The following is a 114,338-nucleotide window of genomic DNA, read 5'->3' on the forward strand; positions in this document are numbered from 1 at the left end:
TCGCTACCCCTCTTTTGGAAGGGCGCCCGCTTCGCCTTTTCAGTGTCCCCGTAGAAGCGAGCAACTCGCCCCGTCCGGTGAACAGCCCTCTACGGGGGGTCTTCCGAACCGTCAACGGCTTTTTGCAATTTTGTTTCGAGAAAGTTGCAGATCGGCGGAAATCCTTGGGTTTACACCCCCTCAATCCATGGGGTTACAAGGTGGCCTGATGGAAACCCCTGCCGAATCAGCCCGCGCCGCCGCCGAACCGCTCGGAAAGCAGGTGCGGCGCGCCGTCATCTGGCGGTCGGGGAGCCAGATCGTCGGGCAGATCGTGTCGTGGGCATCGACCTTTCTGGTCATCCGACTGCTGACGCCGGGCGACTATGGCATGGTCGCGATGACGGGCGTCGTGCTGTTGCTGCTCAACATGCTGAACGGCCATGGCCTGGCCAATGCGCTGATCCAGCATGGCGAGGTGTCCGTCCGCGAACAGCGGCAGGTCTTTGGTATGCTGCTCGTCCTCAACGTCATGTTGGGGGGCTTGCAGTTCGCGCTCGCGCCACTGGCCGCCGCCTATTATCGCGAACCGTTCGTCGCCGACCTGTTGCGGGTACAGGCGTTGCTGTACCTCACCACGCCGTTCAGTTCCTTTGCCTATGCACTGTTGGCGCGTCGGATGGATTTCCATCGGCAGGCGCAGGTCAACCTGCTGTCGTCACTGGCCGGCGCACTGGCGGCGATCGGCGGGGCCTATGCGGGTCTCGACGTCTGGACGCTGGTGCTGGCGCCCGCGACGACGTTCGTCACGCGCGCGGTCGGGCTGATGATCGCGGCACGGGCGTGGATGTGGCCGAGCTTCGACTTTCGCGGTGCCGGACATCTTGCCCGCTATGGCGGGATCGTCGCGGGGGCGAGCCTGCTGAACTTTGCGCAAAGCCAGGCCGACATCCTCGTCGCCGGGCGGTTCTTCGATGCGCATGCGGTCGGCATCTACACCACCGCGCTGTTCCTGACGCAGATCTTCACCAACAAGGTCGTGCCGCCGATCAACGAGGTCGCCTTTTCGGCCTATGCCCGGATGCGCGACGATCCGGCGGCCATCGCCCAGGGGTTCGTGCGGTCGGTACGGGTGCTGATGCTGATCGCGGTGCCGTTCTTCATCGGCCTGGCGGTAACGGCGCAGCCGGCGGTGGCCATCGCCCTCGGGCCGAAATGGTCGGATGCCGCGCCCCTGGTCGCGCTGCTCGGTCTCGCTATGCCGTTCATGACCTTGCAGGCGCTCTTTCCCCCCGCCGTCGACGCGCTGGGCAAGCCCGGCACCACGGCAGGCACGACCGCAATCGGCGCGATCATCCTGCCGATCGCCTTCCTGATCGGCGCGCGGTTCGGGATCGAGGGCGTGGCGGGTGCGTGGATCGTCGCGCATCCGCTGTTGCTGGCGATCGTCGCGGCACGGGCGTTGCCGGTGATCGGACTGTCGGCGGGCAGCTTCGCGCGCGCCGTCGCGCCGGCGTTCGGGGCGGGCGCGGCGATGGCGGCGGCGGTCACGCTCGCCGCCCATGCCGCAGGGCCGCTGTCGCCGGTGCCGATGCTGGCGCTGTCGGTCGCGGTCGGCGGCGCGGTCTATGCCGGTAGCCTGTGGATCTTCGCCCGCAGCACCGTCCTCGACGCCTGGGCGATGCTGCGGCGCGCCTAGATCGCCTTCCGATCAGATCGGAAGGCGATCTAACCCAGCCGGTCGATCGCCGTGCGGGTCGCCGCCAGATAGGCATCGCCGTGGAAGCGATAGGTACCGATGAAGTGGACGAACGCCGGGTCGGTCGCAAAGCGTGCCCGGCCGAACAGTGCCGCATTCCAGAAGTTCAGATAGCGATCATAGGGCAGCAGCAGCGGGTCGTGGCCGTTGGCGACCACGAAGTTCGACGTCACCTGCTCGCTGCCCCAGCGCGACCAGCTTTCGCGACCGATCGCGTCGTCCATCGCCAGCGACAGCGCTTCGGCCAGCGCCCGCCCATGGCCCCCCGGCGCGAAACCGGCAAAGCCCGCACAGCCCCGGACATAGCGCAGCGATTCATATCCCGACAGCGCGACCGATCCGATCGCCGCCTCCGCCGCGTCCTGCACATGCAGCCCGGCCCCGCGCGGATCGACCCCGGCCGCATCGCGGGCAAGGTCAGCTACGGCACGGAGTTCGGCGCTTGCCTCCCCGCGCAGCGTGAAATCGCGTCCGGCATCGATCGCCTCACGGACCTCCGCCACATCGCCCAGCGTCACCGTGTCCGAGTCGGCCTGGATCACATAGGAATCGGCGCGCAGGTCGAGAATGGTCAGCAACCGCTCCCACGTCCCCCCGCGCGGGCATGGCCCGGTATCGACATCGTCGATCAGGATGATGCGCGGGTCGTTCAGGTGATGCGCCAGCACCGCCTTGTCGCCGGCGGTCAATGTCCCGTCGTCGAGGATCACCGCCCGCCCCCGGCCCAACTGGTGCCGCAGCGACTTCACCGTGACCAGATAGGGCAGCAACACCGCCGACCCGATCATCGAGAACAGGATGACGCCGTCGTCGCTGCGCGGGATCGGCGGGGTCTGCAGCACCCGCCGCGCCAGCCGGCGGTGCAGCCGTTGCTTGACGTGCCAGTTGAGATGCTCGGCGAGCGAGGGAGAAGCCATGATGCCGCTGTACTGCCGTCGCCTTAATTACCGGTCAACGCGGGGCCAGTCTGAAAACTCGCCGGAGGGCGAGCTTTGAGGCGGCACCGGCCCGCTCCCCCGCCCGGCCACCCATCGAAGATACCGTGTGGGTGGCCGGGCGGGGGAGCGGGCCGGTGCCGCAAACGTGCTTCGGCACGTTTACAACAGATTCTCACGCCTGCTGGATATAGGTCCGCATCGCGTTCGCCTCCGCCTCGATCCCGTCGATGCGGTGCTTGACCAGATCGCCGATCGACACGAACCCGACCAGCGCCTCGCCCTCGACGACCGGCAGGTGGCGGATGCGCCGCTGCGTCATCAGCGACAGCGCGCCCAGGATCGACGCGCCGGGCGGCACCGTGACCACCGGGCTGCTCATCCGTTCGCCGACCGCCATGTCCAGCACCGCCGCACCGACCTCGACCAGCGCGTGCACCACGTCGCGTTCCGAAAAGATGCCGGCGACCTTGCCCTCCACCAGCACCGGCACCGCGCCGATGCGGTGCCGCGTCAGCAGCGCCACCACCTCGCGCACCGGCATGTCGGCGCCCACCGACACCACATCGCGTCCGCCCGAAATCGCTGCGATCGTCATCGCTCTCTCCTTGTGCTCCGGCGCAGCGGTTCCCTCCCGCATCGCGTCCATGGCCTTGAGAATCTCACGCTTCGGGCGCATTGAAAAGCCATGGCGAACGATCTGGACGACCCCGACTATGCCGCGTTCGCCTGGGCGCGCTTTCGCTGGCTGCTCAAGATCATGGCCGGCGTATCGGTCGCGGCCGCGCTGGTGGCGCTCGGCGGCATCTGGTGGTGGATCGGGTCGATGAACTGGATCATCGCCGCTGCCACGCTGGGCGGGGTCGGCGGATCGGTGATGCTGGGCGGCGCATTGATGGCGCTGGTGTTTCTCAGCAACGGATCGGGCCATGACGCCGCGGTCGATGCGTTCAATGCCGATCGCGATCCGGGGCGCGATCCGCGAGGGTAGGTGGCGCTGGTCGGAAACCTCGGTCCGGCCCAGCACGACTACCCACCCCTCCGTCACCCCGGGCTTGACCCGGGGTCCCGCTTCTTCTGCGGTCGGTACAAAGCGGGACCCCGGATCAAGTCCGGGGTGACGATCAAGGAAGGCGTCCGCAAACCGCCAAAACGCAAAACCCGCCGGGCGCCCTGTCGGCCCCCGGCGGGTTTTGACGAACGAACCGGCCCCAGTACGGGCCGGACGCGCTTACTTGATCTTCGCTTCCTTGAACTCGACATGCTTGCGCACGACCGGGTCATACTTACGGAAGGTCAGCTTCTCGGTCTGGTTGCGCGGGTTCTTCTTGGTGACATAGAAGAAGCCGGTATCGGCCGAGCTGACGAGCTTGATCTTGACGGTGGTCGGCTTTGCCATGACCCAAAATTCCCTTGGGCATGACGCCCGCAAATGACAATGGAAAGCGACCCGCCACGACGCGGGCTGCTGCAAGTTGGGGGCGCATGGGGCAATACGGTGCATGAGTCAAGGCCGGACGCCTTCACCGGAACGTAACCTCTGGGGTGCAGGTTACGATTCAAATGGTTGGAGAGGCGGCGATGCGGATCGAGTCGGTGCATATCGATGCGGAGCGGGCGATGACGTTGGGCGGCCATGCCCATCCGTTCGCCGAGATCGAGGCGATTCGCGCCATCGCCACTGCCGAATCCAGCCTGCCCGCGCTGTCGGTCCTGGCGCTGGTCGATGCTGCCATCGCACGCGGCGAACGTGCCTCGCTCGGCGAATGGACCGCGCTCGCCCGCGATGCGGTACGCTGCGGGCGCAGCGACGTCGCGACCGCGCAGGCCTATGCCGCCGCCTGTTCGGTACGTCTCGCCGGCTGATCCTGCGAACGGATGGACCCGCTCGTTCCCGCGCTGGTCGCGGTCCTGCTGGCGGGGGTCGGCGATCGCCCGGCGTTGCTGACCGCGATCCTTGCCGATCGGCACGGATCGGCGGCCACGATCGGCGGCGTGGTCGCGCAGGCGATCGGGTTCGCGCTCGCCGCCGTGGCCGGGACGCTGGTCGCCCCGCACCTCTCGCCCAATGCGCGCGGCCTGTTGCTCGCCCTCGCGCTGTTGTCGGCCGGCGGGTCGGCGCTGTTCGCCGCGCGGATCAAGGACCGGCTCGACCATTGGCGGCTGCCCGGCTGGCTGACCGGCTTTCTCGGCCTCGGCATCCTCGCGCTGGGGGATCGCGGACAGTTCCTCGTCTTCGCACTGGTTGCGCGCACGCCCGATCCGGTGGCGGGCACCATCGGCGCGACGCTGGCAGCAATCGCCCTGTCCGCCGCCGCCGCGACGCTGGGCGAACGTGGCTGGCAGGCGCTGCCGTTTCGCGTGGTCCGGCCGGTGACGGCGGGACTGTTGCTGCTGAGCGGCGCCATCATTGGTCTGGGCGCATTGCGCCTGCTTTGATCCAGCGAATCGATCGTTCCGACCGGAATTTTCGCTTGGGGAAAACGGGAAAGATTCGGCACCGCGATCGTTGCTGAACCGAATCATATCCTGCCGGAGAAACCCTCGTGACCAACCCTGCGCTCGACACGCCGACCGACCTGCCCAACAATAAGGTCGCGAGCGTCGCCGACGGCCTGAACGCTGCCCTCGCCGACTGCTTCACTTTGTATCTGAAGACCAAGAACTTCCACTGGCACGTCTCCGGCCCGCATTTCCGCGACTATCACCTGATGCTCGACGATCAGGCCGCGCAGATCCTGGCGGTCACCGACGTGATCGCCGAACGCGTGCGCAAGACCGGCAACACCTCGTTGCGCTCGATCGGCGACATCGCGCGGCGCACTGCGATCAAGGACAATGACAAGGAGTTCGTGAAGCCCGACGACATGCTCGCCGAGCTGCGCGACGACAATCTGAAGCTGGTCGAGCGGCTGCGCGAAGCCCGCGAAGCCGCCGAGGCAGCCGGCGACACCGCGACCAGCAGCCTCGCCGACGACTGGATCGATCAGGCCGAGGAACGCGCCTGGTTCCTGTTCGAAACCGCGCGCAAGGGCTGATTCCCTGCCGCCGACCTACGAAAAGCCCGCCGGTGCCTTATCGCACCGGCGGGCTTTTCGCTGCGAGGGCGACGAATCCGGAACCGCGACCGCCCCCGCGCGCTCCTGTACGGACGGGGCAATCCTGCCCATACGAACGGGAACAACGACATGTTGAAATGGGCCGTGATGTTTCTCGTGCTGGGTCTGGTGCTCGGCGCATTGGGCTTTGGCGGTATCGGCGGCGCGTTCGTCGGCATCGCGAAAATCCTGTTCTTCGTCGCCATCGCGATCTTCGCGGTGCTGCTGGTGCTGGGACTGCTCGCCGGGCGTGGCGTGAAGCGCGCCATCGACTAGGCTCGCCAGCGATGCGCGCCTTTGCCGATCTGCTCGATCGCCTGATCTATACCCGGTCGCGCAATGCCAAGCTGGCGCTGATCGGCACCTATCTGCGCGACACGCCCGATCCCGATCGCGGCTGGGCGATCGCCGCGCTGACCGGCGATCTCGACCTGCCGGCGGTCAAGTCCGCCGCGATCCGCGCGCTCATCACCGAACGGACCGATCCGGTGCTATTCGCGATGAGCCGCGATTTCGTCGGCGATACGGCGGAAACCGTCGCCTTGCTGTGGCCCGAACCGCCGCCCGGTACGGTGACCGACGCCGATCCGCTGACCCTCGATACGGTGGTGACGCGCTTGGGCCACCTGTCGCGTTCCGATGCGCCGCGTGCGCTGGCCGATATGCTCGACCGTCTCGAATCGGACGAACGCTTCGCCCTGCTCAAGCTCGCGACCGGCGGCCTGCGCGTCGGCGTCTCCGCGCGCCTCGCCAAGACCGCGCTGGCACAGGCGTTCGGCCTCGACGTCGATGCGGTGGAGGAGGTGTGGCACGGCCTCGCCCCGCCCTATGCCGAGCTGTTCGACTGGGCGGAGGGGCGCGCCGAACAGCCGCACGCCGCCGACCTGCCGGTGTTCCGCCCGTTCATGCTGGCCCACCCCCTCGACGACGGCATCGTCGACCTTGCCGACTATGCCGCCGAATGGAAATGGGACGGCATCCGGGTCCAGCTGGTCCATGTCGGCGGCGAAACCCGGCTGTACAGCCGCGCGGGCGACGACATTACCGCCGCCTTTCCCGAAGTCGCCGCCGCCTTCCGCACGCCCGGCGTGCTCGACGGCGAATTACTGGTCCGCGGGGTTGGCCAGGGCGATGCGCTCCATGCCGACGATACCGGCGCGGCCAGCTTCAACGCGCTGCAACAGCGGCTGGGGCGGAAGATCGTGTCGAAGGCGATGCTGGCCGACTTTCCCGCCTTCGTCCGCCTCTACGACATCCTGTTCGACGGCAACGAAGACCTGCGCGAGCGCCCGTGGCACGAACGCCGCACCCGGTTGGAAGCGTTCGTGCCCACACTGGACCCGACGACCTTCGACCTGTCCCGCCTGATCGACGCCGCCGATTTTGCCGAGCTGGCCGACATCCGCAGCCGCGCGCGCGATTCGGCAATCGAGGGGGTCATGCTCAAACGCCGCGACTCTCCCTATGTCGCCGGGCGGCGGGTAGGGCTGTGGTATAAATGGAAACGCGATCCGCTCGTCGCCGATTGCGTGATGATGTACGCCCAGCGCGGCAGCGGCAAACGATCGTCCTTCTATTCCGACTACACCTTTGGCTGCTGGACCGCCGACCCGGCCGAGGGCGGCGAGTTGCTGCCGGTCGGCAAGGCTTATTCCGGCTTCACCGATGCCGAGCTGAAGGACCTCGACCGCTTCGTCCGCCAGCATACAACCAACCGCTTCGGCCCGGTACGTGAGGTCGAAAAGACACTGGTGTTCGAAGTCGCGTTCGATTCGATCCATGCGTCGAAACGCCACAAATCAGGCGTCGCCATGCGCTTCCCCCGCATCAGCCGCATCCGCACCGACAAGCCGGCGACGGAAGCGGACCAGATCGCCACGCTGCTGAAGCTGGTGAGCTGAGCTGAGCCGACCCGCCCACCCAAACGAACCGTACCCCCGCGCAGGCGGGGGTCCAGAGCCAAGCAAAACCGTCGACCGTTCGCACCCTGAATCCCCGCCTGCGCGGGGATACGCTTAGTTCTGCGGCACCGGCTCCAACGCGATCTCGAACAGCGTCGGCCACCATTTGCCGGTAACGAACAACCGCTTGCCCGCCGCATCCCACGCAATGCCGTTCAGCACCGCCTCCGGATCGAGCGGCCCCAGTTCGGCGCGCAAGGGGGCCAGGTCGACCAGCGCATCGACCTCCCCGGTCGCCGGGTCGATCCGCACGATATAATCGCGGTGCCAGATATTGCCCCACAGCTTGCCGTCGATCATCTCCAGCTCGTTGAGGTTATGCACCGGCCGGCCATTGGCGGTGATCGTCACCCGCCGCGTTTCCTTGAACGTCTTCGGATCCATGAAGCGCAGCGTCGGCGTCCCGTCCGACAGGATCAGCGAACGGCCGTCGCTCGCCAGCCCCCAGCCCTCGCCCGGATAGCGCGCGCGACCGACCGCCTTCAGCGTCTTCATATCCCAGCGATGCGCGATCCCATCCTGCCACGTGATGCTGACCATCTGCTTGCCATCGACCGCCAGCCCCTCGCCGAACTGCAATCCCGGCAGTTTCGTGCGCGCCAGCACCTTGCCATCGCTCAGCCGGACCCGGCGCACGTCGGAAACGCCCGGCTGGCCGGTGCTCTCGAACAGGCTGCCGTCCTGCCACACCAGCCCCTGGGTGAAGGCGGTGCGGTCATGCGGGTATCGCGCGACGATCCGCGCGCCGATCGCCTCGACCGGGACCGGTACGTGCGCGGCGGGCGGCGCGCCGGTCTGGGCGACGGCGGCGGTGGTGGCGAGCGCGAGGCTCCACGGCAGTGTCCAGCGGATCATGCGCATCTTCTTCCTCGCCCCATGCTTGCCGCCGGCTGAACCGCTCAGAACGGCACCGCCGGCCCGGCCGGTACGATACCGGTCGGATTGATGTCCTTGTGGCTGCGATAATAGTGCGCCTTGATCTGGTCGAGATCGATCGTGTCCGCAACGCCCGGCAGTGCCGCGATCCGTTCGGTCAGCGCGCGCAGCCGGGGGTAATCGACTAGCCGGCGGATATTGCACTTGAAATGCCCGTGATAGACCGGATCGAACCGCACCAGCGTCGTGAACAGGCGAATATCCGCCTCGGTCAGCCGGTCGCCGACCAGCCAGTCGCCGGTCAGCCGATCCTCCAGCCAGTCGAGCGAGTCGAACAACGCCGCCACCGCCTTGTCATACGCCGCCTGGGTCGTCGCGAAACCGGCGCGGTACACGCCGTTGTTGACGGTTTCATAGACCCGCGCGTTCACCGCATCGATGTCGTCGCGCAACGCGGCCGGGTAGAAATCGCCCGGCGTCGCGCCCAAATCGTCGAACGCGGTGTTGAGCATCCGCAGGATCTCCGACGATTCGTTGTTCACGATCCGCCGCTCCTGTTTGTCCCACAGCACCGGCACGGTGACCTTCCCCGTCATCCCCGGCTGGGCCATGCTATAGAGCTGATGCAGGTGATCGACGCCGTTCACCGGATCACCCGTCCCACCGAACGCGTCAGCGAAACTCCACCCCTGCACGCCCATGATCGGCCCGACGACCGTCACCGGCAGCATCGCCTCCAGTCCTTTCAGCGCGCGGACCACCAACGTGCGATGCGCCCACGGACAGGCAAGGCTGACATAGAGATGATAGCGATCCGCCGCCGCCGGAACGCCCGCCTGCCCATCCGGGCCGGGTGCGCCGTCGCGCGTCAGCCAGTCGCGAAACCCGCTTTCGGCCCGCTGGAAATTACCCGACGCGTCGGTCGGCGCGACCGGCGTATCATTGGTCCACATCCCGTCCTGCAGCATTCCCATCAGCGATTCCTTTTCAGTCGTCGCCGGTGAACGCGCTTATGCCGTGTCGGGGTTCCCGCCACCCTGCCGCGCCGCGCTTTCGCGCTTGAGCGGCCGCGCGACCGGGCAGACTTCCTGCACGAACCCGTTCAGCGTGTTGGTCAGATTGTCGGGCACCAGCCGGTAATAGACGAACTGCCCGCGCTTCTCGCTGCTGACCAGCCCGGCCGATTCGAGGATCGAGAGATGCTGCGAAATCGACGGCTTCGACATCGCGAACCGCGCCGCGATCTCCCCCGCGCTCAGTTCCGCATGGGCCAGATAGGCCAGGATCTTGCGCCGGGGCACCGACGCCAATGCTTCGAACACGCGCTGCATGGGACCACAGATAGGCGCACGCGGCCCGCTTGACAAATATGCTTCGTTATTTAGGTTATTTCCTAATTACCGAAGGGAGTCCGGCATGAACGATCGTTCGACGTTGCGGATGAAGGCGACCGACACCAGTTGCGCGGTTCAGGGGCGGGTCCGCTGGGCGCCGGGGCGATCGCTGTGGATCGGCGGCATGACGCTGGCCGCGCTCGCCGTCGCGCCCTTCCACGTCACGATCGGCAGCGTGCTGCTGTTCCTCGTCACCAGCGGCATCACGCTGTGCGCGGGTCATTCGGTCGGGCTGCACCGGTTGCTGATCCATCGCAGCTTCGTGGCGCCGCGCTGGCTCGAACGGCTGCTCGTCTATCTCGGCACGCTGGTCGGCATGGCCGGGCCGCTCGGCATGGTCCGGCTCCACGACATGCGCGACTGGGCACAGCGCCAGAGCGCCTGCCACCCGCTCCACGCCCATCGCGCACCGCCCTGGCGCGATGCGTGGTGGCAGATGCACTGCCGGCTCGACCTCGACCATCCGCCGCGCTTCGTGCCCGAACCGTATCTGCGCGACGACCGGTTCCTGCGCTGGCTGGAGGCGAGCTGGATGGCGCAGCAACTGCCCTGGGCGCTGCTGTTCTGGTCGATCGGCGGGTTGCCGTGGCTGGTCTGGGGCGTGCCCGTCCGGGTGGCGGTCGGCGTCATCGGCCACTGGCTGGTCGGCCACATCACCCATCGCACCGGACCCGCCGGCTGGGTCATCGACGGTGCCGCCGTACAAGGCCACGACCTGCCCGCTGCCGCGCTCCTCACCTTTGGCGAGGCATGGCACGGCAACCATCACGCCTTCCCCGAATCGGCGCGGCTGGGGATTCTGCCGGGACAGCATGATCCGGGCTGGTGGCTGCTGCTGGCGCTCCGACGGATCGGCTGGGTCAGCGCGCTGAACGAACCGGCGCATCTGCCGCCGAGGGCCGGGTTGCGGCGGGTGGGGGTGGGCGCGGTAGCCCAGGAGCGGATGGCATGAGCGAAACGCCGCCGCCTTCGGGATGCCTGCGCCTGGGGGCGTTGGTCGTTGCCACAGTGACAGGCGTAGTGGTCGTCGTCAGCCTGTGGGGTCTGCGTAGTGCTTTGATCGATGGCCCGGTCCAGCTTGTCCCTCTTTGGCTGTCGCTCCAGCAGTCGTTGTTCGTGATCGTGGTCGGAACATGTATCGCAATGCCGTTCTGCCTGCTGATCGGCCTGCCACTGTGGCATTTCGCCATCGTGTCGGGGCAGCAGCAACGCCGCGACGCGCTGCGCTTCGGGCTGATGACGGGTGCGCTGATCGGCGCGGTGATGGCCGTCATTGGCGACCCGTGGGTCAGCACCCCTGAGGAAGCATTCGACTTTCTTGGCTATTGCCTCGCCGGACTGTGCGCGGGATCGATCGCACACCGCGCTGCCTATCCGCCATGACTAGGCCGGCTCGGTACCGATGGCCTCAACCCGCCTCAGAAATCAAGTTTCCGGCGAACGTCGGGGTTAACTGTCCGCACACAAAAAGCGGTATGCTAGAGCCGATCGACATTCATCCATTTATCGTCACCCCGGACTTGTTCCGGGGTCCACGTTGTGGCGATCGGTGCGGCCAACGCTTCTCAAGACAGTGCGAGCCGCGAAGTGGACCCCGGAACACGTCACAGATGTGAATGTCGATCAATCCTAGGATCGATCGCCATTCAGCGCCGCCGACGAACGTTCGTCATTCCCGCGAAGGCGGGAATCCATAGCCGCTACCGATTCGATTCTGCCGGTGAGGTTGGCGCATATGGACTCCCGCCTGCGCGGAAGTGGCGACATGAGGCCAAGAGGGCGACCCAGTCCAACGACTGAATGTCGACCGGTACCGGGGCGACGCCGGCCGGCCGCTTCACCCCTCCCCGATCAACCGCAGCAGCGAGCAATCGGGATCGAGCAACGCCCCGATCCGCAACCCGTTCTGCGGGACCGGCGGCTGCAAACGCGGAAAGCCTTCGGCCTTCTCCGGCACACCTGCCGCCCGCGCCACCGCATAAAACGCATCGACATCGTTCAGCCGCAGGCAGCTGCCATAGCCGCTGGTCGTCGGGTCGAAGTCCGGCCAGGCGAAGAATTCGAGCTGCAGGTCACCGCGCGTCAGGATCATCCACCCCGCATCGCGCCAGCCCTCGACGAAGCCGAGCCTGGCATAAAAGGCGGACGTCACCGTGAAATCGCGCGACGGCAGGTTCGGCGTGGCCCGGTCCATATCATTCTCCCCAAACGAAAAGAGGCCGGCTATCCCATCGGACAGCCGGCCTCCAATTCATCGCCGAAGCGAGAACCTCACAGCTTGTTGAGGTTCACCGCTGCGTGCTTGCCGCGACGATCGACTTCCAGCTCGAATTCGAGCCGGTCGCCTTCGTTGAGCGTCGGCAGACCTGCGCGCTCGACGGCCGAGATGTGGACGAACGCGTCCGGCTGGCCATCGTCGCGCTGGATGAAGCCGAAGCCCTTCATCGCGTTGAAGAACTTCACGACGCCGCTCGCGCGTTCGCCGGTCAGCTGCCGCTGCGGGCCGCCACCGAAGCCGCCGCCTGCACCGGCACCGCCACGCGGACCGGCATCACGCGGTTCGCGCGGAGCGCCACCGCCGGTGACTTCCATCGGCTCGCCGTCGATCTTCAGGTCGGTCGCCGAAATGCGGCCGCCGCGATCGACAAGGGTGAAGCCCATCGGCTGCCCTTCGGCAAGCGCGCTCAGACCGGCCTGTTCGACGGCCGAGATGTGCACGAACACGTCTTCGCCGCCATCATCACGGACCACGAAACCGAAGCCCTTCTGCGCGTTGAAGAACTTGACCACGCCGGTCGCCTCGCCGACGACCTGCGGGGGCATCCCGCGGCCACCGCCGCCGCCGCCGCCACCGAAGCCGCCACGATCGCCGCCGCCGAAGCCGCCGCCACCGCCGCCACGGAAACCACCGCCGCCGCCGAAGCCGCCACCGCCGCCACGATCACCGTAGCTGCTGCCACCGCCGCCGAAGCCGCCGCCGCCAAATCCGCCGCCGCCGAAGCCGCCACGGTCGCCGCCGAAGCCGCCGCCGCCGCCGAAGCTGCTGCCACCACCTTCGTCACCAAAACCGTCGCGCTTGTCCCTGCCGCGCCCACCGCGCTCGCCGCGCCGTCCTCGATCGAAACTCATTGCCCTGTTCGTCTTCCCGGTTCGCCCAACTTCATCGTAAACCCAAGCGTCGAGCGAAAAACGCAGGTGTCCGGGCACCGCCAAACCGGGTGCCACTTCCCTGCCATAGCCTAAAACACCGCAGGCCCAAACCAATTTCGCCGCAACAATGCTTCCCGTCGTCCCGAACCTTGTACAATTGTGGCGAAAGCGGCACAGATTCGCCCCATGGATACCATTTTCGCACTGCTGGCCGACCCCGCCGCCTGGGCCGCCTTTCTCACGCTGGTCGTGCTCGAAGTCGTTCTCGGTATCGACAACCTCATCTTCATCTCGATTCTCTCGAACAAGCTGCCCGCGCATCAACAGCAACTGGCACGGCGAATCGGGATCGGCCTGGCGCTGGTCATGCGATTGCTGCTGCTGTCGATGATCGCGTTCATCGTTTCGCTGACCAACCCGGTGTTCGACCTGGGAATACAGGGATCGCCCGACGGCTATGGCCGTCCGACCTTCGAAACCGCCTTTTCGTGGCGCGACCTGATCCTGATCGCCGGCGGACTGTTCCTGGTGTGGAAGGCGACGAAGGAAATCCATCACACGATGGATGAAGAGGCGACCGACGATACGCCCGACAAGAAGGGCGGCGTCGCGCTGAGCTTCGGATCGGCCATCGCGCAGATCGTCGCGCTCGACATGGTGTTTTCGATCGATTCGATCCTGACGGCAGTCGGCATGACCGACGAGGTGCCGATCATGATGGCCGCCGTCATCGTGACGGTCGGCATCATGCTGGTCGCCGCCGATCCGCTGGCGCGCTTCATCAACGCCAATCCGACCGTGGTCATGCTGGCGCTCGGATTCCTGTTGATGATCGGTGCGGTGCTGATCGCCGACGGGTTCGGCGTGCATGTGCCCAAGGGCTATATCTACGCTGCCATGGCCTTTTCCGCCGGCGTGGAGACGCTCAACATCGCCTCGCGCCGGTCGAGGACGAAGAAACGCCTCGCTCGCGAAGCCATTGAGCGCGAGGCTTAAAGTGAGGCGGTACCGGCCCGCTCCCCCACCCGGCCACCCAATCAGGATACGCTGTGGATGGCCGGGTGGGGGAGCGGGCCGGTACCGCAAAATGCGCCTCGGCGCATTTTCAAACGCCGCTCCAACCGCTAGGCGCAATCCATGACCGTTTATTTCCACGAAGAAGACCTGCCCGCCGACGTCTTCGCAGCCGGCGCCGACATCGCCGTCGATACCGAGACGATGGGCCTCATCACCCCGCGCGACCGGCTGTGCGTCGTCCAGTTGTCGGACGGGGGCGAGGACCAGCATCTGGTGCGCTTCAACCCCGGCAGCGACTATGCCGCGCCGAACCTGAAGGCGGTGCTGGCCGACCCGACGCGGGTGAAGCTGTATCATTTCGGCCGGTTCGACCTGGCGGCGATCGAATATTATCTGGGCGTCGTCGCCGCCCCCGTCTTCTGCACCAAGATCGCCTCGCGGCTGGTGCGCACCTATACCGACCGCCACGGACTGAAGGAGCTGGTCCGCGAACTGCTGGGGCAGGACATCTCCAAGCAGCAGCAGTCGTCCGACTGGGGCGGCCCGGTCCTGTCGGACGCGCAGCGCGACTATGCCGCCTCCGACGTCCGCTTCCTCCACGCCCTGCGCGCGGAACTGGCGAAGCGGCTCGATCGCGAAGGGCGGACCGATCTGGCGCAGGCCTGTTTCGACTTCCTGCCGCACCGCGCGCGGCTGGACATCGCCGGCTGGCCGGAAACCGATATCTTCGCGCACATGTAAGGGACGGTCATGTCGGACATCGCCCGCCAGGAACGAACGCGTCGGCAGCGCCGCGCTGCGCCTGGCAGTGGGCATGACCGGCTGATCGCGCTGCTGATGGTCGCGCTCCCGATCGCCATCGGTGTGCTGGCGGCGTTTCTGGTGATGGCGCCGCTGTTCATGCGCGGCGATACCAGCTTCGTCCTCGACAAGAACAAGGTCGATGTCGCGCAGGAGCGGATGCGCCTGCGCGCCGCCGAATATCGCGGACAGGATGCCAAGGGCCAACCCTTCGTCATCGACGCCGGCTCGGCGGTGCAGAAAAGCTCGGCCGAACCGGTGGTGCAGTTGCAGGAACTGGCCGCCGGCATCCGCCTGCCCGACGGCCCCGCCCGCCTCACGGCACCGCGCGGGCGCTACGACATGCGCTCCGAACAGGTCGACGTGCTGGGCCCGATCCAGTTCCGCGCGGCCAATGGCTATGCGCTCGACACGACCAACGCGACCGTCGACCTGAAGACCCGCCGCCTGCACAGCGGCAGCGCGGTCACCGGCACCACGTCGATGGGCAATTTCAGCGGCGACCGGCTCGACGCCGATCTCGAAGCGCGCACCGTGCGGCTGACCGGCAATGCGCGCTTGCGCATCGACCCCGCACGCACGAAATAGTCGCCCATGATTCGTTCCGCGCTCCCCGGCCTTGCCGCCACCTTCGCCCTCCTCGCGATCGCGGGGTCGGCCCCGGCGCAGACGCGGCACGATTCGAACGCACCGATCGACGTGTCGGCCAATGCGATCGAATTGCAGGACAAGCAGCAGCGCGCGGTCTTCACCGGCGGCGCGGTCTTCCGCCAGTCGACCATGACCCTGACCGCCGACCGCGTGGTCATCGCCTATAGCGGGCAGATCACCGACGGCGCGCCACAGGCGACGCGGATCGACGCCACCGGCAATGTCGTGCTGACCCGCCCGGACCAGACCGCGAAGTCGCGCTTCGCCGTCTACGACATCAATCGCCGGGTCGTGACGATGATCGGCGGCGTACGGCTGACGCAGGGGGCCAACACGCTGAACGGCGGGCGGCTGTCGATCGACCTCGACACCGGTCGCGCGACGATCGACGGATCGGGCGTCGGTGCGGTGAGCACCCCGGGCAGCGGCGTGCAGCAGAGCGGCGGACGCGTGACCGGCCGCTTCTCGGTGCCTAAGCGGAACTGACGCGGCGAAAAGCGACTTGCGCACTCTCCGTTCGTCCTGAGTAGCCATTGAGCTTGTCGAAAGGGCGTATCGAAGGACGGCTGGCCAAGTGCTTCGATACGGGTCTTCGACTTAGCTCAGCCCCTACTCAGCACGAACGGTTTTGATTGGGCAACTTTCACCGGATTCCCCACCCGAACCACCGATCGACCCTTCCCTTTTCCGACCATCCCATGCAATAATCCTGCCAAAGTCGCGGCGATAACGTCGCGGTAACCATCGCCCAAGCGATCAGGACGTTGCCGATGCCCGACACCACCCTGTTGACCCCTGCCAGCGAAGCACGCCCCTTCGCCGAGATTCCGTCGGATCGCGGGCTGTCGGTCGTGTCGATCGCCAAATCCTATGACAAGCGGGTGGTGCTGTCCGACGTGTCGATGTCAGTCGGGCGCGGCGAGGTCGTCGGCCTGCTCGGCCCCAATGGCGCGGGCAAGACGACCAGCTTCTATTCCGCCATGGGCCTCGTAAAGCCCGACGCCGGCCGCATCCTGCTGGACGGCGAGGATATCACCGCGCTGCCGATGTATCGCCGCGCGATCCTGGGGCTCGGCTATCTGCCGCAGGAAACGTCGATCTTTCGCGGGCTGTCGGTCGAAAAGAACATCCTTGCCGTTCTCGAACTGGCCGAACCGGACAAGACGGCGCGCGCCGCGCGGCTCGAACAGCTCCTCGACGAATTCGGCCTCACCCGTCTGCGCACCGCGTCGGCCATGGCGCTGTCGGGCGGTGAGCGGCGCCGCGCCGAAATCGCCCGCGCGCTGGCTGCCAATCCGACGATCATCCTGCTCGACGAACCGTTCGCCGGGATCGATCCGATCTCGATCGCCGACATTCGCGATCTGGTGATCCAGCTCAAGTCGCGCGGCATCGGCGTGCTCATCACCGACCATAATGTCCGTGAGACGCTGGAAATCGTCGACCGCGCCTACATCATCTATGACGGGCGCGTGCTGTTCGCCGGATCGCCCGCCGAACTGGTCGCCGACGCCAATGTCCGCCGCCTGTATCTCGGCGAAGGGTTCGAGCTCTAACCGCCCATGAGCCTCGCCCCTCGCCTCGACCTGCGCCAGTCGCAATCGCTGGTGATGACGCCGCAGTTGCAGCAGGCGATCCGCCTGCTCGCGCTGTCGAACCTCGAGATCGAGGGGTTTATCGCCGAAGAGGTCGAGAAGAATCCGCTGCTCGATTCGGGCAGCGGCGGCGGCGATGACGATGGTTCCGCGTTCGAAGCGCCTGAAGCGCCCGCATCGTCCGACCCCGCCGGATCGGACGAACTGCTCGGGATCGGTGCGGCGAGCGGCGAATCGCTCGACATCGATCTGGGCGACACCTTCCACCATGACAGCGCCTCGGACGGGGTCGGCTCGCTCGACGGCGGCCTCGGCCTGTCGGCGACCGGCAGTGGCGGGTTCGAGGATGCGCCCGACCTCGACGCCTTTGCCAGCGACGACATCTCGCTCATCGACCATCTGCTGCAACAGGCCGGGACCGCCGTCGCCGGGGCCGACCTGTTCATCGCCAGCGCGATCATCGATCAGATCGACGAATGCGGCTATCTGTCGGCCTCGCTGCTCGACATCGCCCACCGCCTCGGCGTACCGCTGGTGCGGGTCGAAGGCGTGCTGGGCATCGTCCAGACCTTCGATCCCAGCGGCGTCGGCGCGCGCAGCCTTGCCGAATGCCTGACGATCCAGGCGAAGGAGGTCGACCGCTACGACCCCTGCATGGCGCGACTGATCGACAATCTCGATCTCGTCGCGCGCGGCGCGCTGCCGCAACTGCGCCGCATCTGCGAGGTCGATGACGAAGACCTCGCCGACATGATCCGCGAACTGCGCTGCTATGATCCCAAGCCCGGCTGCCGCTTCGGCGGGGAACGCACGCAGTCGGTCGTCCCCGACCTGTTCGTCGCGCCGCGCAAGGACGGCTGGGCGGTCGAGATCAACGGTGCGACCCTGCCGCGCGTGCTGGTCAATCGCGGCTATTTCGCCGAACTCAGCGCCAATGGCGACAAATCGTCGAAGGCATGGCTGTCCGACTGTCTCGCCAGCGCCAACTGGCTGGTGAAGGCGCTCGACCAGCGGCAGCGCACCATCCTGAAGGTCGCGACCGAGATCGTGAAGCAGCAGGAGGCGTTCTTCCGCCACGGTGTCGCCCATCTCCGCCCGCTGACGCTGGCCAAGGTGGCGGAGGTGATCGAGATGCACGAATCGACCGTCAGCCGGGTGACCTCGAACAAGTACCTCGCCTGCCCGCGCGGGCTGTTCGAGCTGAAATATTTCTTCACCTCGGCGATCCAGTCGGCCGATGGCGGCGAAGCGGTGTCGGCCCTCGCCGTCAAGGACGCGATCCGCACCCTGATCGCGAACGAAGACCCCAAGAAGATCCTGTCCGACGACACGCTGGTCGAACTGTTGAACGCCAAGGGCTTCGACATCGCCCGGCGGACGGTCGCCAAATATCGCGAGGCGATCGGGCTGGGGTCGTCGGTACAACGGCGCCGGCAAAAGGCGCTGGGCAGGTAGGGCTTTCCTACAGGGGACAGCCCTGCCATCGTCGGCGGCGCTCTTTCCAACGTACATCCGCCACTCCGCCCAACGGGCAAGTGCACACGGCGCGCGAAATGCGCACGAGTGTGAACTTTGTGAACTTTGGCAGCGGACGCCGCTGCGATCGGCCCGATTCCGATGCGATTCCGGCAGGTTCGCTCCGGAACGGAATCGACCGCCCGCCGCCGTGCCCCGCAACCGACTATGGCCCTGCCGGGGCGTATCTCCCGCGTTCGCATCGATCGGGGGAAAGATCATGATTCGTCTGTTATTGCCGGCGGCGCTCGCCGGCCTGTCGCCGGCCGCCCACGCGCAGGCCACGGCACCCAGCGCGGAAGCCGTCAGCGCCGCGAAGGAAGGCGTCGTCACGACCACGACCGACGCCAATGGCGCGAAGGTCAAAACCAAGCCCTATGCGCCCGCCGCGCTGCCCGACAATGAAACCGGCCGCCAGAAGTTCGGCGGCATCGATTTCGGCATCGGCGTCGCCTTCACCTATGACCTCGGCAACAACGAACGGATCAAGGAAGCGACGATCGTCGACAATATCGTCCGTGTCACCCGTACCGAAAATGTCCGTGCACGACTGATTCTCGAATCGCATTATTTCTTCACGCCGCCGTCCGCCGCGCTTGGCAATTACAGCGGTGCGTTCTGCGACGAGATGAAGGACTATCCCGACCAGAAGGAGGATTGCGACAATCGGCGGAAGAGTTTCGGGATCGGCCCATTCATGGCGATCCAGCCGGGCACCGACAACATCATCGATGCGATCGGTGCCGGGGTCATGATCGGTCTGCGTCGCCGCCAGGAGAACTCGGCCAGCTTCAACATCGGCATCGGCATCCTCTACGACGTCAACACGCAGATTCTGGGTGACGGCTTCGTGGAAAATCAGGCCCCGCCCGGCAAGGAAACCGAAGTCCGCTTCCGTCGCGGGTCGCAAAGCGGCCTGCTCATCATGACGTCCTATTCGTTTTAGGACCTGACCGTTCGGTTCGAGCAGCTTCGAGCCTGTTGAGAAGCGTCCGTCGAGAACCCGTGCCCTGAGCGAAACCCTGACAGGTCACCCCGGCGGAACCCCGTTCTCGATACGCGCTCTCGACAAGCTCGATCGCTACTCGAACCAAACGGTAAGGGGCAAAAGCGGCGTCAGACGTCCAGCTTCTCATAATCCGCCGGCGGTGGCACGCCTTCCATCCGCTCGGCCAGCAGCGGGCGGAAGCTCGGGCGGCTCTTCATGCCGACATACCAGCGCTTCGCCAAATCGTGCGTCTTGAAGTCGATCCCGCCCAGATAGTCGGCGATCGAAATCTGTGCAGCGGCCGCGAGATCGGCGAGGCTCATCGTCGCGCCGCCGATCCACTGCCGATGGTCGAGCAGATAGTCGATATAATCGAGATGCTCGACCGCCGCCTTCATCGCCTCGCGCAGCACCCGCGTATCGGGCGTCTGGCGGTGGACGATGCGCTTCTCCATCCGCTCCATCAGCAACGGACCGGTGATCTCGCGATAGAATTGCGTGTCGAACCACGTCACCAGCCGTCGCTGTTCGGCGCGGTCGGCGGCGCTGCCGTTCAGCATGGCGGGCTTGTCGCCCGTCTCCTCGATATATTCGCAGATCGCCATCGAATCGATCAGCCGGATGCCGGCCGCGTCGTCGATCATCACCGGGGTCTGCCCGGCGGGGTTGATGTGCAGGAACTCGTCGCGCCGCGCCCAGGGCGATTCGCGCACCGGCTGATACCCGATGCTCTTTTCCGCCAGCAACAGGCGGACTTTACGCGAAAAAGGACATAGCGGGAATTGCAGGAGCTGCCACATGGTCCCGTGTTAGGCGGCGCGGTTGCGCGGCGGAAGGGGATTCGTGTGGGGTTGCTCGCAAGCCTGTTGTGGTTGGTCGCGGCGATCGTCCTGGCCGACCGGTCGCAGCGGCCCTTCGTACAGGCGGCGGCGGTCGTCGCGGCGGGCATCGCGGGCACGACGCTGCCCGATCTCGACCTGCTGCTGCCGATCGGGCACCGCAGCGCGCTCACCCATTCGCTGCTGCCGCTGGCGCTGGCGTGCTTCGCCCGGCATTGGCGACCGGTCATGGCCGGGCTGGCGATCGGGATTGGCCTGCACCTCGCCGCCGACAGCTTTCCCAACGCGATGCGCGGCTATGCGACCGTCAAGCTGCCCGGCATCGGGTCGCTCGGCACCACCGGTTCCTATGTCTGGCTCGGGATGCAGGCGCTCGCGGCGACGCTTGCCGGATCGGTGCTGCTGGCAGCGGCGCTGCCGGTGCGCGCCGCGCTGCTGGCGGCGGCGGCACTGGTGCTGGTCGGCATCGCCTATCTGTTTGCCACCGATGGCGGCTGGCCGGCGCTTGCCGTCTATGCGGCGTTCGGCTGGCTGGCGATCCGGCGCGGGGCGGGACGCGCATCCGGCTAACCGGCTGGCAAGGTTTTTTCACTATGCCAGTCGCTATGGAAGCGACATTTTCGATCGTCAATGATGCGCCACGCGGGTTGATGCGGATCACCATGGCTGGCTTTTTCGCCGAGGCCGACATCGCCCGGTTCGTGGCCGCCCGCGACCGCGAACTTGCCGCGCTGGGCACGCGCGCGAACGAGCATCTGACGCTGGTCGACATTCGTGCGATGGACATCCAGGCGGCGCAAAGCGTGGCGGCGTTTCAGCAATTGCTCGCCGATCCGCGCACCGCTTCGCGCCGGATCGCCTTCTTGGTCGGACGCTCGCTGGCGGCGATGCAGATCCGACGCGCCGCGCAGGGTCGCGACACCCGCTATTTCGCGGAACTCGACGAAGCCGAAGACTGGCTGCTCGCAACCCATCCCACGGAGCGGACGGCGTACCGGGCCGGCTGACCGACCCGGTACGATCGATCAGGCGGCGATCTCCGCCTTGGGCGCCGCCACCGCTTCGTCGCTCAACGGATGCGACAGGCGGGTCAGCATTTCCTTCGGCACCACCTGCCAGAAATGGTGCTTCGCCCGGTCCCAATCCTCGAGGATCGCGCCCGACCAGCGGCTGTCGGTCATCGCGTGATGTTCGGCGACCAGCCCCTTCAGCACCGATTCCCAGTGCGCCGACCCCAGCCGGTGCAGCGTGATGTTCTCCGGATTATGGTTGCGTTCGAAGCTGGCGTCCTGGTCGTAGATGAACGCCATGCCGCCGGTCATGCCCGCGCCGAAGTTGGTCCCGGTCCGACCCAGCACCACCGCGACGCCGCCGGTCATATATTCACAGCCATTGGCGCCGCAGCCCTCGACCACCACGGTCGCGCCCGAATTGCGCACCGCGAAGCGCTCGCCCGCCTGGCCCGCCGCGAACAGCTTGCCCGACGTCGCACCGTACAACACGGTGTTGCCGACGATGGTGTTCTCGTGGCTCTTGAGCGGGGACGACACCATTGGGCGGACGGTGATGATCCCGCCCGACAGCCCCTTGCCGACATAGTCGTTGGCGTCGCCGAACACCTCCAGCTTGATCCCCTTGCACAGGAAGGCGCCGAGGCTCTGCCCCGCCGACCCGCGCAGGCGGACGGTGACATGGCCATCGGCCAGCTTCGACATGCCGAATTTGCGCGTGATCTCGCTCGACAGGCGGGTGCCGACCGCGCGGTGGGTGTTGCGCACCGAATAGGTCAGCTGCATCTTCTCGCCGCGCGAGAAGACCGCCGCCGCATCCCGGATCATCTGCGCGTCGAGGCTGTCGGGCACTTCGTTGCGGAAGGTCGACAGGCTGAAGCGCCGCTCGCTCTCGTCCGCATCGACCTTTGCCAGGATCGGGTTGAGGTCGAGATCGTCGAGATGCTCGGCCCCGCGACTGACCTGGCGCAGGAACTCGGTCCGCCCGACCACCTCGTCCAGCGACCGCACGCCGAGGCGCGACAGGATCTCGCGCACTTCCTCGGCGATGAAGGTCATCAGGTTGATGACCTTTTCCGGCGTGCCGGTGAACTTGGCGCGCAGGCGTTCGTCCTGCACGCACACGCCGACCGGACAGGTGTTGCTATGGCACTGGCGTACCATGATGCAGCCCATCGCCACCAGCGACAGCGTGCCGATCCCGAACTCCTCCGCGCCCAGGATCGCGGCGGCAACGATGTCGCGCCCGGTCTTCAGGCCGCCATCGGTGCGCAGCACCACGCGACCGCGCAGGCCGTTGAGCGTCAGCGTCTGGTTGACCTCCGACAGCCCCATTTCCCACGGCGTGCCGGCGTACTTGATCGACGTCTGGGGCGAAGCGCCCGTCCCGCCGACATGGCCCGACACGAGGATGACGTCGGCATGGGCCTTCGCCACGCCCGCCGCGACCGTACCGATGCCCGCCGACGACACCAGCTTCACGCACACCCGCGCCTTCGGGTTGATCTGCTTCAGGTCGTAGATGAGCTGCGCCAGATCCTCGATCGAATAGATGTCGTGGTGCGGCGGCGGGCTGATGAGCGTCACCCCCGGCGTCGCATGGCGCAGCTTGGCGATGAACTCGGTCACCTTGAAGCCAGGCAGCTGCCCGCCCTCGCCGGGCTTCGCACCTTGTGCGACCTTGATCTCGATCTCGTCGCAGGCGTTGAGATATTCGGCGGTGACGCCGAACCTTCCGCTCGCCACCTGCTTGATGACCGAATTGCCGTTGTCGCCATTCTCGTACGGCTGATAGCGGATGCTGTCCTCGCCGCCCTCGCCCGACACTGCCTTTGCCCCGATGCGGTTCATCGCGATCGCCAGCGTCTCATGCGCTTCGGGCGACAGCGCGCCCAGCGACATGCCCGGCGTCACGAACCGCTTGCGGATTTCGGTGATCGCCTCGACCTGATCGATCGCAACCCCCTGTTCGGGGAAGTTGAACTCCAGCACGTCGCGCAGATAGACCGGCGGCAGGTCGCGGACCCCGCGCGAGAACTGCATGTAGGTCGAATAGCTGTCGGTCGCGACCGCCGTCTGGAGCAGGTGCATCAACTGCGCCGAATAGGCATGGGCCTCGCCCCCGCCGCGCTGGCGATAGAAGCCGCCGATCGGCAGGTTCACGACCGCGCTGTCGAACGCCGCATCGTGGCGCTGCGTCGCGTTGACGTGGAGCGAGTGATAGCCCTCGCCCGAAATCTTCGCCGGCATCCCGGGGAAGAAGTCGTTGACCAGCGCCCGCGACAGGCCGACCGCTTCGAAGTTGTAGCCGCCGCGATAGCTGGAGATCACCGCGATCCCCATCTTCGACAGGATTTTCAGCAGCCCCTCGTCGATCGCGGTGCGATGGCGCTTCAGCGCCTCGTCCATGCCGATCTGGCCGAACAGCCCGCGCGCATGGCGGTCGGCAATGGCGGCTTCGGCCAGATAGGCGTTCACCGTGGTCGCGCCGACGCCGATCAGCACCGCATAATAATGGGTGTCGAGGCATTCCGACGACCGCACGTTGATCGACGCGTATGACCGCAGCCCCTTGCGGACCAGATGGGTGTGGACGGCGGCCGCCGCCAGCACGCCCGCGATCGGCACCTTGGTCGCGCCCAGATGCTCGTCGGTCAGGAACAGCTCGCTGCGCCCCTCGCGCACCGCCTGTTCGGCCTGCGCGCGAACGCGGGCGATGGCGGTGCGCAGCGCCTCCGGCCCTTCACCCGCCGGGAAGGTGCAGTCGATCTCCGCCGCCTGGCCCCCAAAATGCGCCTTCAACCGCAGCCAGTCGGTGTTGGTCAGCACCGGGCTGTTCAGCACCAGCACCGCGCTCGCGCGGTCGGCGGTGTCGAGGATGTTCGCCAGATTGCCGAACCGCGTCTTGAGCGACATGACATAGCGTTCGCGAAGCGGGTCGATCGGCGGGTTGGTGACCTGCGAGAAATTCTGGCGGAAGAAATGGCTGATGAGGCGCGGCTTGTCGGAGATGACCGCCAGCGGCGTATCGTCGCCCATCGACCCGATGGCTTCCTTGGCGCCTTCGACCATCGGCGACAGGATCAGTTCCATGTCCTCCAGCGTCTGCCCGGCGCACACCTGCCGCCGCGCCAGTTCGGCGCGGTCGTAGCGCAGCGGCGCTTCGCCCGGGTGCGGCAGGTCGTCGATGGTCAGGAACTTGGCGGTCATGGCGGCATAGTCCGCCTCGGCAGCGATCTTGTCCTTGATCGCGCGGTCCTTGTAGAGCTTGCCCTCGCCCAGATCGACGGCGAGCATCTCGCCCGGCCCCAGCCGGCCCTTCTCCACCACCGTCGCCTCGGCCACCGGGACCATGCCCGCTTCCGACCCGACGATCAGCAGCCCATCGCCGGTCAGCGTGTAGCGCAAGGGGCGCAGCGCGTTGCGGTCCAGCCCGGCGACCGCCCAGCGGCCATCGGTCATGGCGAGCGCGGCGGGACCGTCCCACGGCTCCATGACGCTGGCGAGGTAATCATACATTGCGGTATGCGCCGGCGGCATGTCGGGCGCGCCCTGCCACGCCTCGGGCACCAGCATCAGCTTGGCGGTCGGCGCGTCGCGGCCCGAACGGCAGATCGTCTCGAACACCGCATCCAGCGCCGCCGTGTCCGACGCGCCGGCCGGGATTACCGGCTTGATGTCTTCCGAGCGTTCGCCGAACGCGATGCTGGCCATCTTGATCTCGTGGCTGAGCATCCAGTTTTTGTTGCCGCGGATCGTGTTGACCTCGCCATTATGCGCCAGGCACCGGAACGGCTGCGCCAGCCACCATTGCGGGAAGGTGTTGGTCGAATAGCGCTGGTGAAAGATCGCGACGCGCGATTCGAAGCGTTCGTCGGTCAGGTCGGGATAGAAGTCCGACAGCGATTCGGCGAGGAACAGCCCCTTGTAGATGATCGAACGGCACGACAGCGAACAGAAATAGAAGCCGGTGATCTGCGCGGTGATGATCCGCTTTTCGATCCGGCGGCGGACCAGATACAGGTTCTTTTCGAACTCGGCCGCGTCCATGTCTTCGGGTGCCGGCCCGGCGATCATGATCTGCTCGATCTCGGGTCGGGTCGCCTGCGCCTTCATGCCGATGACCGACACGTCGACCGGCACCTGCCGCCAGCCATAGATCGACCAGCCCGCCTCGATGATCTCGGATTCGACCAGCGTGCGGCAGGTTTCCTGCGCGCCCAGATCGGTGCGCGGCATGAACACCATACCGACCGCGAGGCGTGCGTGCATCGGCTTGTGCCCCGACGCGGCGATCGCATCGTCGAAGAAGCGGTGCGGCAGGTCGACATGGATGCCGGCGCCGTCGCCGGTCTTGCCATCGGCATCCACCGCGCCGCGATGCCATACGGCGCGCAGCGCATCGATCGCCGACTGGACGACGCGGCGCGACGGCTTGCCATCGGTCGCGGCGACCATGCCGACGCCGCAGGCATCGCCCTCATATTCGGGGCGGTACATGCCTTCGGTGGCGAGGCGGAGGCGTTCGGAGGTCATGTCGGTCATTCGTCTTCGCCCTTCGGCTTGGGAGGCTTCGGCAGGTGCGCGGTCGCAGCCTCGACCTTCTTCATGATGCGTGGCATTTCCTGCATCATCATCGGCATCGCCTTCATCATCTCACCCATGATCTCGGGGTCGGCGAACAGCGATATGAACTGCTCGCCGAACGCCTTGCCCGAGGAGGTGGCGAAGAACGCATTGAGATCGCCCAGCTGCCGCGTGTCGAACCGGCGCGCCAGCGCACGGGCCATGCCGATGCGCAGCGACGGCTCCATGCGGGCCATCAGCGGCCCCATCTCTTCGCCCATGACGCGGCTCATGATGCGCAGCCGTTCGTCGAACGCGGGATCGGCGGCGCGCGCCTTCTCCCGGCCGCCCGGCATCGCCACATCCATATTGGCGACCATCGCGTCCATCATCGCCGGAAACTGCTTCTGCATCAGCCGCAGATAGACGCCCTCCGGCACCAGCACGACGACGGTCTTCTCGGCCAGGGCGAGGCGCGCCGGATCGACCGGCTGCACGGCGGCAGCAGGTGCGACCGGAGCCTGCGCCAGCGCGGGCGTGGCGCCCAGCAGCGTGGCGGTGAGGAGTAGGAGCGCCTTCATGCCGCCACCTTCGCGGCCTTGGCCTTCGCCTTGAGGTATGCGTGCATCCGCTCGGTCACGTCGCGGCCGTCACGGATCGCCCACACTACCAGCGAAGCGCCACGCACGATGTCACCGGCCGCGAACACGCCATCGAGCGAGGTCATCATCGACTTGCCATCGACCCGCACCGTGCCCCAGCGCGTCACCCCCAGTTCGGGCGCGTCGAACAATGTCGGGAGGTCTTCGGCATCGAATCCCAACGCCTTCACCACCAGATCGGCGTCGAGCACGAACTCGTTGCCCGGATCGGCCTCCGGCGCGCGGCGGCCCGACGCATCGGGTGCGCCCAGACGCATGCCGGTCGCGCGGACCTGCACCACCTGTCCGTCGCGGTCGTCGAACGCGGCGGGGGCGGAAAGCCAGACGAACTCGACGCCCTCTTCCTCGGCATTGGCGACTTCGCGCTGCGATCCGGGCATGTTGGCGCGGTCGCGGCGATATAGGCACTTCACCGACGTCGCCCCCTGGCGGATGGCGGTGCGAACACAGTCCATCGCGGTGTCGCCACCGCCGACCACGACGACATTCTTGCCCGCCGCGTTGAGCGACCCGTCGTCATAGGCCGGCACGCTGTCGCCGAAGCCGACCTTGTTCGACGCGGTCAGGTAATCGAGCGCATCGACCACGCCACCGCTGCCGACACCCGGTGCCTTGATCGCGCGGGGGCGGTACACGCCGGTCGCGATCAGGATCGCGTCATGCTTTTGCCGCAGCTCGTCGAGCTTGGCATCGCGGCCGACCTCGAACCCTTCGTGGAAGACGATGCCGCCTTCCTTCAGCCGTTCGACACGGCGCATCACCACCGGCTTCTCCAGCTTGAAGCCCGGAATGCCATAGGTCAGCAGCCCGCCCGCCCGATCGTAGCGGTCATAGACATGGACGTCGTAGCCGAGGTTGCGCAGCCATTCCGCCGCCGCCAACCCCGCCGGTCCCGCGCCGACGATGCCGACCGACTGCCCGCGTGCCGGACCGACCGCGACCGGTTCGACCCAACCCTTTTCCCAGGCGGTGTCGGTGATGAACTTTTCGACCGACCCGATGGTGACCGCACCGTGCCCCGAAAATTCGATGACGCAATTTCCCTCGCACAGCCGGTCCTGCGGGCAGATGCGGCCGCAGATCTCGGGCATGGTCGAGGTGCTGTTCGACAGCTGATACGCTTCCTGCAACCGCCCCTCGGCGGTCAGGCGCAGCCAGTCGGGGATATGGTTGTGTAGCGGGCAATGCACCGAGCAATAGGGGACGCCACATTGCGAGCAGCGTCCCGCCTGATCCTCGGCGGTCGGCGGGGCATAACGCTCCGCGATCTCGCGGAAATCCTCCGCCCGCAATTCGGGTTCGCGCTTTGCAGGATAGGACTGCGGACGCGAAACGAACTTCAACATTGCTTGATCGGCCATGATGCCCTCCGGACACCCGGAAAGCATATTTTAACGCCAGAGTCACGCAACAAACAGTCTTTATGTAAGCTATACTGACCTAGTTTTCATAGTCATAAACGCTCATAATCAAGAATAATTCGCAACAAGGACTTTTAAGGCCGAAACGGTCCTATGCCAGCGCGGCGATACGTCCTTGCGACAACAGGTAAATCAGCGCGCCGCCCAGTAGGACGCGATAGATCACGAACACCATATAGCCGCGCGTTGACACGAGCTTCAGGAATCCGACGATCGATGCATATCCCACGACGAACGAGATGATCGTGGCCAGCAGCGTCGGTCCCGGTCCGTAAGGACCGAACTGTCCCCAGGTCTTGAGCAGCTGGTACAGCCCCGATGCCAGCACGGCGGGAATGGCGAGCAGGAACGAATAACGTGCCGCCGCTTCGCGGGTGAAGCCCATGAACAGCCCGGCGGTGATCGTCCCGCCCGAGCGCGAGACGCCCGGCAGCAACGCCATCGCCTGCGCGAAGCCGAACACGATGCCGCTGCCCCAGCGCAGCCGGTCGATGCCCCAGCGCCGCCGCCCGACGACATCGGCGATTCCCAGCAGGATGCCGAAGCCGATCAGGCTGAACGCGGTGAACCACAGGTTGCGCAGCGACGTCTCGATCGCATCCTTGAACAGCAACCCCAGCACGACGATCGGCAGCGTACCGACGACCACCAGCCAGCCCATGCGCGCATTGTCGCGCGCCGCCTTATCCTGATGCCCGGCGAACTGGCCCAGCCATGCCATGGCGATGCGCCAGATGTCCTTGCGGAAATACAGCAGCACCGCCGCTTCGGTCCCGATCTGGATGATCGCGGTGAACGCCGCCCCCGGATCGGTGTGCGAGGGCAGGAACGCTCCGGCGATGCGCAGATGCGCGCTGGACGACACCGGCAGGAACTCGGTCAGCCCCTGGATGATGCCGAGGATCGCGGCTTCCAGCCACGCGGTTGCAGGGTTCACGCGCGGGCGACCTTGTTGAAGCGGCCATTCTTGCGATAGACGACCAGCCAGTCGGGCGCGACCGTCGCCAGCGGCACCGGCCGTACGCCGAACGCCTCGATACCGGCCACGCCATCGCCCACGACATTGTCGCGCGACAGCATCGCCCACTGGTCCTTGCTGATCGGCGTGAACGGCATCGCCGCGATCGCTCCGCCCAGGTCGTTGGGAATTTCCAGAAACCGCACGTCGCGACCGATCGCCCCGGCGATCCAGCGATTTAGTTCGCCCATCGAGATCACGTCGGGACCGCCGATCGCATAGGTCTGCCCACCGAAGCGCTCCGGCTCGGCCAGCGCCTTCACCACGACCTGCGCCAGATCGACGACATAGATCGGCTGGAACTTCGTCGCCGCCGCCATCACCGGCACCAGCGGGCGCCCAATCACGGCCGGCGCGCCCGAAATCATGCCAGCGAAGCGGTTGACGAAGCCATCCTCGCGACCGAACACGATCGACGGGCGCAGGATGGTGGCGGTGGGGAAGGCACCCAGGACCGCCTGCTCCCCCGCAGCCTTCGACCGGCCATAGGCCGAAGGCGATGCGGCATCGGCGCCGATCGCCGAAATCTGCACGAACGCCCCGGCACCCGCCGCCGCAGCGGCTTCGGCGAGCGTGCGTGCGCCCGCGACATGCACCTTGTCGAAATCCCCTTCGAGGATACCGACGAGGTTCACGACCGCATCCGATCCGGCGACCGCCCGCGCGACCGTTTCCGGCCGCGACAGGTCGGCGGCGACGAACTGCGTCTGCCCTAGCCCGCCCTGCGTGCGCAGATACAGCGCCTGACGCGGATCGCGCTGCGCGATACGGACGCGCGCGCCCGCCTTCAACAATTCCTGGACGACATAGCGGCCGACAAAGCCGCCGCCGCCGAACAGCGTCACCAACTGGTTCTTCATCGAGTCCGCCTTTGCCTGTCTCTACGCCTAGGCCCCATGCCGCTCCTGCAGCAAAACGGCAAGGACCCCGTGAAAATCTCGAAACAAGTTGTTGACACCCCCGACGACGCCCCGTAGAGGCGCCCTCCTACCCCGTGCCCAGATGGCGGAATTGGTAGACGCACCAGCTTCAGGTGCTGGCGATCGCAAGGTCGTGGAGGTTCGAGTCCTCTTCTGGGCACCATTTTCCCGCTGGCGATTATCCGCCGGCGGTTGAAAGAAAAACTCCCATCAATATACCGCCAGCCATTGCAACATGGGGCGGCGGGGCGACATCCGTCCGACACAATGCCGGACGGGATCGGTCGTGTCATTCGACCGGTTCGGTCGTTGCCCCTTTTACCAGGCCGTCCAGCGTCGCGCTGTCGAAACCGAGTTCCTTCATCAGCCCGTCGATCACCGGCGCCTGTGCGCGGTAGCGTAGCGCGGCGCTGACCGCGGCGTTGGCGAGGTTGCCGTCAGGACTGCCGCCGGTCGACGCGGCGCCGGCTGCGCCCGCACCCCCTGCGCCGCCCAGGCCATCGACCTGCACGATGCGGATGCTGTCGATCGCCTCCAACGGCCTGGCTGCCTCGCGCACCAGTTCGGGCAGGACGTTGAGGAGGGCGAGACGGGTCTGGAGCGAGACCTGTTCGTTCGACAACAGGTTGGCGGCTTCGTTGACCGCGCGTTGGCCGGCGGCCTCCACCTCGAAACGGACGCGGCTGGCTTCGGCGCGCAGCTTTTCGGCCTCCGCCTCACCCTCGGCAGCGGCGCGCAGCGCGGCGGCGCGGTCGGCGGCGGCCTGTGCTTCCGCCTCGGCCTGCACCTTGATCGCGATCGCGGCGCGTTCGGCTTCGCGGGCGGCGTCGATCAGTTCGATGCGCTTCTGGCGCTCCGCCACCTCGGTTTCGCGGGCGGTGCTGACGCGTTCCTCGGCGGCGACTGCTTCGGCACGGGCCAGATCCGCCTCGGCCCTGGCCTGGCTCTCCTGGCGGCTCTTGTTCTGGACCGCGATCTGCTGTTCCTGCCGGGCAATCGCCAACGACTGTTCCTGCGCGATGCGCGCTTCCTGAATGGCGCGGTCGGCCTCGATCTGCGCGGCGTCGGTCTGCTGCTTGGCGGCGATGCGTGCCTGATCGGCCTCGCGCTGGCGATCGGTCTGTTGCCGCGCGATCTCGCTCGCCTGCTCGGCGCGGCGCACCTCCAGCTCGCGCTCCTGCTCCAGCCGCGCGAATTCGGCGTCGCGGGCGATGGTGAAGGAGGTGCGCGACGCCTCCAGATTCTTCGCCTCGATCTGGACCCGCGTATCCTGTTCGATGTCGTTGCGCGCCTTCTTGCGCAGTTCGATCTGCTCGGTCAGCTTGGTCAGCCCCTCGGCGTCGAAGGCGTTATTGGCGTTGAAATGTTCGATCGACGTCTGGTCCAGCCCGGTCAGCGACACGCTTTCCAGCTCCAGCCCGTTCATGGCGAGGTCGGCGGACGATACCTGCTGCACCTTCTGCACGAACTCGCTGCGTTGTTCGTGCAACTGGTTCATCGTCATGCCGGCGGCGACCGAGCGAAGCGCGTCGACGAACTTGCCCTCGACCAGTTCCTTCAGCGCCTCCGGGTGCATGGTGCGCTGCCCCAGCGTCTGCGCGGCGGTCGCCAGCGCTTCCCGGTCCGGGCGCACGCGGACATAGAATTCGGCCCGCACGTCGATCCGCAACCGGTCGAGCGTGATGAGCGCGTCGCCGTTGCGCCGCTCCACCGCGAGGCGCACGGTGTTCATGTTGACCGGCATCGTCTCATGCAGCACCGGCAGCACCAGCGCGCCGCCGTTCATCACGACCTTTTCCCCGCCGAACCCGGTACGGACGAACGCGATCTCCTTCGACGCGCGCTTGTAAAGGCGGGCCATCACGATGCCGATGACGATCAGCGCGACCAGCGGCACGCCGGCATAGATCAGGACGGCGCTGAGGCCGGCAGGGACGATGTCGGTCATAGTTCCATCCAGTTGGTGAGGCGGGGGGAGCTGTGCAGGATCGCACGGAACGACGGGCCTTCGCGCCGGACGAGCAGCACGGTGTCGCCCTCGGCAAAGGTTTCGAAGGGATCATTGGGCTCGACCAGCACGTGATGCGCCTGCCCATGGGGATCGAGCACGCGGGTCCGCGCGGGCGATCCGGCGGCGGCGCGGCCGATAGTGACGGTGCCGGTGCGCCCAACCAGATCGTCGATCTCGAACGCGGTCGTCTCGTCGCGCGGCAACAGGCGCGCAAGCAGCCGGGCGACGCCGGAGGTGAGCGGGAGGGCAACGACCAGCGCGGCGGGGACGGCGACCCATGGCGAGAGCAGCGCACCCGTCGTCGCGCGCGCCACCTGTTGCCCGGCCAGCCCGACGCCGCCGAACACCGCCAGAAACGCGACCAGCAGGACCAGCAACGGCACCCGCCCGATGCCGAGCCAGTCGAGCAGCCCGGAGTCGAGGTCCAGATCGAGATCGAGGCCGCTGCTGCCCAGCCCCACTGCCTCGATCGCGCCGATCAGCAGCATCAACACCCATGCCGCCGTGAAAACGACCGCCTCCGGTGCGATGAAGTGCTCCATCATCCCCCGGCTCCCCTGTTATTGCGGGAGAGTAACGGACGGACGCCGGGGGTCAACCGCTATGGTTGCCCGCTTTCGGTACTTGGAGGGCGAGCTTCGTGGCGTTGAACCCAGAACCGATCGACATGCAGCGCCAATCGTGGATTTCCGTCATTCCCGCGAAGGCGGGAATCCATAGCCGCTGCCGTTTCGGCTGGATTTTCGACGCTGGCGCATATGGACTCCCGCCTGCGCGGGAGTGACGATGGGGGACGTAGCAATCGTCGAATGCGCTGAATGTCGATCGGCCCTAGGACCATGGACGTCACCCCGGACTTGTTCCGGGGTCCACCTCGCCGCTCGCGCTGTCCTGAGAAGCGCTTGCTGCACCGATTGCCGCACCGTGGACCCCGGAACAAGTCCGGGGTGATGACAGGCGGGTGCAGGTCGATCCGCTTTAGAAGCTGTAGGCGACGCCCACGGCGCCCAGCCACTGGTTGTTCGACCCGTTGCGCGCGACGATCGGGCTGTCGGCGAAGTCGTTCAGCAGCTTGCGATAGACGACGGTGCCGAACAGCTGCCAGCCCGAGCGCAGGTCGCCGCTGATCGAATGGCCGCCGATCGCGCCGACGGTCCAGTTCTTCCACCCGCCACGCGCGTTATAGACCGGCAGGCCGCTGGCCAGCGACTGGGCGGGGCTGATCGAGAAATAATTGTCGGCATAGCCTTCACCGACTCGTTCGCCGGACACGAAGATGCCGGCGATCGCCTTCAGGCTGAGCGGCGTGACATAGGTCACGGTCGGGGCGAGGACGGTCGAGCCATGGCCGCCGGCCACGTCCTTGCGATAGCTGATCGAGGCGGACAGGCGGTCGAACTGCGAGGTGATGACCCCCGTCTTGCCGATGCCGACATAGCCGCCAAGCTCGATCGCGGTGTCGACCTTGCCGAGCGCGCGGACCTGGGCATCGTCGATGCCCTTGGTCGAACTGCGGTTGAGGTTCACCACCGCAATCGGTCCCGCCTGGAAATCCCAGGTGGGGCCGACGCCGTCGCGGATCAGGTCGACGCTGGCGCGGTTGCCGGCCAGCAGGAAGTTGAACCCTGATACGCGCCCCGTGGCGGCGGGCACCGGCGAGAAGCTGTAGTCGTCCGATCCTTCGTAATCGGGCAGCACCGCGGCCCCCAGGCCAACGACGTAGAAGTCGCCGCCAGTATCGTCGTTCGGCACGGCGGAGGCGGGAACCGTCGGCCCGGCAGCGTCCTGCGCAAGGGCGGGCGTGGCGAAGGCGGCAGCAGTTAGGACGGCGGCGAGAATGGCGCGCAAGGGCGTAGCTCCGAAAACATATTACACCCGCGTAACGCTATCCCGCCGACTTCGGTCCATGGCGGAGGTCAGAGCAGGTAGCGAATCCGAACCTGTTGCATGGTTACATCACCTGCCAACGGGAATTCCGCCGCGCTGAACTTGGGCGGGCCGAAGCGGATCGCCGGATTGCGCGAAAAGCCGAAGCCTTCGCGGGGGATGCCGGCAAAGGTATCGAGCTTCGCATTGTTGTTTTCGTCGTGGATCACCGACACCGCATAATCGCCGCGACCAAGACCCGCGATCCGCACCCCGCCGGCCCCGGCGGGAAAAGTGCGGGTGACGGCGTTGCGATCGTCGGTGCAGCCGGGGAAATTCTTCGGATCGGCGGTCAGGCAGAGGCGGACCACGCCCTTGGTCGACCGCAATTCGCTGATGCGGACGTCAAGCGTGCCGGTCGGCATGGCCCCCGGCAACGCAACCAGCGCCAGCATTGCCAGCGCGGCGCGCCGCGCGCGCGCGCTCCTTCTCGAAGTCGCCGAGACCGCCATCGGTGCCGCACAACCGGTCCCAGAAGCGGAAATAGAGCCCGAAATTGCAGCCATAGCGTTCATGATGCCTCTGATGATGGCTGGCGGTAATCAACCAGCCTCCCAATCGCCCCGCCCACAGGAAACGCGGGAACATTTCCCAGCCCATATGGTTGGTGACGCCCATAACCGTCATGATCGTCAGCACCAATGCCAGTGCGCCGATATGAATCGGAATGGCGAACACCAGTAGCGGAATTACCACAGCGCCGGTCAACGCCTCGATCGGGTGGAACGCCATTGCCGCCCATGCGGTCGGCGGGCGGCTGGCATGGTGGACGGCATGGGCGATGCGAAACCATTTCGGCCGGTGCATCCAGCGATGGGTCCAGTAGAACCAGGTGTCGTGCGCGAAGAGATAGAGCAGCACCGACAGCGGCAGATACCAGAGCGGATACGCATCGACCCGGGCATAGATCTGCGTCCAGCCGCGATGCTGCCACCCCCAGGCGACGATGCCGGCGGGAATGCCGTAGATGGCGGCGGACAGCAGCGACCAGCGGATTTCCTTCGCGATCTGCGGTTCGAGGCCGCGATACAGCCCCGGATGCCGTGCGCGCGTGGCAAAGGCGAAACCGGCGGAGGCAAGCAGGTAGCGCACGCCCACGATCAGCGTCATCGCCACGGCGGACAGCAGGATGGCCAGCGGGATCGACATCGGGGCGCTGTAGCGGATTGTCGGCGGGGATGACAGGGAATCCTCCCCGGCACGGGGAGGGGGACCGTCGCCGAAGGCGATGGTGGAGGGGGAGCGCCCCGCAACGCAGCGGTTCCGGTTGCGGATACCCCCCTCCACCATGCTGCGCATGGTCCCCCTCACCGTGCCGAGGAGGATACCCCCCAACCCCATCGGGCAAGGCGGATTTGTGGCGTTGCTACCGGGACTTCGCTCCCCTAGGGCGGGGCGATGCCAACCATTCATCAATGCGACCTTGCCATCGTCGGCGGGGGATTGTCCGGTGCGCTGGTCGCGCTGGCGGCGGCGAAGCGGCGGCCCGACGCGCGAATCCGCCTGATCGAGGGCGCGGCGCACTTCGGCGGGAACCATGTCTGGTCGTTCTTCGGCAGCGACGTCGCGACCGAGCAACGCGCGCTGGTCGCACCGTTGGTCGCCCATGGCTGGCGCGGCTACGACATCGCCTTTCCCGCGCACAGCCGCACGCTCGACACGACCTATTATTCGATCACCTCGGACCGGCTCGACACGGTCGTGCGCGACATGCTGCCTGCCGAATCGCTGATGGCGTCGGCGCGGGTGCTGGGCGCCAGCCCGACCGCCGTCGTCCTGGCGGATGGCGACCGGGTGGAGGCGCAGGGAGTGATCGACTGTCGCGGCCCCGGCGACCTGTCGCACCTCGACCTCGGCTGGCAGAAATTCATGGGGATGGAGCTGAAGACCGCCTATCCCCACGGCGTCGAGCGGCCGATCGTGATGGACGGATCGGTCGAGCAGCTCGACGGCTATCGCTTCCTCTACACCCTGCCCTTCGATGCTTCGACCCTGTTCGTCGAGGATACCTATTACAGCGACACCCCCGACCTCGACACGCAGGTGCTGGCCGCGCGGATCAGCGCCTATGCCGCGACCAAGGGCTGGGACGCCGCCACGGTCGGGCGCAGCGAGACCGGCGTATTGCCGGTCGCGATGGGGGGCGATTTCGAGGAATATTGGCGATCGGGCGGCAACCGCGTGGCGAAGGGCGGGATGCGCGCCGGGCTGTTCCACCCGCTGACCGGCTATTCGCTGCCCGATGCGGTGCGCCTGGCGCAGCTGGTCGCCGACAGCAGCGACTGGTCGGGCGGCGCGCTGCACACGCTGACTCATGATTTCGCCGCGTCGCTGTGGAAGAAGCGCGGCTTCTACCGGATGCTCGCGACAATGTTGTTCCGCGCGGCGGACCCGGTGGAACGCTACCGCGTGCTCGAACGCTTCTATCGGCTGGACGCGGGGCTGATCGGACGCTTCTATGCGGGGCGGTCGACATGGGTCGACCAGGCCCGGGTGCTGATCGGCAAGCCACCGGTGCCGATCGGGCGCGCGGTGCAGGCTTTGATGGGGAGACAGGGGTGAAGACGGCAGTCGTTATCGGCGCAGGCTTTGGTGGTCTAGCGCTCGCCATCCGGCTGCAGTCGGCGGGCGTGCAGACGACGCTGGTCGAAGGGCGCGACAAGCCCGGCGGCCGCGCCTATTATTGGGAACGCGACGGCTTCGTGTTCGACGCCGGCCCGACCGTCATCACCGCGCCCGAAGCGTTGCAGGAATTGTGGCAGCTGACCGGGCGCGACATGGCCGAGGACGTGACGCTGGAACCGGTGTCGCCCTTCTACCGGCTGAACTGGCCTGACGGCACCAATTTCGATTACACCAACGACGACACTTTGCTGCGCTCGGAGATCGCCAAGCTCGATCCCGGCGACCTTGCCGGCTATGCCCGCTTCCTCGAATATTCGGCGGGCGTGTACGAGGAAGGCTATGTGAAGCTCGGCCACGTGCCGTTCCTCGACTTCGCATCGATGATAAAGGCCGCGCCGGCGCTGGCCAAGTATCAGGCGTGGCGATCGGTCTATTCGATCGTGTCGTCGTTCGTGAAGAACGAGAAATTGCGCCAGGCGCTGTCGTTCCACACCCTGCTGGTCGGCGGCGATCCGATGAAGACCAGCAGCATCTATGCGCTGATCCACAAGCTGGAGCGCGACGGTGGGGTGTGGTTCGCGCAAGGCGGGACCAACAAGCTGGTCGCGGGGCTGGTGCGGCTGTTCGAGAAGCTGGGCGGCACGATGATGCTCGGCGATCCGGTCAAGAGCATCGACACGCTGGGCGACCGCGCGACCGGCGTCACGACCAAGACCGGCGTGGTGATCGGCGCCGACATGGTCGCGACCAACGCCGATATCGTCCACAGCTATCGCGACCTGCTGTCCGGATCGCGCAGCGGCCAGCGCCGGGCGCAGAAGCTGGAGAAGAAGCGCTTCTCGCCATCGCTGTTCGTCGTCCATTTCGGCATAAAGGGCACGTGGCCGGGCATTCCCCACCACATGATCCTGTTCGGCCCGCGCTATAAGGGGCTGCTCGCCGACATCTACGACCATGGCGTGCTAAGCGAGGATTTCTCGCTCTATCTCCACCACCCGACCGTCACCGATCCGTCGATGGCGCCGGAGGGGCATTCGACCTTCTACGCTTTGTGCCCGGTGCCGCACACCGGCAAGTTCCCGGTCGACTGGGACCAGATCGGCCCGATGCTCGAAAAGCGCATCCTCGACGAAGTGGGCCGCCGGCTGATCCCCGACATCCACGAACGGATCGTGACGAAGTTCAGCTATATGCCAAGCGACTTCACCCGCGACCTGAACGCCTATCAGGGGTCGGCCTTCTCGCTGGAGCCGATCCTGACGCAGAGTGCGTATTTCCGCGCGCACAACCGGGACGATGATATTCCGAACCTGTATGTGGTGGGCGCGGGGACGCACCCGGGCGCGGGGATACCCGGGGTTGTCGGGAGTGCGAAGGCAACGGCGGGGTTGATGCTGGGCGACGAGGGCTGAGCGCTTCTGCTCCAATTTTAATCCAACCCCAACCGTTCGGTTCGAGCAGCTTCGAGCCTGTCGAGAAGCGATTGTCGAGAACACCTCCTGTACCATCCGTTCGTGCTGAGTAGGGATTGAGCGCAGTCGAAAGCCCGTATCGAAGCACCTGCGCCGGTCCTTCGATACGCCGCTTCGACAAGCTCAGCGGCTACTCAGGACGAACGGATGGAAGGCAGACGAAGCGTGTGCGGACAGTAGTTCTCGACAAACCTTTTCGACAGGCCCGAAGCTGCTCGAACCAAACGGAAAGCGGCGAGCGACAGCCATCTTGCCCCCCTCCCGCCAATCGCCTAACCCCGCGGCCATGAAGCGTCTGGCCATCTATTGCGGGTCCGCGACCCCCGCCGACCCCGTCTATATCGACTCCGCCCGCGCCGTCGGTCGCGCGCTCGCGGAACGCGGCATCGGCGTCGTCTATGGCGGCGGCAGGCTCGGCCTGATGGGTGCGGTCGCCGATGGCGCCATCGAGGCCGGGGGCGAGGTGGTCGGTGTGATCCCGACTGCGCTGGTCAAGGCGGAGGCGGCGCATCGCGGCCTGACCGAACTCCACGTCGTCGACACGATGCACCAGCGCAAGCAGGCGTTCACCGACCTGTCCGACGGCTTCGTCACTATCCCCGGCGGCACCGGCACGATGGATGAATTGTGGGAAGCGATGAGCTGGGCGCAGCTCGGCTATCATGCCAAGCCGGTCGGGCTGCTCAACACCGCCGGCTATTACGACCACCTGATCGCGTTCGTCGACAAGATGGCCGAGGTCGGCTTCATGCGGCCGATGCACCGCGACATCCTGCTGGTCGCCGATACGCTGGACGTGCTGCTGGACAAGATGGCCGCGCATGTCCCGGTGCAGGCGATCATCCATATGGCGGCCACCGACCTTTGATCCCGCCCCGCGCCGACCTCGTCGCGCACGCCCGCGACACGATCGCGCGTGGCTCCAAAAGTTTCGCGGCGGCGAGCAAGCTGTTCGACGCGCAGACCCGCGAACGGGCGTGGCTACTCTATGCCTGGTGCCGGGCGTGCGACGATCTGGCGGACGGTCAGGATCTGGGGCACGGGATGCAGCGGGTCAACGATGCGCAGGACCGGCTGGCGCTGATCCGCGCGCGCACCGCGCAGGCACTGGTGGGCGAGGCGACCGGTGATCCGGCGTTCGACGCGCTGGGCGTGGTCGCGGCCGAGGTCGGGCTACCCCATGCGCTGGTGCATGACGTGATCGACGGGTTCCAGCTCGACGCCGATGGCTGGCAACCGGTGACCGAGGGTGACCTGTACCAATATTGTTATCATGTCGCCGGCGCGGTCGGCGGGCTGATGGCGGTGGTGATGGGCGTGCCCGCGACGGAGAAGGACACGCTCGACCGCGCCTGCGACCTGGGGCTGGCGTTCCAGCTTGCCAATATCGCCCGCGACGTGGCGGAGGATGCCGATGCCGGGCGCTGCTACCTGCCGCGCGACTGGCTGGCCGAACAGGGCATCGATCCGGCCGACCCGATGGCGACGCCCGACCGGGTGGCGGTGCTGGCGCGGCGGATGGCGGCGCGCGCGGCCTTGCATGAAGACAGCGCGCGCGTCGGCGCGGCGCGGTTGCCCTGGCGCTCGGCATGGGCGGTGCTGGCCGCCGCCGACATCTATGGCGGCATCGCACGGAAAGTCGCCGCCGCCGGTCCCGCCGCGTGGGACAAGCGACAGACGACCTCCAAGGGGAAAAAGATCGCCGCCATCGCCCGCGCGTTCGTCGCGGCACGATGGCGCCCCGCGCCGGATGTTCCACGCGATCCGGTGCTGTGGACGCGCAACACCTAGCACTCCCGTCACCCCGGCCTTGAGCCGGGGTGACGTGGGGTCCAGAGGAGAAGTTATCCCTTGTCCTCCACCTTGTCCGTCGCCACCGTGATATCGCGACCCAGCAGGTGCTGGACGTAAATCCGCTGCACCAGCACGAACATCACGATGGTCAGCGGCGCGGCGAGCACCACGCCGATAAACCCGAACATCAGCCCCATGCCGATGACCGAGAACAACAGCACGGCGGGCGGCACGTCGACCGCGTGCTTCTGCACGATCGGTTGCAGGATATTGCCCTGAATCTGCTGCACGATCAGGAACAGGACGATCGTCCATAGCGCGGTGGTGGGCGACTGGGTGAAGGCCAGCATCACCGCCGGCAGTCCGGCGATGATCGGCCCGACATAGGGCACCACGTCCATCAGCCCGGCGATCAGGCCCAGGCCGATCGCGGCCGGCACGCCCAGCAGCCACAGCCCGGAGGCGGTCAGGACCGCGACGACGAGGATCGCCACCGCCTCCCCCTTCATCCAGCCGCGCAGGCCGCCGGCGGCATCGTCCACCGCCTGTCGCGCGACTGGTTCGACCGACGGCGGCACCAGCGTCACCAGCCCCCGGCGATACAGCTCGGGATCGGCCGCGAGGAAGATCGCGCCGACCAGCACCAGCACCGCATCCGACAGCCCCGACCCGATCGACAGGACATAGGTGCCCGCGCGCGACATGATCGTCGACAGGTCGCTGCTGCCCTGCGACAGCAATTCGCGCGCCGGCTCGCCCAGCCCCCATCCATCGAGCTGTCGCTGGATCGCCTGCAACGCGGACGGAATCTGCTGACGGATGGTGTCGAACTGCTCGACCAGCTGCGCGCCGAAGCCGAAGAAGATGCCGATGACGATGCCCAGCAGCAGGATCACCGACAGCGCCAGCGCAAGGCCGCGCGGCAGGCGCGTCCAGCGCTGGATGCGGTTGGCGACCGCGCTGAACAACACCGCGATCGTCGTCGCGGCAAAGACCAGCAGCACCAGCCGCATCATGCTGAACAGCAGGAACGCGGTCCCGGCGATCGCCAGCACCATCACCGCCATCGCCGCGACCCGGCCATAACCGGGCGTCGACCGCCCTGCGTCTTTGTCTGTCACCTTCGTCCCCTTCGGACCGTGAACGGACGGACCCGGGCGACGTTCCCCCGGGCCGTATCGCCATCGCAACGATTGCACATCACCATCACTGTCGCTAATGCGAGCGAATATCATGTGCAAAAAAGGGGCAGATATGCGGTGGTTTTGGATGTCGGCGCTCGTCGCCGTGCCGATGCCGGCAATGGCGCAGCAGGCGGCGACGCCCGGCGACGATACGGAGATCGTGGTACAGGGGCGCGCGCAGCAGCTTTATCGCACGATCGTCACCACCGTCGGCAAATCGGCGCAGGACCCGCTGGACATTCCGCAGGCGTTGCAGGTCGTCAACCACGACCTGTTCACCGATCAGGGCGCGCGCGACGCGACCGACATCTATCGCAACATCTCGGGCGTCAGCGCCTACAGCTATGCCGGCGTCACCTTCCGCGGATTCCGGCAGGACGAATCCTTCTATGACGGGCAGCGGGGCAATCCGTTCATCGGCTTTACCGTGCCGCAGCTGTTCAACGTTGACCGGGTCGAGGTGCTGAAAGGGCCATCGGGCCTGTTCTTCGGTCCCGGCGCGCCGGGCGGCATCATCAACTATGTATCGAAGACGCCATCGGACCACGCCTCGCTGCGCACCGTCGTCACCGGCGGCACCTATGACCGTGCCGGCATCTCCGCCGAAGCGACCGACCGGATCGACCACGACGGCGTGGTCAGCTACCGGATCGGCGGTTTCTTCGAAGCGATGCAGCCCTATCGCACCAATAGCCTCAACAAGACGCTGATCGGCGATGGCGGGCTGTCGATCCGTACCCATCCGGGCGGGCTGCTGACGTTGCAGGTCACGACGTACGACAATTATTTGCGCGCCAACCGGCTGCGCGGCGTGCTGGTCGACGACAGCGGGCGGTTCCGCACCTCGATCCGCTGGAACGCCAATGAAAAGAGCGACTGGCTGCACCTGACCTCGACCGCATGGTCCGCCCGCTATGCGACGACGATCGGCGACGCGATCACCTTCGATGCCGGCGCGCGCCGCTTCCGCTCGACCGAGCGCCAGAAATATCACGAGTCGCGCGGGGTCAGCACGACCAACCCCGATCTGGTCCTGCGCGAGTTTCGCGACCAGATCCGCCCGGTCGACGGCCTGTCGTTCATGGCCAATGCCACCGCTACCACCCGCCTGTTGGGGATGGCCCACCGGTTCCAGATCGGCGGCGACTGGTATCGGGAGGATAACGGCCTGCGATCGCGCATCCTGCGCACCGGCGTCCTGCCGCTCAGCCTCAACAATCCGGTCTATGGCCGTTCCGATGGCGATGCGCTGCGGGCGGCGGCGCTGCCCTTCACCGACACCGACACCCGTTCGCGCCGGGTCGGCGCCTATGCACAGGACCAGATCAACCTGACCGAGACGCTCCTGCTGATCGCAGGCGTCCGCTGGGACCGGTTCGAGGATGCGGTCCGGGTAGCGACTGCCGGCCGGGTGACCAGCGATTCCGGCTATCGCGACAGCGACGTCACGTTTCGCGGCGGGCTGATCTATCGCCCGCGTACCGACCTGTCGCTCTATGCCAGCTGGTCGGAGGGGTTCGATCCGCAGGCCCCCGCCAGCCAGAACCGCGACGCCGGCGGCCCGTTCGCCCCGGTCACCGGCAATCAGGTCGAGGCCGGGGTCAAGTCGCGGCTGTTCGACGGCCGGTTGCAGGCCAATGCCGCCGTCTATCGCATCGTACGCAGCAATCTGTTGCAGGTCGACCCGACGCGCACGCCGGTCAACGGCGTCGATCCGCTCAGCCCGATCGGCGAAGTCACCAGCAAGGGATTCGAGGTCGACCTGACCACCGACCTGACCCGCCATTGGGTGCTGATGGCCAATTACGGCTATAACGACACGCGCGTGACCGCCACGGTCGCGGGGCAGGCGGTGACCGACGCGGTCGGCAGCCGCTTCGCCAACGCGCCCGCGCACAAGCTGGGCTTCTGGACGCGGGTTCAGGTGGATGCGATCGGCACCGCCTTCGCCTTCGGCGGCGAATCGGTGTCGCGCCGGATCAGCCGGTCGGGCCAGACGGTCCGGCCCTATGCGATCTTCGACGCCTCGATCACCAAGTCGCTGGGCTTTGCCGAGCTGATGCTGCGCGTCGATAACCTGTTCGACAAGGTGTACGCCGCTTCGGGCTTCACGCGCCAGACGGGGCATTTCCCCGGCGAACCGCGTACCGTGCTGGCCGAGCTACGCGCGAAGTTCTGACGCCCAGGCATCGATCGCCGCCCAGCCGGCGATCCCGTTCAGCGTCCGCGCGCGTGCTGCCGTCATCCCGCCCAGCGCGATCACCGGCACGCGCGCGCCACGCACCAACATACCGAAGCGTACACGGCCCAGCGCCGCCGCGCCGGGATGCGATGCGGTGGCGAAGACCGGCGAGACGAAGATCGCATCGACCCCCGCCCGCTCCGCAGCGATACGCTCCGCGCGACTGTGGACCGGACGGGTCGCCAGCCCCCTGCCCCCCCTTGCGCGCCGCCCATGCACCCCATCCGCGCCCGGCAGCACCGGCCCCGCGACCAGCAGCACATGCCGCCGCGCCCGCGCGATCCGGCGCACCGCCGCGAACAGCGCACGACGCTCGATCGGCGGCGTCGCATAGTGGCGGAACACGATCCCGCTGCCTCGTGGCATCGTCCGCACGATCGGCAACAGCGCATCGTCCAGCCGTTCGTCGGTCATCAGCCAGCGATGCGGCAAAGGGTGGCGGCGGGGCATGGCCGCCTCTATACCGCGCGCGATGACCAAAACCGACACCCCGCTTGGCCCGATACGCGACCGGATCGCCCATGCCGAATCGATCGCCCGTCGGGACCGGGGCGCGACGACGCTGATCGCGGTCAGCAAGACGCACGATGCGCCTGCGATCCAGCCGCTGATCGACGCCGGCCAGCGCGTGTTCGGCGAAAATCGCGTGCAGGAAGCACAGGGCAAATGGCCCGCACTGATGGAAGCGACGCCGGGCATCGAACTCCATCTGGTCGGCCAGCTCCAGTCGAACAAGGCCGAGGACGCCGTGCGCCTGTTCGACGCGATCCATTCGGTCGACCGCCCGTCGCTGGTCGCGGCGCTGGCCAGGGCGATCGAGAAGACCGGCCGGGCGCCCGCCTGTTTCGTGCAGGTCGATATCGGCGACGAACCGCAAAAGGGCGGCTGCGCCCTTGCCGACCTGCCCGCGCTGCTGGCGGAGGCGAAGGCCGCCGGGCTGCCGATCGCCGGGCTGATGTGCGTGCCGCCCGCCGGCCTCGACGCCGCGCCCTATTTCGCGCTGACCGCCAGGCTGGCCCGCGATCATGGCCTCACCGGCCTCAGCATGGGCATGTCCGACGATTTCGAAACCGCCGTGACGCTGGGCGCGACCCATGTCCGGATCGGCTCCGCGCTGTTCGGCGCGCGTGGGGCATAAAGGAATGATGATGACCCGTCCCAAGGCCCTGTTGTTCGATTTCGACGGCGTGCTGCTGGAAAGCGAATATGCCGGCAACCGCCAGATCGCTGCGTTCCTGACCGCCGCCGGTCATCCGACCAGCGCCGCCGATTCGATGGCCAATTTCATGGGCCTGTCGGGCAGCCACTTCACCCGGGCGATCGAGCAATGGGTCGGCGGGCCGGTGCCCGACGGATTCTGGGACGCGCGCGCCGTCGAGGATGCGCGGGTGCTGGCCGAAGGGGTCGACGCGGTGGCAGGAGCCGTTGCCTTCGTCCGCGCGCTGCCCGCCGACCTGCCGCGCGCGATCGTGTCATCCAGCACGACCCACTGGATCGCGACGCATCTCGACCATCTGGGCCTGCGCGATGCGTTCGGCGACCATATCTATAGCGGCAAGGAGCATGTCGCGAACGGCAAGCCCGCGCCCGATCTGTATCTCTACGGCGCCCGGCAACTGGGCGTCGCGATCGAGGAGTGTGCGATCCTCGAAGACTCGCCGGTCGGCGTGACCGGCGCGGTCGCATCGGGTGCGCGGGTGATCGGGCTGTGTGCGGGGTCTCATTGCGGCGTCGGCCATGACGAACGACTGCGCTCGCTGGGCGTGACCGAGATCGCGCACGGCTTCGACGAAGTGGCGCGGTTGCTGGGGCTGGAACCCGCGACGGTCTGAGTCGTCGCCGGGGGATCGATCCACGCAAGGCGCGGAGAAATAAGAAGATTGGATTTCGCGCAGAGGCGCGGAGGCGCAGAGAGGGTGCGTTGGCTGCGGCCGTGCTTCCGATCGGCAGACAATTGCGCCGGGTTCAGCCGAAGATAAGGCCGCTGTCGCGGAGAAGATGGCGCCAAGAACGACCTCTCTGCGCCTCCGCGCCTCTGCACGACATCTAATCTTCTGTTCCACGCCCGGCGGAAACACGGAAGGTCGCGTAAAGCGCAACCCCTTCGCGTCTCCGCGCCTTCGCGTGAATCCCTATGACCCTCGCGAAGAAACGCAGCGTCACTCGCCCTTCTTCGCCGCCTGCTCCGCCGCAGCCGGATCGACCGACGGCGCGCCCGACGCCGGCGTCGCGGCGTTGACGATGTCGGCGCTGTTCGCCGGAGCGCCCTCGGCGACATTGCCCTCCGCTTCGGTCGCGGCCGGCGCGGCCCCGGCGGCGGGTGCGGCCGGCAGTGGCAGGTTCGATCCTTGCGAGTTGAGATAGGCGATGACGTTCGCCCGGTCCTCGGCACTGCCAAGGCCGGCAAAGGTCATCTTGGTGCCCGGCGCGTATTTGCGGGGCGACGTCAGCCATGCGTTCATCGCGTCGAAGTCCCAGTTGCCCGGAACGCCCGTCAGCGCGGTGGAATAGGCGAAGCCGGCCAGATGGCCATGCTTCTTGCCGATCACGCCCCAGAGGTTCGGGCCGATGCCATTGGCTCCGCCCTGGTTCACCGTGTGACAGGCGGCGCATTTCTTGAACACTTCCGCGCCCTTGGCGACGTCGGCGGTGGCGAGCAGCGTCGCGATCGGCACGGCGGCGGCGGCCCCGCCCCCGGCTTCGGCGGCACCCTCGACCGGATAGCCCGGCTTGTCCGGTGCGCCCGAATGGAACACCATGCCGCTGGCGATGGAAAGTCCGAGGGCGGCGGCGCATCCGGCCAATACCCAACCTGCGATGGTGTTCGTCCGGTCGTCCATGCCCTTAGCCGTCTCACCTAAAGTTGGTTTTGTTTGGGGCCATGCTTAGAGGCGGCATCCGATACTGGCAAGACGGGGTTGCCGCCCGTGTCCGCGCCCGATAATCGCCGTCCCCCATGCAGAAATACGCCGCACCCGCGCGCCCGCTGGTGGCGCAGATGATCGAAGCCGCCGCCCGCGAACCGAATCGCACCGTCGCCTTTCAGGGCGCACCGGGCGCCAATTCGCATGTCGCGCTGGTCCAGGCGTTTCCCGATGCGCTGCCGCTGCCCTGTTTCGGCTTTGCCGACGCGATCGATGCGGTACGTTCCGGACAGGCCGATTGCGCGATCATCCCGATCGAAAATTCGCTGCACGGGCGCGTCGCCGACATCCATTTCCTGCTGCCCGAATCCGAACTGGTCATCACCGGCGAACATTTCCTGCCGATCCGGCACGCGCTGCTGGGCCTGGGACCGGTCGAGGGCATCCGCCAGGCGATGAGCCACGAACAGGCGCTGGGCCAATGCCGCCACTGGTTGAGCGCGCGCGGGATCGAACCGGTGGCGCATCCCGATACGGCGGGCGCGGCGGCGTCGGTCGCCGCGATCGGCGACCCGGCGATCGCCGCGCTCGCGCCCCCGGCGGCGGCCGCGCTGTACGGGCTGCAATTGCTGGCCGACGACATTGCGGACGCCGATCACAATACGACGCGCTTCGTCGTCCTCGCCCGCGCCGCACCGCCGGAACCGCCCGAGGGGCCGTGCATGACGACGCTGGTGTTCGAGGTGAAGAACGTGCCCGCCGCGCTGTACAAGGCGATGGGCGGCTTCGCGACCAACGGCGTCAACATGACGAAGCTGGAAAGCTATCAGCGCGGCGGCACTTTTGCCGCGACCGAATTCTTCTGCGACATCGAAGGACGGCCGGGCGAGGCCCATGTCGACCGCGCGCTGGAGGAACTGCGGTTTCACAGCAAATGGGTGCGGTTGCTCGGCAGCTATGGGCGCGCGCGCGAGCGGGGGTAACTTCGGACGTTCCGTTCGTGCTGAGTAGGGATTGAGCTCGTCGAAAGCCCGTATCGAAGCACCCTTGGCGGTCCTTCGATACGCCGCTTCGACAAGCTCAGCGGCTACTCAGGACGAACGGATCGTCACGAAGCCACCCACGCCACCAACAGGCTCCGCGCGATCGCATGGGCGGGCGGCGCGATGAAGCGCGACGTATCGCCCGACAGCGCCGCGCGGACCTCGTCCCGGGTCGCCCAGAACGCATGTTCCAGTTCGGACGTATCGATCCGCAGCTTATCGTCCGGCGCGGTCGCGATGCACGCGATCATCAACTGCGACGGGAAGGGCCAGGGCTGGCTGGCGACATAGCGCACCGCGTCGACCGCGACGCCCGCTTCCTCCAGCACCTCGCGCGCCACCGCTTCCTCGACCGATTCGCCGACCTCGATGAACCCGGCCAGCGCCGAATAGCGTCCCGTGGGCCAGCTCGGCTGGCGGCCCAGCAGCACGCGGCCGTCATGTTCGACCGCCATGATGACGACCGGATCGGTGCGCGGGAAATGCAGCGCGCCGCAGCCCGGGCACGACCGCGCCCAGCCGCCGCGCGCGACGACGCTCGCATGGCCGCACCGCGCGCAGAATCCGTGCCGCGAATGCCAGTCGATCAGGCTGCGCGCGACGCCGTAGAGCGCGACGTCGGCAGGCGGCATCACCGCCAGTGCGGCCATCAACGCGGGCGACCGCATCGCCGGCGCACTGCCGTCGCCGTCGCCCGCCACGAACAGCGGCACGCCCTCCAGATACCCCAGCAGCAGCGCATCGTCCCGCGCCGGGTCCATCGCCGCCAATGCCAGCGCGCCATCGTCACCGACCGGTGGTTCCAGGCCGGTCAGCACCAGCAGCCGCGCCGCCGGATCGGCCAGCGCACGGGCGAAGGCTTGCGCGTCGTCGCGCTCGTTATCCGCGCGGACCAGCGCCGCGCCGGTAAAGCCGATCACCGCACCGGCCCGGCCAGATCGCTGGCCAAGGCCTTCACCAGATCATCGCGCAACGGCCATTTGTCGGCGGGGAAGTAATTCACCATCACCGTGCCGCGCAGCTGCCGCACCGGATCGACGAACGCGACGGTGCCAGCCGCGCCGCCCCAGCCGTACGTACCCTTGCCCGGCCGGCCCGGCAGCGTTTCCAGATAGACCGAACCACCCGCGCCGAAGCCCATTTTCGGCCCCGCCTGTCCCCCGGTCGCGCCATCGACCCCGCCAAAGGTAACGCCGGCCGGTAACAGGTTCGACATGCCCAGCGCCACCGTCGCCGGCTTCATTACCCGTTTGCCGTTCAGCGTGCCGCCATTCTGGAGCATGTGGAGGAACCGGTCATAATCGGCGGCCGACATGACCAGCCCCGCCCCGCCATAGGGAAAGCTGGGCGGCGACAGCCACACCGAGGTCGCGCCCGGATCGACCGGCACCAGATTGTCGCCGGCCCACGCATAGTTGGTCGCCAGCCGCCCCTTTTGCGCGGCAGGCACGGTCCAGTAGGTCGACATCATGCCCAGCGGCCCGAACATCCGCGTCTGCAGGAATTTTTCGAACGACATGCCGCTTGCCACCTCGATCACGCGGCCCAGCACATCGAGGCCGATCGAATAGCTCCACTTCGTCCCCGGCTCGGCGATCAGCGGCAGGGTGGCGACGCGGTTGGCGAATTCCTCCAGCGACTTCGGCCGCGCCCGCGCCATCGCGACTTCGGCCTGCGCGTTGACGGCGGCGGGGACGATGCCGAGGCGTTCATATTCCTTCAGCAACGGCCCCTTGGTCACGATGCTGTAGCCAAGGCCGGCAGTGTGGGTCAGCAGGTGGCGCACGGTGATCGGCGTCGTCGCCGGACGGCTGGCCAGGCTGTTGCCCGGATCGGTCAGCACCTTCATCGACTTGAACGCCGGGATGAAATCGCTGATCGGCTGGTCGAGCTTCAGCTTGCCGTCCTCGACCAGCATCATCGCCGCCATGCCGGTGATCGGCTTGGTCATCGAATAGACCCGCCACAGCGTGTCGACATTGGCCGGCGCGGCATTGGCGTCGGTCGCGACACGACCGGCGGCGTGGGCACTGGTCCAGTCCGGACCACCCACGACGACGACCATGCCCGGCGCCTTCTTCTGCGCCACATAGTCGCGCACCATCGCCTCGGTCGCGGGCAGCGCACGCTGCGCGGCGGGGCGGGCGGGGGCACGCGGCGGCGCGGCCTGCGCCCATGCCACCGCCGGCTGTACCAGCAGCAGCGCGCCCGTCAGCGCCAGTGCGTTCCGCATCCGGTTCGTCTCCCTCATCGCATTCCCTCCACGACCGTTATCGCCCGCGCGAACAGCGTCGGCAGCCCGGCGGCGGCAATGTCCGCGACCGGCCACCATTCGCCCTGCGCGGTGCCTTCCTCCGCTGCATCCGCCACCATGACGGTGCAGGCAAGATCGAAATGGGTAAAACCGTGGCGGACCAGACCGATACTGCGCCAATCGGCGGGAAAGGGTGCGCCCTGCGTACCGGGGTCGCCGTCGGTCCATGGCCCGGTGGGCAAGGCGCGCATCCCGCCCAGCAGTCCCTTGTCCGGCCGCCGGACCAGCAGCACCCGACCATCCCGCTCCGCCCAGAACAGGGTGCCGAATCGCTGTGGCTTCGCCTTTTTTGCCGCCTTGACCGGAAAGGCGTCGGGCGTCCCGGCGGCATAAGCGGCGCAATCGTCGCGCAAGGGGCACAGCAGGCAGCGCGGCAATCGCGCGGTGCAGACCATCGACCCCAGATCCATCATCGCCTGCGCGAAATCGCCGGCGCGCGCGTCCGGGGTGATCGTATCGGTCGCGGCGCGGATCGCCGGGCGCGCGCCGGGCAGCGGCTCCGCAATCGCGAACAGCCGCGACACCACGCGCTCGACATTGGCATCGACCACCACCGCCCGGCGGCCAAAGGCGATCGCGGCGATCGCGGCGGCGGTATAGTCGCCGATGCCGGGCAGCTTGCGTAAACCGCTTTCGGTATCGGGCAGCGACCCCAGCCCCGCGACCACCCGCGCACAGGCCAGCAGGTTGCGGGCGCGGGCATAATAGCCCAGCCCCGCCCACGCCGCCATGACATCGGCATCGTCCGCCGCCGCCAGCGCCGCGAACGACGGCCAGCGCGCGGTCCACGCCTCGAAATAGGGGCGCACGCTCGCAACCTGGGTCTGCTGGAGCATCACTTCCGACAGCCAGACGCGATAGGGATCGGGCGCGGCGACCCCCGGCGGGCTGCGCCACGGCAGCGAGCGATGGTTGCGATCATACCAGTCGAGCAACCGTTCGGCGACAGAGAGATGCTTGGCGTCCACGCCGGCTCTATGGCATGGGATGCCGACAATGACGACGCGCCCCCGCCCCCATGCGACGATTCCAGAACCCCGCCGGCGTGGCGGCGCACGGGCCGTCGCCGAATTGCTGCCCGACATCGGCGGCGCGGCGTTCCGCAAATTCGGTTTCGTCCAGTCGGCGGTGGTCAGCCGCTGGGGCGAGATCGTCGGCGAGCGATTCGCCCGCGTGTCCGCCCCCGAATCGATCCGCTTCCCGCCGGGCAAGCGCGCCGACGGCACGCTGACGCTGATCGTATCGGGCGCGCATGGCACGATGATGCAGCATATCGCGCCGGAAATCGTCGAGCGGGTGAACCGTTTCTTCGGCTATCCGGCGGTCGCCCGGCTCCAGTTCCGGCACGGCGAGGTCCGCCCGCGCCGCGCGGTGCCGGTACGTCGCGATCCGCCGCCGATTTCGGCCGAGATGCACGAAAGCCTGCGCGACATCGCCGATCCGGAGCTGCGCGCGGTTCTCGCCGCGCTCGCCGGTGCGGTCGCCGCACCCCCGCCCCCCGCCATTCCGATCCTTGGCAAGGTCCGCTGATGCGCATTCTGATCCTGCTCTGCTCGTTCCTGTTCGCCCTGTTCGGGATGCCCCCGGCCAAGGCGCAGGCATCCGCCAATGCCGCCACCCAGCGCAACTGGACCAACAGCGTCACGATGCTGCCGACCGGTGGCGTCGCGGTCGGCAACCCGATGGCGCGGGTGCAGTTGGTCGAATGGGCCAGCTATACCTGCTCGCACTGCGCCGCGTTTGCCCGCGAGGCGAAGCCCGAACTGACCGCGCTCATCCGCTCGGGCCGGGTGCGAGTCGAATATCGCACCCTGCCGCGCGACGCACTCGACCTGACCGCCGCCCTGCTGGCGCGCTGCGGCGGGACGAACCGCTTCCTTGCCGCGCATGACGCGATCTTCGCGCAACAGACCGCGATGCTCGACAAGGCGGAGGCATTCGCCGCCACGCCGGCCGCGCAACAACCGACGCCGACCATCGGCAAGCGGCTGGAACAGCTCGCTGCCGCCACCGGCCTGCGCACCTTGCTGCGCGGGCATGGGCTGGACGATGCGCGGATGACCGCCTGCCTGAACGACGAAGCCGCGCAGAAGCGGGTGATCGCCATTGCCGAGGCGGCGCAGGCCGCCGGCGTCAACGCGACCCCCAGCTTCGAGGTCAATGGCAAGAAAGTGGAGGCCCATGACTGGGCGACGCTCAAGCCGTTCCTGACCGCATCCTGATCCTTGCAAAGAGAGTAGATCCCATGCGTTTCGCACTCCCCCTGATCGCGCTTGCCGCCCTGTCGGCCTGTGGTGGCGGCGATTCCGGCACTGGTGCCAATGGCAGCGCCGCCGCGCCCGTCGCCAATGTCGCCGCACCCGCCGGCAAGAAGTGGACCGACATGGTCGCGGTCACGCCCGAGGGCGGCTATCGCATCGGCAACCCCGATGCGGCGGTCAAGTTGCTCGAATATGGCTCGCGCACCTGCCCCACCTGCGGCGCGTTTGCGCGTGAGGGCAACGAACCGCTCATCAACAACTATGTCTCGACCGGCAAGGTGAGCTTCGAGTTCCGTGACTTCGCGGTGCACGGCGCACCCGATCTCGCCGCCGCCGTGCTGGGCCGCTGCAACGGCACCGCCACCTTCTTCCCGCTGCTCGAAGCGATGTATCAGGATCAGGCGGCGACGCTCGACCGGATGCAGGCGATCCCGCAGGCCGAACAGGCGCGGTTGCAGTCGATCCCGCCGCTGCAGGCGGTCACCGGCTGGGCCGATGCCGCCGGCTTCGTCGATTTCGTCAAGCAGCGCGGCGTGCCCGAGGCCAAGGCGCGCCAGTGCCTCGCCGACCAGAAGCTGTTGCAGGAGGTCGTCAAGATCACCGAGGATGGCGGCGCGATCGTCACCGGCACGCCGACCTTCCTCATCAACGGCGAAAAGGTCGAGAACGCCGTCACCTGGGCGCAGATTGAAGCGGCGCTGAAGGGCGCTGGCGCCTGACCCCGTGGCCGCGCCGGACGACGCGGCCACTCCCCCCACGCCGGGGCTGACGCTTCGGCGGCTGCGGCTGAGCGGGTTCAAGAGCTTCGTCGACCCCGCCGACCTGGTGATCGAAAGCGGGCTGACCGGGGTGGTCGGACCCAATGGCTGCGGCAAGTCGAACCTGCTCGAAGCGCTGCGCTGGACCATGGGCGAGAACAGCGCGAAGTCGCTGCGCGGCGCGGGCATGGACGACGTCATCTTCGCCGGCACCGAAACCCGCCCCCAACGCGACTTTGCCGAGGTCGCGATCCTTGCCGAGGATGCGGCCGGCGACGAGGTGGAGATCGTCCGCCGGATCGAACGCGGCGCGGGTTCCGCCTATCGCATCAACGGCCGCGACGTGCGAGCGAAGGACGTGTCGCTGCTGTTCGCCGATGCCGCGACCGGCGCACATTCGCCGGCATTGGTCAGCCAGAACCGGATCGGCGCGGTCATCGCCGCCCGCCCCGCCGAACGCCGGGCGATGCTGGAGGATGCCGCCGGCATCTCCGGCCTGCACGTCCGCCGCCGCGACGCCGAATCGAAGCTGCGCGCGACCGAGGCCAATCTCGACCGGCTGGGGGAGATGGCGCAGGAACAGGATGCGCGCGTCGCCGTGTTGCGACGGCAGGCGCGGGTCGCCGCGCACTACCGCGACCTGACCGACGCGATCCGCATCGCCGAAGGCCGCGCCATCTATGCCCGCTGGCGCGACGCCGCGACCGCCGCCGCCGCGGCGAAAGCCGAGGCGGGCGCCGCCGAGGCACTGGTCGCCGCCCATGGCACCGCACAGGCGGACGGCATCGCCGAACAGGCGGCGGCGACGCAGGCGCTGGCGACTGCACGGGCAGCGTCACAGGATCTGCGCCAGCGCGTCGGCGACTCCGCCCATGCCCGCGACCGGTTGCAGGCGCAGGCGCAGGCCGCGACCCGGCGGCTGGCCGATCTGGAGGCGCAGGCCGCTCGACTGGCCGAGGACCGCGCGCGCGAGGCGAGACTGGCGACGGACGCTGCCGGTGCGGTCGCGCGCCTGACCGAGGAGACTGCCGCGCTGGCGACGGCGATCGAGGGTGCAACCGCCCGCCTGCCCGAACTCGACACCGCACTGGCCAAGGCGACCGAGGCGGCGGCGGTCGCCGATGCGGCGCAAGGCGAAGCGCTGTCGGCGCAGGCGGCGGAACTGGCCGAGGCACGCGTGGCCGCCGCCGCGCAGGAGGCGGCGCGCACCCGGCTGGACCGCATCCGCCGCGACGAGGCGCGCTCGCTGGCCGAACAGGCGGCGCTGCCTGCGCTCGGCCCCCTGATCGCCGAGCGGGCGACGGCGGTCGAGCGTCGCGCTGGCGCGCTGGCTACCGCCGACACCGCCCGCGCCGCCATCGCTCATGCCGATGCCGCCGAACGATCCGCGCAGGAGGCACGCGGGCGGGCGCAGGCCGACCGCGCGACCGCCGCCGCCGAACTTGCCGCGCTGGAGGGCGAAATCGCCGCGCTGGAACGGGCGCTCCGGCGCAGCGGACGCGCGCGGGTCATCGATTCGGTGGTGGTCGAACCGGGATTCGAGGCGGCGCTGGCGGCGGCACTGGGCGACGACCTCGACGCCGGGACCGATCCCGGCGACGACCGCTATTGGGACGCCGACGCCGCACCGGTCGAGGGGCCGGCGATCCCGCCCGGCATCGGACGGCTGTCGGCGCAGGTCGCCGCCCCGGCGCTGGCCCAGCGGCTGGCGCAGGTGCTGGTGGTCGATCGCGACGACGGCTTGCCGCTGGCGGTCGGGCAGCGGCTGGTGACGCTCGACGGGGCGCTGCGCCGGTGGGACGGACTGCGCGCCCAGGCCGGATCGGGCGCGGCGGCTGCCGAACGCCTCGCCCGCGCCAACCGGCTGCGCGCCCTGGGGCAGGAACGCCCGGCGCTGGTCGCGCGACGCGATGGGGCCGATGGCGCACTGGCCGCCGCCGATGCCGCGATCGGGGAAGCCCGCGCGACGCTGGCCGCCGCGCGTCAGACGCTCGACCAAGCCGATTCGCAGGCGCGCGCTGCGTTGCGGGACGAGGACCGCGCCGCCGCCGCGATCGAACGGGCGCAGGCCCGTGCCGACGACGTCGCCGCCCGACTCGAGCGGATTCGCAGCGATGGGATTGAGGCGCAGGACGAAGCCAACCGCGCCGATGCGGCCCTTGGGCAACTCCCTGACCGCAGCGCCACCGCCGGACGGGTGGCGGCGCTGGCGACGGCGGCGGCAACCGCGCGGACACGGGTCGCCGATGCCCGCGCGGCGCGGGTGTCGCTCGACGCCGCGCTGACCCGCGACCGGGATCGCCATGCGGCGGCGAACGCGGAGGTCGCCGCATGGCAAGCGCGCTCCGCCGATGCCGGCCACCGGATCGCCGAGGTCGATGCGCGGATCGCCGCCATCGCCGCCGACCGCGCCGCCCTGCGCGACCGGCCCGCCGCGCTGGCGGCGGAACTGGCGGCGGTAGAGGGCGCACTTGCCACGCTGAACCCTGCCGTAACCGACGCCGCCGCGACCGAAGCCGCCGCCGAAACCCGGCTGCGCGTCGCCGAGCACGCGGCCAGCGGGATCGCCGAACTGCTCGCCGCCGCCCGCGAACGGCGCGCCGGCGCGGAGGCACGGGCGGAGGCGCAGGAGCAGCGGCGGCTGGAGATGGGGCGGCTGTCGGGCGAACGCTTCCAATGCCCCCCGCCGCTCCTGCCGCGTATCGGTTTCGTCGGCGCGGACGTCGGCGATGCGGCGGTCGAGGCGGCGGCGCACGACCGGCTGCTGGCGGACCGCGACCGGATCGGCCCGGTCAACCTGATCGCCGATACCGAACTGGCCGAACTGGAGGCGGCACAGGGCGCGACGGCCGCCGACCGCGCCGAACTGGCCGAGGCAGTGCAGCGGCTGCGCGGATCGATCGGCACGCTCAACCGGGAAGGGCGCGCACGGCTGCTGACGGCGTTCACGGCGGTCGACGGCCATTTCCGCCGGCTGTTCGGCGCGCTGTTCGAAGGAGGGCAGGCGCGGCTGGAACTGGTCGATTCGGACGATCCGCTGGAGGCCGGCCTCGAAATTCTCGCCCAGCCGCCGGGCAAGCGGCTGCAATCGCTGACCCTGTTGTCGGGCGGCGAACAGGCGCTGACCGCCGTCGCGCTGATCTTCGCGCTGTTCCTGACCAACCCGTCGCCGATCTGCGTGCTGGACGAGGTCGACGCGCCTCTGGACGACGCCAATATCGACCGGTTCTGCGACCTGCTCGACCGCATGGCCGCCGACACCGACACCCGCTACCTGATCGTCACCCACAATGCCGCGACGATGAGCCGGATGCACCGGCTGTTCGGCGTCACCATGGTCGAACGCGGCGTCAGCCGGCTGGTGTCGGTCGACCTAGGCGGCGCGACGGGATTGCTGGCGGCGGAATGAAGGAACGCGTCACCCCGGCGCAGGCTGGAGTCTTGCCGTAAGAGAGCGCGCGCCTCGCTGCGGGAGACCCCAGCCTTCGCTGGGGTGACGTCCTGGCTTCGATCGCCCCTTACTGCCCCGCCTTCACGATCGCGCGAAACTCCTCGCGCGTGATCCTGCCGTCCTTGTTCTGGTCCATCAGCGCGAAGGCGGTGGCGAGGCCCGCGGCAGCCTGCCCCTTTTGCGACGGGTCCTGCTTTGCCGCCTCCGCGTCGATCTTCATGCTCATCGCGTCGAACTCGGCCTTGCTGATCGTGCCGTCCTTGTCGGTGTCGAACATCGCGAAGAACTCGGCCTCGTCATCCGCTGCCGGTTCGACGACCGGCGCGGGCGACGTGGCCGGGGCGGGCGTGGGAGCGGTCTGCAGCGCAAGGGCGAGGATGGCGAGCAACATCGGGTCAGCTTCTTTCCGAAAAGAGAAAATGCACGACAGGATTGCATCGCGTAACGCGCGGCGCAAGCGCGCGTCCTTGCGTGTGCGGCCCGTGTCGCCTAACCGCGCGCCGAACCCTTAACCTCGAAGGAGCCCGCCCATGGCCGAGTCCATCAACCGCGTCGTGCTTGCCTATTCGGGCGGCCTCGACACCAGCGTCATCCTGAAATGGCTGCAACAGGAATATAATTGCGAGGTGGTGACCTTCACCGCCGATCTCGGCCAGGGCGAAGAGCTGGAGCCGGCGCGCAAGAAGGCCGAGCTGATGGGCATCAAGCCCGAGCATATCTTCATCGACGACCTGCGTGAGGAATTCGTCCGCGACTTCGTATTCCCGATGATGCGGTCGAACGCGCTGTACGAGGGGCTGTACCTGCTCGGCACCTCGATCGCACGGCCCTTGATCGCCAAGCGCCAGATCGAGATCGCGCGTCAGGTCAACGCCGATGCGGTCAGCCACGGCGCGACCGGCAAGGGCAACGACCAGGTCCGTTTCGAACTGGGCTATTATGCGCTCCAGCCCGACATCAAGGTCATCGCCCCGTGGCGCGAATGGGACCTGACCAGCCGCACCGCGCTGATCGCCTTTGCCGAACAGCACCAGATTCCGGTGCCCAAGGACAAGCGCGGCGAATCGCCCTTCTCGACCGACGCGAACCTGCTGCACACCTCCAGCGAGGGCAAGGTGCTGGAGGACCCGTGGGACGAGGTGCCGGACTATGTCTTCTCGCGCACCGTCAGCCCGGAGGAAGCACCCGACACACCGCAGGTCATCACTGTCGCGTTCGAACGGGGCGACGCGGTGGCGGTCGATGGCGAAGGCATGTCGCCCGCGACGCTGCTCGCCAAGCTCAACGAGCTGGGCCGCGCGCATGGCATCGGCCGGCTCGATCTGGTTGAGAACCGCTTCGTCGGCATGAAGTCGCGCGGCATGTACGAGACGCCGGGCGGCACCATCCTGCACGCCGCCCACCGCGCGATCGAACAGATCACGCTCGACCGCGGGGCCGCGCACCTGAAGGACGAACTGGCCCCGCGCTATGCCGAGCTGCTCTATAACGGCTTCTGGTTCAGCCCCGAGCGCGAGATGCTGCAAGCGGCGATCGACCACAGCCAGCACAAGGTGTCGGGCGAAGTGCGGCTGAAGCTGTACAAGGGCGGCGTCCATGTCATCGGCCGCCGTTCTCCCAATTCGCTGTACAGCGAAAAGGTCGTGACGTTCGAGGACGATCAGGGCGCCTATGACCAGCGCGACGCGGCGGGCTTCATCAAACTCAACGCGCTGCGCCTGCGCCTGCTGGGCCGGCGGGATCGCTGATTCCCGTCGCCGGGTAAGATTGCCTTAACTACATTTTAGCCACTCGCATGGCACCGACCGGTTCGAACGAAGCGGGGAGTTATGCGGGTGGCAAGCGACAATGTGGACGTGGCGATCGTCGGTGCCGGGCCGGCCGGGCTGACCGCCGCCTATCTGCTGACGAAGGCGGGCCTGTCCGTCACCGTGATCGAACAGGACCCGCGCTATGTCGGCGGGATCAGCCGCACCGTCGAGCATGACGGCTTCCGCTTCGACATCGGGGGCCACCGCTTCTTTTCGAAGTCGCAGGAAGTGGTCGCGCTGTGGAACGAGATCCTGCCCGACGACTTCATTGACCGCCCGCGCATGAGCCGCATCTTCTATGGCGGCAAATTCTACAGCTACCCGCTGCGCGCGTTCGAGGCGCTGGGCAATCTCGGCCTCTTCACCTCGGCGCTGTGCATGGCAAGCTATGCCAAGGCCAAGCTGTTCCCACGCCGCACGGTCGCGTCGTTCGAGGACTGGGTGGTCAATCAGTTCGGCCACAAGCTCTATTCGATCTTCTTCAAGACCTATACCGAGAAGGTGTGGGGGATGCCGTGCGACACCATGTCGGCGGACTGGGCGGCACAGCGGATCAAGGGGCTGAGCCTCGGCGCGGCGGTGCTCGACGGGCTGAAGCGCTCGCTGGGCCTCAATCGCACGCCGAACGACGGCATGGCGGCCAAGACGCTGCTCGAAAGCTTCCGCTATCCGCGCAAAGGGCCGGGCATGATGTGGGAAGCGGCGCGCGACCATGTCGTCGCGGGCGGCAACACCGTGCTGATGGGCCATGCGCTGCGCACGCTGGAACATGATCCGGTGGCAGACTGCTGGCGGATGGTCGCGACGGACCGTGCCGATGATTCGAGCCGGATCATCACCGCGCGCCATGTCATTTCCTCGGCCCCGCTGCGCGAGCTGGCGTCGCGCATCCATCCGCTGCCCGCGACGCTGCCCGACGCCAGCGCGTTGCGCTACCGCGATTTCCTGACCGTCGCGCTGATGATCCGGTCGGACGACCTGTTCCCCGACAACTGGATCTATATCCACGACAACCGGGTAAAGGTCGGCCGTGTCCAGAATTTCCGCAGCTGGTCGCCCGAAATGGTGCCCGATCCGGCGATCGCCTGTGTCGGACTCGAATATTTCTGTTTCGAAGGCGACGGGCTGTGGGCCAGCAGCGACGACGACCTGATCGCACAGGCGACGCGAGAGCTGGCGACGCTCGGGCTGGTCGATGCCCGGGACGTGGTCGGCGGCGCCGTCGTGCGCCAGCCGAAAGCCTATCCGGTCTATGACGAAGGCTATGCCGACCGGGTGGAGGCGCTGCGCACCGAACTGGAAACGCGTTTCCCGACGCTGCACATGGTCGGCCGCAACGGGATGCACCGCTACAACAACCAGGATCACGCGATGATGACGGCGATGTTGACCGTCCGCAACATCCTGGCCGGCGCGCGCGTCCATGACGTGTGGCAGGTGAACGAGGACGCCGAATATCACGAGGCCGGCCGCGAAGGCGAACAGGCCGCGCTGGCCAGCGTCCGCGCGGTGCCGACCCCGATCCGGGCGGCGGCGTGAGCGAAGCGGGCCGGCGGGACCTGCCGGCCCCACCCGATGCGGGGCTGACGCGACCGCTGCTGATCTCCTGGGCGCTGGCCGCCTGCGTGCTGATCGCCGTCGCGGCTTCGCGGATCGCCCGTCTGCAACTGCCCGACCCCGACGATACGCTCCGTTTGCTCGAGGTCCGCGCATGGCTTGCCGGGCAAAGCTGGTGGGACGTCAGCCAATATGGCTTTTCGGGCAGCGGCGAGGTCATGCACTGGTCGCGCCTCGTCGACCTGCCGCTGGCGGCGGCGATGACGGTGCTGCGCCCGATCTTCGGCGCCGTCGTCGGCGACCGGATCGCGATCGTGCTCGTCCCACTGCTCACGCTGCTGGCGATCATGGCGCTGGTCGGCACGATCGCGCGGGCATTGTCCGATCGACCGAGCGCGCTGCTCGCGATCCTGATGGTGCCACTGACCGCCCCGATCATCGCCCAGGCTCAGCCGCTGCGGATCGATCACCATGGCTGGCAGGTGGTAGCCGCCCTGTGCGCGGCCTATGCGCTGATCTGTCGGCGCGGATGGCAGGCGGGCATGATCGCGGGGGTTGCCGCCGCGTTCCTCGTCTCGATCTCGTTCGAAGGGTTTCCCTTCGCATTGCTGACGCTTGCCGTGGGCGGCCTGCTGTGGGTCGCCGATCCGCAGGCCCGGTCCGCGCTGCGCGCACAGGCATCGACGCTGATCGCGGCGCTGACGCTGCTCCATGTCGCGACACGCGGGCCGGCGATGTTCGCGCCCGCCTGCGATGCGGTGTCGCCGGCATGGCTGGGCGTCCTTGCCACCGCCACGCTCGGCATCCTCGTGGCGACATGGCTGCCCGCCCGCAGCGCGCCGGCCCGCTTCGGCTGGCTGGCGCTGGCCGGGATCGTGACGCTCGGCGCGATGGTGCTGCTGGTACGCGACTGCGCCGGAGGGCCGTTCGGCAATCTCGACCCGCTGACCCGGCGCATCTGGTTCGACAATGTCGCCGAAGGATTGCCGATCTGGCAACAATGGCCGGCCGTCGTGGTCGCGACCTTTGCGCTGCCGTTCCTGTCGATCGGTGCGACCTGGCTCGGCTGGCGGCAGGCGGTGGACCCTGCCGCCCGGCGGCGCTGGGCGATAGTGCTCGGCCTGCTGGTCGGGGCTACCGCCTGTGCGCTGATGGTGCTGCGGGCGGGCGCGCTGGCGAACGCGCTGGCGGTCCCGGCGATGGCCGTGTTCATCGAGGCGCGGCTGCGCATCGCGCGGACCATCGCGGCGCCGGGCCGGCGAACGATCGCGCTGGCAGGCTTGCTCACCCTGGCGGCGGTCGGCGCGGTCGCGTCCGAAGCGCTGCTGGCGATCGGCGTGCCCGGCAGCGCCGAAGCGCATATCCCGGCGCGCTACCGCGACGGACGGCGGCCCTATTGCCTGAAACGTCCGGACTTCGGGGCGTTGAACGTCCTGCCGGCTGGCGCCGTGGTGCTGGCCCCGCTCGACATCAGCCCCGACATCATCCTGTTCACCCACCTGCGCCCGATCGCCAGCGGCCACCACCGCAATCTCGACCGGATGCGGTTCGTCCTGACGAGCCTGATGGCCAAACCCGACATCGCGCGCGGCCCGATCGCGGCGCATGGCATCGACTATATCGTCGGCTGCCCCGGCAACCCCGACAATGTGAACCTCGTCAAGGAAGCCCCGCACGGCCTGTCGGCGCGGCTGGAGAACGGCGAACGCTTCGACTGGCTGGAACCGGTGCCGATCCCGAACTCGCCGCTATTGGCATGGCGGGTCATTCGCCCTCTTGCGAGCCCGCCTGCCTAGCCCGTAAGGACGGAGGATATGACTTTCTCCGCCCAGCAACAGCTCAACTGGTGGCAGACGCGTTGGTTCGTCGCGCTGATGGCAGTGCTGGCGGCGGTGCCGCTGTTGTGGCCCGACATTCCGCCGATGGTCGACCTGCCCGGCCACATGGGCCGGTATCGCGTCCAACAGCTGTGGGACACCGGACAGGCGCCATGGTTCCACGACTGGTATAATTTCGACTGGAGCCTGATCGGCAATCTGGGCGTCGACCTGCTCGTCTGGCTGCTCGAACCGCTCATCGGCCTCGAACCGGCGGTCAAGCTCATCATCCTGGCCATCCCGCCGCTGACCGCGGTCGGATTGCTCTGGATCGCGCGCGAAGTGCATGGCCGCATTCCCGCGACCGCGCTGTTCGCGCTGCCGATCGTCTACAGTTTCCCGTTCCATTTCGGCTTCGCCAATTTCGCGCTGTCGATGGCGCTGGCGCTCAATGCCTTTGCGCTGTGGCTGCGGCTGGGGCGGCAGGGGCGGCTGGTGCTGCGCGGCGTCGTGTTCGTACCCGTAGCCGGGTTGATCTGGCTGACCCATACGTTCGGCTGGGGGACGCTGGGCGTCCTCGCCGCCTCGGCCGAGCTGATCCGCGAGCATGACAAGCGCCGCAACTGGTTCGCCGCCGCGCTCCATGCCGGTCTCCACTGCCTCGTCCTCGCGCCGCCCGCGCTGCTGATGCTGTTGTGGCGCTCGGGCGGCCATGTCGGCGGGCAAACCGCCGACTGGTTCAACTGGCGCGCGAAGATGCAGTGGATGACGATGACGCTGCGCGACCGCTGGCAGCTCTACGACCTCGCCTCGGTCGCCGTCTTCTACCTCGTGCTGTTCAAGGGGTTGCGCGATCCCAACATCGGCTATTCGCGCAATCTGGGCCTGTCGGCGCTGTTCCTGATCGCGGTCTATGTGCTGTTGCCGCGCATCGTGTTCGGATCGGCCTATGCCGATATGCGGCTGGTCCCCTATCTGTTCGGGATCAGCCTGATCGCGCTCCGGCCCAAGCCCGGCCTGTCGATCCGCCACGCCGGGGTGCTGGCGGCGATCGGCCTGGCGATCTTCGTCGGGCGGATGGGGGCGACGACGGCCAGCTTCTGGCTGTACGACCGCGACTACAACCGCGAACTGGCGGCGCTGGACCATGTGCCGGTCGGCGCGCGGCTCGTCACGTTCGTTGGGGAAACCTGCTACAACGAATGGCGCATGACCCGCGTGCAGCATTTGCCGGGCATGGCGCTCGCCCGCCGGCTGGCCTATGCCAACGATCAATGGTCGATGGCCGGCGGACAGTTGCTGACGGTCAAGTACAAGGAAGCGCGCGGGTTTTCGCACGATCCTTCGGAACTGGTCACCGACGTCAAATGCCCGCGCGAATATTGGCGGCCGGTCGCGGCGGCGCTGTACAAGTTCCCGCGCGACGCGTTCGATTATGTATGGCTGATCCGGCCGCCCAAATATGACCGGCGGCTGGAACAGGGGCTGATCCCGCTGTGGCGCAACGGCAGCTCCGCGCTGTTCCGCATCGACCATAGCGTGCCGCCGCCCGTGCTGACATGGAGCGATCTGGGCAATCGTCCGTTCGCCAAACCCCGCCGCCGCCCATCGCGACAGATGGCGGCCAACGAACCGGTAAGGAAAGACTGATGGACCTGCTGAACAACGCCCTGAAGCTGGCCGGCCAATTCGACCTGCCCGCCATTGCCGAAAAGGCTGGGATTTCGCAGGAACAGGTGCAGACCGTCCTCGGCCTGCTGGCGAAGTTCGCCGGCCACGCCGATCCCGCGCAGGAAGCCGCCGACCATAGCGGCGTGTCGCGCCACCAGATCGAGGCGATCCTGTCCGAAGTCGGCGGTCCCGATGCACTGGGCCAGTTCGCGCAGCTGCTGGGCCTCGACATCAATCCCGGTGCGCTGGGCGGGATCGGCGACATGCTGCCCGGTGGGCTGGGCGGGCTGATGGGCCGGAAGTAGGGCGAAGCGCCCCGCCGCCACGGCGGCATCCCAGCGCAGGCTGGGATATCAACGGTTCACTGCTGGTATCTGCTCGATCTGACAAACGTCGCCCCAGCGAAGGCTGGGGCCTCAAGCGGTTCCTGCCGCGCGCTAAACCCGGAAGATTCCAGCCTTCGCTGGGATGACGTTCCTGTCCAATAAAGATCAGTCCGCCGCTACGACCGCCGGAACGGGGTCATCTCGCTCAGAAACGCCTGCTCCTGCCCCACCGCCGCACGTTCCCGCTCCAGAAACTCGGCCACGGCCGCACTAAAGCCCGGATCGGGCAGGAAATGCGCCGACCAGGTCGTCACCGGGACATAGCCACGCGCCAGCTTGTGTTCGCCCTGCGCGCCCGCCTCGACCCGCTGCAGCCCGCGCGCGATGGCGGCGTCGATCGCCTGATAATAGCACAGTTCGAAATGGAGGAACGGCACCTCCTCCACCGCGCCCCAGTAGCGCCCGTAGAGCGCATCGCTCCCGATCAGGTTGAGCGCCCCCGCGATCGGCCGCCCATCGCGTTCGGCCAGGATCAGCAGCACGTCGTCGCCCATCGTTTCCGACAGCAGCGAAAAGAAGCGGCGCGTCAGATAGGGGCGGCCCCATTTGCGGCTGCCGGTATCCTGATAGAAGCTCCAGAAGGCGTCCCAATGCGCCTCGGTCAGATTGCGGCCGCTCAGGTGCCGCACGGTCAGCCCGTCCAGCGCGGCGGCGCGTTCCTTGCGGATCGCCTTGCGCTTGCGGCTGGCGAGATCGTTCAGGAAATCGTCGAAGCTGCCATACTCGCGATTGGCCCAGTGGAACTGCGTGCCTGCCCGCGTCAGCCAGCCCGCCGCCTCGAACGCCGGCAATTGCCCTTCGTCGAGGAAGGTCGCGTGGGCGGAGGACAACCCGTTCTGCCGCACCACCGCCTCGACCGCACCGATCAGCGTACCCGCCTGGCCCGGATCGCGCAGCAGCAGCCGGGGACCGGGTACGGGGGTAAAGGGCGCCGCGATCTGGAGCTTGGGATAATAGTCGCCCCCGGCCCGCTCCCATGCGTCGGCCCAGGCATGGTCGAACACATATTCGCCCTGGCTGTGTCCCTTGGCATAGGCCGGTGCGATCGCCAGCGGCACGCCATCGGCATCGTCGACGATGATCGGCAGCGGTTGCCAGCCCGATCCCGGCCCGACGCTGCCCGATTCCTCCAACGCCGACAGGAAGGCATGGCATAGGAACGGATTGCCCTTGCCCGCGCAGGCGTCCCACTGGTCGGCGGGCACGGCGCGGACGCCGTCGGCGATGCGGGCGGTGATGGTCGTCACATGGGCAAGATAGGGGGTGGCGGCACGCTCCGGTAGCCCCCACGCGTCATCCCGGCGCAGGCCAAGATCCACGGATACGAACGGCTTCGCAAGGTTCGCTACATCGGTCCGTCCATGGATTCCGGTTTTGCCGGAATGACGAGCGGGTCAGTCCTTCGTCACCTTCAACCCGTCCTTGAACATCAACTCCCGCCGGGGCACCGGAATCTTGATGCCGTGTTCGGCGAACAGGTCCCACAACCGGTTGAGCACGTCCGACCGGACATTGCCGACCCCCTGTTCCGGATCGCTGATCCACGCGAGGACTTCATGCTCGACGGCATATTCACCGTACGAGATCAGCCAGACATTGGGCGCCGGGCTGCGCAGCACCCGCGCGCTTTCCTTGGCGGCCTGCAACATCAGCTTCTGCGCCAGCCGCAGGTCGGTTTCATACCCCACCCCGACCGGGATGCGCACCCGGACGTTGCGGTCGGAAAAGGACCAGTTCTCCACCTCCTGCGTCATCAGATTCTCGTTGGGGATCAGATGCTCCTTGCCGTCGCGGGTGATGACCGACACCGCGCGCACCCCGATCTTGTTCACCCAGCCGAAGCTGTCGCCAACGACGATCACGTCGCCCGGCTTGATCGACCGGTCCATCAGCAGGATGATACCCGCGATCAGGTTGCCGACCGTCTTCTGCAACCCGAAGCCGACCGCGAGGCCCAGCCCACCCGAAAAGATCGCAAAGGTCGTCAGGTCGATGCCGAGCAGGTCGATCCCGAAGAAGAAGGCGGTGATGATGACCGCGATCGACGCCAGCTTCTGCGCCAGCAGCTTCTGCGCGGGGTCGAGGCTCCGCGCCTGTCCCACCGCATGGCCGACCAGCTTGTTGGCGACGCGCACCACCGCGTAGAGGACCACGGCGGTCAGCAGCGTGCTGACCAGCGCCAACAGCGACAATCGCCGCCGCCCGACCGAAAAGCCGATGGCGTCGAGCGTGGTGGTGATCGGCTCCAGCCCGCCGACCGACCGCGCCAGCACGGCGACGAACAGGATCGACGACACCGCCCATGCCAGCCAGCGGGCGAGGTTGACGCCGCGCAGCAACTGCATCGCCAGCCGCGCGACCGCCGCCGCCAGCGCGAGGCCGACGACGATATCGCCGAGCGCGCCCCAGTCGCGGACCTGCGCCACGAGGGCGAGGGCGATGACCGCCACCAAATGCCGGACGATGTCGCACATGCGGGTGGCAAGGCCGACGGCATGATCGCCGACCCGGTCGCGCCACAGCGCCGTCAGATGCGGGCCGGCCCAGCGCCCGGCCAGCCAGCCGAGCAGCAGCGCAAGCAGCACCAGCCCCGCCACGATGCCGGCCTCGACCAGTTCCCGCCCGTCGGCCACCGGCAGTCCCTGTCCGGCCAGCCCGGCGGCAAGGTCGTTCACCGCGCCGCCCGGAACCGCGCAAGGCCGGCGGACAGGTCGGCGATCAGGTCGTCGACATTTTCCAGCCCGATCTGCAACCGGATCATCGGCCCTTCGGTCTCCGCGCGGGTGACGGTGCGATAACGATGCGGATCGATCGGCAGCGCGAGGCTTTCGAAGCCGCCCCAGCTATAGCCGATGCCGAACAGCGTCAGCCCGTCGATCAGCGCGACCCGGCCGGCATCGCTGCCGCCGTTGAGGACGAAGGCGAACAGCCCGGCACTGCCCCGGAAATCGCGGGTGAAGATGTCGTGCCCCGGACAACCGGGCAGGGCGGGATGCAGTACCCGCGCGACCTCCGGCTGGTCCGCCAGCCACCGGGCGATGCGGATCGACGATTCGCCGTGCTGCTTCAGCCGCACCGCCATGGTGCGCAGGCCGCGCGCGCCGAGCGCCGCGTCGTCCGGGCCGACATGCTGCCCCAACTGATAGGTCGCGTCGCGCAACGCCTGCCAATGCGAGGCGGCGGCGGTGGCCGATCCCAGCATCGCGTCGGAATGGCCGACGACATATTTGGTGCAGGCCATGATCGTCACATCGACGCCGTGCGCCATCGCCGGAAACAGCAGCGGCGTGGCCCAGGTATTGTCGAGGATGGTGGTGATGCCGCGTCCGCGGGCGATGGCGGTCATCGCCGGCACGTCCTGCACCTCGAAGGTCAGGCTGCCGGGGCTTTCGAGGAACAGCACCTTCGTCGCCGGGGTCATCAGCTCGGCGATCCCTGCGCCGACCATCGGGTCGTAGAGCGTCGTGGTGACGCCGATCGTCTTGAGGATACCCTGCGCAAAGGCGCGGGTCGGGTCATAGGCGCTGTCGGGCAGCAACAGATGGTCGCCGGGCTTCAGGAACGCCAGCAGCGCGGTGGTGATCGCCGCGACGCCGGACGGATAGAGCAACGTGCCCTCCGCCCCCGGCTCCAGCTCGGTCAGCGCCTCGGCCAGCGACCATTGCGTCGGGGTGCCGCGCCGGCCGTAATAGAGGCGGTGGTGGGTATCCGCCCCTGCCGCCGCGCGCAGGTCGGCGACATCGTCGTACAGGATCGTCGACGCGCGCCAGACCGGCACGTTGACCACGCCCCCGGTCCATTCATCGCGGCGGCCGCCGGTGACGACCCGCGTCTCCGGCGCGTTCGAGGGGTCGGTGCTGCTCATGCCGTCACCTTCGGCGTCTGCGGGTCGGCGGCCCATTCGGTCCAGCTCCCATCATACAACGCGGCGTCGCGCCCCAGCAGGTGCAGGGCAAAGGCGGGGATCGCGGCGGTGATGCCCGACCCGCAGGTGGTGGTGATCGGCCGGTCGAGATCGACGCCCGCATCGGCGAACAGCGCCGCGAGTTCCTCCGGCGACCGCCATGTGCCGTCGTCATGGAAGAAGCGGGCATAATGCAGGTTGGTGCTGCCCGGAATATTGCCCGATGGCAGCCCGCGCGGATCAGGCTCGCTGCCGTCGAACCGCGCCGGCGAGCGGGCATCGACCAGTTGCGCGCTGTCATCGGCCAGCACCATCGCCTTGGTCCGTACCGGCGCCAGATCGGGATCGGCATCGAACCGGGTCGGTGTCGCCTGATCGACGCCGGCTTCCACCGGCCGCCCCTCGGCCTGCCATTTGGCGAAACCGCCATCGAGGATCGCGACCGGCAACGCGCGGGCGAAGCGGCGCAACAGCCACCATGCCCGCGCCGCCGTATGGTGCGGCGAATGGTCATACAGCACGACCTGCACATCGTCGTTCAGCCCCAGCGCCCCCAGCCGCGCCGCGAGCTTCTCGGCGGCGGGCAGCGAGGTCGCCTGCCCCGTCGACAGCGCGCGCAGGTCGAGGAAGCGCGCGCCCGGGATATGCGCGGCGGCGAACTCGGCGGCTTCGTCGCGGGGCGGGTCGCCCTGTACGGGCACGAAGGTCGCGTCGAGGACGACCAGGCCAGAAGTACCGATCCGGTCGGCGAGCCATGCGGTGGAAACGAGCGGTTGCATGGAGGAAGGCTTAGGCCGCCTCGCACGCTGGTCAAGCATCGGGACAGCTAATCCACGTCTATTCGTACCCCCCGCACAGGCGGGGTCCAGGGTCGAACAAGCGGCCGCCCGCGATTGGCTCTGGATCCCCGCCTGCGCGGGGATGCGCTCAACCCTCGTACCGGGGCTGCTCATCCAGCGCCTTCAGAAACCCCTTCGCCTGCCCGCGCAACGCCTGCTGCGTATCCTCGGCCATCTTATCCCATGTCCTATACGGCATCGCCATGCGGTGATTGCTGCCCAGCTTCTCCCGATTGCGAGCGATGAAGTCCCAATAGAGCGCGTTGAACGGACAGGCATCGGGACCGGTACGCTGCTTCACGTCATAACGGCAGGACCGGCAATAATCGGACATGCGGTCGATATAGGCACCCGACGACGCATAGGGCTTCGACCCCAGCAGCCCGCCATCGCCGAACTGGCTCATTCCCAGCGTATTGGGCAGTTCGACCCATTCATAGGCATCGGCATAGACCTCCAGATACCAACGATGCACCTGCTGCGGATCGGCGCCGATCAGCAGTGCGAAATTGCCGGTAATCATCAGCCGCTGGATATGATGGGCATAGGCCTTGTCCAGCGTCTGCCCGATCGCTTGGCCCAGGCAATGCATGTCGGTGTCGCCGGTCCAGTAGAATGCCGGCAGGTCGCGCTTCGCATTGAAAAAGTTGCGCGTGACGTAATCCGGCCCCTCGCGCCAATAGATGCCGCGCACGAATTCGCGCCAGCCGATGATCTGGCGGATGAAACCTTCGGCGGCGTTGATCGGCACCTTGCCCGCCGCATATTCCTTCTCGACCGCCCGACAAAGGTCGAGCGGGTCGAGCAGCCCGGCATTGAGGTAGGGCGACAGGACCGCGTGCCACAGATAGGGTTCGCCGGTCAGCATCGCGTCCTGATTGTCGCCGAACCCCGGCAGCGCATGGGTCAGGAACGCGCGCTGCTGGCGCAGCGCATCCTTGCGCGTCACCGCGAAATCGAACCCGTCGAGCGTGCCCGCATGATCGCCGAACCGCTCGGCGACCAACGCCAGCACCTCCTGCGTCACAGCGTCGGGGGTGAATGACAAGGGTCGGGGGATCAGCAGGTCGCGCTTCGCGGCCTTGCGGTTGTCGTGGTCGAAATTCCACTTGCCGCCGACCGGCTTGGCCCCGTCCATCAACAGACCGGTTTCGCGGCGCATCTCGCGGTAGAAAAACTCCATGCGCAGTTCGCGCCGGTCGTCGGCCCATGCCCTGAACCGGTCGTGGGTGCACAGGAAGCGCGTGTCGGCCTTGATCGAGACGGGGATGCCGAAGATCGTCTCCCACGCCTCCAGCATCGCCTGCACCCGCCATTCGCCGGCTTCGGTTACGACGATCCGGGTCGGATCGTGCCGCTCGACCGCGCGGGCGATCTCGCCGGTAAAGCTGCCGGCATTGTCGGGATCGTCCAGCCGGACATAATCGACCGTCCACCCCTTCTCGGTCAGCGCGGTGGCGTGGTGGCGCATCGCCGCGAACAAAAACGCGATCTTCTTGGGATGATGGCGGACATAGGTCGCTTCCTCGACCACCTCCATCATCAGGATCGTGGCGGTGTCGGGATCGGCATCTTCCAGCGACGACAGCTGGAGCGACAATTGATCGCCCAGTATCGGGATCAGCACCCGTTCCATTCGTGCGCCGTCCCTTCTACATGGGGGCCATGGACCCGAAATTTCTTGGCCAGGCCAGCCCGCTACCGACCACGCCGGAAGCCGCCGAACTCGATTATGTTCCCAACCCGCGCGCCACGCCGTATGTGGTGCGCTTCACCGCGCCCGAATTCACCTCGCTGTGCCCGGTGACCGGCCAGCCCGATTTCGCGCATCTGGTGATCGATTACGTGCCCGCCGCGACCATCGTCGAATCGAAATCGCTGAAACTCTTCCTCGGCAGCTTCCGCAACCACGCCGCCTTCCACGAGGATTGCACCGTCGGCATCGCCGAACGGCTGGTGGCGGAAATGCAGCCGGTGTGGCTGCGCATCGGCGGTTACTGGTATCCGCGCGGCGGCATTCCGATCGACGTCTTCTGGCAGTCGGGGGAACCTCCGAAGGCGGTTTGGATTCCCGATCAGGACGTGCCGGGATATCGCGGGCGCGGGTGACCCGTCGCTGCGGCGAAACGCCCTGACACAGAATCGTGTCGCAGCGCACAATTCTTGCAACCATTCACCGTGTCGAAATGTTTCTATTTGCGGACACCGCCGATACCGCGCGGACCCCGCAACGCAAAGAGGAACACTGATGGACCAGAGGGTCGCCCTGGATTCGCTCGATCGCATCGCGCTGATCGGTAATTTCCTGCCGCGCAAATGCGGGCTCGCGACCTTCACCACGGATACCTTCAATGCGTTGCGCGATCGCTATCCAGCGATGGCGGTCGACGTCTATGCCATGGATGACCGGCCCGGCGCCTATGCCTATCCACCGGAAGTCACCCACGCGATCGCGCAGAACGACCGCATCGCCTATCTCGACGCCGCGCGCCGGATCGAGGCGAGCGGCGCGCAGGCGGTGTGGGTCCAGCATGAATATGGCATCTATGGCGGGTCAGCCGGCGAACATATCGTCTCCCTGCTCGACCGGGTGAACGTGCCCGTCGTCATCACGCTGCACACCATCCTCGAACATCCCAATGCCGACGAGCGCCGCGTGCTCGAAGCACTGCTGCGCCGCGCCGCCAAGATCGTCGTGATGGCCGACAAGGGCCGCGAAATCCTGATGCGGGTGCATGGCACCGACGCGCGCAAGATCGTGACCATCCCGCACGGCGTCCACGATCGCCCGTTCGTGCGACCCGAATCGATGAAGGCGCGCTTCGGCTGGACCGGCCGCCCGGTCATCTTGACCTTCGGCCTGCTCGCCCCGAACAAGGGGATCGAGACGATGATCGAGGCGATGCCGACCGTGGCCGCATCGCACCCCGACGCGCTATACGTCGTGCTGGGCGCGACTCACCCGCATCTGGTCGCGCATGAGGGCGAAGCGTATCGTGACAGGCTGAAGGCGCAGGCCGCGACCCTCGGTGTTGCGGACAATGTCTGCTTCCTCGACGGCTTCGTCGAACAAGACGAACTGCTCGACTATCTGCAGGCCGCCGACCTATACGTCACGCCGTACAGCAATCCGGCGCAGATCACGTCGGGCACGCTGTCCTATGCGGTCGGCGTCGGCAAGGTGGTGGTCTCCACCCCTTATGTCCATGCGACCGAGATCCTTGCCGACGACCATGGCGTTATCGTCGATTTCGGCGATGCCGCGGCGTTCGCGCGTGAAATCGTTGACCTGCTGGGTAACGACACGCGGCGCGAGACGCTGGCCAGCCGTGCCTATGCCCGTGGCCGGACGATGTTGTTCCCCTGCCTTGCCGAAGCGGCGATGATCGAGATCGGCCGCGCGGTCGCCGCCCGGCCCCTGCGGGTGCGGCCCAGCACCGATCTGACCGCGCTGCAGCCCGATTTCGCCGCGGTCGAGCGGATGAGCGATGCGACCGGCATGTTGCAGCATTCGATCTATTCGGTACCCGACCGTCGCCATGGCTATTGCATCGACGACAATGCCCGCGCGCTGATCCTGATGTCGCAGATCGAGGATCTGGACCCGATCGTCCGGGACAAGTGGACGACGATCTATGCCTCGTTCCTGCAATATGCCTGGAACCCCGATCGTCGCCGGTTCCGCAACTTCATGAATTTCGACCGGACCTGGTGCGAGGATGAAGGGTCGGAGGATTCGAATGGTCGGACGCTTTGGGCGCTGGCGATCACCGCGCGCGATGCGCAGGCGCGCAAGCATCGCGACTGGGCGATGTCGCTGTTCGAGCAGACCGCGTCGATCGCGCTCGACCTGGGCAGCCCACGCGCGCGCGCCTTCGCCATGCTGGGCGCGGTCGCCATGCTCGATATCAACCCGAGCCATGCGCTGGCGACCGAGATCGCGACGCGATTCGGCACTGAACTGGTGACGCTGCTAGATACCGCGCGCCGCCCGGAATGGCGCTGGTTCGAAATCGTTCTGGCCTATGACAATGCCCGCCTGCCCGAAGCGATGATCCGCGCCGGTCATGCCCTGAAGCGTGACGACTTCCTGAAGGTAGGGCTGGACACGCTCGACTGGATCGTCGCGCAGCAGACCTCGCCCGAAGGCCGGTTCCGCGCCATCGGAACAGAGAGTTTCAGCCGTCCCTATGCCGAACCGCTGCCGTTCGATCAGCAGCCGCTGGAAGCGCAGGCGACGGTCGAGGCCTGCATCGCGGCATGGGATGCGACCGGCGACACGCGCTGGGTCGACGAGGCGATCAAGGCCTATAACTGGTATCTTGGCGCCAACGATCTCGACCTTCCGCTGGCAACCGCCAAGGATGGCGGCTGTTTCGACGGGCTGATGCCGACCGGATTGAACCGGAATCAGGGGGCGGAGTCGATTCTGGCGCTACAATTGGCGTCCTGCGCCATTTCCGCCCTTTCAAAGGGTCGCGCTTCCGTGGCAGACCCGCGCCGCGCCGTGGCCTGATCCGGCCACGGCCTCGGCCGGGACTATTGGACGCGCGAATGCTGGAACTCTACAACCACCCCTTGCGGCTGTATGCCGACCCTTCGCGCGTGGTGGTGCGCCCCTTTCATATCGCATGGCAGCGTAACGGTTCGGCGCCCAGCCGTACCGAGCGGCTGGTCGGGGAGGTGCTGGCCATGTCGCCCGCCGAAGCCCGCGCCCAGCTCGAAACCGTGCTGAAGGACTTCGAAGCGCGGCATTGGCAGACGCGCCGCGTGTTCATGACGCGCTATGACGAGATCGAGACGGTGCTCGGCCTCGACGGCAGCACGATCAGCGATGAGAAACGGCAGCTGATCGGCGCCTATTTCTGCCACGAATACAGCTATGCCGCCGCCGCGCTGATGAACCCCAGCGCCGTGCCGCATTTCGACCAGTCGGGGATGCCCGACGGCAGCCTGCGTATCCTGATGTCGCTGCGTGCGGTCGGCGAAGGCCATATTTCGTCGGTCGCCTTCCGCGAAGGCATCATCACCGACGAAAACGAGCTGGTACTGGCGCCCGAGCCGCCCTTCGCCACCGCCGCCGATGCGATCGGTGAGGAGGACGAGGCGCCGGAAGGCGAGGTCACTGTCTTCCGTCATCGCGATTCGACGCTGTCAGGCACGGTGATCTTTCCGATCACCCAGGCGCAGTCGAAGGGGCTGGAGGACATGCGCCTCGTCCACTTCACCCATGACGACGGCTCGGCCGAATGGCTCGGCACCTACACCGCCTATAACGGATCGATGATCCAGTCGGAGCTGCTGCGCACCGGCGACTTTCGTGCGTTCGATCTGGTGCCGATGACCGGCAGCGCCGCGCGTAACAAGGGCATGGGCCTGTTCCCGCGCAAGGTGAACGGCCAGTACATGATGATCGGCCGGCAGGACGGGGAGAACCTGTTCCTCATCAAGTCCGACACGCTGACCCATTGGGACGAGGGCGAGCTGCTGCTCAAGCCCGTCTATCCGTGGGAGCTGGTGCAGATCGGCAATTGCGGTCCGCCGATCGAGATCGATCAGGGCTGGCTGTTGCTCACCCACGGCGTCGGCGCGATGCGCAAATACGCCATCGGCGCGGTACTGCTGGACAAGGACGACCCGTCCAAGGTCATCGGCCGCACCCGCGAACCGATTCTGGCGGCAGCGAACGAGGATCGCGAAGGCTATGTCCCCAACGTGGTCTATTCCTGCGGCGCGCTGCGCCATGGTGACCGGATCTTCATCCCGTACGGCGTGGCCGACAGTTCGGTCGCGTTCGCGTTCGTGACGATCGAGGCGCTGATCGCGGCGATGTGAGGGGGGAGCGCCGGTCGCCCTGCCCCCCCCACACGTCATCCCAGCGCAGGCTGAAATCTCCCCGTGGCAAGGGCGTCCTGCCTACCGCAAGAGATTCCAACCTGCGCTGGAATGACGTTTGCGGCGAGGCAGGGCACGCCCCCCCCGCCCCTACAGCCGGTGCAGCGCCTGTGTCGCGCTACCCAGCACCGCCGCCCGCGCACGCAGGCTGGCGACCAGAAATTCAGTCTGCGCATGGAGGAACCGACGCGGCGTGGTGCCGAGTACCGCGTGTGCGTCGCGTAGGAAATGCGACGCGCTGACATAACCGGGGTCGATCCGCGAATAGTCCAGCTCGCCCTTCGATTCGATCAACGGCACCAGCGAGCGCAGGAACCGCGCGCGGATCAGCAACGTCTTGGGCACGAATCCGAAATACCGCCTGCATAGCCGTCGCAGCCGCTCGGGCGACATGTTCCACGCCGCCGCCGTATCCGCCACGGCATTGGGCAGGTCGTCGGTCACCATTCGCGCAATACTGCGGATCTGGCCCTCATCTGCCGCCTTGGGTCCGATTTCGGCGAGCAGGAATCGGTCCAGCGCCGGCTTGACGCCATGTTCGTCGCGGACCGACGACAATAATGCCACCAGCCGTTCGGCGAAGCCCGGTCGCGCTGCCTTGGCCAGCGGCTCGATCCGGTCGGCATAGCGATCCGCCCCGCTATCGAAGAAGCGCGACCAGCCGAGCGCGCTGATGCCGAAGCCGATCATCACCCCGCCATTGGTGACGGTGTGGATCGCGTGGCTGGTCGGCCCGAACAGGCTGGCCTGCGGAAGCGGATCGCTGCGGAAGCGGCCGATCGATACCGCGATCGGCCCGGCGTCCAGCGTGACGCGGACATTGGCGGTGCCGGGCAGGAACCAGTTCTCCAGCCCCGCCGCCCCCGGGCCGCTGGCGGCGTAGAGATGATAGCCGGTAACATAGTCGGCCAGCGCAGGATCGGGCTGGTCATAGCGGATCGCCATGCCCGGCCGCATCTCGAACAGCGTGCGCGGAATGCCGGGCGTCTCCGTCCCGCCGGTAATATCTTGTAATTGCATGATGCTATCCGCGAAACAGCCCGCCCAGGACACCGCGTAGCAGCCCGCCGACCAACCCGCCGCTCTTGGCCCGGCCGCCGCGCGTGGTGCCGAACACCTGCTTGCCGATCTCGTTGACGACGATCCGTCCCACCGCCGACCCGGCGGAGCGCGTCGCCGATTGGGTGGCGCGGTTCCACGGGTTGTTGGCGGCCTCCCGCTCGGCGGCACGTGCCGCGCGTTCGTCCTCGCGCGCGGCACGGTCGGCGGCGCGCTGGTCGGCGATGCGCTGGCGCTCGGCTTCCTTGGCCTGGCGCGCATCCTCTTTCGCCTGCAACGCCGCTTCCTTGTCGGCAGTGGCCTGCGCCCTGGTCGCAGCAGCAGCGGCGGCGGCTTCTTCCGCCTTGGCGCCGAGCAGTTCCGCCGCCGACTCGCGATCGATCGCCGTGTCGTACCGATCGCCGACCGCATCGGTCTGCATCAGCACGCCGCGTTCGATCGGCGTGACCGGCCCGACGCGTGACCGGGGCGGACGGATCAGCGTGCGTTCGACCGGGCTGGGCGATCCATCGGCCTGCAGCACCGACACCAGTGCCTCACCGGTCTTCAGTTCGGTGATGGCTTGCGCGACGTCGAGCTTGGGGTTGGGACGGAAGGTCTCGGCCGCCGCCTTGATCGCGCGCGCTTCCTTCGGCGTGAAGGCGCGCAGCGCGTGCTGCACGCGGTTGCCCAGTTGCCCGGCGATCGCATCGGGAATGTCGATCGGGTTCTGCGTCACGAAATAGATGCCGACGCCCTTCGACCGGATCAGCCGGACGACCTGTTCCACCTTGTCGACCAGCGCGTCGGACGCATCGTCGAACAGCAGATGTGCTTCGTCGAAGAAGAAGACGAGCTTCGGCTTGTCGGGATCGCCCACCTCGGGCAGCGTCTCGAACAGTTCGGACAGCAGCCACAGCAGGAAGGTGGCGTAGAGCCGGGGGGACGCCATCAGCTTGTCGGCGGCCAGCACCGACACGATGCCGCGCCCATCCTCGGCGACCCGCATGAAGTCGGCAAGGTCGAGTGCCGGTTCGCCGAAAAAGCGGTCGCCGCCCTGGCCGCGCAGCTGCAACAACGCGCGCTGGATCGCGCCGACAGACTGCTTGCTGACATTGCCGTAGCGCGTGGTGAGATCATCGGCGCGCTCGGCGCAATGGGCCAGCATCGCCTGAAGATCTTCGAGGTCGAGCAGCAGCAGCCCTTCCTCGTCCGCGACGTGGAAGGCGATGGTCAGCACCCCGTCCTGCACGTCGTTGAGGTTCAGCATCCGCGACAGCAGCACCGGCCCCATTTCCGATACCGTCGCGCGGATCGGATGGCCGCTCTCGCCGAACAGGTCCCAGAACACGACGGGCGTATCGCGATATTGCCAGTCGCTATCGCCGATCGCAGCCGCACGTTCGGCGAAAGCGGTATGCGGCTTGGCGGTCGCGCTGCCCGCCATGGCGATGCCCGACAGGTCGCCCTTCACGTCCGCGACGAACACCGGCACCCCGGCGGCGGAGAAATTCTCCGCCAACCCCTGCAAGGTCACCGTCTTGCCGGTACCCGTCGCGCCGGCGATCAATCCGTGGCGATTGGCGCGCTTCAGGACCAGCGACTGGCGGATGCCGTCTGCGGTCGCGCCGAGGAAGAGTTCGGTGTCGGTCATGGCCTGTCCCAGATGATCCGCAGGATATGGACCGGGATCGCGGCGCAGGCAAATGCCGCCAGTGTACGAAAAAGGGCGGTGGGATGTCCCACCGCCCCATTGCTGTCGTTACTTGGCCCCGTCGATTCCGACCGGCACGAACTGCGCGAACGGCGATCCGGGGAGCTGGGCGTACATCAGCACCTGCTTGGCACCCGACGCCCGGGCCTGCTGGATCGCGCGGGCCAGTTCGGCCTCCGACGTCACCGGCTGGCGATTGACGCTCTGGATCACCACGCCGCGGCGCAGCCCCTTGGTCGCGGCATCGCTGTTGGGATCGACGTCCGCCACGACGACGCCGCGGATGGTCGAGTCGAGGCGCAACTGGCGGGCGATGGCCGGGCTCAGCGGCTGGACCACCAGGCCGGCGGTCGCCGCCAGGTTGGTGCTGGCGCGCGGCGTCGTCGGCGCACTGTCGGGATCGAACTGTTCGTTCTGCTGGGCGAGCTGATCGTTCGACGGACGCGTGCCGAGCGTCACCGGAATCTGCTGCCGCTTGCCGTCGCGCAACACGTCCAGCGTGACGCGGCTGCCCGGGGCTTCGTTGCCGACCAGATAGGTCAGCGACTGTTGCGGCGTGATTTCCTTGCCGTTCACCGCGATGATGACGTCGCCCGGACGGATGCCGGCGCGTGCCGCCGGCTCGTTCGGCGAAACGCCGTTGACCAGTGCGCCGCGATCCTTCGTGATGTTCAGCGCGGTGGCGATGTCGGCGCTGATTTCCTGCTGCGTCAGGCCCAGATAGCCGCGCGACACCGACTGGCCCTTCATCAGCTTGTCGACGATCGGCTTGGCCTGTTCGGCGGGAATCGCGAAGCCGATGCCGATGCTGCCGCCGGTCGGCGACAGAATCTGCGAATTGATGCCGATGACATTGCCCTGCATGTCGAACATCGGACCGCCCGAGTTGCCCCGGTTGATCGCGGCATCGGTCTGGATGAAGCGATCATACGGCCCTTGGCCGACACGGTTCAGCGCCGACACGATGCCGGCGGTGACCGTACCCGACTGGCCCAGCGGGTTGCCGATCGTCAGCACCCAGTCGCCGACCCGTGCCTGTCGCGAATCGCCAAAGCGCACGAACGGGAAGGTCGCACCGTCGATCTTCAGCACCGCAAGGTCGGACAGCTCGTCGCGCCCGACCAGCTTCGCCTTATATTCCTTCTGGTCGGCCAGCGTCACCGTGATCGATTCGACCGTCGCCCCTTCAGCACCGGCCGATACGACATGGTTGTTGGTGACGATGTAACCGTCGCTGGAGATCAGGAATCCCGATCCCAGCGATTGCGCTTCCTGCGTCCGGGGCGCCGCGCCGCCGCCGCCCCCACGACCGCCGAAGAACTGTTCGAACGGCGTGCCCGAGAACGGGTTCGTCTGCTGCGGCACGGTGATGCGCTGCGTGGTCGAGATGTTGACGACCGCCGGCGACAGGCGCGCGACCATGTCGGCAAAGCTCATCGGCGCGCCCGCACGCGGGGCCGACACGGCGTTGATCGCGCCCGGCTCGTTCTGCGCGGTCTGTGCGTCCGACGGGTTGAGGGTCAAGGTGGCGGCAGCGCCGCCCAGCAGAAGTGCGGATGTAATGGCGTAGGCGTAACGCACGGTTGGATGGTCCTCTCGAATTTGGCTCGCAACCCCTTCGGGGACGAACCTGCCACTACGTTGCTGAACGCGGTTTGAATGTCCGGGCGCGCCCTAGCGTTCCCGGCCACCGAATTCGCGGAGATAGCCGTTTTCCGGCGACAGGATGATCGACGTCGATCCGCCCTGCCCCGGCGCACCGGCGAAGGTCGTGCGATACGACTGCATCGCGCGCCAAAAGGCATAGAAATCGGCGTCCTTGCCGAAGCTGGCGGCATAGATACGCGCGGCCTCCGCCTCGGCATTGGCGCGCACGACCTGCGCGTCACGCTGCCCCTGCGCCTGGATCGTCGCCGCTTCCTGTTCGCGGGCCGAGCGCATCCGCGCCAGCGCCGAATCGAGCGGGCTGCCGGTTGGCAGGTCGGCATGTTTGATCCGCACGTCGACGATCTCCGCGCCGTACTGCCGCGCGGTCCGCTGCAAGGCGTTCTGGATATTGTCCATCACCTCCCCGCGCTCGGGGCTGAGCAGCGAGGCGAAGGTCCGCCGGCCGAGTTCGGCGCGCAACGCCGAGGACAGCAGCGGTTCCAGCTGGCTGGCGACGCGTTCCTCGGTATTCGCGGTCGAACCGGTCGAGATCACCGCCTGCAACGGATCGACGATGCGGAACCGGGCAAAGGCGTCGACCTCCAGCCGGAGCTGATCGGTCGACAATACCGGCTGGTTGTTCAGCTCGATGTCGAGCACCCGCTTGTCGATCCACACCACGCGGTCGAAGAACGGAATCTTCGCGACAAGACCCGCGCCGGTCCGCCCGAACGGCTGGTCGGCGCGATAGGGGTTGAGGATGCCGACCGGCTGCTGGAAGCGCAGGATCACCGCCTGCCGCGTTTCCGGCACGATCACGATCGTGCTGAGCAACAGGATAGCGAGAACCAGCAGGGCGATGCCGACGGTCATCGGATTGCGCAGCGCGCGGTTCATCGTGCCGCTCCCGTCGCCTGCGCTTCGGGCGCCGGGGCGGGTGCCGGCGGCTCCTCGGTCGCCGGCCGCTGGCGGCGCACCTCGGGCAGCGGCAGATATGCCTGGACGCCGGGCTGCACGATCGTCTTGTCGGCGCGGTTCAACACCTGCTCCATGGTCTCGTAATAGAGCCGCCGGCGGGTCACGTCGGGGGCCATGCGATATTGTTCGTAGATCTTGTCGAACTCGGTCGCGTCACCCTGCGCGCGGGCGATCACCTGCTGCGCATAGGCGCGCGAGCGGTTGAGGTTCGACTGCGCCTCCTGCTGCGCCGCCGTCACCGCCTTGAACGCATTGTCGACCTCGGCCGGGGCCGCTGCCTTCTGGATGCTGACGCCCAGCACGCGCACGCCCGACTGATATTCGTCGAGCAGCGTCTGCATCCGCAGCTGCACATCGGTTTCGATGTCACCACGGCCCGAACCGATCGCCTGGGTCAGGTTCTTGGACGCGACGGCAGCGCGCATCGCGCTTTCGGCGACCGCGCGCACCGTTTCCTGCGGGTTCTTGATTTCGAATACGTAATCCTCGGGCGACTTGATGTTCCAGCGCACCGAATAGGCGAGGTCGACGATATTCTGGTCGCCGGTCAGCATCAGATTGGCTTGTGTGCCGCCCGCCGGGAAGCTCTCGGTGCGGGTGTTCTGCACATCCTCCACCTGCACCCGCATGATCGGGGCGGGCAGCGTGAACTGGATGCCGGGATTGAGCGTCCCGGTATATTGGCCGAACATCGTCACGACGCCGCGTTCCTGCGGCCCGATCGAATGGAAGCTGGTAAAGGCGATCCACACCAGGATCAGCGCCGCGACCGCCGCCAGCCACAGCCGGCCCGCATTGGCCGGCAGCGAAGGCCCGCCGCCCGGCCCGCCGCTGCGCGCGCGTTTCAGGAAATCGTCGAGCGAGGTCGACCCGCCGATCTTGCCGCGCTTGCCCGCAGGCGGCATCGACCACGGGTTGCGCGGGCCGTCATCACCCCCACCGCCGCCGCCCGATCCGTTACCGGAATCGCCACCGCCGCCCCATGGGCCCTTGTCGCTCATCCCCAGCACTTGCGCGCGTGCGCGCCGCCCCATGATCCATCGCATCCATCCTTTATAGGGACCGATCCTCCGTTTTACAGTGGTAACGCGCCGTTCGAACGCTACATCGCCGCCTATGGCTTCCGCATCGAACCCCGCCGCCGCGCTCGACGCGCTGCTTGGCCCCATCGCGGCCGGACGCGCCACGGTCCGCGTGACCGGCGATTCGGCGAGCATCATCCTCGACGTCACCGGCCTGCCCCCGGCGGCGCGCGACGCGCTGGAGGCCGATGTGAAGGCCACCGCCATGACCGCGCCCGGCATCGCCAGCGTGCGCGTCGCGCAGACCAGCGAGCGGGTGCAGCAGCGCATCGTCGCGGTGGCGAGCGGCAAGGGGGGGGTCGGCAAATCGACCCTGTCGGCCAATCTCGCCATCGCGCTTGCCCGATCGGGCCGGAAGGTCGGGATGATCGACGCCGACATCTATGGCCCGTCGCAGCCGCGCCTGCTGGGCGTGGATGGGATCAAGGCCGAGGCGCACGACAAGAAGCTGGTGCCGGTCGCGACGCCGCACGGCGTGCCGCTGCTGTCGATGGGGCAGCTGGTCCCGGCGGGTCAGGCGATCGCGTGGCGCGGACCGATGGCGGCAGGCGCGCTGACCCAGTTGGTCGATGCGCATTGGCAGATGGCCGACACGCTGGTCGTCGACATGCCGCCGGGCACCGGCGACGTGCAACTGACCATGATCCAGAAGCATAAGCCGGCGGGTGCCGTCATCGTTTCCACGCCGCAGGACCTAGCGCTGATCGACGCGACACGCGCGATCGACCTGTTCGTGAAGGCTGGCGTGCCTATCATCGGGCTGGTGGAGAACATGGCCGGCTATTGCTGCCCGCATTGCGGCGGCCTGTCCGATCCGTTCGGCACGGGCGGCGCGGAGGCGAAGGCGCAGGCGCTCGGCATCCCGTTCCTGGGGCGTATTCCGCTGGCGATCGACATCCGCACCGCGTCGGATGCGGGCCAGCCCCCGGCGGCGGGGAACGGCGCCGAGGCCGAGCCGTTCCTGTCTATAGCCGCGCAGGTCGGCGACTGGCTGCAGAGGAACTGACATGCTCGACGACGATGGCATCCGCACCCTGCTCGGCGAGGCACGGACCATCGCGCTGGTCGGCGCATCGGACCGACCCGACCGGGCATCCTACGGCGTCATGTCCTATCTCCAGCAGTGCGGATACCGCGTGATCCCGGTCAATCCGCAGATCACCGGCGAACATCTCCATGGCGAATTCGTGTTCCGCGACCTCGACCAGATCGGGGAACCGATCGACATCGTCGACATCTTCCGCAATTCGGCCGCGGCAGGCGAGGTCGTCGACGCGGCGATCGCGGCGGGGGCGAAGGCGGTGTGGATGCAACTGGGCGTCGTCAACGAAGCAGCAGCCGCCCGCGCAGAGGCGGCGGGATTGCAGGTGGTGATGGATCGCTGTCCGAAGATCGAAATACCGAGGCTGGGTGTCGCGGCGGTCGGGTAGAATGCCTCATGGCTCCCATCCGTTTGTGCTGAGTTGCCCCTACTCAGCACAAACGGAGATTACAGGACTTGGCGAAAGCCCCTCAAGCCCGTCCCCCCAACACCCGCGCGAACAGGCTCAGCATCCATCCCGTCGCGGTGACGAACAGTGCCGGGTCGTACCGCGGCCCCTCGTCGCGCAGGAACGCGTGCTGCGCGTTCACCTCATGCCATTCGTAACGCGTCCCCGCCGCCTCCAGCGCCCCCCGGATCGCTTCGCGCCCGGCATAGGGCACGTGCGGGTCCTGCCGCCCCCACACGAACAGCATCTCGCCCGCAATCTCGCCGATCCGCGCCAGGCTGTAGTCGCAGCGACCCTCGCCCAGCGTTCCCGAATGAATGTCGGTCGGATAGAAGCACGCCGCCGCCTGCACCCGGGGATCGAGCGCCGCGCGATAGGCGAGGTGCCCGCCCAGACACACCCCCGCCACGCCGATCCGCCCCGAACAGGCCGGATGCGCCATCAGCCAGTCGATCACCAGCGTCGCATCGGCGTCGAACCCGGCGACCGGCTTCAGGAACTTCAGGTCGTTGCCACGATCGGTGCCCGGCTTGTCATAGGCCAGCACCGTGCCGGGCGCTTCATACTCGTGATACACCTCCGGCACCGCGACGACATAGCCGTGGCCCGCGATGAACGCCGCCAGCCGTCGGATCGGCGCCGTCACCTGATAGATTTCGGAATAGAGCACTACGCCCGGAAACCGCCCCTCGCCGGCCGGGCGAAAGACATGGGTGCGCATCACGCTGCCATCGGCGCAGGGTAGGTCGGTGAATTCGTCGCTGAGCAGGATCATGGCCGTGCCGTGCCGCCGACAGGATCGACTGGCAAGGGGGGAACGGGGTCGGTGGGCGATGCCGCCACCAGTTCCAGCCGCTGCGGCACGGTTCCCATCTCGATCCCCTCCGCGCGGAACCGGGTGAGCAGGTCGAGCAGGATGTTGCTGCGCGCGCGATAGGCGGCACGCGGCGATTCGACATGGGCGAAACAGTTGAACGCGATGCGATCGTTGACGATCGCATCGATGAACGCGGTCGGGTCCGGATCGGCCAGCACCGCGGCTTCGCGGGCGAACGCATCCATCACCAGTTGCTGGACTGCCGCCGCATCGACGTTGATCGGCACCGAAAACTGAATCTGGATGCGGCCCAGCGGGCTGGCCAGCGTCTTGTTCAGCACCGATTTCGTGATGAGTTCGGAATTGGGCACGATCAGCGTCGAATGATCGGCCAGCGTGATCTCGGTCGATCGCACGCTGATCCGCTTCACATCGCCCTCGTCGGTGCCGACGCGGATCAGGTCGCCGATCTTGATCGGACGTTCGGCGAGCAGGATGAGGCCCGAGACGAAATTCTGGGTAATCGCCTGCAGACCGAAGCCGATGCCGACCGACAGCGCGGAAAGCAGCAGCGCGATGCGTTCGACGCCGATGCCGAGCGAGGCGAGCGCCCAGATGACCGCCAGCGCGATCCCGACATAGCGCGCGACCAGGCTGACCGAATTGCGCCCGCTGCCGTCCAGGTCGGTGGCGGGCAGATAGCGCCCCTCCAGCCAGCGCATGAAGCCGCGCACCAGCGCCAGCCCGATCGCCAGCACGACGACGCTGCGCAGGATCGCGCCGGGCGAGATGGTGACCCCGCCGACCTGCACCCCGCGCGCAAGGTCGCCCAGCCGGGTCAGCGCATCGGACACGCCGCTGCCCCCGAACGGCAACAGCCACAGCGCGAACGCGACCACCGCGATAAGCACGCGCAGCACGCCCGACAGGAGCACGCCGAACTGATCGACCGTGCCCCCGCGCAGCCCCAGCCCGCGAGTCAGCGCGACGCCCAGCCGGCTGCCGCGTTCGAACACCGACGTCGCGACGTCGTCGGTCGCGGCCAGGACCAGATAGACCGCCGCGCCCAGCACCAGCGTCCATGCCACCATCTGTCCGACGAACAGGCTGAACCCGGTATAGCCCGCCGCCAGCGCCAGCAGGGCAACCCCGGCCACGCCCCAGGCGAACAGCGCCATGGCCGCCTGCCCGGTATGCGCCGGCGCGTCGGTCCCATCCTCCCCCGTTGCAATCGCCTCTGCCCTCATCCGACCCAGCGCGAACAGGGTGGCGGCGATCAGCAGGATATGCAGCAGCGCCAGCAGCGAGTGCGTCGCGACGCGGATCGCCGCGCTGGTCCCGATCGCGCTGTCGGCCGCATCCAGCGCGATGGTGCAGCCCGCGAGTCCCGCCAGCAGGAACGAATAGGGCCGGAACCGCGTCGCCACCGCATCGCCGACCGGCGCAATCCGCCAGCTCGAGCTGCCGCGCATCAGCATCGCACCCAGCACCGCGCTGGAAAAGGCGGCGAAGGCGATCGCCACCAGCCACTGGTCGAGCATCGGGTCCCAGCGCGGTGCGACCAGTCCAGCCCAGCGCGCACCGGTTAGCAGCGCGCCTGCCGCCAGAAAGGGCGCGAGCGTGCCGACCACGATCCGGCCCAGCGCATTGGCCGAGCGCCGCACCCGCCGCCCCGGTGCCCCCTCGATCAACAGCCGCTGCCCGACCCGCGCCGCCGCCAGCCGCGCCGGGCCGAGCAGCAGGATCGCAACGACGAAGCCCAGCAATGCCGGCCACGCCTGCGCCCATGCCGCCCCCCGCACCGCATCGACCTCCGATGCGATGAATCGCTCGATCCGGTGCGCGTCGCGCGGCACGGTGCGCAGGATCGCGCTCCAGAAGGCCGGCGTCAGCGGCGATGCACCGCGCCCGAACAGCTTCTGGTTCAGCTCGGCGGCTTGGCCCTCCTGAATCTCGTCGATCAGCTGCTGCGCCTCGACCGACAACAGCTTGGCACGCTTCGTCGCCGAATCGATCGTGGTGCGCTGTTTGGCCAGTGCGGTGCGTTCGTCGCGGATCGCCGGGTCCTCGCCCGATCCTGCTGGGCCGAGCTGCGCCAGCCGGGCGTCGATCCGCGCCATGTCGCCGGTCAGTTGCTGCACGGTGTCGAGCGTCGTCGCCCGCACCGCCTGTGCCCGGCCACGCAACGCCGGGCGTTCAGTCCCTTCCAGCCGGGTGTCGAGCGCACCGTCGACCCGCCTCAGTTCGTCGGCCGCGCGGTCGAGCAGCGTCGCGTAATCGGGGGTCGCCCCCGTCTGGGCGATGGCGGAAACGGCCGTCACGACCAGCAGCAGCGACAACAGGCAGCGGAGCAGCGATCCGATCATGCCCCTCGCCTATCGCGATCGACGCCTGCGGACAATCGCGGCCATGGCGATGTGCCGACTCCCGCGCTAAATGGGCCGATGCTGCGCATCACCGAACTGAAACTGCCGCTCAACCATCCCGAAGAAGCGCTGGCCGCCGCGATCCGCGAACGACTGCGGATCACCCCGCGCGACCTGATCCGCTACACCATCGCCCGCCGTGCGCACGATGCTCGGGACAAGGACGACATCCAGCTCGTCTATTCGGTCGACGTCACGGTGAAGAACGAAGGGCAGGTGCTGAACCGCACCAAGCGCGACCGCCATGTCGGTCCGACGCCCGATACCGGCTATCGTTTCGTGACGAAGATGCCCGCCGACTATGCCGGGCCGCGCCCGATCGTCGTCGGTGCCGGCCCGTGCGGCCTGTTCGCCGGGCTGATCCTCGCTCAGATGGGCTTTCGCCCGATCATCCTCGAACGCGGCAAGGTGGTGCGGCAGCGGACACAGGACACCTGGGGCCTGTGGCGGCGCAGCAAGCTGAACCCCGAATCGAACGTCCAGTTCGGCGAAGGCGGCGCGGGCACCTTTTCCGACGGCAAATTGTGGAGCCAGATCAAGGACCCGCGCCATCTGGGCCGCAAGGTGCTGACCGAATTCGTGAAGGCCGGCGCGCCGGAGGAAATCCTGACCGAGGCGCATCCGCATATCGGCACCTTCCGCTTGGTCACTATGGTCGAATCGATGCGCGCGACCGTAGAGGAACTGGGCGGCGAATATCGCTTCTCGCACCGTGTCGACGATATCGAGCTGGAGGAACGGCCCGATGGCAGCCGGCGGCTGACGGGCCTGAAGCTGTCGACCGGAGAGACGCTGGCGGCGGACGGTCCGGTGGTGCTGGCGCTGGGCCACAGCGCGCGCGACACCTTCCACATGCTGCACGATCGCGGCGTGTTCCTCGAACCCAAGCCGTTTTCGATCGGCGTCCGGATCGAACATCCGCAAAGCTGGATCGACAATGCCCGCTTCGGTGCCTGCGCCGGGCATCCCGATCTGGGGGCGGCGGCCTATACCCTGTCGCATCACTGCACGAACCAGCGCACGGTCTACAGCTTCTGCATGTGTCCGGGCGGCACCGTCGTCGCCGCCACGTCCGAGCCGGGGCGCGTCGCGACCAACGGCATGAGCCAATATTCGCGCAACGAACGCAACGCCAATTCGGGCATCGTCGTTGGTATCGATCCGGCGCGCGATTATCCCGGCCATCCGCTGGCCGGCATCGCGTTTCAGCGGAAATGGGAAGAACGCGCTTATGCGGCGGGCGGCGGCGATTACCGTGCCCCGGCGCAGTTGATCGGCGACTTCCTTGCCGGACAGCCCTCGACCGCGCTGCGCAGCGTGCTGCCCTCCTATCGCCCGGGCGTGACGCTGACCGACCTGTCCCAATGCCTGCCTGATTTCGCGATCGCGGCGATGCGCGAGGCGCTGGTCGCATTCGGGCGCACCATCCCCGGCTACGACCATCCCGACGCGGTGATGACCGGCGTGGAAACCCGCACCTCGTCGCCGGTGCGGATCACGCGCGGCGACGATTTCCAGAGTATCAACACCGCCAATCTGTTTCCGGCGGGCGAAGGCGCGGGCTATGCCGGCGGCATCCTTTCGGCGGCGGTGGACGGGATCAAGGTCGCGGAAGCGGTGGCTCGCGCCATGATCGCCAAGTGATGGGATCAGGCGATCGGCACTACCGGCGCGGCGACCGACAGCAGCAACGTGGAAACGAGCAGCGCGCCGAATAAAGCGGCAACATGCTGGCGGAGGGTTTCGGTACGGATCATGGTGGCTGTTCCCTGCTGCCGTGCGGACCATTCCGACGGCGATGCCGAATGTTTTGCAGGGGTCGTGCCAAGTCCGTAAGCTACTGCTTTACAAGCAATCCGTAGAATGATCGGGCGAAATTGGGAAAATTTCGCGGCGTAATGCGCCAGCTATCGGGCGATTTCACCAACCAGCTGGTTCCGGCCCCGGCGCTTCGCCTCGTACAGCAGCGCGTCGACCCGCTCGATCGCCGACAGCAGGTTGTCCCCCGGCGCGATCGTCACCATCCCGGCCGACAGGGTGATTCCGTTGATGAGCGTATCGCTCTCGCGCAGGCGGTACCGACGCTCCCCGACGGCGATCCGCGCCCGTTCCAGCAACACTTCCGCCTCGACGATGTCGATGCCGGCGATCAGCACGGCGAATTCCTCGCCGCCATAGCGCGCGACCATATGGCCGGGACATTCGCGGACCAGTGTCGACCCGATGGCGCGCAACACCCGGTCGCCGACCGGATGGCCGTGCAGATCGTTGATCGCCTTGAAATGATCGACGTCGCACATCGCGACATGGATCGGACCCTGCTCGACGGCTTCCACCGCCTCCTCGAACGCGCGACGATTGGGCAGGTCGGTCAGCGAATCGCGGCGCGCATCGTCATGTGCCGCGGCCAGCTGTTCGCGCAGCTCGCTCGCCTCGCGCGTCGCCTGTTCAAGCCGCGCCTCGGCGATCTCGACCCGCGTCTGCATCGCGGCGGTGATCCGCGCCAGTTCGGCGATGGTTGGATCGGTGCACGCGATCCGGGCGGAGCGCTGCAACGCATCGGCACTGGCGGCAAGGTCGCGGCCGAAATCCTGGGTTTCGGTGCGCATCTCGGACACCATGGTCGCAAAGCCCGCAACCTGGCGCAGCGTCTCCGTCACCAAAGCCTCGGCAGCGGCGACCTCCGTCTCGGTCGGAGCCGACGCGGTCGGGGCTGGAGCGGGCGATGGCGGCTGCGGCCCATCACCGGCCGGTGCCACCACGATGCCTGCCGCCCCGTCGATCGCATTGCCCAGCCGTTCGACTTCGCTGCCGGTCAGGCGGATGCCGCCATCGGTCCGCCGTGCGACCTCCATCGCCAGCGTGCCGGCCGGCTCGCTCACGACGCGGTAGGCGAAGCTGTAATTGAGCGGCGTCGGGTCGAGCCGCTGATCCTCCAGAAAGGCGAGGACGGCGTGAATCAGCCCATATCCGGCCGATACCCCGCCGTCTCCGATTTTTTCCAGATACACGTCCGGCCCCTTCGCTCCCGCCCCGCACCCGTCGTGCAGGAAAGTACGAAACGGGCCTATCGCGCGTTTGCTAAGATCGGGTTTCCCGGAAATTTACCCTGTGTGCACGTTTGCGGCGCCCGGACGGCGGGCGTTCAGCCGCGCTTCGCCAGACCGCGCACCGCCTCCAATGTCGTACGGACATGGTCGGCCGGGTTCATGTCGGAATGGACGAAAACGATCTTTCCGTCACGCCCAATGACATAGCTGGTGCGCGTGGTCATCGTGCGCACCTTGCCATCGGCCCCCGCCGGACGGTTGAGCGCCACGTCGAACCCCTGGATCACGCGCGGACCGGCGCTCGCCACCGCGAAACGACCAGCGCAATGGGCCTTCGAAAATTCCTGCAATTTTCCGATATCGTCGGCCGACATGCCGATGACGGTCGCGCCGGCCGCCTTGAAATCGTCGACCGAGTCGGCGAACGCCTTGGCCTCCGCGTTGCAGCCGCCGGTGAACGCCGCCGGGAAGAAGTACAGCACGACCGGACCTTTACGCAGTTGCGAGCGCAGGTTGAGCGTGAACGCCTTCCCCGCGATCGCCGCCTTGGTCGTGAAGTCGGGCGCGCGCGCGCCCGGCGCCAGCGCGGCGGACAAGGGCGCGGCGAACGGCAGGGTCAGGGCGGCGACGATCAGAGCGAGACGCATCGGAAATTCCTTGAGCGAAGTTCCTGCAACCCTAACAGGTTCCCCGCCCCGCGCCAGCATGTCCGATTCACCGGGTAAAGGCGACGCCCAGCCGCGCGCTCGAGCCGCGCAGCGCATAGTCGTCGATCGCCTCGCCATAGCCGGCAAAGGCCTGTCCGAAGAGGTAGATGCCGGTCCGTCCCAACGGATAGGACAGATAGAGTTCGCCCGCGCGGTGGCTGCCCACCGGATTGCGCAGCGACGCGGCGACCCGCAGGCCATCGACCTGCCCGATCGCCCCACCCAGCGACATATTGCCCCAATAGCGGTCGAGATCGCGATAGCCGGTGCCGACATAGGTCCACAGCTTCGGCGTCGCCTCGATCCGCCAGTCGCCACCGATCGGCACGACATAGCTGGCCGACGCGAAGATCCGGTTCACGTCGATCGACCCTACATCGCGCCCGTTCGAATCATGGGCATAGCCCGCCGCAGCGACGATGCGGTCGTCCACCTGCCGCTGATAATAGACTTCGGGGCTGTAGTTGGTGGAGCGGAACGGTCCCGACGACCGGTCGATCGCCCAGAACATCGTCTGGGTCCATGCCAGCCGCACCCCATCCAGCGCACCCGCGCCGTCGAACGGCCGAAAGGCGAGACTGACCTGCAGCTTCGCCCCGTCCGATCCCAGCCCGAACGCGCCATAGACCGGTGCATGGGGCTCGAACCGGTCGAGCAGCCCGGCCGTCTGCCCCGCCGCCGTCGCAACCACGGTTTCGCCACGCGGCGAGGCCGGGGCGGGCGCGGGCGCGGGCGCGGCGACCTGCACCGGGGCGATGCGGTAGCGCAGCGCACGAAAGCCCCCCGGCACGATTCGCGCGGTGACGGTATTGACGGGGACGATCCGCAGCGGGACCTGATCGGCCGTGACGACCTCCATCGCCGCCGGCACCGCCTCCGCCTCGCTGCTCCCCTCGTTCAGTACGAAGACGGTCACGCCCTTCTCGGCCGCCGCGACCGAGGCCGGCGGTTCGGCGACGATGCGCAGGTGCGGTTGGGCGGCGGTGGCGGCGAGCAGGGCGAACGCGATCATGTCGCCTGTCTGGCACCCATTTGCGACAACCGCGAGCATCGTTTGCGCTTTGCCCGCTCCCCCGCCTATCTGGAGTCCGTTCGAAGCCGCGCGTGCGTGCGCGGTTTCGGCCGGCACCGCCGAACGTGCGAACCGCTCAACACAAAGGCCCCCCATGCCCGTCACCGCCGCCGACCTGACCTTCGCCGCCCAGCTGGCCGATGCCGCCGGCGCCGCCATCCGCCCGCGGTTTCGCAGCAACTATGGGCTGGAGATCAAGGACGACGCCTCCCCCGTCACGCTGGCCGATCGCGAGGCGGAGGCGGCGATGCGCCGACTGATCGAGCGCGAACGCCCGTCGGACGGTATCCAGGGGGAGGAATATGGCGTGTCCGAGGGGAGCAGCGGCCGCGTCTGGGTGCTCGACCCGATCGACGGCACGCGGTCGTTCATCGCCGGGCGACCGATCTTCGGCACGTTGATCGCGCTGGTCGAGGATGGCTGGCCGGTGCTGGGCGTCATCGACCAGCCGATCATCGGCGAACGCTGGATCGGTGCGGTCGGGCGCGGCACCACCTTCAACGGGCAACCGACGCAGACCCGCCGCTGCCGCGATCTTGCCGACGCGCTGCTGGCGACGACCAGCCCGGCGCTGTTCGACGACGGGCAGTTGCACGGGTTCGAACATGTCGAGGCGAAGGTGCGCTCCACCGTGCTGGGCGGCGACTGCTATTCCTATGGCACGCTCGCCTCGGGCCATATCGACCTGGTGGTCGAGGCGGGGTTGAAGCTGCACGACTTCGCCGCGCTGGTGCCCGTCGTCGAAGGCGCCGGGGGCACGATGAGCGACTGGTCGGGCGACCCGCTCCATGCCGGCAGCATCGGCGAGGTGATCGCGCTGGGCGACCCCGCCCGGCTGGAGGATGTCGTCGAGCTGCTCGGCTGTCGCGGTCGCTGACGATTTTCTTCGCAACCGGGGGCGGGCCGCATCGTTGAGGATGCACGACCCCGCCAGCGAAGGATCACGTCATGGGACTGTTTTCAAAAGATATTGCGACGCTGGACGATCTGTTCGTCCACCAGTTGCAGGACATCTATTATGCCGAGAACCAGATTCTGAAGGCCCTGCCCAAGATGATCGCCAAGGCGACCGACCCCGAACTGAAAGCGGGGTTCGAGCAGCATCTGGGTGAAACCGAAGGGCAGATCCGTCGGCTGGAACAGGTGTTCGCCCTGCACGGCGCGACCAAGAAGGCGGTCACCTGCCCGGCAATCGACGGCATCATCAAGGAAGCGAACGAGGTCGCGGGCGAGATCGCCGACAAGAAGGTGCTGGACGCCGCGCTCATCGCCTCGGCCCAGGCGGTCGAGCATTATGAAATCACGCGCTACGGCACGCTGATCGCCTGGGCACGGCAGCTCGGTCGCGAGGATTGCGCCGCGCTGCTCGCCGAGACACTGGCCGAGGAACGTGCCACCGACGAAAAACTGACGTCGATGGCCGAACACAAGGTCAATGCGCAGGCCGAACTGGCCGATATCTGAATGGGACGGGGGCGGCCCAAGCGTCGCCCCCGTCTATTCCGGACGACTGGTCAGGATCGGACGGCCATTGCTGGGGCAGACCGGCATTCCCATCAGGCCGCAGCGCGGCGTGCCCTGCCGCAATCCGTCCGCCTTGTGATCGAACGCCGGCGTATCGTCGTCATCCAGCCGATACCGGTCGTTCTTTCGTTCGGGGCAGCCCAGCGCACGGGGGGTCACCACGCAATTGACGGGATCGACGACGCCCAGCTTCGGCGTCGCGGGCGCCGCCTGTGCCATGAGCAGCAGCAGTGATACGAACATCGGCGCGTTCCCCCTGAAAGATCGTTCGTCCCGAACGCCTTGTGCGGGCTTTGGTTGCTATCGCGCCAACGGTCGCGCGCGTCCGATGGTGCCGCCCTTGCGGGTCGAGCCCGTCACCCCGACAAAGCCACAGCCTTGCAGGAACGCCGCCGTCCCACAGGATGGCTGCGGCACTGCCAGCAATCGCTCGCGCTCGCCCAGCGCGTCGACCGCCTTGGGATCACCCTCGGCCGGCGGGGTGGTCAGCGGGACGCGGAAGCGGTCGGCGCGGCGCGCGGCGCACACCACGATCTCGTCCGGATCGGCATCGGTGCGGCACGGCTGCACGACCTGCGTCTGCCCCCGTGCCCGCGCGATCATCGCCGCCACGGCGCCCCCGTCCTGCGCCATCACCGCCAGCAGCATCCACGCCGTCATGCCCATGCCTTTCGCAACCGATACGCCGGGTTATCCACAACATGGCTTGCCCGACAAGGGCAGGTCGCCTATCGCCGCGTTTAATCCGTTTAACGGCCGGGAGCTTCGTCCAATGCAGCCTGTCAGCAACACCCTCGATCGCGTCCTCGTCCTCGAAATGGTGCGGGTCACCGAAGCGGCGGCGATCGCCGCGTCGACGCTGGTCGGGCGGGGCGACGAAAAGGCCGCCGACGCCGCCGCCGTCGAGGCGATGCGCGCCGCGCTGAACGAACTCTACATGGACGGCACCGTGGTCATCGGCGAGGGCGAGCGCGACGAGGCGCCGATGCTGTTCATCGGCGAGAAGGTAGGGCTGGGCAAGGGACCCGAGATCGACATCGCGCTCGACCCGCTGGAGGGCACCACGATCTGCGCCACCGCCGGTCCCAACAGCCTGGCGGTACTGGCGATCGCCGAAAAGGGCGGCCTGCTGAACGCGCCCGACGTGTATATGGACAAGATCGCGTGCGGTCCGGGCTATCCGGCCGGGACGATCGATCTCGACAAATCGCCGACCGAGAACGTCAAGGCGGTGGCCAAGGCCAAGGGCGTCGATCCGCACGACATCATCGTCTGCGTCCTCAACCGTCCGCGCCACGAAGCGATGATCGCCGAACTGCGCGCGGTCGGCTGCGGCGTGATGCTGATCGGCGACGGCGACGTCGCGGGCGTGATCGCGACCAGCGATCCCGACACCACCATCGACCTGTATATGGGCCAGGGCGGCGCGCCGGAGGGGGTGCTGGCCGCCGCCGCGCTGCGCTGCACCGGCGGGCAGTTCAAGGGGCGGCTGGTCTTCCGCAACGACGACGAGCGCGCGCGCGCCGCCAAATGGGGCGTGACCGACCTCGACAAGCAGTATGACCTGACCGAACTGGCACGTGGCGACTGCATCTTCGCGGCGACCGGCGTGACCGACGGATCGCTGCTCAAGGGCGTGAAGCGGATGCCGGGCAAGATGACGACCGAAAGCGTCGTGATGCGTGCCAGCTCGGGCACGGTGCGCTGGGTGAAGGGCGAGCATCGGCTGTAAGGGCGGCGGCGACTCCGCCGAGGTCGTACCCCGCCTGCGCGGGGGTACGCGCATCAGGATGGTCCCGCAGCGCAACCCATGGGTTCACGCCGCGTTCAATGCGGCGATCCTAACCCCTGCCCCATGACCTGGAGACTTCCCATTCGCCCCCTCGCGCTCGCGTTCGCCCTTGCCGCCCCCGTCGCCCTGCACGCGCAGGCACCACAGAACGACCTCGCCTCGGTCCAGCGGCATCTGGCGGCGACGCAGACGATGACCGCGAATTTCTCGCAGACCGATCGCAACGGCCGGGTGCTGACCGGGCAACTCACACTGAAGAAGCCGGGCAAGATCCGGTTCCAGTATGAAAAGGGCGTGCCGATACTGCTCGTATCGGACGGCAAGTCACTCTATTTCCTAGACTATCAGGTCGGACAGAAGCAGCGCTGGCCGATCGGCAACTCGCCGCTGGGCATCCTGCTGAACCCGGAGCGGGACGCATCGAAGTTCGCGCGGGTCGTGCCGTCGAACGATCCGCGCATCGTCAGTGTCGAGGCTTACGATCCCAAGCGTCCGGAATATGGCCGGATCACGATGATCTTCGCGCGACAGGCATCCGCCCCCGCCGGGCTGATGCTGCAGGGCTGGGTTGCGCTCGACGCGCAGGCGAATCGGACGACGGTGCGGCTCACCAACCAGCAGTTCAACGTGGCCGTCGCCGACAACGCCTTCCGCTTCAACGAACCGCGCCGCGCCCGGCGCTGATCGGGAACGTCCATGGTCGCGAATTCCAAGAGATACGGATGACGTTCATCCTGGCGACAGGTTTGCGATCCTATTGCTGATTTCGCGGTGTTGGAGCGCGTCCGGGATTTTCCCCCCTGTTGCCCGGGTCTCCAATGCCCGCCTGCGTGACCAACGCTAGGTCGGCCCTCGCTCCATGCCCCCGGAGCGAGGGCCTTTCCGTTTCATGGCCCGGATCAACCGGTTTCACCATCTGGCGCCGCCGCGTCTGCGGCGATACAGGCGTGACCATGGACACGCTTTCGGTCGCTTCGTGGAACATCAATTCCGTCCGCTTCCGCATGGATATCGTCGAGAAGTTCCTGCGCGAGGCGCGGCCCGACGTCCTGTGCCTGCAGGAAACGAAGGTCGTGAACCAGGATTTCCCGCACGATCCGCTCCGCCGGCTGGGCTACACCCATATCGCGATCAACGGCCAGCGGATGCACCACGGCGTCGCCGTCGTGTCGAAGGTGCCGCTGGCCGAGGATGACCGGCTCGACTGGCAGGCCAATGGCGAGGCGCGGCATATCGGCGTGCGGCTGGCCAACGGCCTCAGGATCGAGAATGTCTACATCCCGGCGGGCGGCGACGTGCCCGACCGCACGGTGAACCCGAAATTCGGGCAGAAGCTGGATTTCATCGAACGCATGACCCAGTGGTCGGCGGGACTGTCGGGCATCCCCACCCTGCTGGTCGGCGACTTCAACATCGCGCCGCTGGAAAGCGACGTATGGAGCCACAAGCAGCTGCTCGACGTGGTCAGCCATACCCCCGTGGAGGTAGCGGCGCTGGCCCGGTTGCAGGCGGCGAACGACTGGGTCGATCTGGGGCGGCAGTTCGTGCCGGCCCCGCAGCGGCTGTTCACCTGGTGGAGCTACCGCGCCAAGGACTGGGCGGCATCCGATCGCGGTCGGCGGCTCGACCATATGTGGGCCAGCCGCGACGTTGCGGCGAGGGCGACGGCGCACCGCGTGCACGAGGATGCGCGCAGCTGGCTCAAACCCAGCGACCATATCCCGATCGTGACCGAGTTCGCGTTTTGAGCGAGACCCGCGACGTTGCCCGCGCGATCGACGCGCTGCGGCGCGGCTGGGCGATCGCGATCCATGCACCGGGCGAGCCGCCGCTGACGCTGTTGCCGATCGAGACGGCGGACGCCGAACGGCTGGCGCGGTTCGATCCGGACCGCCAGGCGCATGTCCTGCTGTCGTTCGGCCGGGCGGAGACGCTGCGCATCGTCAACCAGCGCGCCGCCGCCGAACCCGACCAGCCGGTGTCGATCCGGCGGGAGGCGTGGACCGACTTCGCCGCCGCGACCGCGCTGGCCGACCCACAACTCGACCTCGCCACGCCGATGAAGGGGCCGTTTCGCGGTATCGAATCGCCCGCGCCCGTGGCCGCCGCCGCCGCGCTGCGGCTGGCGCGGGTGGCCGGGCTGCTGCCCGCCTTCTTCGCGGGTGGCACCGGCGCGGAGGTGACCATCACCCCGGCGGCGATCGATGCGCATGAGGATGCGAGCCGGCTGTCCATCGTCGCCCGGGCAAAGCTGCCGGTCGCCGGAGCCGAGCAGAGCGAGATCGTCGCCTTCCGCACGCCCGATGCCGCCGGCGAGCATGTCGCGCTGCTCGTCGGCCAGCCCGACGGACGGCCGCCGCTGGTCCGGCTGCACAGCGAATGCCTGACCGGCGATGTGCTGGGCAGCCTGAAATGCGATTGCGGGCCGCAGCTCCACGCCGCGATCCATGCCATCGCCCATGCGAACTGGGGCATCCTGCTGTATCTGCGGCAGGAAGGGCGCGGGATCGGGCTGGTCAACAAGCTGCGCGCCTATGCGTTGCAGGACCAAGGGTTCGATACGGTCGACGCCAATACCCGGCTGGGCTTCGCGATCGACGCCCGCGATTTCGGGGTGGCAGGGCGGATGCTGTCGCTACTGGGGCAACGCCAAATCCGGCTGCTGACCAACAATCCGGCCAAGGTCGCCGGGCTGGAAGCAACCGGGATCACCGTGATCGAACGGGTCGCCCACCATTTGCCGCCCAACCCGCATAACGAACGCTATCTCGCGACCAAGCGCGACCGTACCGGGCATCAGTTCTAGGGTCGCCCCACCTGCGGGGAACCGTCGCCCCGGCGCAGGCTGGAGCCTCCAACGTTTGCCAAGGCCGATTCGACATCCAGCCACGCCCGGTGTCGGTCCTGATCGACGCCTCTCCGTCACCCCGGACCTGTTCCGGGGTGACGATAGACCGGTGAATATCGATCGGCCATAGTAAGCGCTACCGACTCTCCGACTGGAGATAGGCGATCAGGTCGGCCCGCTCCATCGGGTCGCGCACTCCGACAAAGGCCATGCGCGTCCCCGGCACCGCCCGCGCCGGCGCCGCGAGCCACGCGTCCATCCGCGCGGCGTCCCACCGCCCGCCATGGTCGATCAGCGCCTGGGTATAGCCGAAGCGCGGGTTGCTCGCGACGCCGCGTCCCATGATGTCGTGAAGGTTGGGACCGGCCAGCGACTGCCCACCCACGCCGATCGTGTGGCAGGCGGCACATTGGCCGAAGGCGCGACGCCCCGCCCCAACATCGGCGACGCGCAGCAATGCCGTCAGGTCGGGGTTCGGCCCGGCGCTACGCAATCGTCCGGCGCGATCGGCATCCCCGCCGCCGCACCCGGCAAGCAGCAGGCACGCCCCGGTCAACGCCAGTCGCATCAGCGGTTCCGGCGCAGCGTTTCCCACGCGATCCGCTGCAGCGCCGTCGCCTGTCTACCGGTCAGGCCGAGATCGGCGGCCGAACGCTCCTTCGCACCCAGCCGGCGGACGTCATAACCGGTCACCCGACCGAAGATCGTCAGCGCCTCCAGATAATAGCCCGCGCTGCTGCCGTGATACCGATCGTCGGCCCACAGCCCGAGCTTGTCCGGATCGATCCCGTCATAGGGGTTGGCGTCAGCGATTCCGGTGGCGATCGCCCGGTTCCACGCCGATCCCACCGGAATCGTGCCCGCTATGCCGGGGGTGGTCCGCACGACGCGCCGGTTCGCCGCCGCCAGGTCCTGCGCCATCGTCGCGATCGGCTTGCCCGACCAGCGGCTGCCGGGGCGATAGGTCAGGTCGGCGCGCGACCAGGTTTCGACCAGCTTTACCTGCGCCCGGGGGTTGCGCGCATGGATCAGCGCGGCGAGCTGTCCCGCCGCGATGCCGTGCCGCGTCGGGTCGCCGGGGTTCTGCGCATCCAGCGTCGAATAGCCCTGCAGGATCACCACGTCCCAGCGCCGGTCGATCGCAGCGCGCTTGTTGGCGTAATGGAACGCCAGATCCTTGCCCGGCGAGGTTTCGAGCGAGACGGTCCAGTCCAGCCTCGCCTGTTCGGCAAAGCTGCGGAACAGGGCGGGCACGCCCCCGATCCCTTCGTGGTTCAGGTCGGTGACGCTGTCGGGGCGATAGCGCTCGACCGGCGATCCCGCGCCGAAGGTGAAGCTGTTGCCGACGAACAGGATGTCGCGCGCCGTGGCGGGCGCGACGATGAGGAGCAGGGCGGCGAAGCCGGTCAGGAAACGAACCATGGCGTCGCTATACCGGATCACCGCCGGACCGCCCACCCCGCCATCAGGCAGCGGCGGCGGCGGCGAACTCGCCGCGCAGATCCTCGATCGTCGCGGTCAGGTGGCGTGTCAGCATGGCGTGGACCGCCCCGGCATCGCGCGCCAGCCACGCCTCCAGCAGCGCGCGATGTTCGTCCTGCGCACGGGTACCGCGACCGGCGGGCCGCAGATGGGCGACGACATAGCGTTCGGCGAGCACCGACAGCCGCTGCACCAGTTCGATGGTCAGGTCGCGCCCCGCCGCCGCGACCAGCGCGGCATGAAAGGCGCGGTTGCGTGCCGCCGCGTCGAGCAGGTCGCTGTCCGCCGCATCCTGCAGCCGGTCGAACGCCTCGATCGCCGCCGCGCGATACGGATCGTCGGCATGGCGCGCGGCATAGGCCGCCGCGCTCGGCTCCACCGCGATGCGCAGTTCGTAGATTTCCTCGGCCTGCGACGCCGACATCGGGCGAACGGTGTAGCCGCGATTGGCCTGTCCCGCGACCAGCCCTTCCTGTTCCAGCCGGGCCAGTGCCTCGCGCAGCGGAATCTTGCTGACACCCAGTTCGCTGGCCAGCGCATCCTGCCGGATCGGCATGGTCTCCGCCAGCGCGCCGCTCACGATCCGTTCCCGGACGATTTCGAACACGCGATCGGACAGGGTTCGAACGACGATGGTCACACTGCATTCCTTGTGCGAGCCGGTCCGTTGCCGGATCACGGAGAAAGATCACCCGTCACCGGGTCATTCGAAAGTAGTACATATTCAAAAAATACTAGTGCAAGCAATCCCTTCATGACAGCGGTTACCCAAAAGGGCTGTTCGCATCGATTGCACGATTGGACGCAGGACGACTTGTCGCCGGTCGGACGGCATGGAACGGTTGCCGTCGATGGTTGCATTCCGCCGGTCGATCCTGTTCCTGTCCCTGCTGGTGTCCGCCTGTGTCGGGGGCGAACGCCGCGACGCCCCGCCACCGCCGCGCCCAGTCGCACAGCGCCCGTCCGGCCCGGTGACGCTGCCGGGACCGACATCCCGCGACACCCAGCAATGCTTCGCCGATCTGTCCAGGGCGGAGGTGCGCTTCAGCCCCTTGCCCGACCGCGATTACGGGTCGGGCTGCGTCGTGCTGGGCGCGGTGCAGCTGCTCGACATCGGCGTGCCGGTCGCGGGGCTGAAGGCGATACGCTGTCCCGCCGCCCGCGCGCTGGTCGGCTGGGTCCGCTACGGGGTGGGTCCGGCGGCGCGGCAGATATTGGGCAGCGAGGTGGTGAAGATCGACAGCTATGGCACCTATGTCTGTCGCGGCATCATCGGCGGCGGTCCGCGATCGGCCGGGCGGGTATCGGAACATGGCCTTGCCAATGCGATCGACATCGGCGGCTTCACGTTGGCCGATGGGCGGCGGATCGTGCTGGAGCGCGACTGGAACAGCGACGATCCGCAAATCCGCGAATTCCTGCGCGTCGTGCATCGTTCGGCCTGCAAGCGTTTCGTCACGACGCTCGGCCCCGATTATAATGCCGCGCACCGCAATCACTTCCATTTCGACATGGGCGGACGGCCGCTCTGTCGCTGATGTGCCGCTGACGCATCCCGCTTGCCGGTTTTCGCGGGCGTGCTTACAACCCTGTCACCTATGACCGATACAAAAGTACCGTCCCGCGTGTTCCGTGGGGCCAAGCAGGAAGCCGAAGCGGCCCGCGCGCAGCTGTCGACCCCCCAGACCGAACACCCCGCCTATCGACTGGCGTTTCAGGACATGGAGTTCCTGTTGCGCGAGGATCTGCGGCCGGTGCGGTTCCAGCTCGAACTGCTCAAGCCCTCGCTGCTGCTCGACGAGGCGAACATCGCCTCGACCTTCGTCATCTATGGCTCGGCGCGCATTCCGGAACCGGAAAAGGCCGACATGCTGCTGGACCTGGCGCAGGACGACAGGTCGCGCGCCATCGCCGAGCGGATCGTCGCCAAGTCGCGTTACTACGACGTGGCGCGCGAACTGGCGTTCAACGCCAGCCAGTTTCCCAATGACGTCAACGGCAAGCGCCACTTCGTCGTGTGTTCGGGCGGTGGCCCGTCGATCATGGAAGCCGCCAATCGCGGTGCCAACGAAGCCGGTGCCGAATCGATCGGGCTGAACATCGTCCTGCCGCACGAACAGGCCCCCAACCCGTACGTCACCCCGGCGCTGTCGATGCAGTTCCACTATTTCGCACTGCGCAAGATGCACTTCCTGCTGCGCGCCCGCGCGGTGGCGGTGTTCCCCGGCGGCTTCGGCACGTTCGACGAGAGCTTCGAACTGCTGACGCTGATCCAGACCGGCAAGATCGAACCGATCCCGGTGCTGTTCTACGGCCGGGAGTTCTGGGAACGGGTCGTCAACTGGGACGCGCTGGTCGAAGAAGGCGTGATCTCGGAGCGCGACCTCGACCTCATCACCTTCGTCGAAACGGCGGAGGAAGGGTGGAACGTGGTCAAGAAGTTCTACGAGGATCGGAAGTAGGGCGCGGTCGCGGATAACCGCCCCTCGCCTCTTCCTTCGTCATCCCGGCGCAGGCCGGGATCCACCGTGCCGCTGGACCCGAACCCTTCGGCGCTTATGGAACCTTGGATCCCGGCCTGCGCCGGGATGACGAAAGGCCTTGTGGCGGAGCCGTGAGGGATAGGACGACTACCGCGCTAGCGCCTCGGCGATCAGCTTGCGGGTGTTCTCGATGCCGTAGAGCGCGATGAAGCTGCCCATGCGCGGTCCCTGGGGCGTGCCGAGCAGCGTTTCGTAGCACGCCTTGAACCAGTCGCGCAGCGACTCGAACCCGGCGGTCTTGCCGATCTCGTACACCGCGTTCTGGATGTCCTCGGGCGTAGCATCCGCCGGCATCGCCGCCAGATCGTCGTCGAGCCGTTCCAGCGCGGCGCGTTCGATCTCGGTCGGCGCGCGGCGCACCGGCTTGTCGGCGACGTCGCGGACATAGGCCAGCGCATGGTCGATCAGCGCATCGAGCGCCGGATAGCGCTCGGCGCAAGCATCCTCGACATAGTTGGCGAGATAGCCCCACACCTGCGGCTTGGTCGCCTCCCCCATCACGCCGACGAGGTTGAGCAGCAGGCCGAAGGTGACCGGCAGCGTCTCGGCCGGGGGCGGGCCGCCATGGATATGGTGGACCGGATTGCCCAGCTTCTGCTCGATCGGCTGGGCGGCATAATTGCCGCGGAACTGCCAATATTCGTCGATCGCCCGTGGGATCACGCCCAGATGCAGCTGCTTGGCCTTTTTCGGTTCGCGATAGGCGTAGAAGGCCACGCTTTCGGGCGGGCCATAGGTCAGCCATTGTTCGAGGCTGAGGCCATTGCCCTTCGACTTCGAAATCTTCTGCCCATGTTCGTCGAGGAACATTTCGTAGTTGAACCCCTCGGGCGGACGCGCACCCAGCACGCGGGCGATCTTCGACGATTGGGTCACCGAATCGATCAGGTCCTTGCCCGCCATCTCGTAATCGACGCCGAGCGCCACCCAGCGCATCGCCCAGTCGACCTTCCATTGCAGCTTCGCGCCGCCCGACAGGACCGACTGTTCGACGCGGGTATCGCCGTCCATGAACGCAACCATGCCGGTATCGGCATCCAACACCTCGACCGGCACCTGCAACACGATGCCGCTGGTCGGCGAGATCGGCAGCACCGGCGAATAGGTCGCGCGGCGTTCGGCGCCCAGCGTCGGCAGCATGATGTCGAGGATCGCCTGATAGTGGCGCAGCACGCCCTTCAGCGCCTCGTCGAACGCGCCGCCGCGATAATAGTCGGTCGACGACGCGAATTCGTACTCGAAGCCATACTGGTCGAGGAAGCTGCGCAGCCGGGCATTGTTGTGCGCGGCAAAGCTTGGATGGGTACCGAACGGATCGGGGATCTCGCTCAGCGGCTTGCCGAGATGTTCGCGCAGCATATCGCCGTTCGGCACATTGTCCGGCACCTTGCGCAGGCCGTCCATATCATCCGAAAAGGCGACCAGCCGGGTCGGCTGATCCGACAATTCCATGAACGCCTTGCGCACCATCGTCGTGCGCAAAACCTCGTTGAACGTGCCGATATGCGGCAGGCCCGAGGGGCCATAGCCGGTTTCGAACAGGATCGGCGCGCCACCCGGCTTGCCGTCCGGATAGCGCTTCAACAGCTTGCGCGCCTCCTCATAGGGCCAAGCCTTTGAAACCATTGCTGCATTGCGGAGTTCTGCGTCGATCATCCGCCCCAGATACGCGGTCGGTCGCAATATTTCCACCTGTTGCGACGCAACCTTGTGCGATGTCCAGGCGTAGCGTCGGACGATGATCGTATCCGACGCCCCCCGCCTGTCCCGTATCGTCGCCGAAGTCTGGAAGCCGGCACTGGCCCTGTTCATCTGGGACGTGATCGTCACGATCGTCTACTTCGTGCTGCCGTTCAAGGCGCCTTCCCTGCCGTTGACCCTGTTCGGTTCGGCGCTGGCACTGTTCCTCGGCTTTCGCGTGAACTCTGCCTATGCGCGCTGGTGGGAAGGGCGATCGCTTTGGGGCCTGATGATAAACGCCTCGCGCAACCTGGCGCGTGGTGCCATTTCCTTCATCGGTCCCGAGGACGAGGGGCAGAAGCGCGACCTGAAGCGGTCGATCGTGTTGCGTCACATCGCCTATGTAAACGCCCTGCGCTGCCAGCTGCGCCGGCTCGATTCGAAGGACGACGTCCACCGCTTCCTGTCACGCGACGAGGCGGGGGAGCCGCTGGGGCGGACCAACGTCGCCAACGGCCTGCTCGACGGAACCGGCGCGCGTATCGCCCAGGCGCAGCGGCGTGGATGGATCGACAGCATCCAGCAGACCAGCCTCGAAGGCGTGCTGATCGACATCGCCAATGCGCAGGGCGGCATGGAGCGGATCAAGAACACGCCGCTGCCGGTACAGTATCGGTTCCTGCCGTTGCTGTTCACGCGCCTGTTCTGCGTCGTCCTGCCGATCGGGCTGGTCGAGACGTTGGGCATCGCCACGCCGCTTGGCTCGGGGTTGGCGGGGTTGATGTTCCTCGCGGTGTTGCAGATCGGCGAGGACCTGGCCGACCCATTCGCGAACACGGTGCACGACCTGCCGCTGACCGGGATGTGCCGGACGATCGAGATCGACCTGTTGCAGGCGATCGGCGATCCCGCGCCCGAACCGCTGAAGCCGGTCAAGGGCGTGTTGTGGTGAAGAAACGGCCGGGCGGCTGAACGCGCGAAGATTGCGACCCTGACATCCTCCCGGCACGGGGAAGATGTTTGCGTTCCACTTCCGTTCCTGACGCCCCCGCGCTAAGACAGGCCGATGCTCCCCTATCCCGCTCTCCACGCCAGCCATTCGGGTGTCTGGATCGCGACGGCCGACGGCACGCGCGAGATCAGTCGGGGGGAGGCGATTTCGCTGGTGGCCGACACGCCGACGATCGTCCTCAACGCGCCGCTGATCGGGCAGCGGCTGGGCTATGCCGAGCTGTCGGGGCTGGACCTGCTGGAGCTGTTCGCCTTCGTCCATCCCGCGCATTTCGCGGTGCCGACGCCCAAGGGGATCGCCCAGGCGCTCGACCTGCCGTTGCCGGGCGAGGAGGCTGGCATCGCCGACCTCCTGCGGCGGGCGGCGGCGGCGCTGATCGCGACCGCCTCCGCGCCATGGCGCGAACAGGAAGGGGCATGGACCGCCGCGCAGTCGCTGTTCCGGTTGCGCTGGCCATGGGCACCGGCGCTGGGACAGGTGTTGCCCAAGCCGGAGACTGCCGAGCGCTGGCTGTTCAGCAAGCTGCCCGAATGGGACGAAGTGCCGCCCCGCGCCCATCCGCGCACCGTCACGCTCGCTCCCGATGCGGTGGCCGAGCGGCTGGCGACGCTGACCGGCAGCGCGGCGGAGGCACGGCCGGGACAGCGCGCCTTTGCCGCTGCGGCGACGGAAGCCTTTGCCCCCCGCGCGGCGCGCGACACGCCGAACCTGGTACTGGCGGAGGCCGGGACCGGCATCGGCAAGACGCTCGGCTATCTGGCGCCCACCTCGCTATGGGCGCAAGCTGCCGATGGCGCGGTGTGGGTATCGACTTTCACCAAGGCGCTGCAACGCCAGCTCGCGCAGGAAAGCACACGGGTGTTCCCCGATCCGGCCGAACGCCGGGCGAAGGTGGTGACGCGCAAGGGGCGCGAGAATTACCTGTGCCTGCTGAACCTGGAGGACGCGTTGCAGGGCGGGTTTCAGGGGCGGGCGGCGGTGCTGGCGCAGTTGGTGGCGCGCTGGGCGGCGTACAGCGCCGATGGCGACATGGTCGGCGGCGACCTGCCCGGATGGCTGCCGACACTGTTCCGCCGCAACGGATCGACCGCGCTGACCGATCGGCGCGGCGAGTGCATCTATGCCGGCTGCCCGCATTACCGCAAATGCTTCATCGAGCGGGCGGCACGGGCGTCGGCACAGGCCGATATCGTCATCGCCAACCACGCGCTGGTGATGGTCAACGCCGCGCGGGGGCGGGAGACCGGCACGCGGCCGACCCGCTATGTCTTCGACGAAGGCCATCATCTGTTCGAAGCGGCCGATGCGATGTTCTCCGCCGCGCTGACCGGCATGGAGGCGATCGAGATCCGCCGCTGGGTGCTGGGTCCGGAGGGCGGCGGGCGCGGGCGGCGACGGGGTCTCGCCGCGCGGCTGTCCGACGTCGCCAGCTATGACGCGGCGGGCGGAGAGGCGGTGGCCGCCGCCGTCGACGCCGCCCGCGCGTTGCCGGCCGAAGGCTGGCTGGCGCGGATACAGGAGGGCAATCCGTTCGGCCCGGTCGAGGAACTGCTCGCCTGTGTCCGCGGCGCGGTGTTCGCCCGCGCCAAGGATGGCGAAGCGGGCTATGGCCTGGAAACCGAACTGAGCGAACCGCCGCCCGAACTGGTCGACGCGGCCGGCCCCGCCGCGCAGGCGCTCGACGCCTTGCTGCGTCCGCTGATCGCGCTGGGCAAGCGGCTGGAGGCGGTGCTGACCGAGGGGCCGGACTGGATGGACGGCCCGGCGCGGGCGCGGATCGAGGGGGCGATCGCTTCGCTCGGCTGGCGGGCGGAGACGGTCGCGGCCTGGGGCCGGCTGCTGGCGCGGATCGGCGGGCCGGTCGATCCCGATTTCGTCGACTGGATGACGGTCGACCGAGTCGAGGGGCGCGAATATGACATGGGGCTGCATCGCCACTGGCTCGACCCCAGCCGCCCCTTTGCCGAAACCGTGCTGAAACCAGCGCATGGCGTGCTGGTGACGTCGGCGACGCTGCGCGCGGGTGGCGACTGGACGCAAGCGGACGCCCGGGTCGGTGCGCCCCACCTACTGCGTCAGCCGACCCATTTCGAGGCGATCAGCCCGTTCGCGTACGCGCAGCAGGCCGAGGTGCTAATCGTCACCGATGTGAAGAAGGGCGATCTGCCCGCGCTCGCCAATGCCTATGGCCGGCTGATCGTCGCCGCCGGTGGCGGCACGCTCGGCCTGTTCACCGCGATCCGGCGGCTGCGCGGTGTCCATGCGCGGATCGCGGACCGGTTGGCGCGCGACGGGCTGCCGCTCTACGCCCAGCATGTCGACCCGATCGATACCGGCACGCTGGTCGACATTTTCCGCGACGATCCGCGCGCCTCGCTGATTGGCACCGATGCGCTGCGCGACGGGGTCGACGTGCCCGGCCATTCGTTGCGCATGGTGGTGATGGAGGGGGTGCCATGGGTGAAGCCCGGCGTCCTCCACGCCGCGCGGCGGCTGGCCGGCGGAGGCAGTGCCTATGACGACCGGATGGTCCGCGCGCGCCTCGCGCAGGCGTTCGGGCGGCTGATCCGGCGGGCCGACGATCGCGGGCTGTTCGTGCTGCTGTCCGCCGCCATGCCGTCGCGTCTGCTGGGTGCCTTTCCCGAAGGCACGCCGATCCTGCGCTGCACGCTGGACGAAGCGGTGGCGCGCGCTCTTTCCTTGGGGACCGAAGTCGGGCATGGGGCGCAGGCCCTGCCGATGGAGCCGCCCCTATGAAGACGCTGACGCTGCTGCGCCATGCCAAGTCGGGCTGGGACGATCCGGCGCTCAGCGACTACGAACGGCCCCTGAACGCCAAGGGCGCACGCGCCGCGACCGCAATGGGCGCCCATGTGCGACAGGCTGGCCTCACGTTCGACACGGTGGTCGCCAGTTCGGCCAAGCGCGTGGTCGAGACGCTCGAGCATTTCCGCCGCGGCTATGGCACGCTGCCTGACGCGGGGCACGACCGTATGCTCTACCTCGCCTCTGCGGCCACGATGCTCGACGTCATCCGCGCGCTGCCCGCCGATGCGGACCGCGCGCTGCTGGTCGGGCATAATCCGGGGCTGGAGGATCTGGTGCTGCTGCTGTCGGCGGAGAGCAATCCGCTGCGTGGTGCGGTCGAGGAGAAGTTCCCGACCGCCAGCGTCGCGGTGCTGGAACTCGTCGGCGACTGGGCAAGCGCGGGCGATGGCTGCGGCCATCTGACCAGCTTCGTGCGCCCGCGCGATCTCGACCCGTCGCTGGGGCCTAACCACGAATAGGATCGGACGGCGACGGTCGTTCTCACGCCCCTGCGGATTGCCGTAACAACGCCCGCGAACCGGTCGCAATCCCTGCAAACGCGCCTCGGCAGCTTCATTGCGACGTTCCCGATATGCCATGTCCGCTTGAGAGTATCGGGAAAATGCCACCGGGACCAGAATTCGGGAAGCCATCGAAACTCGACTTGAGACTATGGCTGGGTTTATCGGATTCCGATTACGGGTCCCAAGCGGGAATGTCAGTTCTGCTTAGTGGAAGCTATATCGGCCTTCTCGGAGATGCGTTTAAGGTCTGACAACCACTTCGCGTTCGTCGTTTGCAGATCAGACGATGAATAGAAAAGTGAGGATGGAAAGCCTGTCATGGTTTCGATCGTCCGCACCGATGTCTTGTTTGGGCCGAGCGGCTCGATCATCCAAACATGGATCGCCGTCAGTCCCATGGCATGACCAGTCCAGGCAATTCGTTTTTGTCCGTAAACCGCCGCGATCTGCGATTTGATACCAGTGCCATCAACAGTCCATGTGAAGGGCGTACCTGCAGCAAGCGCCCCGCCTAAATGACTGGCGCTCACTTCTGGCCGCCAAGACGACCAACGATCTATATCGGTAATAAATTTCCAGACCGTATGAGACGGTGCAGATACTATGATCGATCCTTCCGATCTTATAGGCGCGTGTTCATCAACCCGATAAGTGGCTGCTCTTGCCGTCGCGTCTTGTTCAGACACGCCACAGCCGCTCACCCCTACTGCGAGGAACAAGAGCGCAGAAAGCCGCCCAGCGATGTTCATGGTCAATCATCTCGGACTGTTGGCGGTATAGCGCGTCATACGTTTTCGCCCTGCGCCGGTCCATTCCCGATCCTCGATCCCTTTGGGGAAACCGCCCCCCCCAATCAGCGCGCCGCCATCCGCCGCGCGAAATACACCTCGACCGCGCGCTCCACGCTCTTCGCGATCGCGCGGCGTCCCTCGGCGGAATCGAGCCGCTGCGCATCGGCCTCGTTCGACAGATAGCCGGTTTCGAACAGGATCGACGGCAGGTCGGGGGCTTTCAGCACCATCAGCGACGCCATGCGGTGATAATTGGGCTTGAGCGGGATGACACCGGTTGCCTCGCGTCCCAGCAACCGCGCAAAACCGGCGGAGGCGTTCATCGTCTCACGCTGCGTCAGGTCGATCAGGATCGAGGAGATGTCGGCGCTCTGCCGGCCGAGATCGACGCCGGCCAGAATATCGGCCTTGTTCTCGCGTGCGGCGAGGCGTGCGGCCTCACGATCGGACGCGACTTCGGACAGCGTGTAGATGCTGGCACCGGTCGCCTGCGGATTGTCGGCGCTGTCGCAATGGATCGAGATGAACAGGCTGGCCCCCAGCCGCCGGGCGATTGCATAGCGTTCCTGCAGCACCAGAAATTCGTCGCGGTCGCGGGTCAGCGCCACACGCACCCGCCCGCTCGCCAGCAGCGCGTCACGTACTGCGCGCGCGGTCTTCAGCGTCAAATCCTTTTCCTGCATCCCGCCATGGGGTGAGATGGCACCCGGATCATGCCCGCCATGGCCGGCATCGATCACCACCAGCGGCCGGTCGGCGTCACCCTCGATCCGGGGCAGTCGCTGACCCCGGCGGCGGCTGGGCACCGGGACCGACGCGGTGGCACGCTGCCGGGCGTCGACGATCATCGCCGCCGAGGACGATGCCGGCACGATCGCCGCCATCGCGACCTGCGGCTGAAACCGCATCCGTCCGGCGGTCGTGGCGCGCGCATAGCGTTCGGGCGCGACGCCGCTGAGCGTCAGGGTCAGGCGACGCCCATCGTCCGAAAATCGCCCGGCGGTGACCACCAGCGGCCGGTCGAGATCGAACACGATCCGGCTGCCCCTGTCGCGTGCGCCCTGCCGTACCGCGCGCACCGCGCCGCCCGATTCGCTGCGGCCGCCAGGGCGCACACCATCAAGGTCGACGACCAGTCGATCCGGCCCGCCCAGCACGAAGCTGGAGGCACTGTTGGCCGGGGAGTCGAGGCGGATGGTGATGCGGTCCGAACCGACATCGACCGCGTCGATCGTCTGCGCGGTCACGGGAACGCCGAACCAGATCGACAGAAAGGCCAGCCAGGCACCCATCGGGGCGCTATGCCGTCCAATCGCGTTTTCGGTCCAGCGCAAATCCATGGACGTGGTGCCCGCTTCCCTTTTTTTCCGAAGCGATTTCATATGCTCCTGCGGCTCAACCCGCGGTGAACCAGCACGCTGAATCCGGCTTTAACCATTTATTCGGACTTGCTTCGCTACCGAAACGATCCCGCCGACGCTGTTGCCGTTGGCGAAACCGGGTGCTACGCCCGCAATTACGTCGGTCCCGAACTTGGGTTCGGGGAAACCGACGCGACACCCCCAGAGCGCACCCGCTTTACGGGGTTTAACCAGGTTGATGTTCGCATGTGGCAAGTTCCGTCCCGTACCGCCTGTGCCGCTGTCGCGGCCGGCGTCGGGGCGACAATTGTCCGCCCGGAACTTTCCGGACTGCCCATGCCAGCAGACGCATATCCCAGCAATCGCGCGCAGGCACCGGGCATGGACCCCGCCGCGCGTTTTGGCGCGCCGACTGGCCACGCCGTCCCGCGCGCCCGGAGACACTATCATGACCACGCGGATGTTGATCGACGCACGCCACCGGGAGGAAACCCGGGTCGCCGTCGTCAAGGGTAACCGGATCGAGGAATTCGATTTCGAATCGGCCGAGCGCAAGCAGCTCAAGGGCAATATCTATCTGGCCAAGGTGACGCGGGTCGAACCGTCGTTGCAGGCCGCGTTCGTCGATTACGGCGGCAATCGCCACGGCTTCCTCGCCTTCAGCGAAATCCATCCCGATTATTACCAGATTCCGAAGGAAGATCGCGACGCGCTGCTCGCCGAAGAGGCCGAACACGCCGCCGAGGAAGCCGCGCTGCGCGCCGGCGACCATGACGACGACCTCGATTACGACGATCATGACGAGGATGCCGAAGGCGGCGTCGAAGTCGTCGAACCCGACGAGGAAGACGACGACCATCACGACGAAGAAGAAGGCGAAGCCCCGGCACGCCGTCCGCGCAAGGGTGGTGGCGACGATGCCGCCGTCGAGGCGCTGCGCCAGCGCCGGCTGAACCTGCGCCGCCGCTACAAGATCCAGGACGTGATCCGCCGGCGGCAGGTGCTGCTGGTGCAGGTCGTGAAGGAAGAGCGTGGCAACAAGGGCGCGGCGCTGACGACCTATCTGTCGCTTGCCGGCCGCTATTGCGTGCTGATGCCCAACACCGCGCATGGCGGCGGCATTTCGCGCAAGATCAGCTCGGCCGCCGATCGCAAGCGGTTGAAGTCGATCATGGCCGAACTGACGCTGCCGGCGTCGATGGGCTGCATCGTCCGCACCGCCGGGCTGCAGCGCAGCCGGCAGGAGATCAAGCGCGACTTCGATTACCTTGCCCGGCTGTGGGACGGCATTCGCGAACAGACGCTGACGTCGTCGGCCCCGGCACTGGTCTATGGCGACAGCGATCTGGTGAAGCGCGCGATCCGCGACATCTACAACAAGGATGTCGACGAGGTGATCGTCGAGGGCGAGGACGGCTTCCGCCACGCCAAGGAATATATGCGGCTGCTGATGCCTGCGCACGCCCGCCGGGTGAAGCAATATGCCGACGCGGTGCCGCTGTTCCAGCGCGCGCATGTCGAGGATCAGCTGGCCGCGATGTACAATCCGGTCGTGCAGCTGAAATCGGGCGGCTATCTGGTCATCAACCCGACCGAGGCGTTGGTGTCGATCGACATCAACTCCGGCCGGTCGACCCGCGAACATAATATCGAGCAGACCGCGACCGCGACCAACCTCGAAGCCGCGCAGGAAATCGCGCGCCAGCTGCGCCTGCGCGACATGGCCGGCCTGGTCGTGATCGACTTCATCGACATGGACCATGGCTCGAACGTCCGTAAGGTCGAGAAGGCGATGAAGGAGGCGTTGAAGAACGATCGCGCCCGCATCCAGGTCGGCCGCATCAGCGCGTTCGGCCTGATGGAAATGAGCCGTCAGCGGCTGCGTACCGGCGTGCTGGAGGCATCGACCCGCCAGTGTCCGCATTGCGAGGGCACGGGCCTTGTCCGCACCGCATCATCGGCGGGCCTGTCGGCGCTGCGCCTGATCGAGGACGAGGCCGCGCGCGGTCGCGGCTCGCTGATTGTGTTGCGCGCCAGCCAGGAGGCGGCGTTCTACGTCCTCAACAAGAAGCGCGCCGACATCGCCGAGGTCGAGGACCGCTACGGCGTGACCGTCGAAATCGTGCCCGATGCCGAGATCGAAGGCGCGCGGATGGCGGTCGAGGCATCGGGTCCGCCGCCGGCGCATCCGCCCAAGATCGAGCCGCTGGTCGTCGTCGATGACGAAGACGACGCCTATGACGAGATCGAGGACGACATCGACGACGAGGTCGAGGAGGAAGCGGTCGAGGAAGTCGCGCGCACTCCGCGTGGTGACGACGAAGGCGAAGGGCGTGGCAAGCGCCGCCGTCGCCGTCGTGGCCGTCGCGGTCGCAATCGGGAAGAAGGCGATGCCGGCGACGATGCCGACACCGCCGAAGATTCGGACGATAGCGAAGGCGAAGGCGACTCCGGTGAGGACGAGGCGGACGCCGAGGCTTCGACCGATGCCCCAACCGCCGACACCGAGCAGGGCGACGAAGGCAACAAGCGCAAGCGTCGTCGGCGCGGTCGTCGTGGCGGTCGTCGTGGCGAGGGTTCGTTCGATGCCGCCGATGGCGCCGGTGCGGTTGCCGACCTGCCTCCCGAAGACGATGCGACCGACGCGGTCGTGGACGCACCGGCCGCCGCCGAACCGGTTGCCGAACCCGCGGTCGCCGAGGCGGCCCCCGCTCCTGCCCCCAAGCGCACCCGCCGTCGTCCGAGCGCGCGTGCCAAGGTCGAGGCGGTAGCCGAAGCGGCCCCGGCCGAATCGGTGACCGTCGACGCCAGTGACGCGGCACCGATCGTCACGCCCGAACCGGTCGAAACGCCGACGGTAGAGGTCGAGCCGGCGGCGGAAGCGCCCAAGCCGAAGCGCACCCGCAAGCGCAAGGCCGATATCGCGTTGGTCGTAGAGGCCGAAGCAGAAGCCCCCGCTCCGGTCGAAGCAGAAGCCGCGCCCAAGAAGCGCCGGGCGCCCCGCCGCAAGGCTGCGGCACCGGTAGAAGCGCCGGCGGAAGAGGCTGCGCCGGTGGTGGAAGCCACCCCGGTCGAGGCGGAAACGCCGGACGCACCGACGGAAGAGACGGCGGCCGATGGTTCGGCGTCGCCGCGCCGTGGCTGGTGGCAGCGCACCTTCGGCAACTGATCGTAGGGGCCTGACGAAAAGGGGGCGGCATCCGGACCGGGTGCCGCCCCTTTTTGCGTTTATGCGGGCGGCGGGGCGGGATCCTCGCGGACCAGGGCCGAACGGCTGAGATCGATCCGGACCGCCAGTCCATCGGACCGCCAGTCACGACGGATGCTACCGGCCAGCTGCTGTTCGATACTGAGCGAGGCCAGCCGGGTCCCGAAGCCGGTCGCCTGCGGCTCCCCCGGGATCGTCGGGCCACCCGATTCCCGCCAGTCGATCCGCAGCGCATCGCCCTGCAGGGACGTGCGAATATCCACCCGCCCCTCCGGCGCCGACAGGCCGCCATATTTGGCGGCGTTGGTCGCCAGTTCGTGGAAGATCAGCGCGACCGGCGTCGCCCCGCGATCGTCAATCGGCACGTCGTCGCCCTCGATCCCCCACTGCTCGGTGCCGTAGGGCGACAGCAGCTCGCGCAGGACATGGTGCAGCGTCGCCTCCCCGATCAGCGGGCGTGATAGGTCGCTATGCGGCCGGGCAAGGTCATGGGCCGCGCCCAGCGCCGCGATCCGCCGCGCTAGATCGTCGGCGAAGTCGCGGACCGCCGGCATCCGCCGCGCCGACATCCGCACCAGCCCGCTGATGATCGCGAAGATATTCTTGATCCGGTGGCTCAGCTCACGGCTCAATATGTCGTTCTGTTCGGCGGCGCGCTTGGCGGAATCGATGTCGGTGCAGGTGCCGATCCAGCGGACGATCGCTCCATCGGCGTCGCGCACCGGCAGCGCACGGCCCAGCACCCAGCGATAGGCGCCGCTGCGATGGCGCAGGCGGTATTCGATCTCGTAATCTTCGCCGGTGGTCAGGCTGTGCCGCCAGCGCGTCCAGGCGCGATCCTGGTCGTCGGGATGGAACATGCCGTTCCACCCTTTCCCATCGGTCGATCCCTCCGGCATACCGGTGAAACGATACCATTGCGCATTGTAGAAATCGTGATGCCCGTCCGGCCGGGTCGCCCACACCATCTGCGGCATGGCGTTGGTCAGCGTGTCGAGCTCGGCACGGGTCGCGGCGCGGGCCGTTTCGGCCTGGCGGCGCGATTCTTCGGCCGAAGCGACGCCGATCCAGCGTCCCGCGCCGTCCGGCCGCACTCGGAAGTCGATCGGTCCCTCGATATGCCCGGCGACAGGCGACAGTGACAGGGCGAACGGCCCGCCGGCCGCCACGCCATCGCTCCATGCCCGCCGCGCCGCATCGCGGCTCGCCCCGTCGTCGCAGCCATTCCACAGATCACGTCCGGTGGTATCGCCGAAATCGGCCTGCCAACGGCGGTTGCTCCATAGCAATCGTCCGTCGTCGGTGGCGACCCAGGTCAGTATCGGCATCGTATCGGCAATATCGTGCCAGATCGTCGATGTCGGATCGATGGTATCGGCTGTCATGTTCACATCATTTGTCCAAGGTCGACCTGCCCGGATCGGGCAATGTCGCTGCACCGAAAATATTCACCGCTCAGCGCGTGTGACCTGCACGGGACTAAAACCACATCGTCCGAACCATGCACACGATCGGGGATAAACAATTCGTATGCCATCAGCGAAAATCGACGATTTTTCGCAATAATGCTATCGATTTTAAGATTATCCTCCGTAGAGCCATTGACCTGACCCCGGGCACGTAGCATTTCGCCGCCATTGAGGAGATCTCCATGACCGAAGACAGTTCCGAACTCAACGCGATCGAACTGGCCACCGAACTTACCATCGCCTGGTTGAACAACGGCAACAACCGCGTCGCAGCAGAGGATGTTCCGGCATTCCTGCAGACGATGCACGCCACCGTTCTGGGCCTTGCGTCGGGCACGTCGGAGCCGGAGGAATCCGCGCCGCAGCAGGAACATGTGGCCGCCGTGTCGGTGCGCAAGTCGCTGGCGTCGAAGGATCACATCATTTCAATGATCGACGGCAAGTCGTACAAGACGCTGCGCCGTCACCTTGCCGGCCACGGCCTGACCCCGGAAACCTATCGCGAGCGCTATGGCCTGCGCCCCGATTATCCGATGGTCGCCGAAACCTATTCGCAGAGCCGTCGCGACATGGCGAAGCGCATCGGTCTGGGCCGCAAGGCGCGCACGACCACCGAGGGCGGCGACACCGCCGTGGCCGAAGCGGGTGATGCCCCGCGCCGTCGCGGCCGCAAGCCGAAGGCCGCCGAATAAGCGAAAAGGGGCGGCCGATCGGTCGCCCCTTTTTGGTTCAGGCGATCGCCCGTGTGTGGTCGCCGTCCCACACATGGGTGCAGAGTTGTGCCTGCGGCGTGTCGCCTGCGGCCAGTGCCGCCACCGTGACCCAGCCCTCGCCCCGCAGCCGCGCCGCCGTCGCGGGCGCTGTTCCGAGCGGCAGGAACAGCCGCTGCCGGTCCTCGCCGCCCAGCCCCGCATCGAGCAGCGCATCGGCATAGAGCGAGAAACCGACGGCGGCTTCCTCCTGCCCATCGGCGTGGCAGACGGTATAGCTCCCGCCGCGCCCGACCTCGCCCAGCACGCCGCGGGCGAAGAGCGAGAAGCCGAGCCAGCTCTGATATTCGAAGCCGTGCCGCTCGGTCGGGTCGAGCGTCACGTCGACATCGGTGGGCAGGGTCGCGACCACCGCCTCGATCGCGTCGAGCCGCGACGCCAGCCGTCCGGCGGCATCGGTCGCGCGCAGCCGGGCAAGCGCGGTGGCGAACGGTCCGGCGGCCTCGACCAGCGGCAGATAGGCGGGGTCGATCGCGGCGACGCGACCGGCATCCTTGGCATCCAGCGCGGCGATCAGCGCGTCAT

General features: G+C 67.4%; 105 protein-coding genes and 1 tRNA gene (1 of these 106 running past the window's edge). 55 read left to right on the forward strand and 51 right to left on the reverse strand.

The window, feature by feature from the left end:
• Positions 1–208: 208 nt before the first annotated feature.
• A complete protein-coding gene (locus ASE83_RS17305) occupies positions 209–1,678 on the forward strand; it encodes a lipopolysaccharide biosynthesis protein (RefSeq protein WP_055784604.1) in 1,470 nt (489 codons plus the stop codon).
• 29 nt (positions 1,679–1,707) lie between these two features.
• On the opposite strand, the gene ASE83_RS17310 is transcribed toward ASE83_RS17305, so the two are convergent.
• A complete protein-coding gene (locus ASE83_RS17310) occupies positions 1,708–2,655 on the reverse strand; it encodes a hypothetical protein (RefSeq protein ID WP_055784607.1) in 948 nt (315 codons plus the stop codon).
• A gap of 193 nt (positions 2,656–2,848) precedes the next feature.
• The gene (locus ASE83_RS17315; RefSeq protein WP_055784934.1) at positions 2,849–3,271 is read right to left on the reverse strand and encodes a CBS domain-containing protein; all 423 of its coding nucleotides are present in this window, start codon (positions 3,269–3,271) and stop codon (positions 2,849–2,851) included.
• A gap of 90 nt (positions 3,272–3,361) precedes the next feature.
• Between ASE83_RS17315 and ASE83_RS17320 the strand changes: the two genes are divergently transcribed.
• The gene (locus tag ASE83_RS17320; RefSeq protein ID WP_055784610.1) at positions 3,362–3,664 is read left to right on the forward strand and encodes a hypothetical protein; all 303 of its coding nucleotides are present in this window, start codon (positions 3,362–3,364) and stop codon (positions 3,662–3,664) included.
• A 240-nt stretch (positions 3,665–3,904) separates the two neighbouring features.
• Here the strand turns inward: ASE83_RS17320 and rpmG are convergent, their stop codons facing one another.
• On the reverse strand, positions 3,905–4,072 hold the full coding sequence (gene rpmG, locus ASE83_RS17325) for a 50S ribosomal protein L33 (protein ID WP_055757016.1): 168 nt from the start codon (positions 4,070–4,072) through the stop codon (positions 3,905–3,907).
• A 182-nt stretch (positions 4,073–4,254) separates the two neighbouring features.
• Between rpmG and ASE83_RS17330 the strand changes: the two genes are divergently transcribed.
• The 5 genes from ASE83_RS17330 to ASE83_RS17350 all read left to right on the forward strand — a co-directional run bounded on the left by ASE83_RS17330 (position 4,255) and on the right by ASE83_RS17350 (position 7,672).
• Positions 4,255–4,539 (forward strand): hypothetical protein, encoded by a 285-nt coding sequence (locus ASE83_RS17330; RefSeq protein WP_055784613.1) that lies wholly within the window; start codon positions 4,255–4,257, stop codon positions 4,537–4,539.
• A 12-nt stretch (positions 4,540–4,551) separates the two neighbouring features.
• Positions 4,552–5,112, forward strand: a complete 561-nt coding sequence (locus ASE83_RS17335) for a TMEM165/GDT1 family protein (RefSeq protein WP_055784616.1) — start codon at positions 4,552–4,554, stop codon at positions 5,110–5,112.
• A gap of 107 nt (positions 5,113–5,219) precedes the next feature.
• The gene (locus ASE83_RS17340; protein WP_055784619.1) at positions 5,220–5,711 is read left to right on the forward strand and encodes a Dps family protein; all 492 of its coding nucleotides are present in this window, start codon (positions 5,220–5,222) and stop codon (positions 5,709–5,711) included.
• A gap of 150 nt (positions 5,712–5,861) precedes the next feature.
• Positions 5,862–6,047, forward strand: a complete 186-nt coding sequence (locus ASE83_RS17345; protein ID WP_055784623.1) for a DUF1328 family protein — start codon at positions 5,862–5,864, stop codon at positions 6,045–6,047.
• 11 nt (positions 6,048–6,058) lie between these two features.
• On the forward strand, positions 6,059–7,672 hold the full coding sequence (locus ASE83_RS17350; protein WP_055784626.1) for a cisplatin damage response ATP-dependent DNA ligase: 1,614 nt from the start codon (positions 6,059–6,061) through the stop codon (positions 7,670–7,672).
• A 114-nt stretch (positions 7,673–7,786) separates the two neighbouring features.
• Here ASE83_RS17350 and ASE83_RS17355 read toward each other — a convergent pair whose 3' ends face one another.
• Genes ASE83_RS17355 through ASE83_RS17365 form a run of 3 tightly spaced genes read right to left on the reverse strand, consistent with a single transcriptional unit; the run spans position 7,787 to position 9,939 of the window.
• Positions 7,787–8,587: a glutaminyl-peptide cyclotransferase gene (locus tag ASE83_RS17355; RefSeq protein ID WP_055784937.1), complete on the reverse strand. Its 801-nt coding sequence runs from the start codon at positions 8,585–8,587 to the stop codon at positions 7,787–7,789.
• Between the two features lie 44 nt (positions 8,588–8,631).
• Complete coding sequence (locus tag ASE83_RS17360) at positions 8,632–9,582, reverse strand: glutathione S-transferase family protein (protein WP_055784629.1); 951 nt, start codon at positions 9,580–9,582, stop codon at positions 8,632–8,634.
• A gap of 36 nt (positions 9,583–9,618) precedes the next feature.
• A complete protein-coding gene (locus ASE83_RS17365; RefSeq protein WP_055784632.1) occupies positions 9,619–9,939 on the reverse strand; it encodes a metalloregulator ArsR/SmtB family transcription factor in 321 nt (106 codons plus the stop codon).
• Between the two features lie 85 nt (positions 9,940–10,024).
• Between ASE83_RS17365 and ASE83_RS17370 the strand changes: the two genes are divergently transcribed.
• Both ASE83_RS17370 and ASE83_RS17375 read left to right on the forward strand, forming a co-directional pair.
• Positions 10,025–10,954 carry an acyl-CoA desaturase gene (locus tag ASE83_RS17370; protein WP_055784636.1) on the forward strand — a complete coding sequence of 310 codons (930 nt, stop codon included), beginning with the start codon at positions 10,025–10,027 and terminating at the stop codon, positions 10,952–10,954.
• Positions 10,951–11,385, forward strand: coding sequence for a hypothetical protein (locus ASE83_RS17375; protein WP_156353283.1), 435 nt, complete (start codon positions 10,951–10,953; stop codon positions 11,383–11,385). Before ASE83_RS17370 ends, ASE83_RS17375 begins: the two co-directional genes overlap by 4 nt.
• Positions 11,386–11,839: 454 nt before the next feature.
• Here the strand turns inward: ASE83_RS17375 and ASE83_RS17380 are convergent, their stop codons facing one another.
• Positions 11,840–12,196 (reverse strand): bleomycin resistance protein, encoded by a 357-nt coding sequence (locus tag ASE83_RS17380; protein ID WP_055784642.1) that lies wholly within the window; start codon positions 12,194–12,196, stop codon positions 11,840–11,842.
• Between the two features lie 77 nt (positions 12,197–12,273).
• A complete protein-coding gene (locus ASE83_RS19080; protein WP_055784645.1) occupies positions 12,274–13,131 on the reverse strand; it encodes a cold-shock protein in 858 nt (285 codons plus the stop codon).
• Positions 13,132–13,338: 207 nt separating this feature from the next.
• Between ASE83_RS19080 and ASE83_RS17390 the strand changes: the two genes are divergently transcribed.
• The 7 genes from ASE83_RS17390 (at position 13,339) to ASE83_RS17420 (ending at position 19,677) form a co-directional block, all read left to right on the forward strand.
• A complete protein-coding gene (locus ASE83_RS17390; protein WP_055784647.1) occupies positions 13,339–14,148 on the forward strand; it encodes a TerC family protein in 810 nt (269 codons plus the stop codon).
• A gap of 141 nt (positions 14,149–14,289) precedes the next feature.
• Complete coding sequence (locus ASE83_RS17395; RefSeq protein WP_055784649.1) at positions 14,290–14,910, forward strand: ribonuclease D; 621 nt, start codon at positions 14,290–14,292, stop codon at positions 14,908–14,910.
• A gap of 9 nt (positions 14,911–14,919) precedes the next feature.
• Entirely contained in the window at positions 14,920–15,558 is a 639-nt protein-coding gene (gene lptC / locus ASE83_RS17400; protein ID WP_055784651.1) for an LPS export ABC transporter periplasmic protein LptC, read from the forward strand.
• A 6-nt stretch (positions 15,559–15,564) separates the two neighbouring features.
• Positions 15,565–16,107 carry an LptA/OstA family protein gene (locus tag ASE83_RS17405; RefSeq protein WP_156353285.1) on the forward strand — a complete coding sequence of 181 codons (543 nt, stop codon included), beginning with the start codon at positions 15,565–15,567 and terminating at the stop codon, positions 16,105–16,107.
• A 284-nt stretch (positions 16,108–16,391) separates the two neighbouring features.
• Entirely contained in the window at positions 16,392–17,177 is a 786-nt protein-coding gene (gene lptB, locus ASE83_RS17410) for an LPS export ABC transporter ATP-binding protein (RefSeq protein WP_055784654.1), read from the forward strand.
• Positions 17,178–17,183: 6 nt separating this feature from the next.
• Positions 17,184–18,671: an RNA polymerase factor sigma-54 gene (gene rpoN / locus ASE83_RS17415; protein WP_055784657.1), complete on the forward strand. Its 1,488-nt coding sequence runs from the start codon at positions 17,184–17,186 to the stop codon at positions 18,669–18,671.
• Positions 18,672–18,951: 280 nt separating this feature from the next.
• Complete coding sequence (locus tag ASE83_RS17420) at positions 18,952–19,677, forward strand: hypothetical protein (RefSeq protein ID WP_055784660.1); 726 nt, start codon at positions 18,952–18,954, stop codon at positions 19,675–19,677.
• Between the two features lie 170 nt (positions 19,678–19,847).
• Here the strand turns inward: ASE83_RS17420 and ASE83_RS17425 are convergent, their stop codons facing one another.
• On the reverse strand, positions 19,848–20,519 hold the full coding sequence (locus ASE83_RS17425) for a glutathione S-transferase family protein (protein WP_055784663.1): 672 nt from the start codon (positions 20,517–20,519) through the stop codon (positions 19,848–19,850).
• Between the two features lie 45 nt (positions 20,520–20,564).
• On the opposite strand from ASE83_RS17425, the gene ASE83_RS17430 reads away from it, so the two are divergent.
• Together ASE83_RS17430 and ASE83_RS17435 are read left to right on the forward strand one after the other, a co-directional pair.
• Positions 20,565–21,128: a hypothetical protein gene (locus ASE83_RS17430; protein WP_055784666.1), complete on the forward strand. Its 564-nt coding sequence runs from the start codon at positions 20,565–20,567 to the stop codon at positions 21,126–21,128.
• A gap of 35 nt (positions 21,129–21,163) precedes the next feature.
• Entirely contained in the window at positions 21,164–21,565 is a 402-nt protein-coding gene (locus ASE83_RS17435; protein ID WP_055784669.1) for a hypothetical protein, read from the forward strand.
• Positions 21,566–21,583: 18 nt separating this feature from the next.
• Here the strand turns inward: ASE83_RS17435 and gltB are convergent, their stop codons facing one another.
• The 5 genes from gltB to ASE83_RS17460 all read right to left on the reverse strand — a co-directional run bounded on the left by gltB (position 21,584) and on the right by ASE83_RS17460 (position 30,095).
• Entirely contained in the window at positions 21,584–26,113 is a 4,530-nt protein-coding gene (gene gltB, locus ASE83_RS17440) for a glutamate synthase large subunit (protein ID WP_055784673.1), read from the reverse strand.
• Complete coding sequence (locus ASE83_RS17445; protein WP_055784676.1) at positions 26,110–26,715, reverse strand: hypothetical protein; 606 nt, start codon at positions 26,713–26,715, stop codon at positions 26,110–26,112. The genes gltB and ASE83_RS17445 overlap by 4 nt, the downstream gene beginning before the upstream one ends.
• The gene (locus ASE83_RS17450) at positions 26,712–28,157 is read right to left on the reverse strand and encodes an NAD(P)-dependent oxidoreductase (RefSeq protein ID WP_055784679.1); all 1,446 of its coding nucleotides are present in this window, start codon (positions 28,155–28,157) and stop codon (positions 26,712–26,714) included. The genes ASE83_RS17445 and ASE83_RS17450 overlap by 4 nt, the downstream gene beginning before the upstream one ends.
• 151 nt (positions 28,158–28,308) lie before the next feature.
• Positions 28,309–29,154, reverse strand: coding sequence for an undecaprenyl-diphosphate phosphatase (locus ASE83_RS17455; protein WP_055784683.1), 846 nt, complete (start codon positions 29,152–29,154; stop codon positions 28,309–28,311).
• A complete protein-coding gene (locus tag ASE83_RS17460) occupies positions 29,151–30,095 on the reverse strand; it encodes a complex I NDUFA9 subunit family protein (RefSeq protein ID WP_055784686.1) in 945 nt (314 codons plus the stop codon). Before ASE83_RS17460 ends, ASE83_RS17455 begins: the two co-directional genes overlap by 4 nt.
• A gap of 136 nt (positions 30,096–30,231) precedes the next feature.
• Between ASE83_RS17460 and ASE83_RS17465 the strand changes: the two genes are divergently transcribed.
• A tRNA-Leu gene (locus tag ASE83_RS17465) sits at positions 30,232–30,318 on the forward strand.
• Between the two features lie 126 nt (positions 30,319–30,444).
• On the opposite strand, the gene ASE83_RS17470 is transcribed toward ASE83_RS17465, so the two are convergent.
• The 5 genes from ASE83_RS17470 to ASE83_RS17490 all read right to left on the reverse strand — a co-directional run bounded on the left by ASE83_RS17470 (position 30,445) and on the right by ASE83_RS17490 (position 35,241).
• Positions 30,445–32,103, reverse strand: coding sequence for a flotillin family protein (locus ASE83_RS17470; protein WP_055784689.1), 1,659 nt, complete (start codon positions 32,101–32,103; stop codon positions 30,445–30,447).
• Positions 32,100–32,711: an OB-fold-containig protein gene (locus tag ASE83_RS17475; protein ID WP_055784691.1), complete on the reverse strand. Its 612-nt coding sequence runs from the start codon at positions 32,709–32,711 to the stop codon at positions 32,100–32,102. The genes ASE83_RS17470 and ASE83_RS17475 overlap by 4 nt, the downstream gene beginning before the upstream one ends.
• 433 nt (positions 32,712–33,144) lie before the next feature.
• Entirely contained in the window at positions 33,145–34,014 is an 870-nt protein-coding gene (locus tag ASE83_RS17480) for a MipA/OmpV family protein (RefSeq protein WP_055784694.1), read from the reverse strand.
• A 68-nt stretch (positions 34,015–34,082) separates the two neighbouring features.
• Positions 34,083–34,457: a DUF2141 domain-containing protein gene (locus ASE83_RS17485; RefSeq protein WP_235513056.1), complete on the reverse strand. Its 375-nt coding sequence runs from the start codon at positions 34,455–34,457 to the stop codon at positions 34,083–34,085.
• Complete coding sequence (locus ASE83_RS17490) at positions 34,438–35,241, reverse strand: sterol desaturase family protein (protein WP_055784700.1); 804 nt, start codon at positions 35,239–35,241, stop codon at positions 34,438–34,440. Before ASE83_RS17490 ends, ASE83_RS17485 begins: the two co-directional genes overlap by 20 nt.
• A gap of 249 nt (positions 35,242–35,490) precedes the next feature.
• Here ASE83_RS17490 and crtY point away from each other — a divergent pair, with 249 nt between their 5' ends.
• The 4 genes from crtY (at position 35,491) to ASE83_RS17510 (ending at position 39,980) form a co-directional block, all read left to right on the forward strand.
• On the forward strand, positions 35,491–36,654 hold the full coding sequence (crtY, locus tag ASE83_RS17495; protein ID WP_055784703.1) for a lycopene beta-cyclase CrtY: 1,164 nt from the start codon (positions 35,491–35,493) through the stop codon (positions 36,652–36,654).
• Entirely contained in the window at positions 36,651–38,129 is a 1,479-nt protein-coding gene (locus tag ASE83_RS17500; RefSeq protein ID WP_055784706.1) for a phytoene desaturase, read from the forward strand. Before crtY ends, ASE83_RS17500 begins: the two co-directional genes overlap by 4 nt.
• Positions 38,130–38,475: 346 nt before the next feature.
• Positions 38,476–39,057, forward strand: a complete 582-nt coding sequence (locus ASE83_RS17505) for a TIGR00730 family Rossman fold protein (protein WP_055784707.1) — start codon at positions 38,476–38,478, stop codon at positions 39,055–39,057.
• Positions 39,054–39,980, forward strand: coding sequence for a phytoene/squalene synthase family protein (locus ASE83_RS17510; RefSeq protein WP_055784710.1), 927 nt, complete (start codon positions 39,054–39,056; stop codon positions 39,978–39,980). Before ASE83_RS17505 ends, ASE83_RS17510 begins: the two co-directional genes overlap by 4 nt.
• Before the next feature lie 53 nt (positions 39,981–40,033).
• On the opposite strand, the gene ASE83_RS17515 is transcribed toward ASE83_RS17510, so the two are convergent.
• A complete protein-coding gene (locus ASE83_RS17515) occupies positions 40,034–41,104 on the reverse strand; it encodes an AI-2E family transporter (RefSeq protein WP_235513059.1) in 1,071 nt (356 codons plus the stop codon).
• A gap of 133 nt (positions 41,105–41,237) precedes the next feature.
• Here ASE83_RS17515 and ASE83_RS17520 point away from each other — a divergent pair, with 133 nt between their 5' ends.
• Positions 41,238–43,346 (forward strand): TonB-dependent siderophore receptor, encoded by a 2,109-nt coding sequence (locus ASE83_RS17520; protein WP_055784716.1) that lies wholly within the window; start codon positions 41,238–41,240, stop codon positions 43,344–43,346.
• Here ASE83_RS17520 and ASE83_RS17525 read toward each other — a convergent pair.
• On the reverse strand, positions 43,329–43,823 hold the full coding sequence (locus ASE83_RS17525; protein ID WP_235513064.1) for a thiamine phosphate synthase: 495 nt from the start codon (positions 43,821–43,823) through the stop codon (positions 43,329–43,331). The two genes, ASE83_RS17520 and ASE83_RS17525, sit on opposite strands and share 18 nt — an antisense overlap.
• A gap of 58 nt (positions 43,824–43,881) precedes the next feature.
• Between ASE83_RS17525 and ASE83_RS17530 the strand changes: the two genes are divergently transcribed.
• Both ASE83_RS17530 and ASE83_RS17535 read left to right on the forward strand, forming a co-directional pair.
• The gene (locus ASE83_RS17530) at positions 43,882–44,547 is read left to right on the forward strand and encodes a YggS family pyridoxal phosphate-dependent enzyme (protein ID WP_055784722.1); all 666 of its coding nucleotides are present in this window, start codon (positions 43,882–43,884) and stop codon (positions 44,545–44,547) included.
• A 10-nt stretch (positions 44,548–44,557) separates the two neighbouring features.
• Positions 44,558–45,241: an HAD family hydrolase gene (locus ASE83_RS17535; RefSeq protein WP_055784944.1), complete on the forward strand. Its 684-nt coding sequence runs from the start codon at positions 44,558–44,560 to the stop codon at positions 45,239–45,241.
• A gap of 327 nt (positions 45,242–45,568) precedes the next feature.
• Here the strand turns inward: ASE83_RS17535 and ASE83_RS17540 are convergent, their stop codons facing one another.
• Complete coding sequence (locus ASE83_RS17540) at positions 45,569–46,249, reverse strand: c-type cytochrome (RefSeq protein WP_055784725.1); 681 nt, start codon at positions 46,247–46,249, stop codon at positions 45,569–45,571.
• Between the two features lie 116 nt (positions 46,250–46,365).
• On the opposite strand from ASE83_RS17540, the gene ASE83_RS17545 reads away from it, so the two are divergent.
• A complete protein-coding gene (locus ASE83_RS17545) occupies positions 46,366–47,256 on the forward strand; it encodes a prephenate dehydratase (RefSeq protein ID WP_055784728.1) in 891 nt (296 codons plus the stop codon).
• A 125-nt stretch (positions 47,257–47,381) separates the two neighbouring features.
• On the opposite strand, the gene nudC is transcribed toward ASE83_RS17545, so the two are convergent.
• Genes nudC through ASE83_RS17560 form a run of 3 tightly spaced genes read right to left on the reverse strand, consistent with a single transcriptional unit; the run spans position 47,382 to position 50,598 of the window.
• Positions 47,382–48,236 (reverse strand): NAD(+) diphosphatase, encoded by an 855-nt coding sequence (gene nudC, locus ASE83_RS17550; protein ID WP_055784731.1) that lies wholly within the window; start codon positions 48,234–48,236, stop codon positions 47,382–47,384.
• Positions 48,233–49,549 carry a serine hydrolase domain-containing protein gene (locus tag ASE83_RS17555; RefSeq protein ID WP_156353289.1) on the reverse strand — a complete coding sequence of 439 codons (1,317 nt, stop codon included), beginning with the start codon at positions 49,547–49,549 and terminating at the stop codon, positions 48,233–48,235. The genes nudC and ASE83_RS17555 overlap by 4 nt, the downstream gene beginning before the upstream one ends.
• A gap of 14 nt (positions 49,550–49,563) precedes the next feature.
• A complete protein-coding gene (locus ASE83_RS17560; protein ID WP_235513067.1) occupies positions 49,564–50,598 on the reverse strand; it encodes an A/G-specific adenine glycosylase in 1,035 nt (344 codons plus the stop codon).
• A gap of 19 nt (positions 50,599–50,617) precedes the next feature.
• On the opposite strand from ASE83_RS17560, the gene ASE83_RS17565 reads away from it, so the two are divergent.
• The 4 genes from ASE83_RS17565 to ASE83_RS17580 are packed head-to-tail and all read left to right on the forward strand — an operon-like array spanning position 50,618 to position 56,058.
• Positions 50,618–51,160 (forward strand): DUF721 domain-containing protein, encoded by a 543-nt coding sequence (locus tag ASE83_RS17565; RefSeq protein WP_055784736.1) that lies wholly within the window; start codon positions 50,618–50,620, stop codon positions 51,158–51,160.
• Positions 51,160–51,852, forward strand: a complete 693-nt coding sequence (locus ASE83_RS17570; RefSeq protein ID WP_055784739.1) for a thioredoxin domain-containing protein — start codon at positions 51,160–51,162, stop codon at positions 51,850–51,852. Before ASE83_RS17565 ends, ASE83_RS17570 begins: the two co-directional genes overlap by 1 nt.
• 23 nt (positions 51,853–51,875) lie before the next feature.
• Entirely contained in the window at positions 51,876–52,610 is a 735-nt protein-coding gene (locus tag ASE83_RS17575) for a thioredoxin domain-containing protein (protein WP_055784742.1), read from the forward strand.
• Between the two features lie 46 nt (positions 52,611–52,656).
• Positions 52,657–56,058 carry a chromosome segregation SMC family protein gene (locus ASE83_RS17580; protein WP_055784950.1) on the forward strand — a complete coding sequence of 1,134 codons (3,402 nt, stop codon included), beginning with the start codon at positions 52,657–52,659 and terminating at the stop codon, positions 56,056–56,058.
• Between the two features lie 109 nt (positions 56,059–56,167).
• Here the strand turns inward: ASE83_RS17580 and ASE83_RS17585 are convergent, their stop codons facing one another.
• Complete coding sequence (locus ASE83_RS17585; RefSeq protein ID WP_055784745.1) at positions 56,168–56,491, reverse strand: EF-hand domain-containing protein; 324 nt, start codon at positions 56,489–56,491, stop codon at positions 56,168–56,170.
• Positions 56,492–56,630: 139 nt separating this feature from the next.
• Here ASE83_RS17585 and ASE83_RS17590 point away from each other — a divergent pair, with 139 nt between their 5' ends.
• The 5 genes from ASE83_RS17590 (at position 56,631) to ASE83_RS17610 (ending at position 63,261) form a co-directional block, all read left to right on the forward strand.
• A complete protein-coding gene (locus tag ASE83_RS17590; RefSeq protein WP_055784748.1) occupies positions 56,631–57,848 on the forward strand; it encodes an argininosuccinate synthase in 1,218 nt (405 codons plus the stop codon).
• Positions 57,849–57,929: 81 nt separating this feature from the next.
• Complete coding sequence (locus ASE83_RS17595) at positions 57,930–59,450, forward strand: NAD(P)/FAD-dependent oxidoreductase (protein ID WP_055784750.1); 1,521 nt, start codon at positions 57,930–57,932, stop codon at positions 59,448–59,450.
• Complete coding sequence (locus tag ASE83_RS17600) at positions 59,447–61,264, forward strand: hypothetical protein (RefSeq protein WP_055784753.1); 1,818 nt, start codon at positions 59,447–59,449, stop codon at positions 61,262–61,264. Before ASE83_RS17595 ends, ASE83_RS17600 begins: the two co-directional genes overlap by 4 nt.
• 18 nt (positions 61,265–61,282) lie before the next feature.
• Positions 61,283–62,935 (forward strand): hypothetical protein, encoded by a 1,653-nt coding sequence (locus ASE83_RS17605; protein WP_055784755.1) that lies wholly within the window; start codon positions 61,283–61,285, stop codon positions 62,933–62,935.
• Positions 62,935–63,261 carry a hypothetical protein gene (locus ASE83_RS17610; protein ID WP_055784759.1) on the forward strand — a complete coding sequence of 109 codons (327 nt, stop codon included), beginning with the start codon at positions 62,935–62,937 and terminating at the stop codon, positions 63,259–63,261. Before ASE83_RS17605 ends, ASE83_RS17610 begins: the two co-directional genes overlap by 1 nt.
• Before the next feature lie 197 nt (positions 63,262–63,458).
• On the opposite strand, the gene ASE83_RS17615 is transcribed toward ASE83_RS17610, so the two are convergent.
• The 5 genes from ASE83_RS17615 to ASE83_RS17635 form a co-directional block, all read right to left on the reverse strand.
• Positions 63,459–64,589 (reverse strand): GNAT family N-acetyltransferase, encoded by a 1,131-nt coding sequence (locus tag ASE83_RS17615; RefSeq protein WP_055784762.1) that lies wholly within the window; start codon positions 64,587–64,589, stop codon positions 63,459–63,461.
• A gap of 147 nt (positions 64,590–64,736) precedes the next feature.
• Positions 64,737–66,017 (reverse strand): mechanosensitive ion channel family protein, encoded by a 1,281-nt coding sequence (locus ASE83_RS17620; protein WP_235513071.1) that lies wholly within the window; start codon positions 66,015–66,017, stop codon positions 64,737–64,739.
• Positions 66,014–67,207 carry a cystathionine beta-lyase gene (gene metC / locus ASE83_RS17625; RefSeq protein ID WP_055784956.1) on the reverse strand — a complete coding sequence of 398 codons (1,194 nt, stop codon included), beginning with the start codon at positions 67,205–67,207 and terminating at the stop codon, positions 66,014–66,016. Before metC ends, ASE83_RS17620 begins: the two co-directional genes overlap by 4 nt.
• Complete coding sequence (locus ASE83_RS17630; protein ID WP_055784765.1) at positions 67,204–68,025, reverse strand: sulfurtransferase; 822 nt, start codon at positions 68,023–68,025, stop codon at positions 67,204–67,206. Before ASE83_RS17630 ends, metC begins: the two co-directional genes overlap by 4 nt.
• Positions 68,026–68,173: 148 nt before the next feature.
• Positions 68,174–69,721: a cryptochrome/photolyase family protein gene (locus tag ASE83_RS17635; protein ID WP_055784768.1), complete on the reverse strand. Its 1,548-nt coding sequence runs from the start codon at positions 69,719–69,721 to the stop codon at positions 68,174–68,176.
• 29 nt (positions 69,722–69,750) lie between these two features.
• On the opposite strand from ASE83_RS17635, the gene queF reads away from it, so the two are divergent.
• The 3 genes from queF to ASE83_RS17650 all read left to right on the forward strand — a co-directional run bounded on the left by queF (position 69,751) and on the right by ASE83_RS17650 (position 73,920).
• Entirely contained in the window at positions 69,751–70,194 is a 444-nt protein-coding gene (gene queF / locus ASE83_RS17640; RefSeq protein WP_055784771.1) for a preQ(1) synthase, read from the forward strand.
• Between the two features lie 139 nt (positions 70,195–70,333).
• Positions 70,334–72,601 (forward strand): glycosyltransferase family 4 protein, encoded by a 2,268-nt coding sequence (locus ASE83_RS17645; protein WP_055784774.1) that lies wholly within the window; start codon positions 70,334–70,336, stop codon positions 72,599–72,601.
• Between the two features lie 38 nt (positions 72,602–72,639).
• Entirely contained in the window at positions 72,640–73,920 is a 1,281-nt protein-coding gene (locus ASE83_RS17650; protein ID WP_055784777.1) for a glycoside hydrolase family 130 protein, read from the forward strand.
• A gap of 150 nt (positions 73,921–74,070) precedes the next feature.
• Here ASE83_RS17650 and ASE83_RS17655 read toward each other — a convergent pair whose 3' ends face one another.
• From ASE83_RS17655 to hflK, 5 genes are all read right to left on the reverse strand, one after another.
• Positions 74,071–75,000 (reverse strand): AraC family transcriptional regulator, encoded by a 930-nt coding sequence (locus ASE83_RS17655; protein ID WP_055784780.1) that lies wholly within the window; start codon positions 74,998–75,000, stop codon positions 74,071–74,073.
• A gap of 4 nt (positions 75,001–75,004) precedes the next feature.
• Positions 75,005–76,672, reverse strand: coding sequence for a helicase HerA-like domain-containing protein (locus ASE83_RS17660; protein ID WP_055784782.1), 1,668 nt, complete (start codon positions 76,670–76,672; stop codon positions 75,005–75,007).
• A 108-nt stretch (positions 76,673–76,780) separates the two neighbouring features.
• Entirely contained in the window at positions 76,781–78,313 is a 1,533-nt protein-coding gene (locus tag ASE83_RS17665) for a Do family serine endopeptidase (protein WP_055784785.1), read from the reverse strand.
• 93 nt (positions 78,314–78,406) lie between these two features.
• A complete protein-coding gene (gene hflC, locus ASE83_RS17670) occupies positions 78,407–79,276 on the reverse strand; it encodes a protease modulator HflC (RefSeq protein WP_055784788.1) in 870 nt (289 codons plus the stop codon).
• Positions 79,273–80,358: a protease modulator HflK gene (gene hflK / locus ASE83_RS17675; protein ID WP_235513072.1), complete on the reverse strand. Its 1,086-nt coding sequence runs from the start codon at positions 80,356–80,358 to the stop codon at positions 79,273–79,275. The genes hflC and hflK overlap by 4 nt, the downstream gene beginning before the upstream one ends.
• Before the next feature lie 115 nt (positions 80,359–80,473).
• On the opposite strand from hflK, the gene ASE83_RS17680 reads away from it, so the two are divergent.
• Both ASE83_RS17680 and ASE83_RS17685 read left to right on the forward strand, forming a co-directional pair.
• Positions 80,474–81,445, forward strand: coding sequence for an Mrp/NBP35 family ATP-binding protein (locus ASE83_RS17680; RefSeq protein ID WP_082443120.1), 972 nt, complete (start codon positions 80,474–80,476; stop codon positions 81,443–81,445).
• 1 nt (position 81,446) lies between these two features.
• Positions 81,447–81,869, forward strand: a complete 423-nt coding sequence (locus ASE83_RS17685; RefSeq protein WP_055784796.1) for a CoA-binding protein — start codon at positions 81,447–81,449, stop codon at positions 81,867–81,869.
• An 82-nt stretch (positions 81,870–81,951) separates the two neighbouring features.
• Here the strand turns inward: ASE83_RS17685 and ASE83_RS17690 are convergent, their stop codons facing one another.
• Both ASE83_RS17690 and ASE83_RS17695 read right to left on the reverse strand, forming a co-directional pair.
• Positions 81,952–82,704 (reverse strand): dienelactone hydrolase family protein, encoded by a 753-nt coding sequence (locus tag ASE83_RS17690; RefSeq protein WP_055784798.1) that lies wholly within the window; start codon positions 82,702–82,704, stop codon positions 81,952–81,954.
• Positions 82,701–85,112: a DUF3772 domain-containing protein gene (locus ASE83_RS17695; protein WP_055784801.1), complete on the reverse strand. Its 2,412-nt coding sequence runs from the start codon at positions 85,110–85,112 to the stop codon at positions 82,701–82,703. The genes ASE83_RS17690 and ASE83_RS17695 overlap by 4 nt, the downstream gene beginning before the upstream one ends.
• A gap of 78 nt (positions 85,113–85,190) precedes the next feature.
• Between ASE83_RS17695 and ASE83_RS17700 the strand changes: the two genes are divergently transcribed.
• Complete coding sequence (locus ASE83_RS17700) at positions 85,191–86,816, forward strand: NAD(P)/FAD-dependent oxidoreductase (protein WP_055784803.1); 1,626 nt, start codon at positions 85,191–85,193, stop codon at positions 86,814–86,816.
• 263 nt (positions 86,817–87,079) lie between these two features.
• Here ASE83_RS17700 and ASE83_RS17705 read toward each other — a convergent pair whose 3' ends face one another.
• From ASE83_RS17705 to ASE83_RS17715, 3 genes are all read right to left on the reverse strand, one after another.
• Positions 87,080–88,183 carry a GGDEF domain-containing protein gene (locus ASE83_RS17705; RefSeq protein ID WP_055784806.1) on the reverse strand — a complete coding sequence of 368 codons (1,104 nt, stop codon included), beginning with the start codon at positions 88,181–88,183 and terminating at the stop codon, positions 87,080–87,082.
• Positions 88,184–88,317: 134 nt separating this feature from the next.
• Complete coding sequence (locus tag ASE83_RS17710) at positions 88,318–88,869, reverse strand: peroxiredoxin (RefSeq protein WP_055784809.1); 552 nt, start codon at positions 88,867–88,869, stop codon at positions 88,318–88,320.
• 67 nt (positions 88,870–88,936) lie between these two features.
• On the reverse strand, positions 88,937–89,941 hold the full coding sequence (locus tag ASE83_RS17715) for a phospholipase A (protein ID WP_055784812.1): 1,005 nt from the start codon (positions 89,939–89,941) through the stop codon (positions 88,937–88,939).
• Positions 89,942–90,095: 154 nt separating this feature from the next.
• Here ASE83_RS17715 and hisN point away from each other — a divergent pair, with 154 nt between their 5' ends.
• Positions 90,096–90,878, forward strand: a complete 783-nt coding sequence (gene hisN / locus ASE83_RS17720) for a histidinol-phosphatase (RefSeq protein WP_055784815.1) — start codon at positions 90,096–90,098, stop codon at positions 90,876–90,878.
• Between the two features lie 71 nt (positions 90,879–90,949).
• Positions 90,950–91,465: a YciE/YciF ferroxidase family protein gene (locus ASE83_RS17725; protein WP_055784817.1), complete on the forward strand. Its 516-nt coding sequence runs from the start codon at positions 90,950–90,952 to the stop codon at positions 91,463–91,465.
• A 33-nt stretch (positions 91,466–91,498) separates the two neighbouring features.
• Here ASE83_RS17725 and ASE83_RS17730 read toward each other — a convergent pair whose 3' ends face one another.
• Positions 91,499–91,768 (reverse strand): hypothetical protein, encoded by a 270-nt coding sequence (locus tag ASE83_RS17730; RefSeq protein WP_055784821.1) that lies wholly within the window; start codon positions 91,766–91,768, stop codon positions 91,499–91,501.
• Between the two features lie 57 nt (positions 91,769–91,825).
• A complete protein-coding gene (locus ASE83_RS17735; RefSeq protein ID WP_156353291.1) occupies positions 91,826–92,185 on the reverse strand; it encodes a hypothetical protein in 360 nt (119 codons plus the stop codon).
• Between the two features lie 112 nt (positions 92,186–92,297).
• On the opposite strand from ASE83_RS17735, the gene glpX reads away from it, so the two are divergent.
• The 4 genes from glpX to ribA all read left to right on the forward strand — a co-directional run bounded on the left by glpX (position 92,298) and on the right by ribA (position 96,123).
• Positions 92,298–93,257, forward strand: coding sequence for a class II fructose-bisphosphatase (gene glpX / locus ASE83_RS17740; RefSeq protein ID WP_055784827.1), 960 nt, complete (start codon positions 92,298–92,300; stop codon positions 93,255–93,257).
• Between the two features lie 123 nt (positions 93,258–93,380).
• On the forward strand, positions 93,381–94,001 hold the full coding sequence (locus ASE83_RS17745; RefSeq protein ID WP_055784829.1) for a LolA family protein: 621 nt from the start codon (positions 93,381–93,383) through the stop codon (positions 93,999–94,001).
• Positions 94,002–94,270: 269 nt separating this feature from the next.
• Positions 94,271–95,065, forward strand: coding sequence for an exodeoxyribonuclease III (locus ASE83_RS19015; protein ID WP_055784831.1), 795 nt, complete (start codon positions 94,271–94,273; stop codon positions 95,063–95,065).
• On the forward strand, positions 95,062–96,123 hold the full coding sequence (ribA, locus tag ASE83_RS17755) for a GTP cyclohydrolase II (protein ID WP_055784833.1): 1,062 nt from the start codon (positions 95,062–95,064) through the stop codon (positions 96,121–96,123). Before ASE83_RS19015 ends, ribA begins: the two co-directional genes overlap by 4 nt.
• A gap of 178 nt (positions 96,124–96,301) precedes the next feature.
• Here ribA and ASE83_RS17760 read toward each other — a convergent pair whose 3' ends face one another.
• The 3 genes from ASE83_RS17760 to ASE83_RS17770 are packed head-to-tail and all read right to left on the reverse strand — an operon-like array spanning position 96,302 to position 98,287.
• A complete protein-coding gene (locus ASE83_RS17760; RefSeq protein WP_055784835.1) occupies positions 96,302–96,733 on the reverse strand; it encodes a c-type cytochrome in 432 nt (143 codons plus the stop codon).
• Positions 96,733–97,608, reverse strand: coding sequence for a DUF4886 domain-containing protein (locus tag ASE83_RS17765; protein WP_235515998.1), 876 nt, complete (start codon positions 97,606–97,608; stop codon positions 96,733–96,735). The genes ASE83_RS17760 and ASE83_RS17765 overlap by 1 nt, the downstream gene beginning before the upstream one ends.
• Before the next feature lie 22 nt (positions 97,609–97,630).
• A complete protein-coding gene (locus ASE83_RS17770; RefSeq protein WP_055784965.1) occupies positions 97,631–98,287 on the reverse strand; it encodes a GntR family transcriptional regulator in 657 nt (218 codons plus the stop codon).
• A 193-nt stretch (positions 98,288–98,480) separates the two neighbouring features.
• On the opposite strand from ASE83_RS17770, the gene ASE83_RS17775 reads away from it, so the two are divergent.
• Together ASE83_RS17775 and ASE83_RS17780 are read left to right on the forward strand one after the other, a co-directional pair.
• On the forward strand, positions 98,481–99,185 hold the full coding sequence (locus tag ASE83_RS17775) for an extensin family protein (protein ID WP_235513074.1): 705 nt from the start codon (positions 98,481–98,483) through the stop codon (positions 99,183–99,185).
• Between the two features lie 60 nt (positions 99,186–99,245).
• Positions 99,246–100,109, forward strand: coding sequence for a TIGR00730 family Rossman fold protein (locus ASE83_RS17780; protein ID WP_055784838.1), 864 nt, complete (start codon positions 99,246–99,248; stop codon positions 100,107–100,109).
• 168 nt (positions 100,110–100,277) lie between these two features.
• Here the strand turns inward: ASE83_RS17780 and ASE83_RS17785 are convergent, their stop codons facing one another.
• Positions 100,278–101,846 (reverse strand): lysine--tRNA ligase, encoded by a 1,569-nt coding sequence (locus ASE83_RS17785; protein WP_055784841.1) that lies wholly within the window; start codon positions 101,844–101,846, stop codon positions 100,278–100,280.
• 82 nt (positions 101,847–101,928) lie between these two features.
• Between ASE83_RS17785 and ASE83_RS17790 the strand changes: the two genes are divergently transcribed.
• From ASE83_RS17790 to ASE83_RS17800, 3 genes are all read left to right on the forward strand, one after another.
• Positions 101,929–102,822 (forward strand): bestrophin family protein, encoded by an 894-nt coding sequence (locus tag ASE83_RS17790; protein ID WP_055784844.1) that lies wholly within the window; start codon positions 101,929–101,931, stop codon positions 102,820–102,822.
• Between the two features lie 114 nt (positions 102,823–102,936).
• Positions 102,937–105,639 carry an ATP-dependent DNA helicase gene (locus tag ASE83_RS17795; RefSeq protein WP_055784847.1) on the forward strand — a complete coding sequence of 901 codons (2,703 nt, stop codon included), beginning with the start codon at positions 102,937–102,939 and terminating at the stop codon, positions 105,637–105,639.
• A complete protein-coding gene (locus tag ASE83_RS17800) occupies positions 105,636–106,169 on the forward strand; it encodes a SixA phosphatase family protein (RefSeq protein ID WP_055784848.1) in 534 nt (177 codons plus the stop codon). The genes ASE83_RS17795 and ASE83_RS17800 overlap by 4 nt, the downstream gene beginning before the upstream one ends.
• Positions 106,170–106,408: 239 nt before the next feature.
• On the opposite strand, the gene ASE83_RS18290 is transcribed toward ASE83_RS17800, so the two are convergent.
• Together ASE83_RS18290 and ASE83_RS17805 are read right to left on the reverse strand one after the other, a co-directional pair.
• Entirely contained in the window at positions 106,409–106,963 is a 555-nt protein-coding gene (locus tag ASE83_RS18290) for an SRPBCC domain-containing protein (protein WP_082443122.1), read from the reverse strand.
• A 104-nt stretch (positions 106,964–107,067) separates the two neighbouring features.
• Positions 107,068–108,297: an N-acetylmuramoyl-L-alanine amidase gene (locus ASE83_RS17805; protein WP_055784973.1), complete on the reverse strand. Its 1,230-nt coding sequence runs from the start codon at positions 108,295–108,297 to the stop codon at positions 107,068–107,070.
• A 517-nt stretch (positions 108,298–108,814) separates the two neighbouring features.
• Here ASE83_RS17805 and ASE83_RS17810 point away from each other — a divergent pair.
• Positions 108,815–111,535: an Rne/Rng family ribonuclease gene (locus tag ASE83_RS17810; protein WP_235513077.1), complete on the forward strand. Its 2,721-nt coding sequence runs from the start codon at positions 108,815–108,817 to the stop codon at positions 111,533–111,535.
• Between the two features lie 59 nt (positions 111,536–111,594).
• Here ASE83_RS17810 and ASE83_RS17815 read toward each other — a convergent pair whose 3' ends face one another.
• Positions 111,595–112,959, reverse strand: a complete 1,365-nt coding sequence (locus ASE83_RS17815) for a sensor histidine kinase (RefSeq protein ID WP_055784857.1) — start codon at positions 112,957–112,959, stop codon at positions 111,595–111,597.
• A gap of 266 nt (positions 112,960–113,225) precedes the next feature.
• Between ASE83_RS17815 and ASE83_RS17820 the strand changes: the two genes are divergently transcribed.
• Entirely contained in the window at positions 113,226–113,735 is a 510-nt protein-coding gene (locus ASE83_RS17820; RefSeq protein WP_055784859.1) for a MucR family transcriptional regulator, read from the forward strand.
• A 37-nt stretch (positions 113,736–113,772) separates the two neighbouring features.
• Here ASE83_RS17820 and ASE83_RS17825 read toward each other — a convergent pair whose 3' ends face one another.
• Positions 113,773–114,338, reverse strand: partial view of an ATP phosphoribosyltransferase regulatory subunit gene (locus tag ASE83_RS17825; protein WP_055784861.1) — the 3' portion only. 538 nt of this gene lie beyond the right edge of the window; the window shows 566 of its 1,104 coding nt (coding positions 539–1,104); the start codon falls outside the window, past its right edge — the gene reads right to left on this strand; it ends in the stop codon at positions 113,773–113,775.

Source organism: Sphingomonas sp. Leaf32, assembly GCF_001421765.1.
GTDB lineage: Bacteria > Pseudomonadota > Alphaproteobacteria > Sphingomonadales > Sphingomonadaceae > Sphingomonas.

Bases quoted from the DNA above. Each gene is read 5' to 3' on its own strand.
- ASE83_RS17305 (WP_055784604.1), top strand. From the start codon at position 209: ATGGAAACCCCTGCCGAATCAGCCCGCGCCGCCGCCGAACCGCTCGGA.
- ASE83_RS17310 (WP_055784607.1), bottom strand. From the start codon at position 2,655: ATGGCTTCTCCCTCGCTCGCCGAGCATCTCAACTGGCACGTCAAGCAA.
- ASE83_RS17315 (WP_055784934.1), bottom strand. From the start codon at position 3,271: ATGACGATCGCAGCGATTTCGGGCGGACGCGATGTGGTGTCGGTGGGC.
- ASE83_RS17320 (WP_055784610.1), top strand. From the start codon at position 3,362: ATGGCGAACGATCTGGACGACCCCGACTATGCCGCGTTCGCCTGGGCG.
- rpmG (WP_055757016.1), bottom strand. From the start codon at position 4,072: ATGGCAAAGCCGACCACCGTCAAGATCAAGCTCGTCAGCTCGGCCGAT.
- ASE83_RS17330 (WP_055784613.1), top strand. From the start codon at position 4,255: ATGCGGATCGAGTCGGTGCATATCGATGCGGAGCGGGCGATGACGTTG.
- ASE83_RS17335 (WP_055784616.1), top strand. From the start codon at position 4,552: ATGGACCCGCTCGTTCCCGCGCTGGTCGCGGTCCTGCTGGCGGGGGTC.
- ASE83_RS17345 (WP_055784623.1), top strand. From the start codon at position 5,862: ATGTTGAAATGGGCCGTGATGTTTCTCGTGCTGGGTCTGGTGCTCGGC.
- ASE83_RS17350 (WP_055784626.1), top strand. From the start codon at position 6,059: ATGCGCGCCTTTGCCGATCTGCTCGATCGCCTGATCTATACCCGGTCG.
- ASE83_RS17355 (WP_055784937.1), bottom strand. From the start codon at position 8,587: ATGATCCGCTGGACACTGCCGTGGAGCCTCGCGCTCGCCACCACCGCC.
- ASE83_RS17360 (WP_055784629.1), bottom strand. From the start codon at position 9,582: ATGGGAATGCTGCAGGACGGGATGTGGACCAATGATACGCCGGTCGCG.
- ASE83_RS17365 (WP_055784632.1), bottom strand. From the start codon at position 9,939: ATGCAGCGCGTGTTCGAAGCATTGGCGTCGGTGCCCCGGCGCAAGATC.
- ASE83_RS17370 (WP_055784636.1), top strand. From the start codon at position 10,025: ATGAACGATCGTTCGACGTTGCGGATGAAGGCGACCGACACCAGTTGC.
- ASE83_RS17375 (WP_156353283.1), top strand. From the start codon at position 10,951: ATGAGCGAAACGCCGCCGCCTTCGGGATGCCTGCGCCTGGGGGCGTTG.
- ASE83_RS17380 (WP_055784642.1), bottom strand. From the start codon at position 12,196: ATGGACCGGGCCACGCCGAACCTGCCGTCGCGCGATTTCACGGTGACG.
- ASE83_RS19080 (WP_055784645.1), bottom strand. From the start codon at position 13,131: ATGAGTTTCGATCGAGGACGGCGCGGCGAGCGCGGTGGGCGCGGCAGG.
- ASE83_RS17390 (WP_055784647.1), top strand. From the start codon at position 13,339: ATGGATACCATTTTCGCACTGCTGGCCGACCCCGCCGCCTGGGCCGCC.
- ASE83_RS17395 (WP_055784649.1), top strand. From the start codon at position 14,290: ATGACCGTTTATTTCCACGAAGAAGACCTGCCCGCCGACGTCTTCGCA.
- lptC (WP_055784651.1), top strand. From the start codon at position 14,920: ATGTCGGACATCGCCCGCCAGGAACGAACGCGTCGGCAGCGCCGCGCT.
- ASE83_RS17405 (WP_156353285.1), top strand. From the start codon at position 15,565: ATGATTCGTTCCGCGCTCCCCGGCCTTGCCGCCACCTTCGCCCTCCTC.
- lptB (WP_055784654.1), top strand. From the start codon at position 16,392: ATGCCCGACACCACCCTGTTGACCCCTGCCAGCGAAGCACGCCCCTTC.
- rpoN (WP_055784657.1), top strand. From the start codon at position 17,184: ATGAGCCTCGCCCCTCGCCTCGACCTGCGCCAGTCGCAATCGCTGGTG.
- ASE83_RS17420 (WP_055784660.1), top strand. From the start codon at position 18,952: ATGATTCGTCTGTTATTGCCGGCGGCGCTCGCCGGCCTGTCGCCGGCC.
- ASE83_RS17425 (WP_055784663.1), bottom strand. From the start codon at position 20,519: ATGTGGCAGCTCCTGCAATTCCCGCTATGTCCTTTTTCGCGTAAAGTC.
- ASE83_RS17435 (WP_055784669.1), top strand. From the start codon at position 21,164: ATGGAAGCGACATTTTCGATCGTCAATGATGCGCCACGCGGGTTGATG.
- gltB (WP_055784673.1), bottom strand. From the start codon at position 26,113: ATGACCGACATGACCTCCGAACGCCTCCGCCTCGCCACCGAAGGCATG.
- ASE83_RS17445 (WP_055784676.1), bottom strand. From the start codon at position 26,715: ATGAAGGCGCTCCTACTCCTCACCGCCACGCTGCTGGGCGCCACGCCC.
- ASE83_RS17450 (WP_055784679.1), bottom strand. From the start codon at position 28,157: ATGGCCGATCAAGCAATGTTGAAGTTCGTTTCGCGTCCGCAGTCCTAT.
- ASE83_RS17460 (WP_055784686.1), bottom strand. From the start codon at position 30,095: ATGAAGAACCAGTTGGTGACGCTGTTCGGCGGCGGCGGCTTTGTCGGC.
- ASE83_RS17470 (WP_055784689.1), bottom strand. From the start codon at position 32,103: ATGACCGACATCGTCCCTGCCGGCCTCAGCGCCGTCCTGATCTATGCC.
- ASE83_RS17475 (WP_055784691.1), bottom strand. From the start codon at position 32,711: ATGATGGAGCACTTCATCGCACCGGAGGCGGTCGTTTTCACGGCGGCA.
- ASE83_RS17485 (WP_235513056.1), bottom strand. From the start codon at position 34,457: ATGCCGACCGGCACGCTTGACGTCCGCATCAGCGAATTGCGGTCGACC.
- ASE83_RS17490 (WP_055784700.1), bottom strand. From the start codon at position 35,241: ATGTCGATCCCGCTGGCCATCCTGCTGTCCGCCGTGGCGATGACGCTG.
- crtY (WP_055784703.1), top strand. From the start codon at position 35,491: ATGCCAACCATTCATCAATGCGACCTTGCCATCGTCGGCGGGGGATTG.
- ASE83_RS17505 (WP_055784707.1), top strand. From the start codon at position 38,476: ATGAAGCGTCTGGCCATCTATTGCGGGTCCGCGACCCCCGCCGACCCC.
- ASE83_RS17520 (WP_055784716.1), top strand. From the start codon at position 41,238: ATGCGGTGGTTTTGGATGTCGGCGCTCGTCGCCGTGCCGATGCCGGCA.
- ASE83_RS17525 (WP_235513064.1), bottom strand. From the start codon at position 43,823: ATGACCGACGAACGGCTGGACGATGCGCTGTTGCCGATCGTGCGGACG.
- ASE83_RS17530 (WP_055784722.1), top strand. From the start codon at position 43,882: ATGACCAAAACCGACACCCCGCTTGGCCCGATACGCGACCGGATCGCC.
- ASE83_RS17535 (WP_055784944.1), top strand. From the start codon at position 44,558: ATGACCCGTCCCAAGGCCCTGTTGTTCGATTTCGACGGCGTGCTGCTG.
- ASE83_RS17540 (WP_055784725.1), bottom strand. From the start codon at position 46,249: ATGGACGACCGGACGAACACCATCGCAGGTTGGGTATTGGCCGGATGC.
- ASE83_RS17545 (WP_055784728.1), top strand. From the start codon at position 46,366: ATGCAGAAATACGCCGCACCCGCGCGCCCGCTGGTGGCGCAGATGATC.
- ASE83_RS17555 (WP_156353289.1), bottom strand. From the start codon at position 49,549: ATGCGGAACGCACTGGCGCTGACGGGCGCGCTGCTGCTGGTACAGCCG.
- ASE83_RS17565 (WP_055784736.1), top strand. From the start codon at position 50,618: ATGCCGACAATGACGACGCGCCCCCGCCCCCATGCGACGATTCCAGAA.
- ASE83_RS17570 (WP_055784739.1), top strand. From the start codon at position 51,160: ATGCGCATTCTGATCCTGCTCTGCTCGTTCCTGTTCGCCCTGTTCGGG.
- ASE83_RS17575 (WP_055784742.1), top strand. From the start codon at position 51,876: ATGCGTTTCGCACTCCCCCTGATCGCGCTTGCCGCCCTGTCGGCCTGT.
- ASE83_RS17585 (WP_055784745.1), bottom strand. From the start codon at position 56,491: ATGTTGCTCGCCATCCTCGCCCTTGCGCTGCAGACCGCTCCCACGCCC.
- ASE83_RS17590 (WP_055784748.1), top strand. From the start codon at position 56,631: ATGGCCGAGTCCATCAACCGCGTCGTGCTTGCCTATTCGGGCGGCCTC.
- ASE83_RS17595 (WP_055784750.1), top strand. From the start codon at position 57,930: ATGCGGGTGGCAAGCGACAATGTGGACGTGGCGATCGTCGGTGCCGGG.
- ASE83_RS17605 (WP_055784755.1), top strand. From the start codon at position 61,283: ATGACTTTCTCCGCCCAGCAACAGCTCAACTGGTGGCAGACGCGTTGG.
- ASE83_RS17610 (WP_055784759.1), top strand. From the start codon at position 62,935: ATGGACCTGCTGAACAACGCCCTGAAGCTGGCCGGCCAATTCGACCTG.
- metC (WP_055784956.1), bottom strand. From the start codon at position 67,207: ATGAGCAGCACCGACCCCTCGAACGCGCCGGAGACGCGGGTCGTCACC.
- ASE83_RS17630 (WP_055784765.1), bottom strand. From the start codon at position 68,025: ATGCAACCGCTCGTTTCCACCGCATGGCTCGCCGACCGGATCGGTACT.
- ASE83_RS17635 (WP_055784768.1), bottom strand. From the start codon at position 69,721: ATGGAACGGGTGCTGATCCCGATACTGGGCGATCAATTGTCGCTCCAG.
- queF (WP_055784771.1), top strand. From the start codon at position 69,751: ATGGACCCGAAATTTCTTGGCCAGGCCAGCCCGCTACCGACCACGCCG.
- ASE83_RS17645 (WP_055784774.1), top strand. From the start codon at position 70,334: ATGGACCAGAGGGTCGCCCTGGATTCGCTCGATCGCATCGCGCTGATC.
- ASE83_RS17650 (WP_055784777.1), top strand. From the start codon at position 72,640: ATGCTGGAACTCTACAACCACCCCTTGCGGCTGTATGCCGACCCTTCG.
- ASE83_RS17655 (WP_055784780.1), bottom strand. From the start codon at position 75,000: ATGCAATTACAAGATATTACCGGCGGGACGGAGACGCCCGGCATTCCG.
- ASE83_RS17660 (WP_055784782.1), bottom strand. From the start codon at position 76,672: ATGACCGACACCGAACTCTTCCTCGGCGCGACCGCAGACGGCATCCGC.
- hflC (WP_055784788.1), bottom strand. From the start codon at position 79,276: ATGAACCGCGCGCTGCGCAATCCGATGACCGTCGGCATCGCCCTGCTG.
- hflK (WP_235513072.1), bottom strand. From the start codon at position 80,358: ATGAGCGACAAGGGCCCATGGGGCGGCGGTGGCGATTCCGGTAACGGA.
- ASE83_RS17680 (WP_082443120.1), top strand. From the start codon at position 80,474: ATGGCTTCCGCATCGAACCCCGCCGCCGCGCTCGACGCGCTGCTTGGC.
- ASE83_RS17685 (WP_055784796.1), top strand. From the start codon at position 81,447: ATGCTCGACGACGATGGCATCCGCACCCTGCTCGGCGAGGCACGGACC.
- ASE83_RS17690 (WP_055784798.1), bottom strand. From the start codon at position 82,704: ATGATCCTGCTCAGCGACGAATTCACCGACCTACCCTGCGCCGATGGC.
- ASE83_RS17695 (WP_055784801.1), bottom strand. From the start codon at position 85,112: ATGATCGGATCGCTGCTCCGCTGCCTGTTGTCGCTGCTGCTGGTCGTG.
- ASE83_RS17700 (WP_055784803.1), top strand. From the start codon at position 85,191: ATGCTGCGCATCACCGAACTGAAACTGCCGCTCAACCATCCCGAAGAA.
- ASE83_RS17710 (WP_055784809.1), bottom strand. From the start codon at position 88,869: ATGCGTCTCGCTCTGATCGTCGCCGCCCTGACCCTGCCGTTCGCCGCG.
- ASE83_RS17715 (WP_055784812.1), bottom strand. From the start codon at position 89,941: ATGATCGCGTTCGCCCTGCTCGCCGCCACCGCCGCCCAACCGCACCTG.
- hisN (WP_055784815.1), top strand. From the start codon at position 90,096: ATGCCCGTCACCGCCGCCGACCTGACCTTCGCCGCCCAGCTGGCCGAT.
- ASE83_RS17725 (WP_055784817.1), top strand. From the start codon at position 90,950: ATGGGACTGTTTTCAAAAGATATTGCGACGCTGGACGATCTGTTCGTC.
- ASE83_RS17730 (WP_055784821.1), bottom strand. From the start codon at position 91,768: ATGTTCGTATCACTGCTGCTGCTCATGGCACAGGCGGCGCCCGCGACG.
- ASE83_RS17735 (WP_156353291.1), bottom strand. From the start codon at position 92,185: ATGACGGCGTGGATGCTGCTGGCGGTGATGGCGCAGGACGGGGGCGCC.
- glpX (WP_055784827.1), top strand. From the start codon at position 92,298: ATGCAGCCTGTCAGCAACACCCTCGATCGCGTCCTCGTCCTCGAAATG.
- ASE83_RS17745 (WP_055784829.1), top strand. From the start codon at position 93,381: ATGACCTGGAGACTTCCCATTCGCCCCCTCGCGCTCGCGTTCGCCCTT.
- ASE83_RS19015 (WP_055784831.1), top strand. From the start codon at position 94,271: ATGGACACGCTTTCGGTCGCTTCGTGGAACATCAATTCCGTCCGCTTC.
- ASE83_RS17760 (WP_055784835.1), bottom strand. From the start codon at position 96,733: ATGCGACTGGCGTTGACCGGGGCGTGCCTGCTGCTTGCCGGGTGCGGC.
- ASE83_RS17775 (WP_235513074.1), top strand. From the start codon at position 98,481: ATGGAACGGTTGCCGTCGATGGTTGCATTCCGCCGGTCGATCCTGTTC.
- ASE83_RS17780 (WP_055784838.1), top strand. From the start codon at position 99,246: ATGACCGATACAAAAGTACCGTCCCGCGTGTTCCGTGGGGCCAAGCAG.
- ASE83_RS17785 (WP_055784841.1), bottom strand. From the start codon at position 101,846: ATGATCGACGCAGAACTCCGCAATGCAGCAATGGTTTCAAAGGCTTGG.
- ASE83_RS17790 (WP_055784844.1), top strand. From the start codon at position 101,929: ATGATCGTATCCGACGCCCCCCGCCTGTCCCGTATCGTCGCCGAAGTC.
- ASE83_RS17795 (WP_055784847.1), top strand. From the start codon at position 102,937: ATGCTCCCCTATCCCGCTCTCCACGCCAGCCATTCGGGTGTCTGGATC.
- ASE83_RS17800 (WP_055784848.1), top strand. From the start codon at position 105,636: ATGAAGACGCTGACGCTGCTGCGCCATGCCAAGTCGGGCTGGGACGAT.
- ASE83_RS18290 (WP_082443122.1), bottom strand. From the start codon at position 106,963: ATGAACATCGCTGGGCGGCTTTCTGCGCTCTTGTTCCTCGCAGTAGGG.
- ASE83_RS17805 (WP_055784973.1), bottom strand. From the start codon at position 108,297: ATGGGTGCCTGGCTGGCCTTTCTGTCGATCTGGTTCGGCGTTCCCGTG.
- ASE83_RS17810 (WP_235513077.1), top strand. From the start codon at position 108,815: ATGACCACGCGGATGTTGATCGACGCACGCCACCGGGAGGAAACCCGG.
- ASE83_RS17815 (WP_055784857.1), bottom strand. From the start codon at position 112,959: ATGACAGCCGATACCATCGATCCGACATCGACGATCTGGCACGATATT.
- ASE83_RS17820 (WP_055784859.1), top strand. From the start codon at position 113,226: ATGACCGAAGACAGTTCCGAACTCAACGCGATCGAACTGGCCACCGAA.